The sequence below is a fragment of the Mesorhizobium sp. B2-3-15 genome (assembly GCF_006442875.1).
GTDB lineage: Bacteria > Pseudomonadota > Alphaproteobacteria > Rhizobiales > Rhizobiaceae > Mesorhizobium > Mesorhizobium australicum.
On the sequence record NZ_VFVO01000017.1, the window covers coordinates 1 to 110,352 of the forward strand.

The 110,352-nt window shown below is 63.6% G+C and carries 117 protein-coding genes (1 of these 117 only partly in view); 55 read left to right on the top strand and 62 right to left on the bottom strand.

The window, feature by feature from the left end; translation table 11 throughout:
* The 3 genes from FJ954_RS27760 to FJ954_RS27770 form a co-directional block, all read right to left on the bottom strand.
* The coding region (locus tag FJ954_RS27760) for a class I SAM-dependent methyltransferase (RefSeq protein WP_140664828.1) at nt 1-983 on the bottom strand (983 nt) is incomplete at its 3' end.
* Nucleotides 980-1,840: a prolipoprotein diacylglyceryl transferase gene (gene lgt / locus FJ954_RS27765; RefSeq protein WP_140664831.1), complete on the bottom strand. Its 861-nt coding sequence runs from the start codon at nt 1,838-1,840 to the stop codon at nt 980-982. The genes lgt and FJ954_RS27760, both read right to left, overlap by 4 nt.
* Nucleotides 1,841-1,985: 145 nt before the next feature.
* The gene (locus FJ954_RS27770) at nt 1,986-2,228 is read right to left on the bottom strand and encodes a BrnA antitoxin family protein (protein ID WP_140664834.1); all 243 of its coding nucleotides are present in this window, start codon (nt 2,226-2,228) and stop codon (nt 1,986-1,988) included.
* A 223-nt stretch (nt 2,229-2,451) separates the two neighbouring features.
* On the opposite strand from FJ954_RS27770, the gene FJ954_RS27775 reads away from it, so the two are divergent.
* The 3 genes from FJ954_RS27775 (at nt 2,452) to FJ954_RS27785 (ending at nt 3,949) form a co-directional block, all read left to right on the top strand.
* Nucleotides 2,452-2,754, top strand: a complete 303-nt coding sequence (locus FJ954_RS27775) for an accessory factor UbiK family protein (protein ID WP_015316097.1) — start codon at nt 2,452-2,454, stop codon at nt 2,752-2,754.
* 319 nt (nt 2,755-3,073) lie between these two features.
* A complete protein-coding gene (locus tag FJ954_RS27780; RefSeq protein WP_027143347.1) occupies nt 3,074-3,574 on the top strand; it encodes a YbjN domain-containing protein in 501 nt (166 codons plus the stop codon).
* A gap of 15 nt (nt 3,575-3,589) precedes the next feature.
* On the top strand, nt 3,590-3,949 hold the full coding sequence (locus FJ954_RS27785) for a tRNA-binding protein (protein WP_140664836.1): 360 nt from the start codon (nt 3,590-3,592) through the stop codon (nt 3,947-3,949).
* Nucleotides 3,950-4,009: 60 nt separating this feature from the next.
* Here FJ954_RS27785 and FJ954_RS27790 read toward each other — a convergent pair whose 3' ends face one another.
* The 4 genes from FJ954_RS27790 to FJ954_RS27805 form a co-directional block, all read right to left on the bottom strand.
* Nucleotides 4,010-5,032, bottom strand: a complete 1,023-nt coding sequence (locus tag FJ954_RS27790) for a glycosyltransferase family 1 protein (RefSeq protein ID WP_140664839.1) — start codon at nt 5,030-5,032, stop codon at nt 4,010-4,012.
* A 250-nt stretch (nt 5,033-5,282) separates the two neighbouring features.
* Entirely contained in the window at nt 5,283-6,698 is a 1,416-nt protein-coding gene (locus FJ954_RS27795; protein ID WP_140617703.1) for an ATP-binding protein, read from the bottom strand.
* Between the two features lie 146 nt (nt 6,699-6,844).
* Nucleotides 6,845-7,564 (bottom strand): response regulator transcription factor, encoded by a 720-nt coding sequence (locus FJ954_RS27800; RefSeq protein WP_023770265.1) that lies wholly within the window; start codon nt 7,562-7,564, stop codon nt 6,845-6,847.
* Complete coding sequence (locus FJ954_RS27805; protein ID WP_181174538.1) at nt 7,551-8,084, bottom strand: MarR family transcriptional regulator; 534 nt, start codon at nt 8,082-8,084, stop codon at nt 7,551-7,553. The genes FJ954_RS27800 and FJ954_RS27805 overlap by 14 nt, the downstream gene beginning before the upstream one ends.
* Nucleotides 8,085-8,345: 261 nt before the next feature.
* On the opposite strand from FJ954_RS27805, the gene FJ954_RS27810 reads away from it, so the two are divergent.
* The 3 genes from FJ954_RS27810 to FJ954_RS27820 all read left to right on the top strand — a co-directional run bounded on the left by FJ954_RS27810 (nt 8,346) and on the right by FJ954_RS27820 (nt 10,477).
* Nucleotides 8,346-9,239, top strand: a complete 894-nt coding sequence (locus tag FJ954_RS27810) for a branched-chain amino acid aminotransferase (protein WP_140664842.1) — start codon at nt 8,346-8,348, stop codon at nt 9,237-9,239.
* Nucleotides 9,240-9,384: 145 nt separating this feature from the next.
* Nucleotides 9,385-9,702: a hypothetical protein gene (locus tag FJ954_RS27815; RefSeq protein ID WP_015316105.1), complete on the top strand. Its 318-nt coding sequence runs from the start codon at nt 9,385-9,387 to the stop codon at nt 9,700-9,702.
* A gap of 136 nt (nt 9,703-9,838) precedes the next feature.
* Nucleotides 9,839-10,477 (top strand): MBL fold metallo-hydrolase, encoded by a 639-nt coding sequence (locus tag FJ954_RS27820; RefSeq protein ID WP_015316106.1) that lies wholly within the window; start codon nt 9,839-9,841, stop codon nt 10,475-10,477.
* 95 nt (nt 10,478-10,572) lie between these two features.
* Here the strand turns inward: FJ954_RS27820 and FJ954_RS27825 are convergent, their stop codons facing one another.
* The 3 genes from FJ954_RS27825 to FJ954_RS27835 form a co-directional block, all read right to left on the bottom strand.
* Nucleotides 10,573-11,007: a BA14K family protein gene (locus FJ954_RS27825; RefSeq protein WP_015316107.1), complete on the bottom strand. Its 435-nt coding sequence runs from the start codon at nt 11,005-11,007 to the stop codon at nt 10,573-10,575.
* 186 nt (nt 11,008-11,193) lie between these two features.
* Nucleotides 11,194-11,406, bottom strand: a complete 213-nt coding sequence (locus FJ954_RS27830; RefSeq protein WP_008877668.1) for a cold-shock protein — start codon at nt 11,404-11,406, stop codon at nt 11,194-11,196.
* Nucleotides 11,407-11,724: 318 nt separating this feature from the next.
* Nucleotides 11,725-11,937, bottom strand: coding sequence for a cold-shock protein (locus FJ954_RS27835; RefSeq protein WP_006202520.1), 213 nt, complete (start codon nt 11,935-11,937; stop codon nt 11,725-11,727).
* Nucleotides 11,938-12,521: 584 nt separating this feature from the next.
* On the opposite strand from FJ954_RS27835, the gene FJ954_RS27840 reads away from it, so the two are divergent.
* Complete coding sequence (locus FJ954_RS27840) at nt 12,522-12,923, top strand: Kazal-type serine protease inhibitor domain-containing protein (protein ID WP_140664845.1); 402 nt, start codon at nt 12,522-12,524, stop codon at nt 12,921-12,923.
* A gap of 33 nt (nt 12,924-12,956) precedes the next feature.
* On the opposite strand, the gene FJ954_RS27845 is transcribed toward FJ954_RS27840, so the two are convergent.
* The 4 genes from FJ954_RS27845 to FJ954_RS31755 form a co-directional block, all read right to left on the bottom strand.
* On the bottom strand, nt 12,957-13,574 hold the full coding sequence (locus tag FJ954_RS27845) for an NAD(P)H-dependent oxidoreductase (RefSeq protein ID WP_140617706.1): 618 nt from the start codon (nt 13,572-13,574) through the stop codon (nt 12,957-12,959).
* A gap of 80 nt (nt 13,575-13,654) precedes the next feature.
* The gene (locus FJ954_RS27850; protein ID WP_015316110.1) at nt 13,655-13,903 is read right to left on the bottom strand and encodes a hypothetical protein; all 249 of its coding nucleotides are present in this window, start codon (nt 13,901-13,903) and stop codon (nt 13,655-13,657) included.
* Nucleotides 13,900-14,169 (bottom strand): hypothetical protein, encoded by a 270-nt coding sequence (locus tag FJ954_RS27855; protein ID WP_140664848.1) that lies wholly within the window; start codon nt 14,167-14,169, stop codon nt 13,900-13,902. The genes FJ954_RS27850 and FJ954_RS27855 overlap by 4 nt, the downstream gene beginning before the upstream one ends.
* Nucleotides 14,170-14,404: 235 nt before the next feature.
* A complete protein-coding gene (locus tag FJ954_RS31755) occupies nt 14,405-14,689 on the bottom strand; it encodes a hypothetical protein (RefSeq protein ID WP_181177934.1) in 285 nt (94 codons plus the stop codon).
* Between the two features lie 179 nt (nt 14,690-14,868).
* Between FJ954_RS31755 and FJ954_RS27865 the strand changes: the two genes are divergently transcribed.
* Nucleotides 14,869-16,491: a sulfotransferase gene (locus FJ954_RS27865; RefSeq protein ID WP_224720670.1), complete on the top strand. Its 1,623-nt coding sequence runs from the start codon at nt 14,869-14,871 to the stop codon at nt 16,489-16,491.
* Between the two features lie 46 nt (nt 16,492-16,537).
* Here FJ954_RS27865 and FJ954_RS27870 read toward each other — a convergent pair whose 3' ends face one another.
* Nucleotides 16,538-16,891, bottom strand: coding sequence for a DUF1428 domain-containing protein (locus FJ954_RS27870; RefSeq protein ID WP_140617709.1), 354 nt, complete (start codon nt 16,889-16,891; stop codon nt 16,538-16,540).
* Between the two features lie 98 nt (nt 16,892-16,989).
* On the bottom strand, nt 16,990-17,406 hold the full coding sequence (locus tag FJ954_RS27875; RefSeq protein WP_140664855.1) for a glyoxalase/bleomycin resistance/extradiol dioxygenase family protein: 417 nt from the start codon (nt 17,404-17,406) through the stop codon (nt 16,990-16,992).
* Nucleotides 17,407-17,627: 221 nt separating this feature from the next.
* On the opposite strand from FJ954_RS27875, the gene FJ954_RS27880 reads away from it, so the two are divergent.
* A complete protein-coding gene (locus tag FJ954_RS27880; RefSeq protein WP_015316116.1) occupies nt 17,628-18,242 on the top strand; it encodes a glutathione S-transferase in 615 nt (204 codons plus the stop codon).
* A 28-nt stretch (nt 18,243-18,270) separates the two neighbouring features.
* Here the strand turns inward: FJ954_RS27880 and FJ954_RS27885 are convergent, their stop codons facing one another.
* From FJ954_RS27885 to FJ954_RS27920, 8 genes are all read right to left on the bottom strand, one after another.
* Nucleotides 18,271-18,423 (bottom strand): hypothetical protein, encoded by a 153-nt coding sequence (locus FJ954_RS27885; protein WP_140664858.1) that lies wholly within the window; start codon nt 18,421-18,423, stop codon nt 18,271-18,273.
* 136 nt (nt 18,424-18,559) lie between these two features.
* Complete coding sequence (locus FJ954_RS27890) at nt 18,560-18,868, bottom strand: HigA family addiction module antitoxin (RefSeq protein WP_015316118.1); 309 nt, start codon at nt 18,866-18,868, stop codon at nt 18,560-18,562.
* A 27-nt stretch (nt 18,869-18,895) separates the two neighbouring features.
* On the bottom strand, nt 18,896-19,174 hold the full coding sequence (locus tag FJ954_RS27895; protein WP_140664861.1) for a type II toxin-antitoxin system RelE/ParE family toxin: 279 nt from the start codon (nt 19,172-19,174) through the stop codon (nt 18,896-18,898).
* Between the two features lie 78 nt (nt 19,175-19,252).
* Nucleotides 19,253-20,779 carry an ABC-F family ATP-binding cassette domain-containing protein gene (locus tag FJ954_RS27900; protein WP_140664863.1) on the bottom strand — a complete coding sequence of 509 codons (1,527 nt, stop codon included), beginning with the start codon at nt 20,777-20,779 and terminating at the stop codon, nt 19,253-19,255.
* A gap of 247 nt (nt 20,780-21,026) precedes the next feature.
* Nucleotides 21,027-21,932, bottom strand: a complete 906-nt coding sequence (locus FJ954_RS27905) for a DMT family transporter (RefSeq protein WP_140664866.1) — start codon at nt 21,930-21,932, stop codon at nt 21,027-21,029.
* Nucleotides 21,933-22,062: 130 nt separating this feature from the next.
* Nucleotides 22,063-25,227, bottom strand: coding sequence for an excinuclease ABC subunit UvrB (gene uvrB, locus FJ954_RS27910; RefSeq protein ID WP_140664869.1), 3,165 nt, complete (start codon nt 25,225-25,227; stop codon nt 22,063-22,065).
* 117 nt (nt 25,228-25,344) lie between these two features.
* Nucleotides 25,345-26,943 carry a DUF2778 domain-containing protein gene (locus FJ954_RS27915; RefSeq protein ID WP_140664871.1) on the bottom strand — a complete coding sequence of 533 codons (1,599 nt, stop codon included), beginning with the start codon at nt 26,941-26,943 and terminating at the stop codon, nt 25,345-25,347.
* A gap of 548 nt (nt 26,944-27,491) precedes the next feature.
* Complete coding sequence (locus tag FJ954_RS27920; protein WP_140664873.1) at nt 27,492-28,748, bottom strand: hypothetical protein; 1,257 nt, start codon at nt 28,746-28,748, stop codon at nt 27,492-27,494.
* Nucleotides 28,749-28,891: 143 nt separating this feature from the next.
* Here FJ954_RS27920 and FJ954_RS27925 point away from each other — a divergent pair, with 143 nt between their 5' ends.
* Together FJ954_RS27925 and FJ954_RS27930 are read left to right on the top strand one after the other, a co-directional pair.
* Nucleotides 28,892-29,965, top strand: a complete 1,074-nt coding sequence (locus tag FJ954_RS27925; RefSeq protein WP_181173966.1) for a CapA family protein — start codon at nt 28,892-28,894, stop codon at nt 29,963-29,965.
* 95 nt (nt 29,966-30,060) lie between these two features.
* Complete coding sequence (locus FJ954_RS27930; protein ID WP_015316126.1) at nt 30,061-31,020, top strand: DUF3137 domain-containing protein; 960 nt, start codon at nt 30,061-30,063, stop codon at nt 31,018-31,020.
* A gap of 17 nt (nt 31,021-31,037) precedes the next feature.
* Here the strand turns inward: FJ954_RS27930 and FJ954_RS27935 are convergent, their stop codons facing one another.
* Nucleotides 31,038-31,535: a DUF2314 domain-containing protein gene (locus FJ954_RS27935; protein ID WP_140664876.1), complete on the bottom strand. Its 498-nt coding sequence runs from the start codon at nt 31,533-31,535 to the stop codon at nt 31,038-31,040.
* Nucleotides 31,536-31,613: 78 nt separating this feature from the next.
* Complete coding sequence (locus tag FJ954_RS27940; protein WP_140664879.1) at nt 31,614-31,841, bottom strand: hypothetical protein; 228 nt, start codon at nt 31,839-31,841, stop codon at nt 31,614-31,616.
* A 130-nt stretch (nt 31,842-31,971) separates the two neighbouring features.
* Here FJ954_RS27940 and FJ954_RS27945 point away from each other — a divergent pair, with 130 nt between their 5' ends.
* Both FJ954_RS27945 and FJ954_RS27950 read left to right on the top strand, forming a co-directional pair.
* On the top strand, nt 31,972-32,214 hold the full coding sequence (locus FJ954_RS27945; RefSeq protein ID WP_015316128.1) for a DUF1344 domain-containing protein: 243 nt from the start codon (nt 31,972-31,974) through the stop codon (nt 32,212-32,214).
* 180 nt (nt 32,215-32,394) lie between these two features.
* Nucleotides 32,395-34,017, top strand: coding sequence for an FAD-binding oxidoreductase (locus FJ954_RS27950; RefSeq protein WP_140664882.1), 1,623 nt, complete (start codon nt 32,395-32,397; stop codon nt 34,015-34,017).
* Between the two features lie 21 nt (nt 34,018-34,038).
* Here the strand turns inward: FJ954_RS27950 and FJ954_RS27955 are convergent, their stop codons facing one another.
* The 3 genes from FJ954_RS27955 to FJ954_RS27965 all read right to left on the bottom strand — a co-directional run bounded on the left by FJ954_RS27955 (nt 34,039) and on the right by FJ954_RS27965 (nt 36,294).
* Nucleotides 34,039-34,560 (bottom strand): hypothetical protein, encoded by a 522-nt coding sequence (locus FJ954_RS27955; protein WP_140664885.1) that lies wholly within the window; start codon nt 34,558-34,560, stop codon nt 34,039-34,041.
* 162 nt (nt 34,561-34,722) lie between these two features.
* Complete coding sequence (locus FJ954_RS27960) at nt 34,723-35,853, bottom strand: hypothetical protein (protein ID WP_140664887.1); 1,131 nt, start codon at nt 35,851-35,853, stop codon at nt 34,723-34,725.
* 6 nt (nt 35,854-35,859) lie between these two features.
* The gene (locus FJ954_RS27965; RefSeq protein WP_140617720.1) at nt 35,860-36,294 is read right to left on the bottom strand and encodes a hypothetical protein; all 435 of its coding nucleotides are present in this window, start codon (nt 36,292-36,294) and stop codon (nt 35,860-35,862) included.
* 884 nt (nt 36,295-37,178) lie between these two features.
* Between FJ954_RS27965 and FJ954_RS27970 the strand changes: the two genes are divergently transcribed.
* Nucleotides 37,179-38,117, top strand: a complete 939-nt coding sequence (locus tag FJ954_RS27970; RefSeq protein WP_140664890.1) for a diacylglycerol kinase family protein — start codon at nt 37,179-37,181, stop codon at nt 38,115-38,117.
* A 343-nt stretch (nt 38,118-38,460) separates the two neighbouring features.
* On the opposite strand, the gene FJ954_RS27975 is transcribed toward FJ954_RS27970, so the two are convergent.
* The 3 genes from FJ954_RS27975 to FJ954_RS27985 are packed head-to-tail and all read right to left on the bottom strand — an operon-like array spanning nt 38,461 to nt 42,202.
* Nucleotides 38,461-39,378, bottom strand: a complete 918-nt coding sequence (locus FJ954_RS27975; protein WP_140664892.1) for an NAD(P)-dependent oxidoreductase — start codon at nt 39,376-39,378, stop codon at nt 38,461-38,463.
* Nucleotides 39,375-40,589 (bottom strand): mandelate racemase/muconate lactonizing enzyme family protein, encoded by a 1,215-nt coding sequence (locus FJ954_RS27980; RefSeq protein WP_140664895.1) that lies wholly within the window; start codon nt 40,587-40,589, stop codon nt 39,375-39,377. The genes FJ954_RS27975 and FJ954_RS27980 overlap by 4 nt, the downstream gene beginning before the upstream one ends.
* Nucleotides 40,586-42,202 (bottom strand): GMC family oxidoreductase N-terminal domain-containing protein, encoded by a 1,617-nt coding sequence (locus tag FJ954_RS27985; protein WP_140665064.1) that lies wholly within the window; start codon nt 42,200-42,202, stop codon nt 40,586-40,588. Before FJ954_RS27985 ends, FJ954_RS27980 begins: the two co-directional genes overlap by 4 nt.
* A 257-nt stretch (nt 42,203-42,459) precedes the next feature.
* On the opposite strand from FJ954_RS27985, the gene FJ954_RS27990 reads away from it, so the two are divergent.
* Together FJ954_RS27990 and FJ954_RS27995 are read left to right on the top strand one after the other, a co-directional pair.
* Complete coding sequence (locus FJ954_RS27990; protein ID WP_140664898.1) at nt 42,460-43,401, top strand: phosphoribosylaminoimidazolesuccinocarboxamide synthase; 942 nt, start codon at nt 42,460-42,462, stop codon at nt 43,399-43,401.
* A gap of 204 nt (nt 43,402-43,605) precedes the next feature.
* Nucleotides 43,606-44,001: an acyl-CoA thioesterase gene (locus tag FJ954_RS27995; RefSeq protein WP_140664901.1), complete on the top strand. Its 396-nt coding sequence runs from the start codon at nt 43,606-43,608 to the stop codon at nt 43,999-44,001.
* Between the two features lie 476 nt (nt 44,002-44,477).
* Here the strand turns inward: FJ954_RS27995 and FJ954_RS28005 are convergent, their stop codons facing one another.
* Entirely contained in the window at nt 44,478-44,846 is a 369-nt protein-coding gene (locus tag FJ954_RS28005) for a helix-turn-helix domain-containing protein (RefSeq protein ID WP_023770230.1), read from the bottom strand.
* A 90-nt stretch (nt 44,847-44,936) separates the two neighbouring features.
* Between FJ954_RS28005 and FJ954_RS28010 the strand changes: the two genes are divergently transcribed.
* Nucleotides 44,937-45,542 carry an NADPH-dependent FMN reductase gene (locus FJ954_RS28010; protein WP_140617723.1) on the top strand — a complete coding sequence of 202 codons (606 nt, stop codon included), beginning with the start codon at nt 44,937-44,939 and terminating at the stop codon, nt 45,540-45,542.
* Between the two features lie 103 nt (nt 45,543-45,645).
* Here the strand turns inward: FJ954_RS28010 and FJ954_RS28015 are convergent, their stop codons facing one another.
* Nucleotides 45,646-46,905, bottom strand: coding sequence for an RNA polymerase sigma factor (locus FJ954_RS28015; RefSeq protein ID WP_140664906.1), 1,260 nt, complete (start codon nt 46,903-46,905; stop codon nt 45,646-45,648).
* Nucleotides 46,902-47,306: a YciI family protein gene (locus tag FJ954_RS28020; RefSeq protein ID WP_140664909.1), complete on the bottom strand. Its 405-nt coding sequence runs from the start codon at nt 47,304-47,306 to the stop codon at nt 46,902-46,904. Before FJ954_RS28020 ends, FJ954_RS28015 begins: the two co-directional genes overlap by 4 nt.
* Before the next feature lie 178 nt (nt 47,307-47,484).
* Here FJ954_RS28020 and FJ954_RS28025 point away from each other — a divergent pair, with 178 nt between their 5' ends.
* The 4 genes from FJ954_RS28025 (at nt 47,485) to FJ954_RS28040 (ending at nt 53,308) form a co-directional block, all read left to right on the top strand.
* Nucleotides 47,485-48,411, top strand: a complete 927-nt coding sequence (locus FJ954_RS28025; protein ID WP_140664912.1) for a DMT family transporter — start codon at nt 47,485-47,487, stop codon at nt 48,409-48,411.
* Between the two features lie 323 nt (nt 48,412-48,734).
* A complete protein-coding gene (locus FJ954_RS28030; protein WP_140617725.1) occupies nt 48,735-50,216 on the top strand; it encodes a family 16 glycosylhydrolase in 1,482 nt (493 codons plus the stop codon).
* Nucleotides 50,217-50,250: 34 nt separating this feature from the next.
* Nucleotides 50,251-51,987, top strand: a complete 1,737-nt coding sequence (locus FJ954_RS28035; protein WP_140664915.1) for a type I secretion system permease/ATPase — start codon at nt 50,251-50,253, stop codon at nt 51,985-51,987.
* A 1-nt stretch (nt 51,988) separates the two neighbouring features.
* Nucleotides 51,989-53,308: an HlyD family type I secretion periplasmic adaptor subunit gene (locus tag FJ954_RS28040; RefSeq protein ID WP_140664917.1), complete on the top strand. Its 1,320-nt coding sequence runs from the start codon at nt 51,989-51,991 to the stop codon at nt 53,306-53,308.
* A 68-nt stretch (nt 53,309-53,376) separates the two neighbouring features.
* Here FJ954_RS28040 and FJ954_RS28045 read toward each other — a convergent pair whose 3' ends face one another.
* Together FJ954_RS28045 and FJ954_RS28050 are read right to left on the bottom strand one after the other, a co-directional pair.
* The gene (locus FJ954_RS28045) at nt 53,377-54,687 is read right to left on the bottom strand and encodes a hemolysin family protein (RefSeq protein ID WP_140617728.1); all 1,311 of its coding nucleotides are present in this window, start codon (nt 54,685-54,687) and stop codon (nt 53,377-53,379) included.
* A gap of 159 nt (nt 54,688-54,846) precedes the next feature.
* The gene (locus FJ954_RS28050) at nt 54,847-55,554 is read right to left on the bottom strand and encodes an LssY C-terminal domain-containing protein (RefSeq protein WP_140664920.1); all 708 of its coding nucleotides are present in this window, start codon (nt 55,552-55,554) and stop codon (nt 54,847-54,849) included.
* Between the two features lie 111 nt (nt 55,555-55,665).
* Here FJ954_RS28050 and FJ954_RS28055 point away from each other — a divergent pair, with 111 nt between their 5' ends.
* Nucleotides 55,666-56,376, top strand: coding sequence for a gamma-glutamylcyclotransferase (locus FJ954_RS28055; protein WP_140664923.1), 711 nt, complete (start codon nt 55,666-55,668; stop codon nt 56,374-56,376).
* A 7-nt stretch (nt 56,377-56,383) separates the two neighbouring features.
* Here the strand turns inward: FJ954_RS28055 and FJ954_RS28060 are convergent, their stop codons facing one another.
* The 4 genes from FJ954_RS28060 to FJ954_RS28075 form a co-directional block, all read right to left on the bottom strand.
* Nucleotides 56,384-57,202, bottom strand: a complete 819-nt coding sequence (locus FJ954_RS28060; RefSeq protein WP_140664925.1) for an extensin family protein — start codon at nt 57,200-57,202, stop codon at nt 56,384-56,386.
* 146 nt (nt 57,203-57,348) lie between these two features.
* Nucleotides 57,349-57,600, bottom strand: a complete 252-nt coding sequence (locus tag FJ954_RS28065; RefSeq protein ID WP_140664928.1) for a hypothetical protein — start codon at nt 57,598-57,600, stop codon at nt 57,349-57,351.
* A gap of 174 nt (nt 57,601-57,774) precedes the next feature.
* Nucleotides 57,775-58,818, bottom strand: coding sequence for an extensin family protein (locus tag FJ954_RS28070; protein ID WP_181173979.1), 1,044 nt, complete (start codon nt 58,816-58,818; stop codon nt 57,775-57,777).
* A gap of 200 nt (nt 58,819-59,018) precedes the next feature.
* The gene (locus tag FJ954_RS28075) at nt 59,019-59,444 is read right to left on the bottom strand and encodes a DUF3775 domain-containing protein (protein ID WP_140664934.1); all 426 of its coding nucleotides are present in this window, start codon (nt 59,442-59,444) and stop codon (nt 59,019-59,021) included.
* 141 nt (nt 59,445-59,585) lie between these two features.
* On the opposite strand from FJ954_RS28075, the gene FJ954_RS28080 reads away from it, so the two are divergent.
* Together FJ954_RS28080 and greA are read left to right on the top strand one after the other, a co-directional pair.
* Entirely contained in the window at nt 59,586-60,122 is a 537-nt protein-coding gene (locus tag FJ954_RS28080) for a tetratricopeptide repeat protein (protein WP_140617735.1), read from the top strand.
* 269 nt (nt 60,123-60,391) lie between these two features.
* A complete protein-coding gene (gene greA / locus FJ954_RS28085) occupies nt 60,392-60,865 on the top strand; it encodes a transcription elongation factor GreA (RefSeq protein WP_015316152.1) in 474 nt (157 codons plus the stop codon).
* Nucleotides 60,866-60,983: 118 nt separating this feature from the next.
* Here greA and waaC read toward each other — a convergent pair whose 3' ends face one another.
* The 3 genes from waaC to rfaD are packed head-to-tail and all read right to left on the bottom strand — an operon-like array spanning nt 60,984 to nt 63,891.
* Nucleotides 60,984-61,964: a lipopolysaccharide heptosyltransferase I gene (waaC, locus tag FJ954_RS28090; protein ID WP_140664937.1), complete on the bottom strand. Its 981-nt coding sequence runs from the start codon at nt 61,962-61,964 to the stop codon at nt 60,984-60,986.
* Nucleotides 61,961-62,968, bottom strand: a complete 1,008-nt coding sequence (gene waaF / locus FJ954_RS28095; RefSeq protein WP_140664939.1) for a lipopolysaccharide heptosyltransferase II — start codon at nt 62,966-62,968, stop codon at nt 61,961-61,963. The genes waaC and waaF overlap by 4 nt, the downstream gene beginning before the upstream one ends.
* The gene (rfaD, locus tag FJ954_RS28100; RefSeq protein WP_140664942.1) at nt 62,941-63,891 is read right to left on the bottom strand and encodes an ADP-glyceromanno-heptose 6-epimerase; all 951 of its coding nucleotides are present in this window, start codon (nt 63,889-63,891) and stop codon (nt 62,941-62,943) included. The genes waaF and rfaD overlap by 28 nt, the downstream gene beginning before the upstream one ends.
* A gap of 142 nt (nt 63,892-64,033) precedes the next feature.
* Between rfaD and FJ954_RS28105 the strand changes: the two genes are divergently transcribed.
* The 5 genes from FJ954_RS28105 to gmhB all read left to right on the top strand — a co-directional run bounded on the left by FJ954_RS28105 (nt 64,034) and on the right by gmhB (nt 68,187).
* Nucleotides 64,034-64,270, top strand: a complete 237-nt coding sequence (locus FJ954_RS28105; RefSeq protein ID WP_015316156.1) for a type II toxin-antitoxin system Phd/YefM family antitoxin — start codon at nt 64,034-64,036, stop codon at nt 64,268-64,270.
* Nucleotides 64,271-64,712: 442 nt separating this feature from the next.
* Nucleotides 64,713-65,345 (top strand): LysE family translocator, encoded by a 633-nt coding sequence (locus FJ954_RS28115; protein ID WP_140664945.1) that lies wholly within the window; start codon nt 64,713-64,715, stop codon nt 65,343-65,345.
* A gap of 136 nt (nt 65,346-65,481) precedes the next feature.
* On the top strand, nt 65,482-66,975 hold the full coding sequence (rfaE1, locus tag FJ954_RS28120; RefSeq protein WP_140664948.1) for a D-glycero-beta-D-manno-heptose-7-phosphate kinase: 1,494 nt from the start codon (nt 65,482-65,484) through the stop codon (nt 66,973-66,975).
* An 8-nt stretch (nt 66,976-66,983) separates the two neighbouring features.
* A complete protein-coding gene (locus FJ954_RS28125; RefSeq protein WP_140617741.1) occupies nt 66,984-67,556 on the top strand; it encodes an SIS domain-containing protein in 573 nt (190 codons plus the stop codon).
* Entirely contained in the window at nt 67,549-68,187 is a 639-nt protein-coding gene (gmhB, locus tag FJ954_RS28130; protein ID WP_140664951.1) for a D-glycero-beta-D-manno-heptose 1,7-bisphosphate 7-phosphatase, read from the top strand. The genes FJ954_RS28125 and gmhB overlap by 8 nt, the downstream gene beginning before the upstream one ends.
* 3 nt (nt 68,188-68,190) lie before the next feature.
* Here gmhB and FJ954_RS28135 read toward each other — a convergent pair whose 3' ends face one another.
* Nucleotides 68,191-68,985 (bottom strand): glycosyltransferase family 2 protein, encoded by a 795-nt coding sequence (locus FJ954_RS28135; protein ID WP_140664954.1) that lies wholly within the window; start codon nt 68,983-68,985, stop codon nt 68,191-68,193.
* 241 nt (nt 68,986-69,226) lie between these two features.
* Nucleotides 69,227-69,706, bottom strand: a complete 480-nt coding sequence (locus tag FJ954_RS28140) for an Lrp/AsnC family transcriptional regulator (RefSeq protein WP_015316163.1) — start codon at nt 69,704-69,706, stop codon at nt 69,227-69,229.
* A 263-nt stretch (nt 69,707-69,969) separates the two neighbouring features.
* Between FJ954_RS28140 and trxB the strand changes: the two genes are divergently transcribed.
* Entirely contained in the window at nt 69,970-70,944 is a 975-nt protein-coding gene (gene trxB, locus FJ954_RS28145) for a thioredoxin-disulfide reductase (RefSeq protein WP_127873462.1), read from the top strand.
* A gap of 89 nt (nt 70,945-71,033) precedes the next feature.
* The gene (locus FJ954_RS28150) at nt 71,034-71,930 is read left to right on the top strand and encodes a LysR family transcriptional regulator (RefSeq protein ID WP_023770205.1); all 897 of its coding nucleotides are present in this window, start codon (nt 71,034-71,036) and stop codon (nt 71,928-71,930) included.
* A 6-nt stretch (nt 71,931-71,936) separates the two neighbouring features.
* Here the strand turns inward: FJ954_RS28150 and FJ954_RS28155 are convergent, their stop codons facing one another.
* The 3 genes from FJ954_RS28155 to FJ954_RS28165 form a co-directional block, all read right to left on the bottom strand.
* Nucleotides 71,937-72,434, bottom strand: coding sequence for an isoprenylcysteine carboxylmethyltransferase family protein (locus tag FJ954_RS28155; RefSeq protein ID WP_140664957.1), 498 nt, complete (start codon nt 72,432-72,434; stop codon nt 71,937-71,939).
* 742 nt (nt 72,435-73,176) lie between these two features.
* A complete protein-coding gene (locus FJ954_RS28160) occupies nt 73,177-75,228 on the bottom strand; it encodes an elongation factor G (protein WP_140664959.1) in 2,052 nt (683 codons plus the stop codon).
* Between the two features lie 190 nt (nt 75,229-75,418).
* Entirely contained in the window at nt 75,419-76,948 is a 1,530-nt protein-coding gene (locus FJ954_RS28165; protein ID WP_140664962.1) for an EAL domain-containing protein, read from the bottom strand.
* 233 nt (nt 76,949-77,181) lie between these two features.
* Here FJ954_RS28165 and FJ954_RS28170 point away from each other — a divergent pair, with 233 nt between their 5' ends.
* On the top strand, nt 77,182-77,577 hold the full coding sequence (locus FJ954_RS28170; protein ID WP_140617749.1) for a cupin domain-containing protein: 396 nt from the start codon (nt 77,182-77,184) through the stop codon (nt 77,575-77,577).
* A gap of 71 nt (nt 77,578-77,648) precedes the next feature.
* On the opposite strand, the gene FJ954_RS28175 is transcribed toward FJ954_RS28170, so the two are convergent.
* Entirely contained in the window at nt 77,649-78,851 is a 1,203-nt protein-coding gene (locus FJ954_RS28175) for a pyridoxal phosphate-dependent aminotransferase (RefSeq protein ID WP_140664964.1), read from the bottom strand.
* 216 nt (nt 78,852-79,067) lie between these two features.
* Here FJ954_RS28175 and FJ954_RS28180 point away from each other — a divergent pair, with 216 nt between their 5' ends.
* The 3 genes from FJ954_RS28180 (at nt 79,068) to FJ954_RS28190 (ending at nt 81,507) form a co-directional block, all read left to right on the top strand.
* Complete coding sequence (locus FJ954_RS28180; RefSeq protein ID WP_140664967.1) at nt 79,068-79,964, top strand: EAL domain-containing protein; 897 nt, start codon at nt 79,068-79,070, stop codon at nt 79,962-79,964.
* A complete protein-coding gene (locus tag FJ954_RS28185) occupies nt 79,961-80,815 on the top strand; it encodes an EAL domain-containing protein (RefSeq protein WP_015316172.1) in 855 nt (284 codons plus the stop codon). The genes FJ954_RS28180 and FJ954_RS28185 overlap by 4 nt, the downstream gene beginning before the upstream one ends.
* Nucleotides 80,816-80,898: 83 nt before the next feature.
* Nucleotides 80,899-81,507, top strand: a complete 609-nt coding sequence (locus FJ954_RS28190; protein ID WP_015316173.1) for a glutathione S-transferase family protein — start codon at nt 80,899-80,901, stop codon at nt 81,505-81,507.
* 421 nt (nt 81,508-81,928) lie between these two features.
* On the opposite strand, the gene FJ954_RS28195 is transcribed toward FJ954_RS28190, so the two are convergent.
* Nucleotides 81,929-82,141, bottom strand: coding sequence for a cold-shock protein (locus tag FJ954_RS28195; RefSeq protein ID WP_015316174.1), 213 nt, complete (start codon nt 82,139-82,141; stop codon nt 81,929-81,931).
* A gap of 275 nt (nt 82,142-82,416) precedes the next feature.
* Between FJ954_RS28195 and FJ954_RS28200 the strand changes: the two genes are divergently transcribed.
* Nucleotides 82,417-82,743, top strand: a complete 327-nt coding sequence (locus FJ954_RS28200) for a hypothetical protein (RefSeq protein WP_140664970.1) — start codon at nt 82,417-82,419, stop codon at nt 82,741-82,743.
* A gap of 23 nt (nt 82,744-82,766) precedes the next feature.
* Here the strand turns inward: FJ954_RS28200 and FJ954_RS28205 are convergent, their stop codons facing one another.
* Complete coding sequence (locus FJ954_RS28205; protein ID WP_140664973.1) at nt 82,767-83,336, bottom strand: methylated-DNA--[protein]-cysteine S-methyltransferase; 570 nt, start codon at nt 83,334-83,336, stop codon at nt 82,767-82,769.
* A gap of 181 nt (nt 83,337-83,517) precedes the next feature.
* Here FJ954_RS28205 and FJ954_RS28210 point away from each other — a divergent pair, with 181 nt between their 5' ends.
* The 5 genes from FJ954_RS28210 to FJ954_RS28230 all read left to right on the top strand — a co-directional run bounded on the left by FJ954_RS28210 (nt 83,518) and on the right by FJ954_RS28230 (nt 88,098).
* The gene (locus FJ954_RS28210) at nt 83,518-84,441 is read left to right on the top strand and encodes a lytic transglycosylase domain-containing protein (RefSeq protein ID WP_140664976.1); all 924 of its coding nucleotides are present in this window, start codon (nt 83,518-83,520) and stop codon (nt 84,439-84,441) included.
* A 5-nt stretch (nt 84,442-84,446) separates the two neighbouring features.
* Nucleotides 84,447-84,935, top strand: coding sequence for a GNAT family N-acetyltransferase (locus FJ954_RS28215; RefSeq protein ID WP_140664979.1), 489 nt, complete (start codon nt 84,447-84,449; stop codon nt 84,933-84,935).
* Nucleotides 84,936-85,050: 115 nt separating this feature from the next.
* Nucleotides 85,051-86,319 (top strand): ABC transporter substrate-binding protein, encoded by a 1,269-nt coding sequence (locus FJ954_RS28220; protein ID WP_140664981.1) that lies wholly within the window; start codon nt 85,051-85,053, stop codon nt 86,317-86,319.
* Nucleotides 86,316-87,272, top strand: coding sequence for a sugar ABC transporter permease (locus FJ954_RS28225; protein WP_181177935.1), 957 nt, complete (start codon nt 86,316-86,318; stop codon nt 87,270-87,272). Before FJ954_RS28220 ends, FJ954_RS28225 begins: the two co-directional genes overlap by 4 nt.
* Before the next feature lies 1 nt (nt 87,273).
* On the top strand, nt 87,274-88,098 hold the full coding sequence (locus FJ954_RS28230) for a carbohydrate ABC transporter permease (protein ID WP_140664987.1): 825 nt from the start codon (nt 87,274-87,276) through the stop codon (nt 88,096-88,098).
* A gap of 14 nt (nt 88,099-88,112) precedes the next feature.
* Here the strand turns inward: FJ954_RS28230 and FJ954_RS28235 are convergent, their stop codons facing one another.
* Nucleotides 88,113-88,451 carry a hypothetical protein gene (locus FJ954_RS28235; RefSeq protein WP_140664989.1) on the bottom strand — a complete coding sequence of 113 codons (339 nt, stop codon included), beginning with the start codon at nt 88,449-88,451 and terminating at the stop codon, nt 88,113-88,115.
* A gap of 69 nt (nt 88,452-88,520) precedes the next feature.
* Here FJ954_RS28235 and FJ954_RS28240 point away from each other — a divergent pair, with 69 nt between their 5' ends.
* The 7 genes from FJ954_RS28240 to FJ954_RS28275 all read left to right on the top strand — a co-directional run bounded on the left by FJ954_RS28240 (nt 88,521) and on the right by FJ954_RS28275 (nt 94,355).
* Nucleotides 88,521-89,330: a DUF899 family protein gene (locus tag FJ954_RS28240; RefSeq protein ID WP_246681165.1), complete on the top strand. Its 810-nt coding sequence runs from the start codon at nt 88,521-88,523 to the stop codon at nt 89,328-89,330.
* Between the two features lie 225 nt (nt 89,331-89,555).
* Nucleotides 89,556-90,422 carry a YihY/virulence factor BrkB family protein gene (locus tag FJ954_RS28245; protein WP_348641145.1) on the top strand — a complete coding sequence of 289 codons (867 nt, stop codon included), beginning with the start codon at nt 89,556-89,558 and terminating at the stop codon, nt 90,420-90,422.
* 256 nt (nt 90,423-90,678) lie between these two features.
* Nucleotides 90,679-91,236 carry a DUF4142 domain-containing protein gene (locus FJ954_RS28250; RefSeq protein WP_140664992.1) on the top strand — a complete coding sequence of 186 codons (558 nt, stop codon included), beginning with the start codon at nt 90,679-90,681 and terminating at the stop codon, nt 91,234-91,236.
* Between the two features lie 307 nt (nt 91,237-91,543).
* Nucleotides 91,544-92,008: a cupin domain-containing protein gene (locus tag FJ954_RS28260; protein ID WP_140664995.1), complete on the top strand. Its 465-nt coding sequence runs from the start codon at nt 91,544-91,546 to the stop codon at nt 92,006-92,008.
* Between the two features lie 167 nt (nt 92,009-92,175).
* Complete coding sequence (locus FJ954_RS28265) at nt 92,176-92,568, top strand: RidA family protein (RefSeq protein ID WP_140664998.1); 393 nt, start codon at nt 92,176-92,178, stop codon at nt 92,566-92,568.
* 145 nt (nt 92,569-92,713) lie between these two features.
* Nucleotides 92,714-93,400 (top strand): exonuclease, encoded by a 687-nt coding sequence (locus FJ954_RS28270; protein ID WP_210243333.1) that lies wholly within the window; start codon nt 92,714-92,716, stop codon nt 93,398-93,400.
* Nucleotides 93,381-94,355, top strand: a complete 975-nt coding sequence (locus tag FJ954_RS28275) for a hypothetical protein (RefSeq protein ID WP_140665001.1) — start codon at nt 93,381-93,383, stop codon at nt 94,353-94,355. Before FJ954_RS28270 ends, FJ954_RS28275 begins: the two co-directional genes overlap by 20 nt.
* Before the next feature lie 27 nt (nt 94,356-94,382).
* Here FJ954_RS28275 and carB read toward each other — a convergent pair whose 3' ends face one another.
* The 3 genes from carB to FJ954_RS28290 form a co-directional block, all read right to left on the bottom strand.
* Entirely contained in the window at nt 94,383-97,874 is a 3,492-nt protein-coding gene (carB, locus tag FJ954_RS28280) for a carbamoyl-phosphate synthase large subunit (RefSeq protein ID WP_140665004.1), read from the bottom strand.
* Between the two features lie 197 nt (nt 97,875-98,071).
* The gene (locus tag FJ954_RS28285; protein ID WP_140665007.1) at nt 98,072-98,905 is read right to left on the bottom strand and encodes an SH3 domain-containing protein; all 834 of its coding nucleotides are present in this window, start codon (nt 98,903-98,905) and stop codon (nt 98,072-98,074) included.
* A gap of 320 nt (nt 98,906-99,225) precedes the next feature.
* Nucleotides 99,226-99,582: a helix-turn-helix transcriptional regulator gene (locus FJ954_RS28290; protein ID WP_015316191.1), complete on the bottom strand. Its 357-nt coding sequence runs from the start codon at nt 99,580-99,582 to the stop codon at nt 99,226-99,228.
* A gap of 195 nt (nt 99,583-99,777) precedes the next feature.
* On the opposite strand from FJ954_RS28290, the gene FJ954_RS28295 reads away from it, so the two are divergent.
* Complete coding sequence (locus FJ954_RS28295) at nt 99,778-100,956, top strand: MFS transporter (RefSeq protein ID WP_015316192.1); 1,179 nt, start codon at nt 99,778-99,780, stop codon at nt 100,954-100,956.
* 45 nt (nt 100,957-101,001) lie between these two features.
* On the opposite strand, the gene FJ954_RS28300 is transcribed toward FJ954_RS28295, so the two are convergent.
* Complete coding sequence (locus FJ954_RS28300; protein WP_015316193.1) at nt 101,002-101,460, bottom strand: MarR family winged helix-turn-helix transcriptional regulator; 459 nt, start codon at nt 101,458-101,460, stop codon at nt 101,002-101,004.
* Nucleotides 101,461-101,733: 273 nt separating this feature from the next.
* Here FJ954_RS28300 and FJ954_RS28305 point away from each other — a divergent pair, with 273 nt between their 5' ends.
* Nucleotides 101,734-102,528: an SDR family oxidoreductase gene (locus tag FJ954_RS28305; RefSeq protein WP_140665010.1), complete on the top strand. Its 795-nt coding sequence runs from the start codon at nt 101,734-101,736 to the stop codon at nt 102,526-102,528.
* A gap of 20 nt (nt 102,529-102,548) precedes the next feature.
* On the opposite strand, the gene FJ954_RS28310 is transcribed toward FJ954_RS28305, so the two are convergent.
* A complete protein-coding gene (locus FJ954_RS28310) occupies nt 102,549-103,148 on the bottom strand; it encodes a LysE family translocator (protein WP_140665012.1) in 600 nt (199 codons plus the stop codon).
* Nucleotides 103,149-103,244: 96 nt separating this feature from the next.
* On the opposite strand from FJ954_RS28310, the gene FJ954_RS28315 reads away from it, so the two are divergent.
* Nucleotides 103,245-104,114: a LysR substrate-binding domain-containing protein gene (locus FJ954_RS28315; protein ID WP_140665068.1), complete on the top strand. Its 870-nt coding sequence runs from the start codon at nt 103,245-103,247 to the stop codon at nt 104,112-104,114.
* Between the two features lie 9 nt (nt 104,115-104,123).
* On the opposite strand, the gene FJ954_RS28320 is transcribed toward FJ954_RS28315, so the two are convergent.
* The 3 genes from FJ954_RS28320 to FJ954_RS28330 all read right to left on the bottom strand — a co-directional run bounded on the left by FJ954_RS28320 (nt 104,124) and on the right by FJ954_RS28330 (nt 107,140).
* Nucleotides 104,124-104,774, bottom strand: a complete 651-nt coding sequence (locus FJ954_RS28320) for a dihydrofolate reductase family protein (RefSeq protein WP_140665015.1) — start codon at nt 104,772-104,774, stop codon at nt 104,124-104,126.
* Between the two features lie 111 nt (nt 104,775-104,885).
* A complete protein-coding gene (locus FJ954_RS28325; protein WP_140665018.1) occupies nt 104,886-105,722 on the bottom strand; it encodes a protein-L-isoaspartate O-methyltransferase in 837 nt (278 codons plus the stop codon).
* Nucleotides 105,723-105,775: 53 nt separating this feature from the next.
* The gene (locus tag FJ954_RS28330; RefSeq protein WP_140617781.1) at nt 105,776-107,140 is read right to left on the bottom strand and encodes an Nramp family divalent metal transporter; all 1,365 of its coding nucleotides are present in this window, start codon (nt 107,138-107,140) and stop codon (nt 105,776-105,778) included.
* Between the two features lie 233 nt (nt 107,141-107,373).
* On the opposite strand from FJ954_RS28330, the gene mntR reads away from it, so the two are divergent.
* The 3 genes from mntR (at nt 107,374) to FJ954_RS28345 (ending at nt 108,999) form a co-directional block, all read left to right on the top strand.
* Complete coding sequence (gene mntR / locus FJ954_RS28335) at nt 107,374-107,823, top strand: manganese-binding transcriptional regulator MntR (protein ID WP_015316200.1); 450 nt, start codon at nt 107,374-107,376, stop codon at nt 107,821-107,823.
* A gap of 104 nt (nt 107,824-107,927) precedes the next feature.
* Nucleotides 107,928-108,116 (top strand): hypothetical protein, encoded by a 189-nt coding sequence (locus FJ954_RS28340; protein ID WP_015316201.1) that lies wholly within the window; start codon nt 107,928-107,930, stop codon nt 108,114-108,116.
* Between the two features lie 166 nt (nt 108,117-108,282).
* Nucleotides 108,283-108,999: an alpha/beta hydrolase gene (locus FJ954_RS28345; RefSeq protein ID WP_348641146.1), complete on the top strand. Its 717-nt coding sequence runs from the start codon at nt 108,283-108,285 to the stop codon at nt 108,997-108,999.
* Between the two features lie 91 nt (nt 109,000-109,090).
* Here the strand turns inward: FJ954_RS28345 and FJ954_RS28355 are convergent, their stop codons facing one another.
* Nucleotides 109,091-109,270 carry a hypothetical protein gene (locus tag FJ954_RS28355; RefSeq protein ID WP_140665021.1) on the bottom strand — a complete coding sequence of 60 codons (180 nt, stop codon included), beginning with the start codon at nt 109,268-109,270 and terminating at the stop codon, nt 109,091-109,093.
* A 235-nt stretch (nt 109,271-109,505) separates the two neighbouring features.
* On the opposite strand from FJ954_RS28355, the gene FJ954_RS28360 reads away from it, so the two are divergent.
* Nucleotides 109,506-110,352: the 5' portion of a neutral zinc metallopeptidase gene (locus FJ954_RS28360; RefSeq protein ID WP_015316203.1), read on the top strand. It continues 77 nt past the right edge of the window; the window shows 847 of its 924 coding nt (coding positions 1-847); the start codon lies at nt 109,506-109,508; its stop codon lies off the right edge, out of view.

The following is a 110,352-nucleotide window of genomic DNA, read 5'->3' on the forward strand; positions in this document are numbered from 1 at the left end:
TCCGATATGTTGTCGCGTGCCGCCTGGCCGGCATCGGCGCCCAGCTGGCCGGCGCGCTCCAGAATGCCCATGCCGAGCAGGAAATTGCCCTGCGTCGACAGATGGGCATCGAGACCATGCGCGCGCACGATCGCTGCAAGAGCGGCGAAATCGACATGGGACGTAAGGTCTGCCTCACCGGGATTGGCCAGCACATCTTCGTGACTGTGCCGGCGCAAGGCCTGCAGCGTGTCGCCGACACCGGGCCGCAGATGGCCGTAGTCGAGGAATAGCCCGGCGCCGCCATGAGCCGCCATGCGCTCAGCGATCGCCGCCATTAAGGCGGTGCGGGCGGGCGCGATTTCGACGATCGCGCCTTGCGGCGCGTCGGCCGCATCCCTGGGCAGCAGCGTCGGGTCGACCGAGCCGGCGCCGGCGAAGAAGCAAAGATTGTCGGCATCGTCGAGGCCGACCATGCGCTCGCGCCAGTCGGCGCCGGCGCGGATGAACTGGCGGATGGGCACGGCGTCGAACAATTCGTTGCCGACGATCAACAGCGGTTGATGGGGCAGGGTCTCGATCGCTTCATGCCAGTCTATCGCGAAGGGTGTCGCTCCAAGCGTCTGCTCCTGGATCTCGGCCAAGCGCGGACTGGTCTCGATCATGGCGAAGGCGGCGCCGTTGGCCAAGGCCGGATCGAGCCGCGACAAGGTGCGCAGCATGTCTTTCATCAGCGTGCCACGGCCGGGGCCGATCTCTGCGACGGTGACCGGCATGGGCCGGCCGATCGCTGCCCAAGCCTGGTAAAGCCAGACGGCGACGAGTTCGCCGAACATCTGGCTGATCTCCGGCGCGGTGATGAAGTCGCCGGCCGCGCCGAACGGCTCGCGTCTGGTGTAATAACCATCGCGCGGATCGAACAGGCACAGCGCCATGTATTCGTTGATGGGCATCGGACCGACAGCCTCGATCAGGTCGACGATACGAGCCTTCAGCCGCGTCATGTTGCCTGCGGCTGCGCTTGCGTCACCGGCTTGGCCGTCGCCATTGCCCAGATGCCGGCCAGCACCATCGGCGTCGACAGGATCATGCCCATGGTCAGCCAGTTGGTGCCGAGGAGATAGCCGAGCTGCTGGTCGGGCTCGCGAAAGAACTCCACGAAAATTCGTGACAGGCCGTAGCCGCAGATGAAGGCGCCGCCGACAAAGCGCGGTGTCTTCAGCTTGAGGCGCGAATGGGTAAGGATGCGCAGCACGACAAACAGCACCAGCCCTTCGAGCAAGGCCTCGTAGAGCTGGCTCGGATGGCGGGTGAACGGACCGCCGTTGGGGAATTCGATCGCCCAGGGCACATCGGTGGGCCGCCCCCAGAGCTCGGAATTAATGAAGTTGGCGACGCGCACGAGACCGAGACCGACCGGCACGCCAGCTGCCACGACATCGAACAGCGACCAGGTGCGGATGCCGCGCTTCATGGAAAACAGCGTCATGGCGAGGATGACGCCGAGCAGGCCGCCATGGAAGGACATGCCGCCTTGCCAGACAGCGAAGATGTCGAGCGGATGGGCGATGTAGCGCGCCAGGTCGTAGAACAGGACATAGCCGGTGCGGCCGCCCAGAACCACGCCAATGGCCGCCCAGACGATGAAATCGTCGAGATCCTCAGGCTTCATCGGCAAGACGCCGTCGGGCCAGAGTTTAGGATTGGCGGCGAGCCGCTTGGCATACCACCAGGCAAACAGGATGCCGACGATGTAACCGATGCCGTACCAGTGCACCGCCAGCGGCCCGATCTGGACGAGGATCGGATTGATATTGGGAAAAGGCAGCGAAGCCAGCGGCAGCAGGAAATATTCGTTCAACGGGGAGCTCTCGGTTGCGATCGGCGCGGACCATGCGGCAGGGTTTTGGCAGGGTCAAGGCAAGGTCACGGGGGTCAATGGGTCCGGGAACAGATTCGGGTCCAGGAACAGATTCGCTTCCAGTTCCGTCGCCGTGGTGGCGTGCTTACCCCTTGGGCTTGGCGGCCACCACTTCGCGCAAGGCGTCGTTGATCCTGTCCTGCCAGCCGGGACCATCTTCCTGGAAATGATTGAGCACGGCCCGGTCGATCCTGATCGAGACAAGCTCGCGGGCATTCGGTGCGGCGGAGGGTTCGCGAGGCGGGGCCGCGGCCGGTTTCTTGACCGGCTTGAAGACTGCTTCGGCGGCTTCCATCGGATTTGTCGGTCTGCGCGGGGGCGTTGCCATTGGTTGTCCTGATTGAAACGTGCGTGAAGGGAGACGAGGGCCTTACAATAGGCGACTTGCCGCTACCAAGTACAGCTTGGGAGCCGTTCGAGAGGCTCCTGCAGGACCCGCGCCCATCATGCGGGCCGTGCGCCATAGCAGCGCGGAGGCCGCCTCGGGTCCCAACGTTCTTGCATTCCTCGCGCCACCTCACTAATTCAAATCAAGCAAGCGAGGATTTGCCATGTCGACCGGACCGAACCGCATTCTCGATGAATTCGCCAAGCTGATGACCGATGCCGCCGGTGCCGCTCAAGGCGTGCGGCGCGAGGTGGAGACGGCCTTCAAGGGCCAGGCGGAGCGCATCCTCAACTCCATGGATGTCGTGCAGCGCGAGGAGTTCGAGGCCGCGCGCGAGATGGCCGCCAAGGCGAGGGAAGAAAACGGCAGGCTCGCCTCGCGCATCGAGACGCTCGAGGCCAGGATCGCCGAGCTGACCGGTCAGGCCACACCTGCGGCGCCGGCGAAGCCCAAGCCGAAAAAATAATTCGTTAAACTTTTCCACAAAGCACCAGCCTAAAAATCGCTTTGCCGTGAATCGCTTACCGGCATTGCGTGACTCTTTGTGACAGGCACCTTTCCACATGCGAATGACGCAGTGCGAAAAATTGGGCTGTTCACGCGACTCCCGATCAATAGACTGAATTTGTTGCATGATTCGGAGCAGGGTCATGCAACCGGGCGGTGGGGTTCGGTCTGGGGTCTTTGCGTTGATAAGTCCCGGCCGTCCGAGTTCTAGACAAGATTGTTCGTCGTGTGTGCCCCGCGGAGCGTGTGGCGCTCCCCCTGAACACAGGAAGCATTCCATGGAACTTCTCGAACTCGAATTTTCCCGCGAAATCCATCCGGTGGATGTGATTGAGCAGGTGGCCCACAACAATGACTGGTCCTTCGAACGGGCCGGCGATGACGAAATCTCGATCTCGGTTGCCGGCAGCTGGACCGACTATCACGTCTCCTTCTCGTGGATGGAGGATTTCGAGGCGCTGCACCTTGCCTGCGCCTTCGACATCAAGGTGCCGGAAACCCGCACGCTGGAAGTTATGCGGCTGTTGTCGCTGATCAACGAACAGATGCTGTTCGGCCATTTCGACCTCTGGGAGCAGGAAGGCGCGATCATGTTCCGCCAGTCGCTGCTGCTCGCTGGCGGGGTCGAACCCTCGAGCCAGCAGGTCGAGGTGCTTTTGTCCTCGGCGCTGGAAGCCTGCGAATGCTATTTCCAGGCTTTCCAGTTCGTCGTCTGGTCGGGAACCTCGGCCAAGGACGCGCTGGCCGGCGTGCTGTTCGAGACCTTCGGCAACGCCTGAGCAGAAGCGTTCGACATGGGTTCAAACAACGAGCGCAAGCCTGAAATCAGCTTCGCCGATTTCGATCGTGTCGACATCCGTGCCGGCACGATCGTCGAGGCCGAACCGTTTCCGGAGGCGCGCAAGCCGGCCTTCAAGCTGAAGATCGATTTCGGAACCGAGATCGGAGTGAAGAAGTCCTCGGCGCAGATCACCAAATATTATACGCCCGAGACCTTGATCGGCCGCCAGGTGTTCGCGGTGGTCAATTTCCCGCCGCGCCAGATCGGCCCGTTCATGTCGGAAGTGCTGACGCTCGGCTTTCCCGATGAAGAGGGCGCCGTGGTGTTGGGCGCTATCGAACGCAAGGTGCCGGATGGCGGCAGGCTGTTCTAGGCTTTCCGAGGTCAAACAGAATACCGCCTCGTTCCTTGGCGTCCCCGCCGGCCTGTCGGATCAGGCAGCCAGCTCGCGCGTCTTTCCCAGTGCTTCCTCGACCGCGTCGAGAAACATTTCCGCGCAGGCCTTCCAACTGTAGCGCATGGCGCGCTCGCGGGCCTGGTCGCGGCTGACGTCGAGCGCGGCCAGCGCGGCCTCGCGCAAATCGGTGGAAACAGCACCGCCGACACCATCACCAACGATGTCGATCGGCCCGGTCACCGGGTAGGCGGCGACCGGCGTGCCGCTGGCCAGCGCCTCGATGATGACGTTACCGAAAGTGTCGGTGCGGCTGGGAAAGACGAAGACGTCGGCGGAGGCGTAGATTTCGGCCAGTTCGTCATTGGGGCGATGGCCGAGGAAATGCGCCTTCGGATATTTCGCCTTCAGCTTGGCAAGCTCGGGCCCTTCACCGACGATCACCTTGCTGCCGGGCAGGTCTAGGTCGAGGAAGGCCGACAGGTTCTTTTCGATGGCGACGCGGCCGACACAGAGGAAGACCGGGCTGGGGAAGCCGAGGTTCTTGCGCTTGTCGGGCCGGAAATGCTCGGTGTCGACGCCACGCGTCCAGGGCCTCAGCTTGTTGAAGCCGCGCGCCGTGAGATCGTCGGCGAGCGACTGGGTGGCGACCAGCGTGCCTTGGCCCGAATTGTGGAAATCGCGCAGCCAGCGATAGGCCCAGCTCTCCGGCACCGGCAGGCGGGCGCTGAGATATTCGGGAAAGCGGGTGTGGTAGCTGGTGGTGAACGGCCGGCCGGCATTGCGGCAATGGCGCCGCGCCATGATGCCAAGCGGTCCTTCGGTGACGATGTGGATGTGATCGGCCTTGTAGCCGTCGATCAGGCGCGCGACATGGCCGGGCGTGGTCAGCGCCAGGCGGATGTCGGGGTAGGTCGGCAGGGGCAGGGTGCGAAAGATGTTCGGGGTCAGGAACTCGACCGCGACGTCGAAGGATTTCAGGGTCTCGGTGAGCCGCTCGAGCGTGTGGACGACGCCGTTGACCTGCGGGCGCCAGGCGTCGGTGACCATCACTATGCGCATGGCGGCCCTTTGCTCCGGAGGTCGGCGGTTGCCTTGAAACGATGCCGGAACGGCGACCATGCGGCCGCCCTCGCTTCGCTCCAGCGCACCCTGACGGGTACGGGATCGAAGTGAGGCGGCAAGGACGAATCAAGTGCGGTCGCGCGCTTCATGCGCGCTCTTGACCATGGTTTCATGACGGGCGGATGAAGCAGACCGTGATGCCGAAAGGTCGAAAGCGGCTTTCAGGCAAGATCACGCCAAATAGAGATCAGGCCGGAACCTTGATCACCGCGCGCAGGCCACCCATCGGGCTGTCGTCGAGCGTGATGTCGCCGCCGTGGCTGCGGGCGATGTCGCGGGCGATCGACAGGCCGAGCCCGGTGCCGCTGGCGTCGAGATTACGGGCTTCGTCGAGCCGCACGAAGGGCTTGAACACGTCTTCGCGCCTGTCGGCCGGAATGCCTGGCCCATTATCGTCGACGGTGACCAGAAGCGAGCCGCGGCCGTGGTCGGCGGTGACCTCAACGGTGCGGGCATAGCGGAAGGCATTGCCGATGACGTTGGACAGCAGCCGCGCGAAGGCGTTCGGCCTGACATGCACGGTCGGATCGCCGGAAAGCGTCGTCGACAGTCTGCATTTGCGCAAGTTCGCTTCTTCGCCAAGCTTCTGGAAATAGGCTTCGAGATCGAAACGTCCCGGGTCCTCCGAGGCCTCGCCCTTGGCAAAGGCGAGATAGCCTTCCAGCATCGACTGCATGTCCTCGATGTCCTGGTCGAGCGCCGCCTTGGTCTCGGCCTTGCCGCCGGCCAGCGCCAGCTGCAGCTTGAAGCGAGTAAGGATGGTCCTGAGATCATGGCTGACACCGGTCAGCATGGCCGTGCGCTGCTCGATCTGGCGCTCGATGCGCTCCCGCATCTGGATGAAGGCAAAGCCGGCGCGGCGCACCTCTTCGGCCCCGCGCGGGCGGAAATCGCGCGGCATCGGCCGGCCCTTGCCGAAGCTTTCGGCGGCCTCGGCAAGCGCCAGGATCGGCCGGATCTGGTTGCGCAGGAAGGGGATGGCGATCATCAGGAGCACCAGCGAGGTGCCGACCATCCAGATCAGGAAAATGTGGGTGTTGGAGGCATAGGCCTGGCTGCGGCGCACGAAGACGCGCAGCACCTTGTTCTCGAGCTGGACGCGCACTTCGATGATGTTGGAATTGCCGACAGTGTCGATCCAGAAGGGGCGGTTGATCTGCCGAGTGATCTCGGCGGAGAGAACATCGTCGAGGATAGAGAAGAACGGTTTTGGACCGGGCGGCGGCAGCGGATCGGGCGGCAGCAGATCGACCTTCAGCTGCATGCGATCCTGCGCGATGCGGATGATGTTGGCGTAGTCGGCGTCGTGCGGATAAGTCTCGATCATGTCGATGATGGCGGCGATGTCGCGCACGGTGGCCTGCGACAGGCGTTGCGTCACGGTTGCCCAGTGGCGTTCCATGAAATCGAACGCGACGACCGACTGCAAAAGGATCATCGGCGCGATGACGATGATCAGCGAGCGCGCATAGAGGCGCTTGGGCATGTAAAGCGAAACCAGGCGCCAGAACCGGTTCCAGATGCGCGGCACCGCCTTGAGCGACCGTGTGGCGCGTGCACTCAAACCGTCATTGTCCGGCTGTTCCAGTTCCGTGGTCGCCATTGGCTCTTTTCATCCGTCGGCGGTATTGGGTCGGGATGACGTTTGGCTGAATCGTCATCCTGATCCAACTCTTTGTTGGAGCATGATCTTTTCCGAAAACCGGTTCCCACTTTTCGGGACCATGCACTTGGGCCGCCGCCGGCATTCTATTCCACGCTGAGCCGATACCCAATACCGCGCACGGTCTGCAGCCAGACCGGATTGGACGGATCGCGCTCGATCTTGCGGCGCAGCCGGTTGATCTGGACGTCGATGGTGCGCTCGCCGACTTCCGAATCGTCGCCGACGAGTTCGTGGCGGGGGATGGTTTCGCCGGCGCGCGCGGCGAAGATCGCCAGGATCTCCTGTTCGCGGTCGGTCAGCTTCAGCGCCTCGCCGCCGCGCTTCAGTTCGCGCCTGGCGATCTGGAAGGTGTAGGGGCCGAACACCAGCTGCTCGACCTTGGGCGTCGCCGCCGGGCCGCCACGGCGCAGGATGTTGTTGATGCGCAGGATCAGCTCGCGCGGGTCGAAGGGTTTTGGCAGGTAATCGTCGGCGCCGGCTTCGAGCCCCGAGATGCGGCTGTCGGTTTCCGACAAGGCCGTCAGCATCAGGATCGGCACGTTCTTCTCGGCACGCAGCGCCTTGGTGAGATCGACGCCGCTTTCTCCCGGCATCATCACGTCGAGCACGAGCAGGTCGAAATCGAGGCCGGCGAGCTTGCGGCGGGCCTCGCCGGCATTGCCGGCGACGGTGACGCGAAAGCCGTTTTCGGTCAGATACTGCTTGAGAAGATTGCGAATGCGGGTGTCGTCGTCGACCACGAGCAGATGTGGTGCGTCGTCATCCGGTGCGGCCGCGGTGTCGACCCTCTCAGTGCTCTCCATGGCTTTTCCCTGACATTTTTGCGGACCCAACGTCGATCTGAGCTCTCAGTTCCGGATTGACCATTGCTTCGAGGAAGCGTTCCACCAAGGCCCGTTCGGTGGCGCCGGAGTCTTCCAATGCAGCACGGATGCGGCGTGACTGTGGCCGCGCCAGCGCCAGCGCCAGCGCACGGCCCTTGGCCGTCGGATAGAGTTCGCGCTGGCGACGGTCGCGCGGGCCCTGCAACTGCACGACGTGATCGGTGTCGATCAATTGCTTCAGCACACGCGCCAGGCTCTGCTTGGTTATCTTCAGCACGTCGAGCAATTCGGCGACGGTCAGGCCCGGCCGGCGGTTGACGAAATGCAGCACGCGGTGGTGGGCGCGGCCGAAGCCGTAGTCGGCCAGGATCTGATCGGGATCGGAAGTGAAGTCGCGATAGGCGAAGAAGAAGAGTTCGATGATGGCGAAGTCGATGCCGTCCTCGCTGGTGATCGCGGTCCTGATCGGTTTTCCGGCAGCTGGGCTTTTGTCCGTCATCATTTCTCCATGGGAACGGGAGATTATGTCAGTACTATTGACGTAATTTCCCTGCAATGGTAATTTTTGACAAGCTTTTGGGCGGATTGCGAACGAAAAGGCGAGGCAAGCCGGTTTTTCCGGAACTTCCTGAGTTTGCCAGGGCGCGATTATCCGCTTACGCTTCCAGACACCGGCCGGCGTCTCCAACCACATGGCGCTGCCAAAAAAGAACACGCAACGACACTAGGATATGCGGGTCGCGACCCGCGGGAGGTTATCATGGCATCCGTTCCCTTCGATCAACTGGACGGCTTCATCTGGATGAATGGCGCGTTCGTCCCGTGGGGGGACGCCAAGATTCATGTGCTGACCCACGGCCTGCATTACGCCAGCGCGGTCTTCGAGGGTGAGCGCGCCTATGGCGGCGAGATCTTCAAGCTCAACGAGCATACGGAACGCCTGCATGAATCGGCACGCCTGCTCGGCTTCAAGATTCCCTATTCGGTGGCCGAGCTCAACGACGCGTCGACCACGCTCCTGAAGAAGCAGGGCTTCCAGGACGCCTATGTCAGGCCGATCGCCTGGCGCGGCAGCGAGCAGATGGGTGTTTCGGCGCAAAACAACCGCATCAACGTCGCCATCGCCATTTGGCAATGGCCGAGCTATTTCGACCCGGCGCAGAAGCTGAAGGGCATCCGTCTCGATGTGGCGGAATGGCGCCGGCCCGATCCGCGCACGGCGCCGTCGCGGTCGAAGGCCGCCGGCCTCTACATGATCTGCACCATGTCCAAGCATGCCGCCGAGGCCAAGGGCTATGCCGACGCCATGATGCTCGACTGGCGGGGCCAGGTCGCCGAAGCGACCGGCGCCAACATCTTCTTCGTCAAGGACGGCAAGATCCACACGCCCATGCCCGATTGCTTCCTCGACGGCATTACCCGCCGCACGGTCATTGGTCTCGCCAGGGATCGCGGCCTGGAGATCATCGAACGCGCCATCCTGCCGGAAGAACTGGAAGGGTTCGAGCAGTGCTTCCTGACCGGAACGGCAGCGGAAGTAACCCCGGTTTCGGAGATCGGCCCTTACCGATTCGAAGTCGGCGAGATCGCCAAGAATCTCATGAACGACTATTCTATCGCCGTTCAACCCAAGCATGCTATCGCCGCAGAATAACGATAGTCACAGCTTTTCGCGCAAGCAGGGGCGGTTTTCGGGCCGCCCCTTTTATTTCAGCGTTTCTGCATTTGACTTTCCTCCAATTCGGCGTCTCATGATGGTGTCGGCCCGGGAGGCTGGCAGCTATGGAGGGACTAATCATATGGACATGAACACGCTTCTTCCGATCATCATTCAGATCATCACAGGCATCATTGGTGGTCAGGCGGTCGGCGCGGCGATCAAGACGGCGGCAATGGGTCAGCTTCCCAAAATCCTGGGCGGAGCCATCGGCGGTGTCGGCGGCGCGGCGATCCTCGGCAGCCTGCTTGGCGGCGGTGCGATCAGTCCTGACGCGGCCGCGGCGGCGACCAGCGGCCTGGGCAGCGCGCTCAACCTGCAGAACATCGTCGGTGGCGCCGGCGGTGGCGCGATCCTGACCGGCATTCTCGGCGCGGTCATGGGCGCCATGAAGAAATAAGCCTGCCGATCTCGGGCTTCGCAGAATGGGCGGCTTCGGCCGCCCATTCCTTTGGAGACGCACTGTTTGGCCTTCCGGCTGTGGACGGGTTTGAGCGATGCCTCTACATGATCGCTGACACAGCGAAAGGACGATCATGGGTCAGCTCAATGCCGGCATCGTGCCGGTCACACCGTTCCAGCAGAACTGCACCATCCTGTTCGACATGGAGGACAAGCATGGCGTCGTCGTGGATCCGGGCGGCGACATCGACAAGGTGCTGGCAACGTTGAAGGACAACGCGATCGCGGCCGAGGCGATCTGGATCACGCACGGTCATATCGATCATGCCGGCGGCGCCATGGAACTGAAGGAAGCACTCGGCGTCGAGATCATCGGCCCGCATGAAGCCGACAAGATGCTGCTCGACAATCTGGAAAACCAGGGCAGGCGCTACGGCATCGGCGGTGTGCGAAACTGCGTGCCTGATCGGTTCCTCGCCGAAGGCGAGACGGTGTCGTTCGGCGGCCATGTGTTCGAGGTGCTGCATTGTCCCGGCCACGCACCGGGCCACGTCGTCTATTATAACCGCGCCGCCAAATTCGCCCATGTCGGCGATGTTTTGTTTCGCGGCTCGGTCGGCCGCACCGACCTGCCCGGCGGCGACCATGCGGCCCTCATCGCCTCGATCAAAAACAAGCTGTTGCCGCTCGGCGACGACATCGGCTTCATCTGCGGCCATGGCCCCGGCGGGCGTTTTGGCGAGGAACGGCGGACCAACCCGTTTTTGACCTGAATGAGATGAGGACCGCTGCCGGAAGCCCAACAAACCGACAACAAAAAAGCGCTGGCCTTGCGGTCAGCGCATTTTTGTTTGGGGGCAGGGAAGCCTCAGTTGGCGGTGCAGAAATGCTGTTCGCCGTCGCTGCCGGTGAAGGTGCCGGTACGGGAATTGAAGGTGCGGTAGCGGTCCGAGCAGTACTCGTACCAGCCGCGCGTCCACGGTTCGGCGTAACGGTCGGCATAGACCACCTGCGGTTCCGCGTAGTAGCGGCGGACCGGGGCAGGGCGCACCCGCACGTCACGATCGTAGTAACCGTCATCGTAATAACGGTCGGAATCGGGCGGTGGCCGGTCATTAGCCAATGCGCCACCGATCAATGCGCCGGCGGCAAGGCCGAGAACGCCGGCTGCCACGGCATCGCCATGGCCATGGCCGTGATGGTGCCAACGGCGCCAGTCATCGGCATTGGCCGCCGAGAAGGTCCCCAGCGTGGTGGCGACCACGGCTGCGGACAGCACGGCTGTCTTGAAAATGCGGTTCATCTTGGTCTCCTTCGTACCGGACCGTGCAGTTTCTTGCAGGGGATGCAGTCCGGCTTTACGAATGACTAATATGGGACCGTGGCTGAACGGGGGCTGAACGAAAATTTGGCCGCACGCATTCTTTCACCGCTTCAAAACCGCACCTTTCGGCGCGGACCTGACTGTCGGAGCCGGTCCGAAGCCGGCTCAGCCGACCGACAGGTTGACGGCCTTGGGTCCCTTGCCGCGCTTGTCCGGCTCGGTGTCGAATGTCACTTTCTGCCCATCTTCGAGACCGGGGAGACCCGACGCCTGCACGGCCGAAATATGGACGAAGACATCCTTCGCGCCATCATCCGGTGTGATGAAGCCGAAGCCCTTGGCATGGTTGAAGAATTTGACGGTGCCGGTCTGCGGCATGGGAAGCTCCTTTGATCCCATAAACTCCAGTCTCGGGCCGGCAAATGCCCGAATGCAAATTTGTCCTTTATTTTAGCGCTATCGGCAAGAGAAAGTTTTGCTGGCACTTAAAGCACGTCGCTTTAAGTGCTTGTTTTGATGCGCGTCATTGGCCCGGACCCGGGATGAACTTCCGGATGAGATGAGTCTGCGCTGCGCGGCGGACATGAAAAAGGCGCGCCGAAAACCGCCGCGCCTTTCAAAAACCCGTCTGCCTGCCCAGGTGCTGGTCAAGCTCCTCGTTCGCCCATCCGCCTGGGATGCGCGCGCGCCGATCGCTCAGGCTGCGCGCAGGTTGACCGCCTTCGGGCCCTTGCCCATGCGGTCCGGCTCGACGTCGAAAGTGACCTTCTGGCCATCGACGAGCGTGCGCAGGCCCGAGGCCTCGATCGCTGAAATGTGGACGAACACGTCCTTGGCGCCGCCGTCGGGCGTGATGAAACCGAAGCCTTTGGTCGCATTGAAGAATTTAACGGTGCCGGTCTGGGCCATTGGGGAAACTCCTTCACCCGTTCAGTCTTGGTGGTCCTGCCCGCCACCTGGCGTCGAGGGCAGTTCCTGGTGGTTGCTTTCGGCAGTCATGCATTGGCGCATGGTCAAACCCCCCGCCGAAAAACGGGGCCGTCAGAGATTCACAGTATCGGGGAAAGGTCGTCCAAAACGTTCCGCTCTCCGGGTCGCAAATGCCCGAACACAGAATTTATCGCACGGAAACGTGAAGGTTGCAAGATAGCGCCGCGGGCCGCCGCCATGGGCGCATCCCGACGCAAAAATCGACCGATCAAAGCGTCGACCGGCCGCAAATAGGCTTCGTTGGCGGGAGGGTCATCGGCCCACAGCACCGGTCATGGATGGGCCAGGAGCGACGATTGCCGACGACGCGGCTGGGGCCCACCGGTTCGGGTGTCATTCTCCTACAGAAGCCGCAAACAAGGGTTGCAATTGGCGGTGGAATGACGACGATCACGCCATTGGGTGACTGATCCAAATCTTGATTTGATCGATATCATCATCAACGAACCGCCACGCAGTCTTGGGCGGTACGGACCGGGACGGGGATCGAGGGAGAGACGATCATGAGGTTTCTTGCGGCGATCTTTTCACGGCAGGTTTTTGCCGTCCTTTTCCTGTCGGCAATTCTTGCCGCCTGCACGGTCGTCGTCGATGACGGACCTGGGTCGCGACCGCGTCCGCCGCGCCCTGAACCGCAATTCTGCACCAAGCAATACGAGCCGGTCTGCGCCCGGCGCGGCGGAGATCGCCAGACCTTCGCCAATGCCTGTCTGGCCGATCGGGCGGGTTACCGCATCGTGCGTGACGGCGCCTGTCACGGCGGTGATGGCGGTGGCGAGCAGACGTTCTGCACCCGCGAATATGCTCCGGTGTGCGCCCGCCGGCATGGAGAGATGCGCACCTTCCCCAACGCCTGCGAGGCGCGGGCCTCGGACTACCGCATCGTCGGCGTGGGGCCGTGCTGAGATTCTGCCGTCTCCCGCATGAGGGGAAGGCCATTATTTGTCCACGCCAACATAAGCTTTGCTCTTGAGCAGGCCGGCCAGATGAGCAGCGTTTGAGGCCGCCATTTCGATGGCTTCGGTAACCTTGGCGGGGGTTTTCGGCAGGTCGACGTAATTGACGTCATGCATGGCTTCACCGACCCAGTAGACGCCGCCATTGGCGGGAATGGTGAAGCCGACATCGTTCAGCGCCTGGAAGCACTCCGCATGACAATGATGCGCGCCGTCCTCGTTGCCGACGATCGCCACCAGGGCCACCTTGCCGGCGGCCGGCATGCGGCCCTTGTCGTCGGTCTCCTCGAGAAAGGCGTCCATCCGCTCCATGACGCGCTTGGCGACGCTCGATGGCTGGCCCAACCAGATCGGCAAGCCGAGAATGAAGATATCGGCGGCCAGGATCTTTTCGCGCAGGCCAGGCCAGTCGTCGCCCCTGCCCATGTCGGAGAGCACGCCAGGCTTGATGTCATGATCAAGCGTGCGCACGACCTCGCCTTCCACGCCATGCGGTTTGAGCGCCGCGAGCAGATCGGCGATGATCTTGTCGGTGGACGATTTTTCCTTGTCGCTGGATGCTTTCAGCGAACAGTTGAGGGCAAAGGTGGTGAGGGACATCGCAAAACTCCTGCATCTGGGTGTGCAGGCTCAACGCCGCGAGGCGTTTGCGGTTGCGCGGTGTGTCGGCTGGCCTCCGCTCAGCTGGCCGGATTGTCGGCCAGTTCGAGATTGTCTTCCGTGGTGACCCGTTCGTGGGTCTCCTGGTCGCTGCGGATGCGGTATTGCGGGGAACCGTCCTTGACCGGCAGCCTGCTCTTGATCTCGAACAGTTCCGCGGCCTTGTTGACCAAGCCGGTCCGGCTTTTCATCCGCACGGTCTGGCCGATGGCGAAGAGATGCGAGGGGGTGTCGGTGCGCGGTCGCGCATTCTGTTGAAAACGGATCATGCTGCATTCTCCCGGTCGCGCACCAGCGCGGTTTCGAGGTCCAGGTGGTCGATGGCGACGAGCTGGCTGGTGAGCGGGTTGTTCACCGCCTTTGCCGGCAGATGGATGAAGGTGGCGACGCGGCGCCAGGCAAGCCGCGACATGCCCTCGATCAACTCCTCGTCGCGATCGATGTCGTAGTCGCCGGCCGGCAGTTGTCCTTCCAGGCCACCGAGCATGAATGGCGCGGTGAAATGGGCGATGGAACGGGTGGTGCGGTCGGGCATTGTCCTGGCCTTTTGGGATGAGATTGGCGGGTCGAGAACCTCTGACGCCGCGAGATGCCAATTCTGGCCCAAACCATATGTGATATATAGCCAAATCGGCGCTCTATTCAAGAATAATAATGGAGTTCCTTGCTTCGATTGGAAAATAGACCGATAATAATTTTGGAATAAATCTGCTATGGCTGCGGATATCTTCGAAAATTTCTTGGAGACGTGCCGAGTTTTTCCTCGGCGCTTATGTTTTTATTTTTTCTAAAAGGGATAAAGCCATGGATTCAATCAGAACTTCGAAAGGGAAGAGCATGGCAATCAATCCGATCGTCAGGTCAATCGCCACGTACCCCATTGGCGCTGCCGGAAAGCCGATGGCCGTCCAGTCGGCGCGGCTGACCATCAGAAGCGACGAGGCGGCAAGGCGAACGATCTCCGATACCGATGGAACTGTGAGGCGGGCCAGGCAGGTTGCAGAGACCATCGCCTGATTTGATCGCTTTCGCCGCGACGTGAGGCGCAGAATCAAGCAAAGCCTTGAACCTGTAACGCCGATGGCCTAGATCGCGGCAGGCGCACGAACACGGTAGGTGTCCCATCAACAGAGATCAGAGAAGAGCGGCGGGTGCGGGGACCAAGCCTGGCGCGGCCAAGTCTGGCGGGGGAGGACAGCCGCCGCTGGGCCTCGACCAGTATGTGCAGCAGGCATTGCAACTGCACCAGGCCGGGCGCCGGCAGGAGGCCGAGGCGATCTACCGCCAGGTGCTGACGCGTCAGCCCAAACACGCGGCCGCGGCGCATTTCCTGGGGTTGCTGCTGCACCAGACGGGGCGCAGCGAAGAAGGCATGGATTTCCTCGAACAGTCGGTTCAGCTGCAGCCGACCAATCCCGACTTCCTCAACAATCTCGGCACGGTGATGCGCGATCTGGGCCGTGTCGCGGCGGCGATCGATTTCTTCCGCGGCGCGGTGGACCTGCGGCCGGAGCAGCTCGCGGCGCGCGACAATCTCGGCTCGTCGCTGAAGCAGATCGGCCGGTTCGACGAGGCCGAGGATATCTATCGCGGCACGGTGCAGCGCAATCCATTCCACGTGCGCGCCCGTATCGGGCTTGCCGAAACCCTGCAGGAAGCCGGACGCCTCGACGAGGCGCTGGCTGTCTTCCAGGAGGCACTGACCATCCGGCCTAGGGATGCCGACCTGCTGCACGGACTGGGCGTCGGGCTGATGGAAAAGGGCAAGCTCGACGAGGCGACCGGCCTGTTCCGGCAGGCGGTGGCGATCCAGCCCGGCATGGCCCGCGCGTGGCTGATGCTGACGCAGGTCAAGCGCCAGAAGGAGCGCGATGCCGAAATGGCTGGCATGGAGGCGCAGCACGCCAAGGCGCCTCAGGACAGCCTGGCACGCATGCAGCTGTCGTTTGGCCTCGGCAAGGCCAATGACGATCTCAAGGATTATGGCAGGGCCTTCGACTATTTCGCCGAGGGCAATGCCATCCGCCGCAAGGGCATCGACTACGACCCGGTGAAGACGCGCGCCGAATTCGAGGCAATGAAGACGGTGTTCGATGCCGGCTTCTTCGAAAAGCACAGACCGAGCCCGATTGCCGACGACGCACCGATCTTCGTCGTCGGCATGCCGCGTTCGGGTACGACGCTGGTCGAACAGATCATCGCCAGTCACCCCCAGGTCTATGGCGCGGGTGAGCTCAGCATCCTGAAGACGGCGGTCGGCAAGCAGTTCCCGTCGAACATGCCGGGCGGCTTCCCCTGGGGGGTGGCCGACACGGACGATAGGGATTTCGCCGAGGCGGGGCAGGCCTATCTGGACATGCTGCATGCCCGGTATCCGCATATGCGCCACGTCACCGACAAGATGCCGGGCAACTTCCTGCTTGTCGGCTTCATCCACATGATGCTGCCGAAGGCCAGGATCATCCATTGCGCCCGCGATGCGGCGGCGACATGCCTGTCGATCTACAAGGTGCATTTCCGCGGCGACAGCCACCGCTATGGCTATGACCTCGGTGAGCTCGCCGATTTCCACAATCTCTACACCGACATCATGGCGCATTGGCACAAGGTGCTGCCCGGCGTCGTGCACGATGTGCGCTACGAGGATTTCGTCGCCGACCAGGATGGGCAGAGCCGGGCGCTGATCGACTATCTCGGCCTGCCATGGGACGATGCCGTGCTGTCGTTCCACGAGACCGACAGGCCGGTGCGCACGGCGTCGGCCGCGCAGGTGCGCCAGCCCATGTACCAGGGCTCGGTCGATCTGTGGAAGCGCTATGGCGACAGGCTGAAACCACTGCTGGATAAGCTCGGATAGGCCGATAGCGCGGTAAGGCCGGCCTGCGAACGGCGGTCGAGCTGTCTCAAAGTTCCATGAAGGGCTGGAAGCCGCCGAAGATCATGCGCTTGCCGTCGAACGGCATCGTGGCCATATCGCGCTGCAGACGAGGGTCGGCCATCACCTTGGCCATCACCGCATCGCGATCCTGCCTGGATTTGTATACGGCCCAGGAGAAAACGACGATTTCATCATCCTTGGCCTGAACGGCACGCGGAAACGAGGTGATTTCGCCATAGGGCACGTCGTCGCCGATGCATTCGACATAGGCGAGCGCGCCATGTTCCATCCATATGGGGCCTGCGAGGTTGGCGAGCTTTTTATAATCATCGAGATTTGCCTTCGGCACGGCAAGCACGAAGCCATCGACATAGGACATGGTGGTCTCCTCTTTGCTGAATTCGAACGCCGGGTCGGCGGGGATACACCCGGCGCGATTGGGCGCATCCCCTCGGCGAGGGGCGCGCTCGCTAAAGCCTATTCCGTCGGTGCGTTCATTGCCCATGCGACGCCGAAGGGATCCTTCACCTGGCCCCAGCGGTCGCCCCAGAACATCACCTGCAGCGGCGTGACGGCCTCGCAGCCGGCGTCGACGGCGCGCTTCCACCAAGCGTCGATATCATCCTTGCCGAGATGGAGCTGCAGCGTATAGCCCTGCGCCACCTGGTGCGGATGGCCGTGTTCCGGATAGGCGTCGCCCAGCATCAGTGTCGAGCCGTTGATATAGAGATGGATATGCATGGTGCGGCCTTTTTCGTCCGCCGGGTAGGCAAAGACTTCCTCGGCCCCGAAAGCCTTCTTGTAGAACTCGGCCGCCTTGATGGCACCGTCGACCTGAATATAGGGGGTCAATCCGCCAAGCACTTTTGGCCGGGGTGGGGTCTGGTCGGTCATTGCATGTTCCTCTTCACGTTGGTTTGGCCTTGCGGACCATAGGACGGATGAGATGACGGCAATCCTACAGGACGCCGAAAATTTTTGGCCGGGCGACAACCGATGGGTTGGGAAGGCGTGCAACGAACTTGCGTCGGCGGCTTCCAATCAGAGCGCAATTCTCTCGGCTCCCAAGCTAAAAGAGTTGGATTGCGCGCCGCCTACTCAGCCCGGAGACGACAATGATCCTCTATTATCAGACCCACTCACCTTTCGCGCGCAAGGCGCTGGTCTTCGCGCATGAGGCAGGCGTCGCCGATCAGCTCCAGGTCATTCATCACGAAACCAGCCCGACCTTGCACAACGCCAGTGTCCACGCCGAAAACCCGCTAGGCCAAGTGCCGGTGCTGCTGCGTCCGGGTGCGCCGGCGATCTTCGATTCCGACGTCATCTGCGCCTATCTCGATACGCTGCATGATGACCGGAAGTTGCTGCCGCAGGTCGGCGAGGCACGCTGGCAGGCGTTGCGGCTGCAATCGGCCGCCCAAGGCCTTGCGCAGACGGGCATCGCCTTGCGCTGGGAGACGGAAAGGAGACCCGAACAGCTGCGCTATGATGCTCTTGCCGAAGGATATCGGCAGAAGATCGAGGCGACCTACGACTGGGCCGAGGGCGCCCTTGACGACGAGGCGCCGCTCCATGTTGGACATATTGCGCTAGCCACCACGCTGTCCTGGATGGCGTTCCGTCATCTTCCGTCGTTTGGTTCGCGGGCGCGGCTGACGCGCTGGTTCGAGGCTTTCGAAAGGCGTGCGTCGATGCGTGCGACGCCGCTTTCGGGCGATACACATGATTGATTCGCGCTCGCCTGAGAGGCGGCGAGCGTCAACGGTTGTTCCGCGTGTCGAGGATTTCCGGAAAGCCGATATCCTTGCGCAGTTCGGCCGGCAGCGAAAGCAGGATGCGTTCGCTGCGGTGGCGGGCGCGCGCCGCGGCATACCGGGTTGCGATGCGGCCGATGGATGACAGGACGGACATGGTCAATTCTCCCTGGGTTAGCGCCGGCATCATCGTGTCGGCATCCCAAGGACGAGGCTGCAACGGGCGATCCGACAGATTGCCGGAGAATTTTTTGTCAGCGTTTACATCTCGTTCAGGCGTCGCCGAGGAGAGCCTATGCGACCTTGAGCGTGGGAATAGCCGAAACATCGACCTCACGCTCGGCGTGCCAGGCATCGAAAGCCGCCTGCATCCGAAGCCAGATCGCGGCGCCGTCGCCGAACAGCTTCCCAAGGCGAGCGGCCACCGCCGGCGAAACCGGCTTCCTTTCGCGGATAATGTCATAGAGCTGCTGCCGGGATATCCCGAGCAGATTTGCAATTTCCACCTTGGTCTTTCCAGTTGCCGGGATAATGTCCTCAAGCAGCGCTCCCGGGTGGGAGGGGCAACGCTCGATCGGACGCGTCGGCTCGTGCACGGTCATACGTCGAACTTCTCCAATCTGGCCGCCTCAGTGATATTGCTCGAAATCAACGCGGGCGGCGTCGTTACCGTCGAATTCAAATGTAATGCACCACGGACCATTGACGTGGACCGTGTAGCGGATGGAATCGAGGCCTTTCAGCGAATGGAAGTCGAAGCCGGGAAGGTTCATCTCCTCCGGCTTTTCCGATGCTTCCAGGCGGTCAAGCCGAACAAGGATGCGCTTGTGCATCTTGGCATCGATCTTGCCGGTTTTTCCGGTTTGAAAAAGGTCGGACAGCGCCTTGTTCTTGAACGATTTGATCATGACATATGTAAACAGATCGCTTACACAAGTCAAGAACCTGTAAGCAAATAATTTACAGGCATGCCGATCTCCCGCCGCTCAGCCGGTTCCCTCAGCCACCTCGCGGAAGAAGCTCTCCGGATCCTCGACTTCGGTCAGCTTCCGCTTCTCGATCAGCCAGAAGCGGTTGCCGATGGCGCGGATGAAGGAGCGGTCGTGCGAGGCGAGCAGACAGCTTGCCTGGTGCTTCAGCAGCTCTTCCTCCAGCGCTTCCTGGCCGTCTATATCGAGATGGTTGGTGGGCTCGTCGAGCAGATAGAAATTGGGATTGGCGAGCCTGAGCGCCAGCATCATCAGCCGTGCCTTCTGGCCGCCCGACAGAACACCGATCTTTTTCTCCTGCATCTCGATGACCACGCCGGCGCCGGCAAGCAGCGAGCGGGCGCGCTGTTCGCCGACATCGTAACGGCGCGAGACCATCGCCAGCGGCGTGTCGTCGCCGCTGATGCCCGACAGCGCCTGGTCGCTGTAGCCGAGCACGGTGGACGGCGTCACCTTCACATTCCGCACCGTGTCCGGCACGAGGATGGCGTTGCGGATCATGGTGACGAAGCGCGACTTGCCGACGCCGTTGCGGCCGAGCAGCACGATGCGGTCGCCCTGGCAGATGTGGCGCTTGCCGGTCCTGAACAGCAGCGTGCCGTCGGGCGTTTCGACCGCCGCGTCGTCAAGCGTGATCAGCACCTTGGCGTGGGTACCGCGATTGGCGAGTTTAATCGCGCCCGCCGATTTCTCGCGATGCGCCGGATTGGCGGCCTCTTCCAAATTTTCCGCGCGCTGGTTGAGTTGCTTGGTCTTGACCGTCAGCAGGTCGCTGCCGGAATTGATGCCGATATTGTTGAGCTTGGCCGCCTGTTTGCGCAGTTGCTGCGCCACCTTCATGTCGCGCTGGAATTTTCGTTCGTTCGACGCGTCAACCTCGTCCAACGCCTCCCTGGCGCGGGAATAGGGGAAGGAAAACACCGGCGACTGTTCCGGGCGCAGGAACAGCGTCCGGTTGGTGGTAGCGTCGAGGAAGGTGCGGTCATGGCTGGCGATGATGACGGGCACCTCGCGCGGCAGCGCGTTGAGCCAGGTTTCCAACTGGCTGATGCGGGCGAGGTCGAGATGGTTGGTCGGCTCGTCGAGCAAAAGCAGGTCGGGATCGGTGACCCAGACGCGGGCGATCAGCGCCAGCCGCTGCCAGCCGCCGCTCAGTGCCTGCATTTCTCGCCGGCGCATCGGCTCGGGCACGTCAAGTGAATCGAGAACCACGTCGATACGCCACATCTCGCTGTCGGCCTGTTCGGGCGGCAACGTGTCAGCCACAACCTCGTAGAAAGTGCGGCCAAGCAGGGCAGGGGCAACGGACTGCTCGACATGGCCGACACGCAGACCGCGCGTGCGGGTGATGTCGCCTGTCGTCGGTTCCAGTTCGCCGGTCAGGCATTTGAGCAAGGTCGACTTGCCGCGGCCGTTGGCGGCGACGATGCCGAGCCGGTCGCCGTTGCCGATGCTGAGGTCGAGATTGGAAAAGAGCGGCGCACTCATGGTGACGCCGAGGGATTTGAGGCTGATGAGGGCCATTTTGATTTCTCTGGTCTTGCCGGAATGCCGGCTCATGCACTTTGACGGTGCGCGTGCCGGCCATCAGGCCAGGCGTTGCGTACCACGAAGGGCAGACCAAAAGATCGAAGCGGGAGAAAACCCGGACCGTCCCTGGTCAGCCCTGCAAGCTGGCTCGCAGGGCGCAAATCGGGCCACGCTGACGATGGTGACGATAGAACGTAAACACGTGAGCCCTCCTTTCGAGACGTTCGAGTGTGACGACTGGCTACACCAAAGGCGAGGCTGATGGCAAGGCCGCCGCTTTCAAGCGGCGCGGGAAGGGGTCCAGCACCAGTATGCAGCCGCCGATGATTGCCACCGCGCCGAAGCCCTGGATCAGGGTCAGCGACTCGCCGAGCACAATCGCTCCGGCCAGCACCGCGATCGTGGTGACGGCGAATTCGACGCTGATGGTCCTGGTCGCTCCGATGCTGGCCACCAGCCGGAAATACACGACATAGGTCAATGCGCTCATCACGCAGGCCAGTATGGCCAGGTAGAGGAAATCGACAGGTCGCGGCATGGCTGGCACCGGCACGGCGAGCAGCAGCGGCAGCGTCATCAGGCCGCCGAACAGGAAGGCGGCGCTGGTGAGTTCCAGCGAGCCGGCCGAGCGCAAATGGCGATTGGCGTAGTTGCTGCCGAATGCCGCCGAGAAGGAACTGAACAGCGAGGCGGCACAGCCGATCGCAAAGGATGCGGTGACCGGAACGGCGGGGAAACCGACCAGGACGATGATGCCGGCAGCGCCGAGCAGCAGTCCGGCCAGGCCGCGAACAGCGATGCGCTCAAGCCCCCAGAGCTGGCCGATGATCATCGAGAACAGCGGGATGGCGGCAACCAGGATGGCCGCCATCGCCGTGCCGATGCGCGGCGTGGCATAGGACAGGCCGATCAGCTGCGCCGCCACCGTCGTCGCGCCGACCATGGCGAAATGCCGCCAGCCGGCGCTGAAATCCAGCCGTCGCCGCGTCGCGGCGGCAAGCAGAAAGAGCGTGATGCCGGCGATCAGCGCCCGCAAGGTGACCGCGCCGACCCAGTCAAAGGCATGCACCACCTTGAGCAGCACCAGGAACGACAGTCCCCAGGTGACAGCCAGGAAGACGTAGGCGGCGATGTCTCTGGGTTTCATGGGGAGTTGGCTGATGGTTTTCGGAGCGGAAGAGCAGAATTGAAAGGCCCGTATAGGTTCGTCCCACCACTGGCAAGGTGGCAGGAAAAGCTGATCTATATAGGAGGGACAGCGGGGGCGCGAAGAATTGCTACCGTCCGGGCCTGCCTGTCTTGCCCGGCCGGCGCTTTTCGCGGCGGGCGTCGCCTTGGTCCTCGTAGGAGCCGATGCCGGAGCGTTGACGGACGATAGGCTTGTCGGCATCGCCGCGATCCTTCGCGCCCCTCTCTGTCCTGCCGGACATCTCCCCCACGGGGGAGATTGGCTGTGGCTTCGCCGGCACTTTTCCCTCTACCGGTTTTTCGGTGCGGCGCACCGTCATCTCGTCGAGCGAGTTCTTTTTGAACAGCGGCTTGGTCGCATCGCCGGGGATGCCGAAGTCGGAGCCATGCGCTTCTTCCGCCGACTGCTTCTTGAACAGCGACCGCGACACCGCGCCTGACGGCGTCGGCATGTCGGTGCCTGGCCCCATGTCGTCCAGTGACGGCTTGGCGAACAGTGGCTTCTTCACCGGCACGGCGCCGTCGGCGCCCATCTCGTCGAGATCGGGCTTGCGGAAGAGGTTGGGCCTGGCGGCCTTGGCTGCCTCTTCGGCGGCGCGTGCCTGATCGAGCTTGCGGAACCGTTCCTGTTCCTCCAATGTCCGATGCTTGGCCACGCCCTTGTTGTGCTTGCCCTTTTCGCGGCCAGAGGCCGGACTTTGGCCTTCCACCTCGCGCGCCAGCGGATCGTCGGAGATCGACAATTCCATCTCGTGCAGCCGCTTGATCTCGTCGCGGATGCGGGCCGCCTTTTCGAAGTCGAGATTGGCGGCGGCGTCGCGCATCTGCTTGTCCAGCGCGTCGAGATGGGCCTTGAAATTGTTGCCCATCATGGCGCCGGCGCTGTCGGTGAACTGCGAGATGTCGGCGCGAACATGGTCCTTCTCGTAGACCGAGTCCAGAATATCGGAGATGCGCGACTTGACCGATTCCGGCGTGATGCCGTTGGCGGCGTTCCACTCCATCTGCTTCTCGCGGCGCCGGTTGGTCTCGGCCATCGCCCGCTCCATCGAACCGGTGACCTGGTCCGCGTAGAGGATGACCTTGCCGTCGACATTGCGGGCGGCACGGCCGATGGTCTGGATCAGCGAGGTTTCCGAACGCAGGAAACCTTCCTTGTCAGCGTCGAGAATGGCGACGAAGCCGCATTCGGGAATATCGAGGCCTTCGCGCAAAAGGTTGATGCCGACCAGCACGTCGAAGGCGCCGAGGCGCAGGTCGCGCAGGATCTCGATGCGCTCCAGCGTGTCGATGTCGGAGTGCATGTAACGCACGCGCACGCCCTGCTCGTGCAGGTATTCGGTCAGGTCCTCCGCCATGCGCTTGGTCAGCACCGTCACCAGTGTGCGATATCCCGCCTTGGTGGTGTCGCGGATCTCACCGACGACGTCGTCGACCTGGCTCTTGGCCGGGCGCACCTCGACCGGCGGATCGATCAGGCCGGTCGGGCGGATAACCTGTTCGGCGAAGACGCCGCCGGCCTGTTCCATCTCCCAGCCGCCCGGTGTCGCCGAAACGGCAACCGAGAGCGGCCGCATTGCGTCCCATTCCTCGAAGCGCAGCGGTCGGTTGTCCATGCAGGAGGGCAGGCGGAAGCCATATTCGGCCAGCGTCGCCTTGCGCCTGAAGTCGCCGCGATACATGCCCCCGATCTGCGGCACGGTGACGTGGCTCTCGTCGATGAAGACCAGCGCGTTGTCGGGAATGTATTCGAACAAGGTGGGCGGCGGATCGCCGGGCTGGCGGCCGGTAAGGTAGCGCGAGTAGTTCTCGATGCCGGCGCAGGAGCCGGTGGCTTCCAGCATTTCGAGGTCGAAGCGGCAGCGCTGCTCCAGCCGCTGCGCCTCGAGCAGACGGCCGGCGCGCTCGAGTTCCACCAGCCGGTGCTTGAGCTCTTCCTTGATCGACTTGATCGCCTGATTGAGCGTCGGGCGCGGCGTCACATAGTGCGAGTTGGCGTAGATCTTGACGCTCTTCAACTCGCCGGTCTTCTGGCCGGTCAGCGGGTCGAACTCGGTGATCGCCTCGATCTCGTCGCCGAACATCGAGATGCGCCAGGCGCGGTCCTCAAGGTGGGCCGGGAAGATCTCGATCGTGTCGCCGCGCACGCGGAACGAGCCGCGCACGAAATTGATGTCCTGGCGCTTATACTGCTGGGCAACGAGGTCGGCGAGCAGAGCGCGCTGGTCGAGCCGGTCGCCGATCTGCATCTGGAAGGTCATCGCCGTGTAGGTCTCGACCGAACCGATACCGTAGATGCAGGATACGGAGGCGACGATGATGACGTCGTCGCGCTCGAGCAGCGAACGCGTCGCCGAATGGCGCATGCGGTCGATCTGCTCGTTGATCGAGGATTCCTTCTCGATGAAGGTGTCGGTGCGCGGAACGTAGGCTTCCGGCTGGTAATAGTCGTAGTAGGAGACGAAATACTCCACCGCATTGTCGGGGAAGAATTTCTTGAACTCGGAATAGAGCTGCGCGGCCAGAGTCTTGTTGGGCGCCAGGATCAGAGCGGGGCGCTGCGTCTCCTCGATCACCTTGGCCATGGTGAAGGTTTTTCCGGAGCCGGTGACGCCGAGCAGCACCTGGGTGCGGTCGTTGTTGTCGACGCCCTCGACCAGATCCTTGATGGCGGTCGGCTGGTCGCCGGCGGGCTCGAAATCCGACACCATCTTGATGGCGATGCCGCCTTCGGATTTTTCCGGCCGGGCAGGGCGGTGCGGCGTCCACAGCACGCCGTCCTTGTGCAGCGGATTGCCGGATTCGATTAGCGCCGAGAGCGCGGCCACCGTGGCGGTGACGCCACTGGACGACATCGTCTCGGCTTCTTCCAGCGAGATGTCGAGCCCGGCGACCGGATTGAGGCCGGCCGCCGTGCGTTCGCGGGCCGACGCGGCGCCGCCCATCGAGGTGCCGCGCGCGGTGCGGCCCGGCGCGGCGGAGCGCTCGGGTATTTTCTTCGGCGACTTGGCGCCGCCGCCTTTGCCCGCGGCGCGTCCTTCCCGTTCAGCCTCCTGCTCGATCTGCTCGGCCCAATCGGCGATCGAGCCGGTCAGCGGCGTGCCCGACAATTCGGCCTGCGGCATCTCGGCGAAGCCGCCTTTGTGCAGCGGTTCCGAGGCGTCGAGGAAATCGGTCAGCGGGCTGCGCCGCTTCGGCGCGGCGCGGTCCTCATTCGCCGTCGGCGGCGTTCTTTTATCGGGGGATTTGGCCATGTCCCGAATATGGGATTTCTCGGCCAAAATGGAAAGAGCGCGATGAGGACGGGCCGGCGGTCGCGTCAGGCTCCTGACAGAAGGCTGTCAGGAGGTGGCGGACGGTTTCGCCTTATCTCAAGCACCGCTTCCGTTCGACGCGACCCGGGTCGCCGATCCGTTCAGGCGATCCACCACGACGAGGCGGGTGACCTTGCCCTTCTTGAAGGCGGCGAGGAAGCGGGAATAGTCCCTGAAGACGACGCAGCCATTGGATTCGGCGCGACCGCCCCGCAGCATGTAGGTATGCGCGAGCAGGCCGTTGCGGTTGTATTTGTTGCCGCCGCTCGTCGGGGTCAGGCGAATGGCCTCGACGCCGTGGAAGCGGGATTCGCGCAGCGACAGATTGTAGGTGTTGGGCGGCGTCGGGCCACGGTCCTTGACGTGGACATAGCGCGGCTGGTCGACCATTGCGCCGAGGCCGGAATGCGCCTCGAGCCGCTGGCCGTCGGGCATGTAGACGGTCTTGGCACTGATGTCGTAGACGGCGACCCCATGGCCGGCGCCGCTTCCGGCGCTCGGGCCGTTGAACAGGTTCCTGAACGCCTGGCCGAGGCCGCCCGAAGGCGTGTCCGGCTTGGCATAGGCCAGCACGTCGCCACCATCACGGGTCCGGCCTTGCCGGGCCGGCTGCCTGGCTTGCTGGACGGGCTTCGGCTGGGGCGCCGGCTTCTGCTCCAAGGTCCTGGGCTGTGCGGCCGGCTTGTCCTCTTCCACGACCCGGGGTGGCCGCGGCGCGTCATATTGCGGGCGGCGGGTCGGCAGCGGCACGTCGTCGGTGAGCGCATTCGGCAGCGAAGCGGCGTCGCCCGGCTGTTCCTGCTGGGTCTCGACAGGCGCCACCGCGACATCGGGGGAGGATTCGGTCATCGGCAGCGGCGAGGCGAAAGCTTCGTCCTCGACCGGCATCGACTCGACGAGGGCAAGCGCCAGCTGCGCGTTGTCGGGCGTTTCCGACTGGGCAAAGCCCATCGGCGCCGGCGCGGTCTGCACGACGGAACCCGTTTCGGCGCGGGCGAAGCGTTCCGCCGCCGGAGCCGGCATGTCGTTGGACAGGCTGGCCATGACCTGGACGGACGGCACGAGGGACGCCTCGGTGATCCGTGGAGCGGCGCTGGAAATCACTGGATGGGTGCTGGCCGCGGTCGCCGGCTTTCCCGCGCCGGCGAAGGCAGCGGCAAGCTTTGTCGGCGACAGCGACGCTTCCATCAGTTCGAAGCGCTGCTGCGATTTCGACTTCGCCGGCGTTGGCTTGGCCTGCGCCACCAGGCGCCCGGATTTCTCCGCCTTGGAGGTTATCGCGGCCAGCTTGAAGCAACTGGCACCGCATTGTACGGCATGGTCGTGCAGCGCCTGCGCGCCGCCATGCGCATTGGCTGTCATGAAGGGCGCCGAAGAGCTGAGGAAATGCTGCTTCAGCGGATCGGCGAGAGCGAGCGTGCCCGGCATGGACAGCGTCTGCGGCAGGCCGACCGACGTGACCGAAAGCGAGGCACCGACAGAGCTAAGGCCGGCCATGGTGCCGATCAGCCATAGGCCGACGGCGGCGCTGACGCCCGGCACCGCAATCCAGCGGACAACCCGTTCAGGGGTGAAGGATGAGGCACGTGGCGCTTCGAAGGCGGTCTCGCCGCTGCAACGCCTGTCCCCGACAATTTTACGACTCAACAACGCCATGCAACCAATCTTGCTCCAATCGGCTCCCACGTCCGCGGCTGTGATAGCCGCGACGACCATTCTGTGAGTGATCCCAGGTGGTCCCCGACGCGTTTGCCGCGCCTGTCGTTAGTTGCCGATTGCTTCAAAATATGGACAAAGTTGGTTAACCAATCCCTCTCAAAACCAATCGAGAGACGTGGACTTTGTGCCGAAAAAGGCTCGTCCACGACCATGCACGCGGTATTGCAGCCCTTCCAAGGCTTTTTTGCTGCCTGTTTTTGCCGGGCGAGTCAAGCGAAACAGCCTTCGCTAATCCTCGCAAAAGGCGATTCGGCGCTTCCGGGACAGTGAGGCACGCCAAATGCCTGTCGGCCGGGCGCCCGCAAACATCACGGGTGCCAACAGATTTTGTTGCCGTGCTGCCACAAGTCTTCGGCCCAAAAGGGTCGGCTCTCGGGGCTCATAGCAGCGGTCGTGGTGGGCTCCTACGGCTCCAACGCCGCTGTCCAAGGGTTCCCTACTTTCGGATACGTCGGAGTTCGGCCGACGCGCAGCGTCCGCGCCGCTCAGTTGAACCACAGTGCGAACGTCAAAAACCCGCCACCTCCAAACTCGCGCTGGATCTGGTCGAAATCCTCGCTGGTCAGGATCTTGCCGCTCTCCAGATAAGGCGCGATGCCGGGACCGGTGATCGAGAGTACGAGGTCGAAGGGTTTAGGCTCGTCGAAGAAGCGCTTCATGTTGATCCCTTTGCCGGTGATGCGGAAGTGCGGCAGCAGCGCGCGGCCTTCGAGCAGGTCCTCGGCCATCGTCAGGGTCGCGAGCCAGGCCTGCACCTGCTCCTCGCCGACTTCGAGGCCGGTGAGCGGGTTCTCGCCCTTTTGCTGCGGGCCGGGCAGCCATTCGCGGTCATTGTCGGTCTCGGCGCGGATCGCCTTCCAGTCCTCGCGCGACAGCCGGATCATTTCGAGCAGCTCCTGGCGCGCCGCCTTGCGGCGTTCCGGTTCGACAACCGGCCAGTTGACGAGATGCACCATCGAGATGAAGTCGGCGATGCGCCATTCCGAGGAGAAGATGCTCGAGCCCATCTCGCTTGGCGGCGGCACGAGGATGTCCTGCAACGGCAGCTTGGCGCGCGGAAACAGCATGTGGAACGAGCCGTCGAACGTGCCCTTGAAATCATGCGCCAGCCAGAAATCGGCCTGCGCCATCAGGAATTCGGCATAGCCTTGCAGCCAATAGCCGTCGGCGCGGTCGAAGCGGAAGGTGAGCGCGGGGGCTGTATCGCCCTGGGAGATGCCGCCGCGCGACAGCGCCGCCATGATCGCCGCCATGCTTTCATCCGGTGCGATGGTGCCGTCCTCGTTGAGGTCGATGCCGACATGGGTGAGGTCGATGACCATGCCGATATCGGCATCGGCCGGCACCGAACCAAGCGTGGTGGCGGACTTTGCCAGCCGGTCACGGAAGGCGACCAGTATGGCGCGGAACTCTTCGTAGGTCAGCGGCTCGGGATTGGGGTTCGCCGGTACCGGCAGCCGCATCAGCGGCAGCATGAAGGATTGCGGGCTCTCGAACCCATGGCGATGCAGGCCGCTGGCCAGCAGTTCCAGCGCGGTGAAGAACTCGCCGGCGCCGGCGGCATAGGCTGACGCTGGATCTTTCGGCGCGGCCGCTTCCAGTGTCGACAGCGCGCCGTCGCGCGCGGCCACGGTCCTTGCCTCGAACAAAGCTGTTGCCGCTTCGGGCATGGCCGCCGATGCGGACGACAGCGGCACGAGCACAATGAAAGCCGATGCCAGCAGGCTTGCTATTCGTGTCATCTTTTCCCTCCCATTTGCCGCAGCGACCATACACGGATTTGCGCCGCCGCGCCTGTCGATGCCGGCACGCTGTCCACATCGTTGCATGAATGTCGCCGGGCACGCTTCAACCGGTCCGGCGGACGGTCTACAGAAGGCCAACGATGAGGCGTGCCGTGTCGAACTATCCGCTCTCCTACAAACTGTCCTGGCTGCCGCGTTTCCTGAAACCGTCGCTCGGCGGTGACGCCACCGGATTTGCGCCGGCGGCCGGGACGCTGATGGACCCGCTACCGAGACAGACGGTGCGGCTGGCCTTCATCGGCGACATCTCGGCGGTAGCCAACCGGAGCGCGCCGGACTGCGATCCGGCGATCAAGGCGCAGCTGGGCACGGCCGACCTGGTGATCGGCAATTGCGAAAGCCCTGTCGTCGACAGGCCGAGCGCCGTGCTGGGGACAAAGCTCGGTACGCATCATGCGATGAGCGAACGCTTTCTGGCCGAGGCACTCGCGGCGGTTGGCATCAGGCGCGAAAAACTGGTCCTGTCGCTGGCCAACAATCATGTGTTCGACCAGGGCGTCGCCGGTTTCGACGCGACGGTCGCGGCGTTGAAGCGGCTCGGTATCGGCACCATCGGCCTCGCCGCCAAGGGTCCGGTCGAACGCTTCGCTGCCGGGCCGCTCGCTCTCGGCTTCGCCGCTTTCACGCTCTGGCGCAACGCCGATGAGAGACTGTTTGCCGACCGCGTCTCGATGGAAGGCGATCCGGCGCGCTGGCCGCGCGAGGCGAGTGCTGGGGTCGATCTCCTCTGTGCCGTGCCGCACTGGGATTGGGAATTCCGGCATTTTCCGCGCGCCGCAACCCGGGCACTGGCGCGGAGGCTGGCCGGGCAGGGCGTCGGTCTGATCGCCGGCCATCACGCCCATGTCGTGCAGCCGGTGGAGCGGATCGGCGGGACGGTGATTGCTTATGGCCTCGGGGATTTCCTCGGCACCGCTTTTGCCCGCCAGCCGTGGCCGGGGCGGATTGGCGGGATTTTCATCGTGGACGTCAGCGCCGATGCGGAGACGCGCGGCGCTGTCGCGTCCTATTGGTTTCATCCCTTTGTGCGCTTGCGTGCGGGAGACCACGAACGGCTGCTGCCGGTCGAGGCATTGGACGAGCCCATGCGGCAAAAAATCGAGGGCCGGCTGGACGCGATCTTTCCTGCTTCCCTTGTGGACGCGTCGCCCTGACCGCGTGACAGGTCCACGACAGGGCAGGGGTAAGCGCTGGCGACTTTCCCGCGAAAATGGCTATCATGCGGCAACACTGGCGGCGGGGATTGGCGATGGAGACAGCGGATTTCATGCCGGGCGCGGCTGCTATCGCAGCCATCAAGAAAGACATCGAGGTCTACGAAGCGAAAAGGGCCTCGGTGGCACGCGCGGCCAAGTGGCGCGCACCGTTGTTCGTTGGCCTGGTGGTCGTCTTCGTGGCGCTCATTGCGTGGCTGTTCAACAAGGTCGCCGATCCCAACGAGCAATGGTTCTCGACGCCGCACGTATTTCTGTACGTGGTCGGCTTCGTGGTGGCGGTCGTGCTTTATTTCCGGGCGATCAGGCCGGCGGCGAGGCTGCAGCAATCATTTCGCCAGACGCTGATGCCGATCATCTTCGGCTTCATTGGGGATATGCGCTACCAGCATGACGTGACGCCGCATTCCTTTGACCGACTGCCGCGCGAGACCGTCGGCGGTTTCACCATGAGCCGCTTCGACGATATCATCTCCGGACGCTATGACGGATTTGCGTTCGAACTGTACGAAGCCGACCTATGGGACGGGGGCGCCACCAAGAACAAGGCGACCACATTCAAGGGCGTCGTCGTCGCCTTCGAAACCATCGAGCCGTTTCCAGGTATACTGGTCGCGGCGCGACGTGCCAGTGGCGTGATCGGCTTTTTCCGCGGCATGTTCGCGCCCAGGATGCAGGAACTGCCGTCCGGCGTGCCGGAGCTCGACGCCGCCTACGAGTTCCGCACCAACAATGTCGAGGCGGCGCGGCCGCTGGTGACCGGCCGGCTGGCGCAAGCGCTGAAATGGCTCGGCGAAACCTGGCCGGACGAGCCCGCGCGCGTCGCGCTCAACGGCAGCGACGGCTTTCTGCTCCTGCCGCAACCGAAGAATTTTTTCGAGCTACCTGATATTTCGGTGCCGCTCGACTACGCCAGCCATGTCGCACCGATGATTTCGGACCTGGGTGCCATGCTGGCGACCGCGGCACTGGTGCGCAAGATCGGCGCAAGCTAGTCCGGTTGGGCAAACGATCAACAATCGTAACCGGATTTGTCGCGCAGGTAGTCCGCTTCTTCCTTCGACATCCTCTTGAACATCACACACACGGTGAAGCTCCCTACTTGCCGCCCGTCGTGTCTGTATCCCCAGTCCGAAATATCGTCCCTGGTGAATTCTATCTCCTGGCCGAGGACGACATTGCGCACAGCTGCCGGTTCGTTTGCCAATATGCCGACGAACCCCGTTTCGGTGCGCTGGAACGGGATGACCCAGAAGTGCTCGCTGATATCCCCATCGCGCACCTCGACCTTCAATTTGAACCTGTCCGTCCCAGAGGGCGGCGTTCCGGCCAGGGCCAGGAACTCATCCAGGCTGGCAAGAGCCTTTGCAGTCGCCGTCGCCATCTCGGGGTCGTCCGTAGCAAACATAAGCGCTTTGTCATCGTTAGGATTCGCGGCTTGCGCGCCGGCCGATCCCGGAGCACACGCCAACATCATCAAGGACATCATGGACCGGATTGCAAGCTTCATGGAAGGCCCCCTCATGGTAACGGCGCACCATCCGGCATCCGTTCCAGATTTGCAACCGGAGCGCGAGTTTTCTCCATTTCAATTGGCGATCTGAACTGATCCATGACACAAAATGTGTATCGATAACGGCTCGGCGGTCTGTTTCGTGATGCTGCTCGAGACGGATTGCGGCGGCCTCGCCGTGATCGCAACCGCTCGCCACAATCCGTCTAAACGACTCTTTTCACGAACGGAAATGCGCTCGCTGGGGGAACCGAAGCGGCCCGGAATGATGTCGGCCGCAGACAATATGTCGGAATTAAGCATATGATATCCTTTGCGAAAATTCACCCAACGTGATTTGCCGATGATAGCTGTTTCGTTCCAGTTTCGGGCCGTTCGGTGCTGCCCTCTCCCAAGCGGTACCGGAAAACCGAAACAGCACGGAGTGATATCCATGAAGAAGACCCTCGCAACCACCGCCGCTTTGCTCGCCTTCCTCGGCACGGCCTATGCCGCGACCGTTCAGGGCACCATCCAGGCGGTCGATCCGACAACCAAGTCGGTCACCCTCGACGACGGCAAGATCTACCAGCTGTCGCCCGATGCGTCGGTCGGGAAACTGAAGGTCGGCGCCAAGGTGGCGGTGACCGTCGACGACAAGACCGGCATGGTGACGTCGATCAAGAAGGCCTCATAGAGACTGCCGACCGGACTTTGAGACCCTGCTCCAATCTGGCCGGTTCCTTGGGGAACCGGCCATTTTCATTGGGTTGGACACTCACCGCCAGGCGACGACGGCGGCGGAACGCCGTTGCGGCAGCGACGCTATGGTTTTTGCCAAAAGGCCGCGCTATTCCTTGGCCGCCGGGGGATCCGCATGGCCGAGGAACAAAAGGGATTTCGCCTGTCGCGGCGGTTGCTGCTGGGGGCGGCCGTCTTTGGCGGCGCCGTGCTGTGGGGCGGCACCACCGTGGCGCGGCTGGCGCGAGGCCCGTCAGGGCCGAAGAACACCGGACGCATCGCCGATGTAGACGGCATCGCGCTGCCGCTGAAGCCGATCGCGAGCCCGCCCGCCTTCGATCCGTCGCTGCCCTGGCTGGTCAAGGGCGGCGACATCAACGATGCCAGCGGCCTGTCGAGGACGCCGGTCTATGGCGTCGTCGAGGTCAGCGAGGAAGAGCATATCGCCAAGGCGCTCGCCTTCGCGCGCGCCAACGGGCTGAAAGTGTCGCTGGCGGCCATCCGCCATTCGATGGGCGGGCATGCTTTCGACGACAATGCGCTGGTTCTGGATCTGAGAAAGTTCAACAAGGTTACGGTGGACGCCGCGGCCAAGACCATGACCTTGCAGCCGGGCGCGTGCTGGCACGACATCCAGACCATGCTGCATCCGCGTTTCGCGGTGAAGGCGATGCAGTCGACCGACATCTTTTCAGTCGGCGGTTCGCTGTCGGTGAACGCGCATGGCATGGACCATCAGGCGGGCTCGGTGGCCGGCTCCATCCGTTCGATGCGGGTGATGCTGGCCGACGGATCGGGGATCATCTGCTCGCCAACCGAAAACATCCAGCTGTTCCGACATGTCGTCGGCGGCTACGGTCTGTTCGGGGTGGTGCTAGAGGCGACGCTCGATATCGTCGACAATGCCGTCTACCGCACCTCGCGCGAGATCATCAGATCCGACGATTTCCCGAAATTCTTCGCCGAGGTGCTGGAGCCGAACAAGGACATCGGCCTGTTCTACGGGCATCTGTCGACCGCGCCGGGCAATTTCCTAGAGGACATGATCGTCTACCGCTACGATAGAGTGGCGGAGCAGCCGCCGGGCGACCAGCCGGCGCTCGGCGAACCCGATGGCGTCGGCCTGAAGCGGGTGATCATGAACATGGCCAAATGGGGCAGCGCGTTCCAGGAACTGAAATGGTTCACCGAAAAGACGCTGGAGCCGAAATTCGAAAGCTGCACGGTGCCGCGTAGCTCGGCGCTTGCCCAGGGCGAGGCCTGTCTCGTCACCCGCAACAACCCGATGCACGATTCGGTGCCGTATCTGTTCAACGACCTGATGAGCGAGACCGACATACTGCACGAATATTTTATTCCTCGGGCGAGCTATAATCCATTCATCGCGGAAGCGCGCGAGATCCTGCGCAACCAGGATCTGCCGGTGCTCAACGCCTCGGTGCGCATCGTCCACAAGGAGGACGTGGCGCTGACCTACGCGCCGGAGCCGGCCTATTCGCTGGTGCTCTACATCAACCAGCCGGCCGATGCCGATGGCAATGCCAGGATGCGGGCGCTGACGCGGGCGCTGATCGACGTGACGATCAAGCATGGCGGGCGCTTCTTCCTGCCCTACCAGCTGCACTATACGGCCAAGGAATTGCTGGCGTCATATCCCGAACTTCCGGCCTTCCTGACGGCAAAGCGGTACTATGACCCGACGGAATTGTTTTCCTCGACGTTCTACCGTGTCATCAAGGCGCTGAGCGGGACGGTGTAGACGGGCGGCACGCGGGCCGGCCTACAGGCCCGTCGGCATCAGCCCCGCCAGCCAGTTCACGGAGCGTTTTGCCGCGTCGGCGGTTGCCGAGGCGGCGCGGCCGAGATCGGTCTTGACCACGGCGTAGCCGTTCTTCGTGCGATAGAGCACGCCGGTTCCGCCGTCGACCACCTGTTCATAGGCGACGGGTCGGGCAGCGGCCGCGTCCAGGGCCGTCGTCGGCGATCCGACCGGCACGCTCGGCCGATGGCTGAGCTCCGGCGGCAGCGGGCTTTCCGTCCTGACGGCCCGGCTGGCGGGCTTCAGTTCCGGGCCCGACGCGATCGCGGCCAGGTGCGAGGAGGACGCCGAGCCTTTCGCGCGGCAGATGCCGGACACCAGCGGATAATTGAAATTGCGCTCGTGCAGGATCTGGCTCTTCATCGCCGCTTCGCAATCGGCGATGGTCGACCACTTGGCCGGCGTCTCGCCGATATATTCGCACAGCTTGGCGTCGCAGTCGCAGCCGACAATGGTCATGGCGACAAGGGCGGTCTTGATCACGGTCTCGTCCCTTCGAGATGCCCCCCGGCAGCCCGGTGAGGCATGTCACGCCTTCAGGCCGACATGCGATCTTCCATTGCGCGCGAACAAGGCGGGATTTTGCCGCGATTGTGGAATGAGCATGACGGCTCGCTGATCCTGACCAGGCGTGGCTGAAAAGCCTCAGTAGTCGTAGACGTGTTCGAGCCTGGCGCCGGCCTTGATCAGCGACGGCAGCACCAGATGCAGCTTGCGCACGGCCACGACCATGCCGGTGCGGCGCGTCGAGGGGTCCGCCGGCAGCGGATAGCTGAACAGGATGCGCATGCCTTCGGGAATGGCGATCGAATCGGTCGACAGCACCGTTACCATGATCTCGTCATTGCCGCCGATCTCGACAAAGGAGACTCCCTTATCGATCAGCCGCGGGATCATGTCGGTGAACACCTGATAGCGCTTGGTGACGAAGACGGTGCCGTCCGCGCCGTAATCGCGTTCCAGCAAGGTGTCGGGCTCGTTGCGGGTGGCTTCGCCGACCGGCCCCCTGGCCCAGACATGGACATCGAGGAAGGCCGGGTCGGAGGTCGCGGCAAGCGCCTTGGTGATCAGGTCGGCATAGCCTTGCTTGATGGTGTCGGCGAGACCGAAGGCAAGCTTGCGTTCGCTGGTGCGGATGGAACTGTCACCAGGCGCCGGCTGCACCGCGAACAGCCCGGCGCGCTTCTCGGCATAAGGGAACTGGTACCACGGCACCTGATCGAGGAAAGAAGCATACTCCGCAGCCACCTTGGCCTGGTAGATGTCGGCCGCCGTGCGCTTGGCTGACGTCGCCTCGGTGATGCGACCGACCGTGTTCTCATAGGCCCATTGCAGGATATGCTCGATCGAATGGCTGGTGCCGATGATGACCAGCATCTGGTGGTTGGCGTAGTTGAACCTGTAGGGAGAACTGGCGCGGATCACCGTGGCATAGTCTTGCCAGAAGCGGCCGACATAGGACCAATAGGGAAAGCCGCTCGGCTGGTCCTTGGCGACGAAACCGGCATATTCGCGCGCGGCGTAGACGATCGCCCATTCCGGGTAGGTGAGGAAGGTCGACTCCTCCGGCCGCTGGTAGCCGGGGATTTCGGCGCGCACCTTGTCGGCCAGTGCCTTGGGCGGCGCGCCGTCGGCAATGCCTGGCAGCGGCGTCCTGTCGAGCGCCGGCGTCGTCAGGAAGCCATAGGCCAGCCCGGCGATCGGGATCAGGATGACGATGACGATCAGCCAGAGGATCGCCTTGACGATGCGCTTTATCAAGCGGAACAGGAACATGGCCCGTCAGGCCGTGGCGAAGTGGTCGTAGATGCGCTTCGACAGCCAGAAGCCGATATAGACGGCGATGCCGCCAATGACGATGTGCGGCAGGTTGGCGAAGAAGCGGGCAGGGAATTCGATGTCGTTGAGGGAGCGGAAGCCGTTGATGAAGATACCGGCATCGAGGCAGCCTGAGCCGGTGATCAGCCCGAGCACGCCGTCGAACAGGTAGACCGAGCCGAACAGCTTGAAATAGAACACCGCCTGGCGATGCGAGATGAAGGCGGCGGCCAACGCCCAGACGCCGGAGAAGGCGTGCAGCAGGTCGTCGTACCATTGCAATGAGAACAGGCCGAACAGATTGCCGTCCGCATCGTTGAAGGCCGGAATGTAGCCGATGGCCACGACGCCGAAGAACAAGAACGCGTAGGCGACTGCAAGCTTCTGGATCAGCGTCATGAAGTATCCCCCTTCTACGAGCCCATTTGTAAACGCTACTCTGCCAGCCGCCTGACGCGGTTTTCTGCGCTTCCGCGTTCTACTGCACCGCAGTAGAACTGTGCTCACGGACCCAAAGGTCCGCTGTGCTTCGGTTCTCGAAAACCACGCCATCCGACTCGGCAGAGCGCGTTTTCAAACGGGCTCTGACGACGTCGAACGTTAGCTGATTTTGCCGCCGGTTGCAGCCCCAACCGGAAACACCGTAAAAATTGCGTGGGAGAGCCAAAAGACAGTCGGCGCCGGGATTTCTCCCAGCGCCTCCCTGTCAGATCAGAACACGGTCGCGGCAGCAACTTCCGTAAAGTCGTCGCGCCATGCCGGCCTTGATTTTGACGGTCCTGCCAGAAGCCACCCGAGAGCAGCATCCGTTCCAGACCACGCCGGTCTTGGCCCTTGCGGGCCTTTGCCCTGCGTGCCATCGAAGGTTTTTGCCGTCCTTCATGGCAGCATCGGTCCGCCGTCGGCGTTGGCACGCTTTCCGCGGCCCCGTAGGTCTCGGCTTCCGTCCCTTGAACAAGCAAGCCTGCTCTCGTTCCGGGCCGTACGGGCCTCAGGAAATCCGCCTTTCACTTCGCCTTTCGGCTTGATGATCGGTAGCCGCCTGAGATGGGTTCAACTTACGCCGGGTAAGGGGTTTGGGGAATGGCCGCGCCCCTGTGGATAGCGGGATTATCGGGGACCAATGCCAGAAGCCAGGGAAGTTCAAGCGCGAAGGCCTTAGACAGCCTGCCCCGCGCTTTTTAGCATCCATGGCCGAACGCGCCCTTGCTCCGCCGGCCGGTACGAGTTTGAATGCCGGCAAAGGATCGGGCATCCAGGTCCGGCGCCGGGGAGGGCGAAACTTGAAGGTCGGGGTGGTGCTCAATCCGATTGCCGGCGGCGGCCGGCTGAAACGGCATTGGCCTGACGTCGCCGCCGCGCTGAAAAAACACTTCGGCGATTTCGAACTGCGCGAGACGCAGGCCGAAGGCGACGCCGAGCGGCTGGCGCTCGATCTCGCTGCAAACGGCTTCGATCTGGTGATCGCGGCCGGCGGCGACGGCACGGCGAGCGAGGTGGCCGACGGCTTGCTGCAGGTCCGCGAGGAGGGCGGCAGGACGACCGAGCTCGGCCTGCTGCCGTGCGGCACCGGCATCGATTTCGCGCGTGGCCTCGGCCTGCCGAAGGAGATCGGCGCGACGCTGGAACGGATTGCCGGGGCGAAGGCCATGGCGGTCGATGCCGGCCGCATCTGCTATATCGACGACCATGGCGCGCTGGCCAGCCGCCACTTCATCAACATCGCCAGCCTTGGTCTGTCGGGCGCCACTGATCGCGCCGTCAATGCCGACAAGCGCAAGGGCAGGATGTCGGCCAAGGCGCTGTTCCTGTGGCGCACCGTGGTCGAGTTCATCCGCTACCGCTTCCAGGACGTGCGGATCACAGTCGATGACGGCGACGCGGTCGAGGCGCGCATGGCGCTGGTGGCGGTGGCCAACGGCAAATTCTTCGGCGGCGGCATGATGATCGCGCCCGATGCGGAACTGACCGATGGACAGTTCGACATCGTCATCCTGCGCGCGGCGGGCAAGCTGAAGCTGATCTGGGACATCCGCCTGCTCTATGGTGGGCGGCACCGCAACCATCCAGCGATCACCATCCTGCGCGGCAGGAAAGTGGTTGTCGAACCGCTCGGCGACGTCGAGAAGAATGGCGCGCTGGTCGACATAGACGGCGAGTCACCGGGGCGCATACCCGCCACCTTCGAGATCCTGCCTGGTGCGTTGCTGGTGAGATATTGAATCAAGGCACAGCCCGGCGGTGGAGCGTCTCAACGTCGTCATCCCAGGGCGAAGCAGGAGCGAAGCTCCGTCGCGGAGACCCTGGGATCCATGCCGTGATATTGGCCGAAGAGTGCGGCGGAGCCGAAATCAGCACCGTTGCAGCGCCTTGATGTTACGGGATGGATCCTCGGGTCAAGCCCGAGGATGACGAAAGGAAGGGGTGTCTCCCGCCAATCGCCGAGCCATGCAGTCCGATCGAAACTCTCGCCCGAGAAACCGGTCGAGATGCTGCAGCTCTGATTCAAATTGTTGCCGCTATGATTCTAGATGCTCGCCCAACATCTTGATTTTATTTGCTAGTTCATATTTCCAGCCTGGCCGGAAAGCCCGGCGCGCGCAGGTCGGTGCCGACGGTATCTTCAAGCAATTTGACGATCCGGGTCGACCAGGCATCGCCGCCATAAGCCGCCTTGCCTTGCTCGAAGATCGCGTTGACGCGCGACGCCAGATCGAGCGGCACGCCGGATTGTTCGGCCATGGTCAGCGCAAAGCCAAGGTCCTTCAGCGCAAGGTCCATGGTGAAGCCGATATCGTAGGAGCCGTTCAGCACCAACTGGCTTTCGGTCTCGTGGACGAAGCTGTTGCCTGAAGACGCGACGATGGCGTGGTAGGATTGCGCGAGGTCGAGCCCGCCTTGCTTGGCCAGCATCAGCGCCTCGCCGGCGGCGACCAGATGGATGAAGGCCAGCATGTTGGTGATAACCTTGATCACCGCCGCCGAGCCGATCGGGCCCATCAGGAACGACTTGGCGCACATCGCTTCGATGGCCGGGCGGTGACGCTCGTAGAGGGGGGCGTCGCCGCCGACCAGCGCGGTGATCTTGCCGACCGCCGCCAGATGCACACCGCCGGTGACCGGGCATTCCAGCGTCTCGATCCCCTTGGCCGAGGCGAGGGCGGCCAGCCGCAAAATCTCGTCGCGGCCGTTGGTCGACATCTCGATCCAGGTGCCGCCCCTGGGCAGACCTTCCAGCAATCCGCCCGGGCCGGCCAGCACCGCCTCGCTGACTTTTGGCGAAGGCAGGCAGGTGATGGCATTGCCGGCCCGCGCCGCGGCTTCGGCCGGACTATTGGCGGCCGTCGCGCCGAGCGCGACAAGGCGCTCGACGGCGGCGGGGTCGCGGTCAACGACGGTGACGGCAAAGCCGTTGCGGATCAGGCTGGCGGCAAGGTTGCCGCCGAGATGGCCAAGACCGATGAATGCGTAGCTTTGGCTCACGGCATCAGCGGCGTCTGCATCATCTGCAGATGCAGGTCCTTGCCGGTGTAGGGATGGGCGTCGCAGACCGCCTCGTTGAGCTCGACGCCGAGGCCCGGCTCCTTCGACGGAATGACATTGCCGTCCTGCCATTCGATCTTCTTCTTCAACAGCGTGGCGTGGAAACCGTCCCACTGCTTCAGCGATTCCAGGATGAGGAAGTTGGGCAGCGTCACCGCGAGCTGGATGTTGGCGGCACCGACGACCGGCCCGCAATAGCAATGCGGCGCGACTTGGATGTGATAGGCCTCGGCCATGGCCGCGATCTTCTTGGTTTCCAGAATGCCGCCGGAGCGGCCGAGGTCCGGCTGCAGGATGGTGGCGGCGCGGTTCTCGATGACACGGGCGAATTCGGATTTGGTCGTCAGCCGCTCGCCGGTGGCGATCGGGATCGAAGTCGCGCGGGCGACCTGCGCCATCACTTCGGGCATGTCGGGCGGCACCGGCTCCTCGAACCACAGCGGATCATAAGGCTCGATGGCGCGCGCCATGCGCAGCGCGCCCGATGCCGTGAACTGGCCGTGCGTGCCGAACAGGATATCGGCGCGGGTGCCGACCGCCTCGCGGATCGCCTTGATCATGCGGGTCGAGACATCGATGTCGACGAGGCGCGGCTGATGGCCGTCGAAGGCGGTGTAGGGGCCGGCCGGGTCGAGCTTGACGGCATTGAACCCCTGCTCGACATATTCCAGCGCGCAAGCCGCCGCCATCCCCGGGTCGTTGTAGACATTCCTGCCATCCGGCGCGTCCTCGGAATGGACGCTGCCGGTGTGCGGATAGAGATAGGTGTAGGAGCGCAGCGTCTCGTGAACTTGGCCGCCAAGGAGCTTGTAGACCGGCTTGTTGGCTTCCTTGCCGACGATGTCCCAACAAGCCATTTCGAGTGCGGAAAAACAGCCCATGCCGGTCACGTCGGGGCGCTGGGTGAAGCCGGAGGAATAGGCGCGGCGGAAGAAGTTCTCGATGTCGTGCGGATCGTGGCCGATCAGATAGCGCTCGGCCATGTCCTCGACGAGCTTGGCCGTGACATGGGCGGAGAAGGTGGCGTTGTAGGCCTCGCCATAGCCGACCACGCCGCCATCGGTGGTGAGCTTGACGAAGATGAAATACTTGCCGCCGATGCCGGGTGGCGGGTTGCCGACAACCCAGGTCTTGACGTCGGTGATCTTCATGTGTGGTCCTCCAGAACCAGTTCGGCGCCCTTCCACCCGGTCATGACCGAGGCGGCGTTGGTGTTGCCGGTGATGTTGTCGGGAAAGATCGAGGCGTCGATGATGCGCAAGCCTTCGAGCCCGTGCGCCTTGAGGCGCGGATCGACGACGGAGCGCGAGGGATCGGGTCCCATGCGGCAGGTCGAGACCGGGTGATAGACGGTGCCGGAGCGTTTCCTGAAATCGGTGATCAGGTCGGCGTCGGACCGGATCGACGGACCGGGCAGCACCTCTTCGGCGATGATCTCGGCCATGGCGGGCATCGAGGCGATCTTGCGCACGAATTTCACCGCCGACAGCATTTCGTCGACATCGGCATTGGTGGAATAGGCGTTGGCGACGATCTTGGGATAGTCGAGCGGATTGCTGGAGCGGATCATGATCTCGCCGCGGCTCGATGGCCGGCAGTTGGACAGGCCGATGGAGAAGCCCGGCCACGGATCCGGCGTCAGGATCGGCCGCTCGCCGTTCTTCGGGATGAGGGTCGAGAAGGCCTGGAAATAGAGCTGCATGTTGGGGCGCGAGAAGGCCGGATCGGTGCGGAAGAAGCCGCCGCCATGGTTCATCGACAGCGACAGCGGCCCGGAGCGGGTCAGGATGTACTGCATGCCGACCAAAAGCTTGCCCCACCAGGGACGCAGGATCTGGTTCAGCGTCGGCAGCTTGCCCTTGAAGGTGTAGTTGATGCCGACATGGTCCTGCAGATTGGCGCCGACATTCTCGTTGGCATGCACGACCGGGATGCCCAAGCCTTCAAGCAGCGCCGCCGGACCCACCCCGGAGAGCTGCATGAGCTGCGGCGAGTTGATCGAACCCGCGGACAGGATGATTTCGCGGCCGGCGCGGGCCGTCCTGGTCTGACCGTTCTGCAAATACTCGACGCCGACGGCGCGCTTGCCTTCGAACAAGACGCGGCTTGCCAGCGCGTTGGTCTCCACGCGCACATTGGCGCGCTTCATCGCCGGGCGCAGGAAGGCACGGGCGGCCGACATGCGCCGGCCGTTCTTGGTCGAGATCTGGTAGATGCCGACGCCTTCCTGGGCAGCACCATTGAAATCGGGGTTGAGCGGCAGACCGGCCTGCTGGCCTGCGGTGAGATAGCGCTTCGTCAGCGGGTGGACGGCATCGGTGGTGTCGCTGATGTGCAGGGGACCGCCGCTGCCGCGCCATGCGTCGGCGCCGGCTTCATTGTCCTCGAGCGCCTTGAAGGCCGGCAACAGATCGTCATAGCCCCAGCCGGGATTGCCGGCGGCGCGCCAGTCATCGAAGTCTTCGCGGGCGCCTCTGATCCAGACCATGGCGTTGATCGAGCTCGACCCGCCAAGCAGCTTGCCGCGCGGCCAGTGGTCGACATTGCCGCCGAGGCCGGGATCCGGCTCGGTCTTGTAGTTCCAGTTCACCGTGGGATCGAAGAAGGTCTTGCCGTAGCCGAGCGGCATCTGCACGTAGAAGCGCCGGTCGCTGCCGCCGGCTTCCAGCACCAGCACCGAGAAGCGGCCCGAAGCCGACAGTTTGTCGGCCAGAACCGAGCCGGCCGAGCCGGAGCCGACGATGATGAAGTCATAGGTCTGCATGATGAAAATGGCGGCTCCGGAAATCTGGCGCAGCCTAGACGCCATGGGTTCGCCGCGTCGCCGCGCCTTCCGGCATCGGTTGTGAAAAAAGCGACTGGTATACCGGCCGGCTTTCGGGGAATGCCGACAATCGCGCTTGATATGCATGGGGTCGACGGACTATGCGGATAGCATCATTTCGGCATGATTTTTTCCGATAAGTCTGCAACTTTTCGGAATCATGCCCCTGGCCACTCCGCGCAAAGGCAGGAGAACCCATGCGTGTCCTGTCGGATGCTTTCATTCCCGAACTGCCGGGCTATTACAAAGGCAAGGTCCGCGAGAATTACGACCTGGCCGACGGCAGGCGTATCATCATCGCCACCGACCGTCTCAGCGCCTTCGACATCATTCTGACCTCGATCCCGTTCAAGGGAGAGATCCTCACCCGGACGGCGCGGTACTGGTTCGAGGAAACCGCCGACATCTGCCCGAACCATGTGCTGGAATATCCCGACCCCAACGTCGTCGTCGGCACAAGGCTCGACATACTGCCGGTCGAGATCGTCGTGCGCGGCTATCTGGCGGGGACCACCAGCACCTCGATCCTGACCCGCTACCGACGCGGCGAACGGGACATGTATGGAATGCGCCTGCCAGACGGCCTGCGCGACAATGAGAGGCTGGCCGAACCGGTCATCACGCCGACCACCAAGGCGGCCGACGGCGGCCATGACGAGCCGCTGTCCAGGGCCGAGATCCTGGAGCAGGGCCTGCTTACGCAGGAGCAGTGGGACACGGTTTCGGATTATGCCTTGAAGCTGTTCGCCCGCGGCCAGGCGCGCGCAGCCGAACGCGGCCTGATCCTGGCCGACACGAAATACGAATTCGGCACAGACAAGGACGGGACGATCATTCTCGCCGACGAAATCCACACGCCCGACAGCAGCCGGTACTGGATCGCGGCGAGCTACCAACAGGCGCTGGCTGATGGCACGCGGCCGGAGAGCTTCGACAAGGATTTCATCCGCTCATGGGTGACGGCGCGCTGCGATCCCTACAAGGACCCGATCCCGAGGATTCCGGACGAGATCGTCGAACAGGCCTCTGGGGTGTATGCCCAGGCTTACGAGGCGATCACCGGCAAGGCATTCGTTCCAGACATTTCCGGGGATACGGTTCTCGACCGCATCCGCGCTAACCTTGCACGTTATTTCTGAGAGGTGCGATCCCAGGAACCGCGTTCCTCGGCGATTGGAGGAAACCCTCCCTGACACCCGAAGCCGCTGAAAATCCGGCACAATCGGGCGAATGCAGGGTTAGCCTATGGCCTTGGGGCGAGGAAACAGCAGCCGCCGCGCGTTGACCTATTCCCGTAGCGGCGATACGGGATCGATGACCATCACTGCTTGAGGATTCTGCCCATGGTGCAGTACGCGGACGGACGGCCGATCGGAGACCTGACGCTGCGCACCCTGGCCATGCCTTCGGACGCCAATGCCGCCGGCGACATTTTCGGTGGCTGGGTGATGGCGCAGATGGATCTTGCCTGCGGCATCCGCGCCGCCGAGCGCGCCAGGGGCCGCGTGGTGACGGCGGCGGTCAAGGAGATGTCCTTCGCCAAGCCGATGAAGATCGGCGACACGCTGTGCATCTACACCCATGTCGAACGCGTCGGCCGCACCTCGATGACGCTCAAGGTCGAGGCCTGGGCGCAGCGCTACCTTTCCGACCTGATGGAAAAGGTGACGCACGCCGATTTCGTCATGGTGGCGCTCGACGGCGAGGGCAAGCCGAAGGTGGTTCCCGCCGAGAGCTGATTCGACACCGCCAAGCCCGGGCATTTGTAACATCGCCCGAGCGAAGCGATGCGTTCAGCGACATGCTGCCGTTGCCTTCCAAGCGCAATTCTCCCGGGCACCGGAGGAAGACAATGCGTCAACACCTGTTGAACGGCTGGCTTGCGGCGGCTCTCGTGGCCTTGGTCTGCCTGCTCGGCATAACCGCTTACGCCGAAGTCAAACAGGACCTTGGGCGCACTGCCTGCCTGCATGACACCACGGATGCGAAGCAGCGAACAGCGACGTGCACACTCTGCAGCCAGACGCCTTGCTTGGCGCGAAGAGCCTGACTGGCTGCCGTTGGAATGCGGTTATCGTCGAGAGGGGGGCCGGGCGCGTCGGGCCGGCATCGAGCGCCATGGACTATTTCCAAGTCGCTTTCAGGGAACCGTGACTTCGCCTGGGCAGCTAGAGCCGCTCAGTGCAGGTCCCGAATCCCTTGCCGCGCATGGGCTTCAGGCGTGCATGTCGTCGAATCTGGCGCGTGCCGACTGGACACGCTGGGTGTTCTTGCGGGCCCATTCGCCGAGCGCGCCGACCGGCACCAGCAACTCGTGACCAAGCTCCGTCAGCTCGTAATCGACGCGCGGCGGAATGGTCGGAAACACCTTGCGCGTGACGAAGCCGTCACGCTCCAGGCCGCGCAAGGTGGTGGTCAGCATCTTCTGGGAGATGCCGCCGACGGCGGCGCGCAATTCGTTGAAACGCAGCGGTCCGCCGCCCAGCTTGCCGACCACGAGCACGGTCCATTTGTCGCCGACGCGCTGCAGGATTTCCGACACGGCGCGGCAGTCCTCGGTGTTATGCGGGTGCCTCAGTAACAAAAACGTGCCTCCTTGCGCATCAAATTGTCAGTATCACATATAGCGCCGGTATCCAAACGATACCAAAAATTCCCGCAAGGAGAGCCCCTTATGTCCAAGCCCAAAATCGCCATTGTCATCGGTTCGACGCGCGCCGCCCGCTTCGCCGACGTGCCGACGCAGTGGATCGCCAAGATCGCCAAGGCACATGCCGACATCGATGTCGAAATTGTCGATCTGCGCGACTTTCCGCTGCCCTTCTTCGATGAGGTCGCCTCCTCCGCCTGGGCGCCGTCGCAGAACGAAGTCGCACAGCGCTGGCAGAAGAAGGTCGCCGGATTCGACGGCTTTATCTTCACCGCCGCCGAATACAATCACGGCCCGACGGCCGTGCTGAAGAATGCGATCGACTACGCCGCCAACGAATGGAACAAGAAGCCGGCCGGCTTTGTCGGCTATGGCAGCGTCGGTGGCGCCCGCGCCGTCGAACAGCTTCGTCTCCACGCCGTCGAATTGCAGATGGCGCCGGTCAAGTCCGCAGTCCATATCGCCTGGGGCGATTTCCTCGCCGTGCGCCAGGGCGAGAAGAAGCTCGAAGATCTCGAGCACCTGAATCAGGCCGCCACCGCGCTGGTCAACGACGTCGCCTGGTGGGCCAAGGTGCTGAAGGCCGCCCGCGCCGCCGACGCCATCGCCGGAGAAGCCCAGGCGGCCTGATCCGCCGGATCGGATTGTCCTCCCAAGGGATACGGGGCGGCGCTTGCGTCGCCCTTTTTTCGTTGGCGGCGTTCTTGCAAAGAACTTGGCCGCGGAGGGCCAGCTAAAGGTCCCGATCGGCGGCCGCCGTGGCACGGGCGAGCAGCAGGGCGCGTTCCCTGTCATTGCCGGTCAATTGGGCGGCGTGGCGGAACGCGGCACTGGCTTCCGCCCGATGGCCGAGCTTCTCCAGGAGGTCGCCGCGCACCGTTGGCAAGAGATGCGAGTCCTTCAGGCGCGGCTCGTCCTTCAGCGCCTCGACGATGGCGAGGCCTTGCGCCGGGCCGAACGCCATGCCGGCCGCCACGGCGCGGTTGATTTCGACGATGGGCGAGGGGACCGAGAGCGCAAGCGCCTGATAGTAGGCCGATATCGCGATCCAGTCGGTGTCCGCGGCGGTGACCGCGCGCGCGTGGCAGGCCGCGATCATCGCCTGCAGCAGATAGGGGCCGGGCGCCGATGTCAGGGCCATGGCGCGGTTCAGGCCGTCGAGGCCGCTCCGGATGAGCGACCAGTCCCACCGGCCGCGGTCCTGGTCGAGCAGCAGGATCGGGTCGCCCATGTTGTCGGTGCGGGCGGCGAAGCGCGAGGCATTGAGCTCCATCAGCGACACCAGCCCTTGCACCTCGGGCTCGTCAGATATCAGCGCCGCCAGCGAGCGGCCGAGGCGCAGCGCCTCGCCGCATAGATCGGCACGCAGCCAGTCCGGTCCCGCGGTGGCCACATAGCCCTCGTTGAAGATGACATAAACCACCTCCAGCACAGCCGTGAGGCGTTCGCGGCGCTCTTCCGCGCGCGGGGTCTCGAACGGGACGGCGGCATCGCGAAGGCCTCGCTTGGCGCGCACGATGCGCTGGGCGGCGGTGGCTTCGGACACCAGGAAGGCGCGGGCGATCTCCGGCGTCGACAGCCCGCCCAAGAGCCGCAAGGCAAGCGCGGCACGCTGCTCGGCGGGCAGGACGGGATGGCAAGCGGTGAAGATCAGCCGCAAAAGGTCGTCGTCGATATCCTCGTCGAGCGCCGCCTCGATGTCGGGCATCTCGCGCTCCAGCTCGGTCAAGTCGACGGCGAGTTCGCGATGCTTGCCGTCGATCATGGTGGTGCGGCGCAGCCGGTCGAGTGCCCGGTTCCTGGCGACCTGCGTCAACCAGGCGGCCGGATTGCGCGGAATGCCGTCGCGAGGCCAGCGCTCGAGCGCCAGCAGGAAGGCGTCCTGCGCGATTTCCTCGGCCAGTCCGATATCCCTGATGGTACGTGCCAGCCTGGCGGTGAGCTTTGGCTGCTCGATCCGCCAGACGGCCTCGATGGTTGCGCTGGCCGTCAACCCTTCAGCTCGCCAAAGCCTTCCGCCACCTTCTGGACGTCCTCGGGAAATTCGCTCATTTCGAAAACCTGGCGGATTTCGATCACGTCATTCTCCCCGGCGGGGCAGCGGCGAGCCCATTCGATGGCCTCGTCGCGCGAGCGCACGTCGATCACCCAGTAGCCGCCGAGAACTTCCTTGACCTCGGCGAAAGGACCGTCGACGACCACAGGCTTGCCGCCCTTGTAGCTGACCCGCGCTCCGGAGGATGGCGGATGCAGCCCGTCAAGCGCCAGCAGCACGCCGGCTTTCTTCAGCTCGAGATTGTATTTCATCATCCCTTCCACGGCCTCGGCGCCGGGCCTGACATCGGGCGTCGCCTGCGCGTAGCCGGCGGGGATCATCAGCATCATGAACCGCATGGTCTTTCTCCTTGTTGGGGTTGGTTCAATCATATGACGAACGGGCAACGACGGAATCGACACGCGCGAAGAAAATTCAAGCCCCGATCACTCCGGCAGCAACGTGGACCGCCATATCGGCGGGGCTGCCATCTGGCCCCGCCGGTCCGCCCTGATATATCCGGCTGCGATCCGTCACATGAGGGGCCTCGTGAAGTCATCCAGCCTGGCAGGCGCCGTTTCTCCCATGATCCCGGTGCTTGTCTGCGCGCTTGGCATCTTCCTGCTGTCGGGGATGGACGCGGCGATGAAGGTCCTGGTCCTTGCCGTCGGCGTCTACAACACGGTGCTGTGGCGCAGCATGCTCGCGACCGTGGTTGCCGGCGCCGGCTGGTCGGCGGGACCGCGCACGCTGCCCACGCCTTCCGTGCTCAGGCTGCATGCGCTGCGTGCCGCGGTCGTCGGCTTTGTCCTGCTGTCCTTCTTCTGGGGGCTTGCCCGGCTGCCGCTGGCGGAGGCGATCGGGCTCAGTTTCGTGGCGCCGCTGTTCGCCCTGCTGCTGGCGGCGTTGCTGCTCGGCGAACGCATACAGCGTCAGGCGATCTGGGCTTCGCTGGCCGGCATTGCGGGCGTCGCAATCATCGTCGGTGGACAGTTCGGGCAGACAAGCCATGCCAGGGATGCCTTGCTCGGCACGGCGGCGGTGCTGGTGTCGACGGTGTTCTATGCCTACAATCTGATCCTTGCGCGGCAGCAGGCGCTGGTGGCCAAGCCGATCGAGATCATGCTGTTCCAGAACCTTTGCGTGGCGGTCTTCCTTGGTCTCGCGTCACCCTGGCTGGCCATTACCCTGCCGCGCGAGCTCTGGCTTCCGCTCGCCGGCGTGACGGCGCTGTCGCTCGCCGGCCAATTCCTGATGAGCTGGGCCTATGCGCGGGCGGAAGCGCAGTATCTGATCCCGACGGAATACTCCGCCTTCATCTGGGCGATCGCACTTGGCTTCCTCTTCTTCGACGAGGCGGTGACCTGGACCACGCTGGCGGGAGCGGGTCTCATCGTCACCAGTTGCCTGATCGCGGCACGCTCAAATCCCAGGCTTGCCGAGCCGATCGAAGCCGCTCCCTGATGGCCTAAGCTTCCCGCCCACCATGCGCCGAGGAGGGAGGCTGATGGGCTCGGACGGGTAGCCGTCATCTAAGTAGATCATTCATCTAAGTAGATCCTTTGCAATTTCTAGTTTATACACCATTTTACTAAATATCTTTGCTTAAGCGCCGCTCTTTTCCCGGACAATAAGTATATGTCTTCCGAAAGATCGATGTTATGGTGGATTGTGTAATGATTCCCCGGAACGAAATCGTTCCTTTCAGCATTGATCCGACGTGGCCATCCGGAAGTCCGTAAGCGAACGGTTCGAGGCGGCCATGCCTCACGAGGAGGATGTATCCGATGAGCTTCTTCGTCAACGCCGTGGGTGTTCCTCTTCCCTATAGCGGTACGTCCAACCACTGGTTCTCGGCGCCTGGGGCCGGGCCCGACTTGTATGGCAGCGCGGGAAATGACTCGTTTTACGGAGCGGGCAATCTCAACGTCACCATGCATGGCGGCACGGGCGATGACATCTATTACCTCTATGGGGCGGGCAACAAGGTGGCCGAGGGCGCCGGGGCAGGCATCGACACGATCAGCACGTGGATGAGCTACAAGCTCCCCGCCAATGTCGAGAACCTCATCGTCACAAACCCCAACAACTACGCTTTTGGAAACGGCTTGGACAACATCATCACCGCCAAGGCCGGGCACCAGACGATCGACGGCGGCGCGGGAAACGACGTGCTGATCGACGGCGGCGGCGGTTACGACACGTTCGTCATCTCGAAAGGCAATGGCAGCGACCTGATCGCCAATTTTTCCGCCACCGACACCGTCCGCCTCAATGGCTATGGTTTCACGTCGTTCGATGCCGTTCACTCAAACCTGATCCAGGCGGGATCGAACGTGCTGCTGAACCTCGGATCCGGCGAGATCCTCGAGTTCAAGGACACGACCATCGACAAGCTGCAGCCCAACCAGTTCGAATTGCCGATCGACATGTCCGGCATGAAGCTGTCCTTCAGCGACGATTTCAACGCGCTCAATCTTCATAACGCCCAGGGCGGCACGTGGGATACCAACTTCTCATGGGGAGCGCCGAACGGCAGCACATTGACCAGCAATGGCGAGCTGCAATGGTACATCGACGCCAATTACGGGCCGACGAGTTCCGTCCACCCGTTCAGCGTGAATAACGGCGTGCTCACCATCACCGCCGCGCAGGCACCGGCCGACATCAAGCCCCTGATCAACAACTACGAATACACGTCAGGTATCCTCAATACGCACAGCACCTTCTCACAAACCTACGGCTATTTCGAAATGCGCGCCGACCTGCCCGAGAACGCCGGCGCCTGGCCCGCCTTCTGGCTGCTGCCGGCAGACGGCTCGTGGCCGCCGGAACTGGATGTGGTCGAGACGCGCGGGCAGGACCCGAACTCGTTGATCATGACGGCGCATTCGAATGAAACGGGAACCCACACCAAGGTGACGTCGACGGTAAACACCATGGATACCGCCGGCTTCCACACCTATGGGCTGCTGTGGACGCCGGACAAGCTCGTCTGGACTTATGACGGTGTCCAGGTCGCGGAAGCGGCGACGCCATCCGATATGCACAAGCCCATGTACATGCTGGCCGATCTCGCGGTCGGCGGTCTTGCCGGCGCGCCTCCCGATCATCTGGCGACGCCTGCCGAGATGAAGATCGACTATATCCGCGCCTATACGCTGGACAACGCGCCGGCGAGCGCTTTGCACACCACCACCAGCACCGCCACGCATAGCATCGCCAGCAGCACGCTGCACGGCGGTTCCGAATTCGGGGGCCACGCGTAAGGGCCGGGATCATGCAGCGGCGGGAAATGCGGAAATGACTGGACCGTCCGGCCTGCGTCCGGTCTTCCTGCGCGCTATCGCCGATGTCGGCGTTTTCTCGCTGCTGATCAACATCCTGCTGTTGGTGATTCCGCTCTACCTGCTGCAGGTGTATGACCGCGTGCTGCCGTCCTCCAGCGTCGAGACGCTTGTCTATCTGTCAGCTATCGCGGTGCTCGCGCTCGCCTTCCTCGGGCTGCTGGACGCGATCCGCGCCGTTTACACGCAGCGCGTCGCGGCGACCGTCGACCGCAAGCTGGGTGCCAGCACCTTCGCCGTTTCGCTCGGCGCGAGATATGCCGGCGGCCTGTCGCCGCTGCGCGATCTCGCTTCGGTCTGCGCCTTCATCAGGTCACGCGGCGTGGCGGTGCTGTTCGACCTGCCTTTCGCCCCTGTCTTCCTCGCCTTGCTCTATCTCATCCATCCGGTGCTGTTCTGGGTGACGGTCGCCGGCGCGGTGCTTCTGCTATTCCTCGTCGTGGCCAACCAGCTTGCGATCGGCAGGAACGATGCCTTGTCCGCGGAGCGTTCGGCGTTGGCCAGCCAGGCGGAACAGGCCTTTGCCCGCAATGCCGAGACGCTGCGAGCCATGGGCATGGTGCGGAATGCCTCGCTGGTCTGGGGACGGCACGTGGCGGCGGCGCTCACTTTCCATGACCGTTCCTCGAGCGCCAACGCCATCTTCAGCGGCGCCTCGCGGGCGCTGCGCATGATGCTGCAACTGGCGATCCTCGGCGCCGGCGCATGGCTGGTGCTGCAGGGTCAGATGACGGCCGGCATGATCTTCGCCTCCTCGCTGGTGTCGTCGCGCGCGCTGCAGCCGCTCGACCAGCTGATCGGCGCCTGGCGGCAGATCGCCGACGCGCGGCGGGCGTGGGCGCGGCTGGAAAAAGCGCTCGCAATGCGTCCGACGGAGCCGCGAAAACTGATCCTGCCCGATCCGGCCGGCGCGATTTCCGTGCAGGACGTCTTCTTCATGGCGCCGAACGCCCAACCCGGCACGGAACCCATCCTCAAGCGGCTCAACTTTGCGATCGGCGCGGGCGAAGCGCTGGCCATCGTCGGCCCGAGTGGGGCTGGCAAATCGACACTGGCGCGGTTGCTCGTGGGGGCCGCCCAACCGACCGGCGGCTCAATCAGGATCAACGGCGCCGACCTCAGGACCTGGGACGAGAGCCAGCTTGGAAAGCATGTCGGCTACCTCGCGCAGGAGGTTGAGCTCTTTCCTGGATCGATCGCGCAAAACGTCGCCCGCTTCGACCCGCAAGCGGACGACGCCGCAATCGTCGAGGCGGCAAGGCGCGCCCAGGTGCACGAGCTGATCCTGGCGCAGCGCGACGGCTACCAGACCATGATCGGCCCGTCGGACAGGGCGCTGTCGGGGGGCGAGCGCCAGCGAATCGCCCTGGCGCGCGCCTTCTACGGCAATCCGCGGCTCCTGGTGCTCGACGAGCCCAGCTCCCATCTCGACGGCAGCGGCGAGGCCGCGCTCGAGGCGGTGCTTTCGGCCGCGCGGGCGGCGGGCGTCACGGTCATCGTGATCACCCATCGCCCTTCGATCGCCGCCGCTTGCGACCGCGTGATGCTTTTGCGCGCCGGCATGGTCGAAGCCTTCGGCCCTGCCGACGAGGTGCTGCGGCGCTCGGTGATCGGCAAGGCCCCCCAGCAGAGCACGGTGGTGACCGGGTCATTCGTCCCGACAATCCGCGCGGGTGGCAGTTTCGGATCGTGAGATGACGACACAGAGCCTCGCCTGGGACAGCCAGCCGCGCACCGACATAAGACGCGTGGCCCTGACCGGCTACGTCGCCATAGCGGTGCTGGCGGGCGGCTTCGGCTATTGGGCCGTCAGCGCTCCCTTGTCGGGAGCGGTGATCACGCAAGGCACGATCTCGGCGACCGGCGGAAACATCCGCATCCAGCATCGCGAGGGCGGGATCATCAGGGAATTACCGGTCCATGAAGGCGATCGCGTGCAACAGGGCCAGGACCTGGTCGTGCTGGACCCAACGGCCGCGCAGGCCGAGCTCAACCGGCTGGTGAGGCAGTCGATCGCGCTCAGGGCAAGTGCGGCGCGGCTGGAGGCGGAACGCGACGGATTGGACAGGATGGCGCCCATCACCGAGGCGGCGCCGGCACCTTTCCAGCACGATTTCGAGATCCTGGTTCGCGAACAGCAAAAGGAATTCGACGCCAGGCTGGCCCGGTTCCGGTCGGAAAAATCGATCCTGGCACAACGCGTCGCCATGCATCGGCAGTCGGTGGTGGGGTTGCAGGCCCAGCAACAGGCCATTCAGCAGCAAGCCGACGTCGTGAAGAACGAACTCGGCATCAAGACCGGCCTGCTGGACAAGGGCCTCACCAACCGCACCGAGTACTCCCAGCTGTTGCGCAGCGAGGCCGATCTCGTCGGGCAGGCCGGGGCGTTGGAGGCCAATCTGGCGACGGCCAACACCCAGATCGTCGAGGCCCAGGAGCAGATCGAGCGCCAGACCACGCAACGCGTCGAGGAGGCGCTGACGAAGCTGGACGACGTTCGCTCCAATCTGGCCGATGTCGAGGAGCAGACCAGGGCGGCGGAGGCGGTGCTGCGGCGCACGACGATCAAGGCGCCGGAGGCAGGCATCGTGGTGTCGTCGGCCTATAATTCCAAGGGAAGCGTGATCGCCCCCGGCGAAAAGATCATGGAGATCCTGCCCACGGCATCGGGCCTCGTCGTCGATGCAAGGCTGCGGCCGAAAGACCTCGATCAGGTCCGCGTCGGCCAGCCGGCGAAACTGCGGCTGTCGGCCTTGAATGCGCGGCTCACTCCCGAGGTCTCAGCCACGGTGGCGCAAATCTCAGCGGACCGGCTCATCGACGAGGCAACGCATGAGCCCTATTTCCGCGCCAAGCTGAGGATCGCGGCCGACCTTCCGTCCGGCGTAAAGCCCGAGCAGCTTTATCCCGGAACGCCGGTCGAGGCGTTCATCAACACCGGTGACCGGACTTTCCTGGAGTATCTGGCGCGTCCGATGCTCGATTCCTTCGCCCGCGCCTTCACCGAGCGGTAGAGATCGCGGTCCGCGCAATATATATTGGCCGCCGTCGAGGGCCGCCGGGCCGAACCATGCATATGCCGTCAGCGCACCATCTCACGGTGGCCGCTGGGCAGGCGGGTGGCGATCAGCTTGTCGATGCGGCGGCCGTCGAGGTCCACGACCTCGAAACGCCAGCCCTGCGCGTCGACACATTCGCCGGTCGCCGGCAGATGGTGCATGTGCGACAGCACATAGCCGGCGACGGTCTCGTAGTCGCGGTTCTCCGGCAGGTCGATGCCGAGCACCTCGGCCATCTCGTCGGCCTGCATGTAGCCGGCGAGAAGCCATGAGCCGTCGTCGCGCTGGACGGCGTTTTCTTCCTCGCCGGCCTCGAGATCCGAGCGGAAGACGCCGGTGATGGCTTCTAGGATGTCGGCGGGGGTGACGATGCCTTCGAAGTGGCCGTATTCGTCATGCACCAGCGCCATCGGCACGTCGCTCTCCTTCAGCTTCTGCAACACATCAAGCGCATCGGCCTGGTCGTGCACGATCGGTGCCGCGCGCACATATTTGCGCGGGTCGAGCGCGCGGCCGCCGAGCAGTGCGGCCAGCACGTCGCGCGTCTGGATGACGCCGATCATGGCGTCCACCCCGCCGTCGCCGGCGGGCAGGCGCGAATGCTGGGTGTCCATCAGAAGCTTGCGGATCGTGGCGTCATCGGACTGCAGGTTGATCCAGTCGACATCGGTGCGGGGTGACATGACGGCGCGCACGGCGCGGTCGCCAAGCCGCATGACGCCGGCGATCATGCGCCGCTCGTCGGATTCGATAGTGCCGTGATGCTCGGCCTCGGCGACCAGCATCTTGATCTCCTCGTCGGTGACCTTTTCCTCGCTTTCGCCGCGCTGGCCGAGCAGCCAGAGCACGGCACGGCCCGAAATATCGAGCAGGAAGACCAGAGGGGCCGAGATGGTGGCCAGGATGGTCATTGCCGGCGCCGCCCGTGCCGCGACCCGCTCGGGATCGCGCAACGCGATCTGCTTGGGCACGAGTTCGCCGACAATCAGCGAGGCATAGGTGATGATGGCCACGACGATGCCGACGCCGAGCGGGTCGGCTATGTTCTCGCGGATGCCTGCCGTAGCCAGATATTGCGCCAGTCTCTGGCCGAGCGTGGCGCCGGAAAAGGCACCCGAGAGCACGCCGACCAGCGTGATGCCGATCTGCACGGAGGACAGGAATTTGCCGGGATTGGAGCCAAGCGCCAAAGCGCGGCCGGCACCCTTGACGTTGCGGTCGATCATCGCCTTCAGGCGAGCCGGCCGTGATGAGACGATGGCGAGTTCGGACATCGACAGAAGGCCGTTCACGCAGATGAGGACGACCACGGTGGCGATTTCAACGTATAGCATGAGGGCTCAATAGCATTGCCGCACGGCTTTCGAAAATAGTCGGCGGCCATTTTAGAAAGATGACAGCGGATGCGGGTGGATCAGACAGCATCCCAGGGCGGCGCGCCTTCGAGAAGGGGCCGTTCGGCAAGATCGTCATCGCGACGACCTGACCTGCCGTCACGGCAACTGCTTCAGCACGCCGACGACCGCCTTGCCGTCGGTGAAATAAGGGTCGCCGCCGCCATTGCGGCCGCTCCGGGTGGGGCCGATGCCCGCCAGGCCGCTGGTCGAGGCCAACAGGCCGGCGGCATTGAGATCGCCGACCATAAAGTCGCGCTCGGCATCGAGGTCGGGACCGATGTGATGGGTGATGGCGCCCGTGTCATGGCTCAGACCGACGCCGCGATCGAAGCTGGCGGCACCCAGCCAGAGCGGCCTGCCATCGTCGCCAACCGTATCCGTTCGCCAAAAACGGACGTGATGGCGCCGGTCGGCACTGTCGCCGACCGGCTTTTCGAAAGCGAGTTCCTGGGCGCGGCCTTCGAACAGCAGACGGCTTATCGGTGCGTCGGGATAGGGGCGGGAAAACAGGACACTTTCGCCGATGTCGATGGCGGTTCTCAAGGTGACGGCGTCGGCGGTGTCCCAGCCGGCGACGGCGAAAGCGTGCACCAGCTCCTTCTCCGTGCCGATCAGGCCGACATTGATGGGGTCGCCGGGAATGCCTTGCGACGTGTGGGTGACCATCTCGAAATGCCGATCGCGAAAGCCGCGATCACGGAATGTCCAGAATTCCGGCGCCGCGACATAGGCGAGCGCCAGATAGCCGCCCAGCACGGCCACTACCCAGATCGCAATGCGTCGCTGGAGGCTTCGTTGGCTCATAAAGGCGGCTCGATCCGAGCGCTATCTGTTGCCTGACGGTTCCCTGGAAATCAATGGCCAGAGATGAGCAGACGGTTTATCGTCAGCCATCATTTTTTCGTGGGGGCGGGAATGAAACGGAAGCCGACGGGCCCGAGAACGATGGCGTTGACCGCGGATCTTGTCGCCCGGGTCGAGCGCGTCGAACTGGATCCCGGGCCTGAGCCTGGAACGGCCGAGCACACCAACGCGGAGTTCGATGAGTTGGTCGCTCGACTGCTCGCCGAATATCGGCCCGAAATGCTATGGGTCTTCGCCTATGGTTCGTTGATCTGGAATCCCGAATTCGTTCCTGTCGAGCAACGCCCGGCGACGGCGCCTGGATGGCACCGTTCGTTCTGCCTGAAGCTGACGCGTTGGCGGGGGACGCGCGAATTGCCTGCCTTGATGCTGGCGCTGGACCGCGGCGGCAGCTGCAACGGGATCGTCTACCGGCTGCCCGATGAAGATCATTTCGGGCAGCTCGGCCAGCTGATGCGCCGGGAAATCGATGCCAACCCACCAACCAACGTGCCCTGCTGGGTCAAGGTCAAGACCAAGGAGGGTCCGCTGCGCGCTCTGGCTTTCGTCGCCGCGCCGGGTGGCAAGGCCTATGCCGGACGGTTGCCGTTGGAGCAGGTTGCGGACACGCTGGCGCGAGCCGCCGGACACTGGGGGTCGTCGGCGCAGTATCTGTTCCGGACCGTCAGCAAGCTGGAAGAAAGCGGTATTCGGGACAAGAATCTCTGGCGCATCCAGGATCTCGTGGCTCGGCAAATTATCGCGTCCACCGGTGACGCATGATCTTTTCCTACCGGCAGGCGCGGTAACCGTTCCTGCGGTTCTTGATGTCGAAATGGAAATGGTTGCGGTGGTCGTAATTGTAGCCGGGGCCGAGCACGGTGGTGAAATACTGGCAACCGTCGGCGCGCACATTGTTGAGGAAGCCGCGGGTGCGGAAGGCGAACAGGCCGGGTTTGCGCACGTCGATGTCGTCGCCATTGTTGAGTTCGATGCTCATGACATCGAGCGCGTTGCCCTTGCCGTGCTCCGACAGCACGCCTTCGCCGGCAATGTTGCGGCAGGAATAGCTTGAGCCCTGGTGGATGGTCCTGACGCCGGAGAAATAGCGCCAGCGGGCGGAGGGAACGAGTTCGTTCTTGGTCCAGGCGGCGAAGGTGGCGGCCATGTCGCAGGTCAGGGTCGCTGCGGGTTTCATCTGGATGCTGCCGATAGCCGTGACCTTGACCGGATAGTCGATGCCGCACTGGCCTTCATGGATCGGCGCCAGATCGGTGTAGGCGACATCGAGGCGCTTCAGCTGCTGGCGGCAATCGGTTTCGCTGGCTGGAATCTGCTCCACCGGCGACATCGGCTCGTCCATGCGCGGATAGGCGGCGGTCAGATAGGGATTTGAGGGTACGAGCTTCTGCATGCCAGCATATTGCGGCAAGGCTGCAGTCTGGGAGCCGACGTCGACAGCCGGCTGCAGTGACAGCACGCTGCCAGTGTTGCAGGCGGAAACGGCGACGAGGGCAAGGCCAGCGGCCACCATCGCTGTACATTTTGCCATCACTGCGCATTTTGATTGGCGCGCGACCGTCTCGGCGGCGCGAAATAGCTCGGCCATGGGCGGAATTCCTATCCCTGATCGGTGGGATTTTAACGATCAAGGGTAAAGGAAAGCTCAGCGTCGGCGCTCACGCCTGCGGCCGAATTGCGGCTAACTCTGTGTAGCACAACGCAAGCGCCGAGTTGCTGAGGTTTGACCCAAGATTATCCGACGCAGATGTCTATCAGGTTGCCATTGTACATGCGCCAGCACAAATCCTTTCCCTTGAAGTGGCGATGCTGGATCTGCTGGTACAGGGGCATGGGCTTCGCCGGCTTTGCAGATTTCTCATGCCTGGGTTGAATTTTCTCATGCCTGTGCTGATCTACGCGTTTTTTGAAATGCGCCGAGGCTGAAGTTATGCCTGGTGCAAATAGCACAGCCATAGACAGGAAAATGAACGCCGCATATTTCATGCTATTTCCCTTCGAGGCCTGTTCACGTGGCAAATGGAATGACCGGCTCCGAGGAGCCTGCATAGCGAATATAGTTAGATCAACTTGCAGCTCTTGAACAGGCATGGAACGGCCAAGAGTTCGATAATTCAAGGCATCGAACTCGAGCCACATTGCGGCTTGCGATCGGCGATTTTATTGGCAGAACGTTCCGCCATGCCGGCGCGGCTCGAGATCGAGATGGAAATGCAAGGAATGGTCCGGGTCGGCGCCTGGGCCGAGCACGGTCTTGAAAGGTCCGCAGGCGGCCTTGCGTACGGCGTCGAGGAATTTGCCGTCTTTTTCCGGCGGCGCCGGCCCGACCTCGATCGTCCTGCCATCGGACAGCGTAAAGCTGGCAATGTCGAGCGCGTTGCCGAAAGCATGTTCCGACAGTTTGCGTGTGCCATTGCGCGGCCGGCAGACGAAGGCCGACGCCTGGCCGATCGATTTCAGGTCGGCGCCGAATTCGGCTTTAGCCGCCGGCTGGATGACGTCGGCGGCAAAACGCGCCGCCGCCTCGGCCATCGGGCAGTTGAGCTCGGTGCCCGGAGCAATCGCGATCGATTTGCCAAGCGACTTCAGCACGACGGGGTAGGGGATCGAGCAGCCGATTTCGGGGTTGCTTTCGGCCTTGTGCTCCTCGAATTCGACCCCGAGTGTCTTCAGGCGCTCGCGGCAGGCGACTTCCTCAGCCGGCATCTTGTCGGCGGGAAGATCGGCCGAGCGTGGATCGGGCAGCATCTTCTCCTCGTCACCTGCTTCCGCCGGCTTTGGCGTTGGCTGCGGGGCGACGGCCGGCGGTTGAGGTTCGGGCGTCGTGGTGGCGGGCTTTGGCGTCGGCGTCGGCGCCACGGCAGGCGGCTCCGGCTCGCTTTCGGTTTCGGCTCGTGGTTCCGGTGGTTTCCGGCTTTTCTGATGGGACCCTTCGTCGCTGGGTAGATCGGGGTCCTTGGGCAGATCGGGCGCCGCGCCGCTCTTTGGATTTTCAGCGTTCTGGTCTTGCGACTTTGGGGTGTCCACTTTCTGAGTGTCCACCGGGCGTGGCTCGGGCACCGGAACATCGGCGGACGGCCGAGCATCCTGCGTTGCCGGCGGTGCCGGATTGGGCGCGAGATGCTGCCTGGCTCGCGCTCTCGACTGCCGCTTGCCTCGCGGTTTCAGCGGCTGATCGGCCCGCTGTGTCAGCGGCTGCTCCACGCGGGGGCTCAGCGGCCCATGGTGTTTGTGACGATGTTTGGCGTCGGCCGGCATGACCAGCAGAGCCGTGACGGCCAAGGCCAATGCAATCCTGTACCCTCGGGAAAAGCTCAGCTTTGCCATCATCCACAAAACGGCACCGGTCGGCTGAAGTTGCCTGGACAGGCGCTTAGACCCGATCACAATCGGTTACCTCCGCGTTACGCGCCGATCGCTTCCAGTCCCTCTTCCAGCCAGTCGGCGAGCAACGGCATGCCGAGCAGGTATTTTGCCGTGCGCTTGTTGGCGCGCTCGCGTGCCGCGGTTACGGCGTCGGCCCATTCCGAGGCGTCGTAGTCGCCGCGGCCGACCCAGGCCAGCGCGATCAGCTCGGCGGCCTCATCGATATTGAGGTCGTTGATCAGCTCGCGCAGCTCTTCTTCGGTGAGATTCTCCGAGCTTTCCTCGGCAAGGCCGTCATGGTGGTGGTTGTCATGCGTGTCGCCGTCGAACTCGACCTCGTGTTCGGCGCCGTCGGCATAGTCCTCGTTAACGCCCGCGCTCAGCGCCTTGGCCTTGAGAATGAACAGCCGTACGGTATCGGGGCCGATCGTGAGATCCCAGTCCTTTTCGAGCCGTCGCTGCACGGGCCCTCTCCGTCAGTCGTTTGCCGGATGATACCGGATTTGCGGCATCCGTCACCTAATGTTCTCCAGGCGATCTTTTCCGGGATGAAACGCGGACCGCTCGGCGTTAGTGTTGCATTGTCACACCCTCAGGAGGTTTCCATGCATAAAAGAGTGCTGATCCAGGCGGCGAGCGCGCTTATCGCTCTGCAGTTCCTTGCCGTTCCGGCGTTCGCCGCCGGCAGCAGTGGTGGTAGCGACCAGACTGTCACCCAGTGCAAGAAAGGCGAGGTCTGGGACAAGAAGAAGCAGAAATGCGTACCGCCGAAGGAAGGCATGCTGGACGACGACAGCATCTACGATGCAGGCCATGCGCTGGCGATGGCCGGCCGCTATGACGAGGCGATCTCGGTTCTCGTTCTTGCCGCCAACAAGCAGGATCCGCGCATCCTCAACTATCTCGGCTATTCGCACCGCCATTCCGGCCGCGTCACCGTCGGCCTCGGCTATTACGAGGAAGCGCTGCGCATCGATCCCGATTACACGCTGGTGCGCGAATATCTCGGCGAGGCGCATCTGCAGATCGGCGATCTGGCCGGCGCCCAGCAGCAGCTGATGGAAATCGAAAAGCGCACCGGCAAGGGTTCGCGCGAATACGGCATGCTGTCCGAGCAGATCGACCATTTCATGAGGAGCTGATCGGGCCCTCCTGATGTCTCAAAGCGGCTGCGAGCGATCGCGGCCGTTTTTGTTCGGCTCCGTCCCACGGCCGCCCCTGCTACAAAAGAAGGGATGATTTTTACAAAACCGATTTTTGGGCGTGAAAAGCCCGCAAAGATTGCTATATTCAAGGAAATTGCGGTGAAACGGTTCCGTTAGCCCGAGGCTGCCGGACCGTTTTCTTTTTGTACCCCAACGACAAGGCTTCCCCCGAAATGCGGGGGCGGCAGCAGGAAAGGTCAGGCACTATGAACAAGGTCCCGATGACAGGCGAGGGGTTCGCGTCATTGAAGGAAGAACTGCGTTGGCGCCAGCAGGAAGAGCGGCCTCGCATCATCGAGGCGATCTCCGAGGCGCGCTCGCATGGCGACCTGTCCGAAAATGCCGAATACCATGCCGCCAAAGAGGCGCAGAGCCTCAATGAAGGCCGCATCAACGAGCTCGAGGATTATATCGCGCGCGCCGAAGTGATCGACGTGACCAAGCTTAGCGGCGAAAAGGTCAAGTTCGGCGCCACCGTGGTGCTGGTCGACGAGGACACCGAGGAGAAGAAGACCTACCAGATCGTCGGCGACCAGGAAGCCGACGTGAAATCCGGCCGCATCTCGATCTCCTCGCCCATCGCGCGCGCGCTCATCGGCAAGGAAGTCGGCGACGCCATCGAGGTGAATGCGCCGGGCGGCGCCAGGGGTTACGAGATCGTCCAGGTGCAGTTCATCTGAGAGCGTCGGCTGGGCGCGGCTCCGCGCTGACAGGTGCTATTCGCGCGAGGTTGGCGCCGCCCCTGCCGGCAGGCAGATGAGGGGCAGCGCCAACCCTGCCAATCGTTCGATCGAAAATTCAGTCTTTCCCGGTAGTTGTCCGCCTAAGCTCTAAAAGTCGTTCAGCCTCCGCCATCACGTCCGGGGGCGTCACGCGTCTGCCACCAGGCGCCAGCAACGTCGACGCATACGGCCCGCGCGGTCCGGTCAAACCCGGCTCCGTCGCCAGGAACACGGCGACCGTCGGCAGGCCGAAGGCGCTGGCGAGATGGGTCAGCCCGGTATCGGCGCCGATGACCAGGGTCGAGCGGCCGAGGATGGCGGCGATGGCGTCCAGCGGCGACTTTGGCATCACGACCGTGGCTGGCACGGCCTTGGCGATCGCTTCGGCCACCACCTTCTCCCGTTCGTTCGACCAGGTTGTGACCGGAATCACGCCGCGCTCGACCAGCAGGCGGGCGGTTCCGATCCAGTCCTCGACCGGCCATTTCTTGTCCTCGCGGCTGGTGCCGTGCAGCAGGAACGCGGTCCTGCCGTCGACGCCGGCGATCATGCCCGCTGGCGCCACGATGCCGGAGTCGAGCGTCAAAAGGTCCGGCCGATAGCCGAGCGCCAGCCCGAACAGCCGCCGTGTCCGCTCGATGGCGTGCAGGTCGCGCGGCACCGCATAGGTGATATCATAGAACAGCGTCGCCGAGGGCTCGCGCACGCTCGACCGGTCGAAGCCGGCGATCGGCGCGCGCGCCTGGCGTGCCACCAGGGCCGACTTCAGCAGGCCTTGCGCATCGATGACGAGGTCGTAGCGGCATTTGCGCAAGGTTCGGCGCAAGGCCGCCGCCTCGCGCCAGGTGTTCGTGTCGAAGAGGTTCTTTCGCCAGCGCCTTATCGCCACCGTGTGAATGGTGCCGATCGCCGGATGCAGCGCGAGGATGCCGGCAAACGCCTCCTCCACGCACCAGTCGAAAGCGATATCGGGCCGTGCGCGGCAGGCATCCTGAAGTGCCGGAAAAGTGTGGATGACATCGCCCATCGACGAAGTCTTGACGATCAGTACCTTCATGCCGCGGCCGGCACTTCCAGCAGGCGATCCGCTGCCGCGGCGACCTGCGCGACTTCCAATGTCTTCAGACAGTTGAGATGACCGAGCGGACAGATTTTCCGGTGGCAGGGCGAGCAGGACAGGCCGAGCCAGACCAGTTCGCGACGCTCCGCCAGCGGCGGCGTGTTTTCAGGCGAGGTCGAGCCATAGACGGCAACGATGGATGTACCGACGGCGGCCGCGACATGCATCAGCCCGCTGTCGTTGGAGACCGCGAGCCTTGCCGCCGCGATCAGGTCGATGGCGTCCTCCAGCCGCGTCTGGCCGGCGAGGTCGACGACGCCGGGCGCAAGGGCTGCGATCTCCGCCGTCACGTCGCGGTCGTTCTTCGAACCAAACAGGGCGACCTCCAGGCCCTTGGCCATGAATTCGCGGGCAAGGCCGGCATAGCTCTCGCTTGGCCAGCGCTTGGCCGGGCCGAACTCGGCCCCGGGCATCAGGGCTACGAATTTCCGCGGCGCCAGGCCGAAACGATCGAGCAGGGTGGCCTGGTTTTTCACGTCCACGGTCAGCCGGGGGGCGCGGAAACTGCCACCCTGGGCGAGGCCGAAATAGGCCTGCGCGGTGCGTCGTTTCACGGCATCGGGCAACGGCACGATATCGGTCAAGAGGCCGTAGCGCATTTCACGCAGATGGCCGAAGCGGCGCGGGATGCGGGCAAAGAACGGGATCAGCGCCGACTTCCAGCTGCCCGGCAGGACATAGGCCATGTCGTAGCGGCCGCGCAGCAGACGGCCGAAACGGCGGCGATGGCTGAATTCCAGCGCACCCGGCTTCAGCGGAAAGTCGATCTGCTGTCGGATTTCGGGCATGCGCTTGACCAGAGGTGCCGCCCAGGCGGGCGCCAGCACATCGATCGCGGCATCGGGATGGAGTTCCTTCAGCGCCGAGAACAGGCACTGCGCCATCACCATATCGCCCACCCAGCGTGGGCCGATCACGAGGATCGTTGGGCTTTCAGCCATTCGACATAGTCTCTGACGCCGGTTTCTACAGTGCGGAATTGCCCGTTATAGCCGGCCGCGCGCAAGCGGGACATATCAGCCTGGGTAAAACTCTGGTAGCTGCCCTTGAGGTGGTCGGGGAAGGGGATGAACTCGATCTCGCCCTTGCCCAGCGTGTCGATGACCGTTTCGGCGATCGCACGGAACGGCTGCGCGCGGCCGGTGCCGCAGTTGAAGATGCCGCTGGCGCCGCGCTTCCACAGCCACAAATTGACGTCGGCGACATCGCCGACATGGATGAAGTCGCGGCTCTGTTCGCCCGGCCCGAAGCCATCGTAAGCGCCGAACAGCTTTGGATTCTCGCCGCGCTCGACCTGGTTGAACAGATGGAAGGCGACCGAGGCCATGGCCCCTTTATGCGCCTCGCGCGGGCCATAGACATTGAAGTAGCGCAAGCCGGCGACCTGCGAATGATCGCTGTCGAAGACCGTGCGCCTGACATAATCGTCGAAGAGTTTCTTGGAATAGGCATAGACGTTGAGCGGCCGCTCCAGCGCCGGCTCCTCGCGAAATTCGGCGCCGCCGCCATAGACCGAAGCGGAGGAGGCGTAGAGGAAGGGCACGCGCAGCGCCTGGCAGGCATGCAGCAGCCGTTTCGAATAGGCGTAATTCACCTCCATCATGAACTTGCCGTTCCACTCGGTGGTGGTCGAGCAGGCCCCCTGATGGAAGACGGCCTCGACACGGCCAAGCAAGCCGGCCTCCATGCCCGACAGGAAATCATCCTTGTCGAGATAGTCGGCTATCGTCAAATCGGCCAGGTTGGCGATCTTGTGGCCGTCGGTGAGGTCGTCGACGACCAGGATGTCGTCATGGCCTTCCGCATTGAGCGTGGCGACGATGTTGGAGCCGATCATGCCGGCGCCGCCCGTGACGATGATCATGAAGGCCTCTGGTTGCGTGCGATTCCGGTCCTTATAAGGGAGGCTGGCCGGGCTGTCGACAAAGCAGGCGGCCGCTCGCGGCTCGGCCGCTCAGGCTTGTCTGTTTTGTCCATTTTGTCTATTGTGGGCAAGCGGAGTTCCAATGAAACACTATCCATCCACTGATCTGAAACAGAATCTCGGCGATGTGCTCGCGGCTGCCAGCCAGCAGCCGGTCTCCATCACTCGTCACAACAAGCCGAGATACGTCCTGATGAGCATCGAGGCCTACGAAGCGCGCTTCGGCAACGATAGCCGTCGCGTCTACGCGGCCGAGGATGCACCGCTGCAACATGTCGAGATGCTGGAGGAGTACGCCGCGGAATTGGACCGTGATTAAACCCGTGGCCGCGGACGTCTGGCGATATCCATATCTGTGGCATCGCCAACATGCAGACGGCGAGACCGAAGGCCGCAAGGCGAGGCCTGTTGCCTTCGTCGCCGTTCTTCCCGGAAAGCCGGAGGCACGAACCTTTTCATCCTTGCAATCACTTCCACCCAGCCGGGCCGTGATCGCGTCGCAGTTGGCGTTCCGGAAATTGAACGCGCCGCGCCGGCCTTGACCCAATCCCGCTTTGGGTCATAGTCGACGAGTACACGATATTCTGGAATCGTCGGCTTATTTCGAACCGGGTGCGCGTATCGGCGCATTCAGTCCGTCATTCCACAAAAAAGTCATGTCGGCTTTCATGGCAACTGTTCGCGCAGGCCGATCCAAAGCCATCCCACGGGCTGACTGAAAGGCCTGCAATCGGACAGGGCAGGATCATGAGGGACAAGAAATGCCGCCGACCGAACTGCTGATCGCGTTTTTCGCCACCACGGCGATCTTCGCCTACATTCCGGGCCCCGCCATGCTTTATGCCGCCGCGCAGACGATGGCGCGGGGGCGCTGGTCGGGGCTGACGGCGGCACTCGGCATTCATCTCGGCGGCTATGTCCATGTCTTTGCCGCCGCAGCCGGCTTGTCAGTGCTGTTCCACGCCGTGCCGCCGCTCTACATGGCCGTCAAGCTGGTCGGCGCGCTGTACCTGATCTGGTTGGGTATCTCGCTGTTTCGCAAGCGCGTGGAGGGCGACGTGGCGCTGCCGGCGATCACCCGCAAATCGGCCCGCCGGGCGTTTTTCGAGAGCATCACCGTCGAGGTACTCAATCCCAAGACCGCGATCTTCTTCATGGCGTTCCTGCCGCAGTTCATCGATGCCTCGGCGGGGTTGCCGGTCTGGGTGCAATTCGTGGTGCTGGGCACCATCGTCAACCTGATGTTCTCGTCGGCCGATGTCGTGTGCGTGTTCCTGGCCGGCCTCGTGATCGGCCGGCTGCGGAGTTCGAGCCGTGCGCAGCGGCTGATGCAGAAGGCCGGCGGCGCGGTGCTGGTCGGGCTGGGCGTCCACGTCGCCTTGCAGAAGGCCTGACCTGTCCGGGTTTGCCTCCGCCCCGGCGTTGCGCTGGTGCCCAATTGCGGTATATCGGCAGGCATGACCGGCCGGCCTCGCAAATCTGGTGTTTCGACCTATCTGAGATCGGCGTTTCCCGCGCGTGGCAGATGACATGATCAAGCACAATCCGCCTTCACCCGAGCCCCTGCATCGCGCCATTGCGCGCTTCGGCGACGTCGCCGTGCTGGTGGTCGGCGATATCATCCTCGACCGCTTCGTCAATGGCGTCATCGAGCGGATCTCGCCGGAAGCGCCGATCCCGGTGCTGCATGGGCGTGGCGAAAGCTCGGCGATGGGCGGCGCCGGCAACGTCGTGGCCAACATCGTCTCGCTTGGCGCGCGCGCCATTCCGGTCTCGGTGATCGGCACTGATCCCGCCGGTGACAGTCTGGCGCGGATGCTGGGCGAGCTTGGCGCCGAGACAGTGGGCCTTTCACAGCAGCGCGGCCGCATGACCTCGTCGAAGAGCCGCTTCAGCGCGCTCAACCAGCAGGTGCTGCGTTTCGACGAGGAAGAGATCAAGCCGCTCGGCGCGGCGGAACGGGCGGAGCTGATCCGCCGCTTCCGGAACGCATTGCAACGGGCCGACATCGTCATCCTGTCCGATTACGGCAAGGGCATATTGCTGGACGGCGTCGCCGCCGAATTGATCGCCATCTGCCGTGAAGCGGGCAAGCCGGTGCTGGTCGACCCGAAGGGCCGCGACTACGCGCGCTACGCCGGGGCGACCGCCGTCACCCCCAACCGCAAGGAGCTTGGCGAGGCCGTCGGCCATGCGGTGTTCGCCGATGACGAGATCGTTGCGGCGGCACGGGAACTGATTGCGGCGCATGGCTTCGACTTCGTCGTCGCCACGCGCAGCGAGAAGGGCATGAGTGTGGTCGGTCCCGACGAGGCGAGCCACATCGCCACCCAGGCACGTGAGGTGTTCGATGTCTCGGGCGCTGGCGATACGGTGATCGCGAGCTTCGCGCTGGCGCTTGCCGCCGGTGCCGATCCTGTCGCCGCTGCCTACATCGCCAACGCCGCCGGCGGCGTCGTGGTCGGAAAACGCGGCACCGCGCGACTGAGCGTCGAGGAACTCACCGGCGCGCTGTTCCGCTCGCACGGACCGACCGCGCACAAGGACGCTATCCTGGACGCCACTTCTGCCGCGCGCATGGTGGCGGGATGGAAGGCGGAGGGCCTGAGCGTCGGCTTCACCAATGGCTGCTTCGATATCCTGCATGCCGGCCATGTCAGCCTGCTGCACGCAGCGCGCAGCCAGTGCGACCGGCTGGTGCTCGGGCTCAACAGCGATGCCTCGGTGCGGCGGCTGAAAGGGCCGGGCCGCCCGGTCAACGACCAGCATGACCGCGCCTGCGTGCTTGCCGCGCTCGCTTCGGTCGATGCCGTCATTGTCTTCGATGAGGATACGCCGCTGGCTCTGATCGAGGCGCTTCTGCCCGACATACTGGTCAAGGGCGCCGACTACACGATCGACACCGTGGTCGGCGCCGATGTGGTGCAAAAGGCGGGCGGGCGCGTCGTGCTGGTCGATCTCGTCGCCGGCAAGAGCACCACTGGCACCATCGGCAAACTGCGCGCCGGCGGCGCCACCAACTGAGGGAATTCATGTCCGAATTGAACGACTATCTGGTCCGCTCGGCGGCCGCCATCACTGCCACGGTCGAGCGAGATCTGACCGGCGAGATGGACCGTGCGGTGAATGCTGTCGTGGCGGCGCTTTCCCAGGGAAAGGCCCTGCTGGTCTGCGGCAATGGCGGCTCGGCCAGCGACGCCATCCATATCGCCACCGAACTGGTCGGCCGCTTCCTGAAGGAACGCAAGGCCTACAATGTGATCGCTCTGCCGGCCAACGCCGGGATGCTGACCGCCTGGGGCAATGATTACGGCTTCGACACGGTGTTTTCGCGCCAGGTCGAAGCGCATGGCGCCGCGGGCGGCGTGCTTTTGGCGATCTCGACCAGCGGCAATTCGCCGAGCATTCTCGCCGCGGCCGAACAGGCGCGCATGATGGACATGACGGTGGTCAGCCTGACCGGCGATACCGGCGGCAAGCTCAAGCCGCTCACCGACATCCTGCTCAACGTCCCCTCGACCTCGACGCCGATCATCCAGCAGGGCCATCTGTGCCTCTATCACTATCTGTGCGAGGTGGTCGAAGCGCGCCTGTCGAATGGCTGACGATACAGCGCCGTTTCCGCTGGCCGAGCCGGGCTTGTGGGTGGAGCAGGTCGGCGGGCGGGTTTTTCCCGCACGCTCGCCGGCGCTGTTCCTGGACCGTGACGGCACCATCAATGTCGACACCGACTATCCCAGCGACCCGGACGAGATAGAACTCAGGCCGCAGATGCTGCCGGCGATCGCCGCCGCCAACCGGATCGGCATTCCGGTGGTCGTGGTCACCAATCAGTCCGGCATCGCGCGCGGCTATTTCGACTGGGGCGTCTTTGCCGCGGTAAACGACCGCGTGCTCCATTTGCTGGACAGGCAGGGCGCGTTCGTCGACATGGTGCTGGCCTGCGCCTATCACGAGGCGGGCGTCGGGCCGCTCGCCATAACGGACCATCCGATGCGCAAGCCCAATCCGGGCATGCTGATCGAGGCGGGCAGGCGCCTTGATCTTGACCTCCAGCGCTCCCTGATGGTCGGCGACAAGCTGGCCGACATGCAGGCGGCCCAACGCGCAGGGCTGGCACAGGGCTGGCTGGTCGACGGTGAGGCGGCGCTTCAGCCTGGCTTCGCCATCAGGCTCTTGCATGACGACCACGATCTCGGCGGCCTGCTCGCCGCCATCGACGCGCTCGGATCGTAGGGCCTACGCCTGGTCGTTTTGCTGCGAGGCTTCGTAGAGCTTGGCTTCGGTGGCGAAGGAATAAATCATCACCGACATCGAGTAGACGAAGCCGTGCCGGCCGCACAGGAAGTAGCGCTTGGCCAGGTAGAATTTGAGGAAGTTGCCGAACGGCGACAGCACCAGCCGCACCAGGCCGGGCTTCTTGCCTCTCTCGACCAGCGTCACCGCCTTGAGGCTGGAATAGGTGTTGGCTCGGGCAAGATCCTCCTCGACCGATATTTCACGGCGATGCAGCAAGAGACCCTCTTCGATCGTGTCGGTCTCGCCCGGCACGTGAACGGATTCATGCACCCGCGCCGTTAGATCCATGCTGGCGCCTTCCCTGCGGAAAAGCCTGAGCAGCCTGTTGTGCAGCACCCAGCGATGGGCATAACCGTAGCCCTTCAGCCAGTCGCGGCGGCGCATGTACCATCCGCTGGCCTTGCCGCCGGCCGCCTGGGTGATGGCCACGATCGACCGCCGCAATCGGTCGTCGACGCGCTCGTCCGGGTCGATCGAAAGGCACCAAGGCTGGTTGGCGTGGTCGAGCGCGAATTGCCGCTGGCGGGGGAAGCCCGGCCAGTCATTGTGCAGCAGCGTTATCGGATAGCCCCTGGCGATATAGCTTTCAACGCATTCGACGGTGCCGTCCGTCGAGCCGGAATCGACGATGATGATCTCGGCACAGAAATCGATGCTTTCCAGGCACGGGCCGATCATATCGGCCTCGTTCACGCAGATGATCAGCGCCGAGACCGGGCTTGCAAAACGGGTCATGGTCCCCTTCCCATGGCGGATTCTTCCCGGAATATACGCTGCTGGCGCCATCTGTTCTCAAGCAATTCCGGGCGGAAAACCGTTACACATGCTGGAATGCTCGGGAAACCAATGAAGCGTCAGTCGAGCGGCGAATCCGGCAGAGCCGTCCAGCCTTGTACATCAGCGTCTTTCGAATACCAACGCGGCACCGGTATGGCGAATGTCGGGAATTTGGCCATCGCGCAGGCGTTCGCCTGGCTCAGGAGCGCTCGAACGACACCAGGCCCTCATCCTTGACGCGGCGGATGGTGAGCGCGGTGCGCACCGTGTCGACGTTCGGCGTCGAGGTCAGTTCCTCGATGACGAAGGTCTGGAAGGCGCCGAGGTCGCTCGCCACGCAATGCAGCAGAAAGTCGGATTCGCCCGATACCATCCAGGCATCGCGCACGACCGGCCAGCCGCGCGTACGCTCGGCGAAGATGCGCAGTTCGGCATCGGCCTGGTGATGCAGCCCGACCAGGCAGAAGGCAACGACATCGAGGCCCAGCGCCGGCGCGTTGAGCAGCGCGCGGTAGCCGCGAATGATGCCGGCTTCTTCCAGCCGCTTGACCCGGCGCAGGCAGGGCGGTGCCGAAATGCCGACGCGGTTCGAGAGCTCGACATTGGTCATGCGCCCGTCCGACTGAAGCTCGCGCAGGATCTTCCAGTCGATGGCGTCAAGATCGGCCTTGAGGGGCATCAGGGTTCTCGATGATCAGTGTGGCGCAAGAATCTTTCGCTATTTTGTAATTAAACGACTTTTGCGTCGAAGCCAGCCCTCGTCGACGCGATTGTGGACAGGTAACGAAAGCGGCCATCGCGCGAATATCCATAGGGGCCGAAGCTTTCCGGGGACGACGGTCCGTTCGTCTTGCTGGCGTGGTTTGCAGCCCTTACATTAGGAGCGATATTCCACGTCTTTTTCCAAGGCACACTCGCTGTCCGCCCCCGCAGAGGCTCCAAATGACCACCAAGCACGCGCCCGTTCTCATCATCGGTTCCGGTCCGGCCGGCTATACGGCGGCGGTCTATGCCGCGCGGGCCATGCTGAAGCCGATGCTGGTCGCCGGTCTGCAGCAGGGCGGCCAATTGATGATCACCACGGATGTCGAGAACTACCCCGGCTTCGCCGATCCGATCCAGGGACCGTGGCTGATGGAGCAGATGCTCAAGCAGGCCGAGCATGTCGGCACCGACATCATCAACGACATCATCACCGAGGTTGACCTCAACGTGCGGCCGTTCCGCGCCAAGGGCGATTCCGGCACGACCTACACGGCCGATGCGCTGATCATCGCCACCGGCGCGCAAGCCAAGTGGCTGGGCATTCCGACCGAGCAGGACTTCATGGGCTTCGGCGTTTCCGCCTGCGCCACCTGCGACGGCTTCTTCTATCGCGGCAAGGATGTCGCGGTGGTCGGCGGCGGCAATTCGGCGGTGGAGGAGGCGCTCTATCTGTCCAACCTCGCCAAGAGCGTCACCGTCATCCACAGGCGCTCGGATTTCCGTGCCGAACGCATCCTGCGCGAACGGTTGTTGAAAAAGGACAATGTCCGCGTCATCTGGGACACGATCGTTGACGAGATCACCGGCCGCCCCGGCAAGGCACCGCTGCCGCCTTCGGTCGAAGGGCTGAAGCTCAGGCATGCCGTGACCGGAGCCGAGAGCCACCTCAAGATCGACGGTGTCTTCGTGGCCATCGGCCATGCGCCCGCGGTCGAGCTGTTCGCGGGCAAGCTGAAGCAGAAGCCGAACGGCTATCTGTGGACAGCGCCGGATTCGACGCGCACCGACGTGCCCGGCGTGTTCGCCGCCGGCGACGTGACCGACGATATCTATCGGCAGGCCGTGACGGCGGCGGGGCTGGGCTGCATGGCCGCGCTCGAAGCGGAAAAGTATCTGGCCGGCATCGAGGTGCATCGCGAAGCAGCGGAATAGGGGCCGCCGCAGACTGTATAAAACGGCTTAGAAATGCCGTGTAAAAGCCTGATTTTTCATTCAGACGCCAACCGGAACGAGGGGAAATCATGGCGTTGGACTGGGACAAGCTACGCGTGTTTCACGCCGCGGCGGAAGCGGGGTCGTTCACGCATGCGGCCGAGACGCTGCATCTGTCGCAATCGGCGATCTCGAGGCAGGTCAGCGCGCTCGAACATGATGTCGGCGTGCCGCTGTTCAACCGCCATGCGCGGGGCCTGGTGTTGACCGAACAGGGCGAGATGCTGTTCCGCACGGCGCATGACGTGCTGATGAAGCTCGAGACCATCAAGTCGCGGCTGACCGAGACCAAGGACCGGCCGTCCGGCGTGCTCAGGGTAACGACGACCGTTGGCCTCGGCGCCGGCTGGCTGACCGAGCGGGTGCAGGAGTTCATCGAACTCTATCCCGAAATCAGCCTGCAGCTGATCCTCGCCAACGAGGAACTCGACCTCACCATGCGCCAGGCGGATTGCGCCATCCGGCTGCGCCAGCCGCAACAGCCGGACCTGATCCAGCGCCGCCTGTTCACCGTGCATTTCCACCTTTACGCAGCCCCCTCCTATGTCGCAAAGCACGGCAAGCCGAGCTCGGTCGCGGAGCTGAGAACCCATCGCATCGTCACCTTCGGCCTGCCCGTGCCGTCGCATCTGTCGGAGTTGAACTGGCTGGAGACGGTCGGCGATTTCGAGAGCGGCCAGCGCGTGCCGTCGCTGCAGATCAACGACATCCTGTCGATCAAGCGCGCCGTGCAGGGCGGCGCCGGCATCGCCATGCTGCCGGACTATGTGATCAGCAAGGATTCCGGCCTGGTGCAGCTGCTGCCGGAGACCGAGGTGCCGTCCTTCGACACCTATTTCGCCTACCCCGACGCGATGAAGAACCAGGCCAAGCTGCACGTGTTTCGCGACTTCATCATCGCCAAGGCCAGAAGCTGGTCGTTCTAGACTAGCTTATCCTTTCCAAGGCGTAATCCGCGGCAGCCAGCCCGGTACGTTGCGGCGGTAGGCCTCGTATTCGGCGCCATAGCGGCCGGCGAGCGTCGGCTCCTCGTAGAGCTTGACGAAGGTGACCATGGCAGCCGCCGCGATTGCCGCGTAGGCAGCGATCGACCAGCTCGAGAACAGCAGCGCCTGGCCCAGAATGATCGACAGCACGGCGACATACATGGGATTGCGGACGTGGCGGTAGATGCCGCCGATCACCAGCCTTTCGGTCGGTGCGACGGGGGCGGGCGTGCCCAGCCCCTCCAGCGCGAAGCGGACGAAGGCATGCAGCAGCACCGCAGCCGCGGCAATGACGAGCATGCCGCCGGTGAGCGCAAACAAGGGCAGGGGCGACCATGGCAGGCCCCAGCGATCGCTAAGCAGCCAGGGAACCAGCCCGGCGACAACGCCGGGAGCCGCAATCAGGAAAATGCCGCTGCCGACGAGCGCCGAAAACCTGCGCAATGGTCGATCCTCGCTTGACTGCCTTGGAATTGAACCGCCGCTGCCTCATTCCACATCATCAGTGTTTTTTGACATTCGGGAGCAAAATCGGTCGGGATCGGCGTTTTCGAGACGGCAATGACCCGAAATCGCGCCTCATTTTCACGATTCTGCTGGTCCTATTGGCTTCTGGAATGGGTTGGACCACAGCCTGTGCCTTTTTGCATGTGTGTGTTGCAAAATAGATGCTTGTTTCTTGGGCATGAAGAGCACATATAGAGATCATCTCCTGGACGCGTTCTCCTCCCATTAGCGTCCTCGAGTGTTCCCCTCTGGAGGTTAGCCTTAACAGGCACTTCCAATCAAACTCAGCCGGATCTTCGTTGATCCGGCTTTTTTGTTGCCTGCATGCCACTGGGATGGCTGAAAAATTCACCAGAATTGCCGCGTAACAGTGTCATGTAACCTCTGGTAACATGACAAGGACACCCTCCATCTGCTAAGTGGATGATAGGACGCGGTGTGGTTCGGACGGGAGATGGGGGCATCACTCGTACGGCCCGGGCTCAGGCGGCTACCGCGTCCGAACCTTTTGCGCCGAAGCGCGGTGACCTCGACATGCGGCGGACCTGCCGTTTTTCCTCCCGAGAAAACGGTCCGCAAACAAAACGACGTCCGGCCCCCCGGGCGTCGTTTTTGGTTTTCGCCCCCTCGATCGTTCGAGGGGGGCTCCACATGATTCGAAATCGGGCACCGGGCGAAATCAGGCAGCCTTGCCGTTGGCGTTCATCGCTTCGTCGGCGAGACGACCAGTCAGCTCGGCCATGTGATCGAAAACGGCGCGGTAGCTGGCAACGCCTGACGTGGCCGAGCGCAGCTCGATAATCAGATCGCCGATCTCGGCCTGCGGCATGGTCGCCTCGACGACGTCCCATCCCGGCCAGTCGGGCCGCGCGTCATAGCCGAGGATCTGGCCGCGTCGCTGCGGGATCAGCGCGATGATCTTCGATGTCGCGTCCGACGGCGTGACGATCTCTACCTTCATCACCGGTTCCAGAAGCACCGGTGAGCAGGCGGCCATGCCTTCCTTCATGGCGAGCTTGGCCGCCATCTGGAAGGCCATGTCGGAGGAATCGACCGCATGGTACGAGCCGTCCGACAGGTTGACCGCGACATCGACCACGGGGAAGCCGAGCGGGCCGGATTTCAGGTAGTCACGTATGCCTGTCTCGACCGACTGGATGTAGGTCTTGGGCACGACGCCGCCGGTGATGGTGTCGGTGAACTGGAAGCCGGAGCCGCGCGGCAGCGGCTTGATCTCGATGACGACATCGCCGAACTGGCCATGGCCGCCCGACTGTTTCTTGTGGCGGCCGCGCTGCTGCACCGGCTTTCGGATCGTCTCGCGATAGGGCACCGCCGGCGCATGGCCTTCCACCAGTATCTGGTTCTTGCCCTCCAGCCGCTCGCGCACGACGCGCAGATGCATCTCGCCATGCCCTGACAGCACGGTCTCGGCCGAATCCTGGTTGTGGCGCAGGCTGAGCGAGGGATCCTCCTCTGCCAGGCGCTGGATGGCGGCCGACATCTTGACCTCGTCCTTGCGCTCCCTGGGGCGCAGCGCGAAGGCGAAGACCGGCTGCGGCGGCTCGACATCGAAGAGCTGTTTGGCACCGCCCTTGGCCGAGGTGAGCGTCTGGCCGGTCTTGACCGCGTCTAGTTTGCCGAGCGCCACGGTGTCGCCGGTCCTGGCGGCGCTCAGCTTGACCTGTTCCTTGCCCAGCATCCGGTAGATTCCGGAAACCTTGGCGGTGTCGCCGCCGGGCAGCCACAGTTCCGAGCCGTCGGCGACCTGGCCGGACAGGATGCGCGACACCGACAGCTTGCCGCCATGCGGGGTGTGGATGGTCTTCATCACCTGGACCACCGTCGCATTGCCGTCCGGGGCGCCGAGCCGCTTGCGGGTCGCCTCGATGTCGGGCGCATCGTGGCGGATCGTCTTCAAGAGGCGCAGCACGCCATTGCCTTTCTCGGCGGTGCCGATCAGCACCGGCGTCACCGCGCCTTCGCGCAGATCGGCGGCGAGATCGTCGAAGATCGCGTCCTTCGGCGGCTCTATCTCTTCCAGCAGCTGCTCCATCAACTCATCGTCGTGATCGGCCAGCGTCTCCAGCATCGAGAAGCGCGCCTCCAGTTCGCGCGCCTTGTCGTCGCCCGGTATCTCGGCCACCTCGCTTTCGGCATATTCGCGGTAGATGTAGGCGCGCTCCAGCGCCAGATCGATCGAGCCGATCACGACGCCGTCCTTGCGCAGCGGGATCTGGCGCAGAAGCAGCGGCGCCGCGCTTGTCGGCTGCAGCATCTTCAGCGTATCGCGCACGCCCGCGATCGCCTTGTCGACCTTGTTAAGGAACAGGATGCGCGGCACGCCGAGATCGTCGAGCTTGCGCATGATGAGCTGCAAGGCGGGGATTTTCTTTTCGTCGGCCTCGGCCACGACCACCGCGACGTCGCAGGCGGCCAGCACCGGTTCGGCCTCGAAGGAGAATTCGATCGATCCGGGGCAGTCGATGAAGGTGAACTGCTCGCCCATGAACTCGGTGGTGGCGATCGACGCCTCGACGCTCATGGCGTGGGCGCGGGCCTCGGGTGAATGATCTGAAACAGTATTGCCCGAGGAAACCGGGTTCTGGCGGGGAATGGCGCCGGTACGGGCCAATATGGCTTCGAGAAGTGTCGTCTTACCGCTTGCGAAGGGACCGACTATGGCAATGCATTTCGGTCCCGTGCGTCGTCCTCCGGCGCGAGTACCCATGACTGACCTCCACTCAGGCGTTTCCTGGGGACCGACTGGCATTGATGGTTCAGGCCAGGGTCAATCGGTCCTGAGCGGCGGCCGGCCTGTTCGACCGTCGCGGGCGGTCTGTTTCGACCTGCCCGCGATTATCGTCCCACTTGTTTGCCGGCAGGGCAAGAAAAATAGGAAGCAGGCACGGCCGGTCGTCTCAGGCGCTGAGCGCGAGCGGTTCGACCGAGCGCCCGTCAACCAGCGCGAGCTTGCCGCGAGGCGCCGGCCTGCCGAAGAAATAGCCCTGGAAACGATTGCACCCGGCCGCCTTGGCGAGCGCGAATTCCTCCGCCGTCTCCACGCCTTCCGCCACGATGGTGACCTCCTGGATGCGCGCGATCTGCGCCAGCGCCGAGACGAATATCTGTGCTACCTGATCGTGAGCGAGGGCGCGGATGTAGGAGCGATCGATCTTGATGATGTCGACGGGCAAGGTCTTCAGATAGTTGAAGCCGCAATGGCCGGTGCCGAAATCGTCGAGGGCGATGTGAAAGCCGAGGCCACGCAATGCCTCGAGGCGCCGCAGGATCTCGGGCGTGGCGGCGGTCGCCACCGTCTCGGTGATCTCGATGATGAACTGTGATGCCGACCGGCCAGTGTCCTTCAGCACGCGGTCGCACATGGTCACGATCTCGTCACGCTTGAGCTGCTCGCCGGAGACGTTGATGGAAATGCGGCGGCCGGCGAACTGGCCGATGTCGGCACAAGCCCGCTTGAACACCCATTCGCCGAGCATGTCGATCAACGTCGATCGCTCGGCGATCGCAATGAACTCGGCCGGCGCGATCAGCCCGCGAACCGGGTGGCGCCAGCGGATCAGCCCCTCGAACGCCTCGGTGGAACCGTCCGGGCCGACGATCGGCTGATAATGCAGTTCGAGTTCGCCCAGATAGACCGCGGCGCGCAATTCCCGTTCGACCAGCCGCCGGTAGCGCTTGTCGGACAGCATCTCCTCGTCGAAGACGGTGACGCGGCCACGGCCCGCCGCCTTGCTTTCATAAAGCGCCAGATCGGCAACCAGCATCAGTTCCGTCGTGTTCGAGGCATGGGCCGGCGCCAGGGCGACGCCGATCGAGATGGAGAGCGGAATGGTCTTGCCTTCATGCGATTTGCCGGCGCGCATGGCATCCAGCAATCGTCTGACATCCTTGTTGATGGCCGCCAGGTCGCCATGCGGAATGATGACACCGAATTCGTCGCCGCCGAGGCGTCCTACCATGGCGCCGGCAAAGATGCGCTCCGCGGTCTTGACCAGATGCGCCAAGGTGAGGTCGCCGAACTGGTGTCCGAACGTGTCGTTCAACTGCTTGAAATGGTCGAGGTCGATCAAGAGCAAGGCTGCCTCGCGCCTGTCGCGCCTGGTGCCCAGGCTTTCGCGCAGCGCTTCGAGGAAATAGCGTCTCGTCGTGGCGCCGGTCATCGCATCCCTGGTGAGGAAATGATGTTTCTCGGCTTCCGCAGCGGCGGCCGACTGGAGACGATGGACGACGCTGCTGCGCATGTACATCAATGCCAGCAAGGCCAGGCTGGTGGCCAGGATCGAGATGGCGAAGGCACCGCCGGCTGACAGGTTGTGCGAGACGTCGAAAGCGCCAAGCACCGCCGCGCCGGTGCTGATCACGAGCAGCGACTGGATACCGCGATAGATCCGGCCGCTATGGTCCTTGATCGTCGCCAGTATGCTCATCCGCCAGCCCCCGCAATGCAGGCCAACGGCTAGTGCGCAGCCGTTAAGAAGACATTGAATTCCCGGGCATTCGCTTGGCGGTCCCGTGCCGGCAAGTGTCATGGTTAAGAAATCAGGCCTTCGTCCAAGCGAGGTGACAAGGGCGGTTGCATCAGAGCCGATCCAGACCGAGAATGCGGCTCACTTCGCGGGCCGGCATCTCACCGGCAACCACCAGTTCCAGGGAACAGACGATGAAGATCATTGCTTGCGGCAGCGTGCCGACCGTTATAGCGCCGGAAAAATATTTCACCGGCCGGGTTCTGCAGACGCCAATCATCGAGAAGGAGCCGCCAGCGCGGCTCAGGGCCACGCTGGTCAGTTTCGAGCCCGGCGCGCGCACCCACTGGCACACGCATCCGCTTGGCCAGACGCTTTATGTCACCGCAGGCGCCGGCCTGGTCCAGACATGGGACGGGCCGATCCAGGAAATCAGGGCCGGTGACGTCATCTCCTTCGCGCCTGGCGAGAAGCATTGGCATGGCGCGGCGCCGAAATCGGCAATGACGCACATCGCCATGCAGGAGGCGCTCGACGGCGTCCATGCCGACTGGCTGGAAGAGGTGACCGCGGCGCAATATGGCGGCTGATTGCTGTATCCACAAAACCCGGCGGTAACGCCTGACAGCGGTGACGCCGGGTTTGTTTCGGATCGACCAGATCAGGTCAGCGATGCCGTGAAGCGCTGGATGCGCGTGCAGGCTTCCTCCAGCAGCGTCTCCGAGGTTGCGTAGGAGATGCGGAAGTTGGGACCAAGGCCGAAGGCCGAGCCGAACACCACCGCGACGCCCTCGGCCTCGAGCAGTTCCGAGCAGAAGGCCTCGTCGGTGTCGATCACCTTGCCGGCCCTGGTTTTCTTCCCGATCAGCTGGGCGCAGGACGGATAGACATAGAAGGCGCCTTCCGGCGACGGGCAGGTGATGCCGCGCGCCTGGTTGAGCATCGAGACGACGAGGTCCCGCCTGCCTTGAAAGATCGCCTTGTTCTTGGCGATGAAATCCTGCGGGCCATTCAACGCCTCGACCGAAGCCCATTGCGCGATGGTGCAGGCGCCGGAGGTCTGCTGGCCCTGGATCATGTCCATCGCCTTGATCAGCTGGACGGGACCGGCGGCGTAGCCGATGCGCCAGCCAGTCATGGCATAGGCTTTCGAGACGCCGTTCATGGTCAGCGTGCGCTCGTAGAGCTTGGGCTCGACCTCGGCGATGGTCTTGAAGACGAAGTCGCCATAGGTCAGGTGTTCGTACATGTCGTCGGTCAGCGTCCAGACCTGCGGGTGCTTCAACAGCACGTCGGCGAGCGCCCGCAGTTCGGCCTCGCTATAGGCCGCGCCCGACGGGTTCGACGGCGAGTTCATCAGCAGCCATTTGGTCTTCGGTGTGATTGCCTTTTCCAGCACCGCCGGCGTCAGCTTGAAGCCATTGTCGATCGAGGTGTCGGCAAACACCGACGTGCCGCCGCAGATCGCCACCATTTCGGGATAGCTGACCCAGTAGGGGCGGGGGATGATGACCTCGTCGCCGGGGTTCAGCGTCGCCATGAAGGCGTTGAACAGGATCTGCTTGCCGCCGGTGCCGACGATGGTCTGCTCGGGCTTGTAGTCGAGATTGTTCTCGCGCTTGAATTTTTTCGCGATCGCCTCGCGCAGCGGCACGATGCCCGAAACCGGCGGGTATTTGGTCTCGCCACGGCGAATGGCCTCGATCGCCGCATTCTTGATGTTGTCGGGCGTGTCGAAATCGGGCTCGCCGGCGCCAAGGCCAATGATGTCCCGGCCGGCATTTTTCAGCTCGCGCGCTTTCTGCGTCACCGCGATGGTGGCGGAAGGCTTAACGCGGGAAAGGGTGTCGGCAAGAAAGGCCATGACCTTTTGTCTCTCCAAAGGATCGGCGCGGCCAGGAGCGGCCGCGGCGCTTCTCATGTCGCAACATTCCCGTCAGCGCAAGCCTTGTCGGCTGGGCCAGGTGGGGCAGCGCGGTCAATGAGGCGTGATCGGCAAAAGAAAGTTCATTAACGGGCGGTAGAGGCTTGCATGGCAGGATCGCGGTTCAATTCCGCCAGGTCGCGGAGCGAGGAACCTTTGTCGCGCAGCATCGGACTTGCCCATATCACCCGTCATGATGACGGCACCTCGAGTGGTGTCTGGGGCATTTATACGCTGCAAAGCGCTTTTCAGCCGATCTTTGCCTTCAACGAGGGCAAGCTTTCGGTTGCCGCCTTCGAAGGGCTGATCCGTCCGTTTCGCGACGGCGAGCCGCAATCGCCGATGAGCTTTTTTTCGACCTGTCCGGCGGCCGACCGTCTGCATGTCGAGGCGCTGACCAGGACGCTGCATCTGCTCAATGCCGGCGCCTGCCTACCGCGAGAGGCGTCGATCTTCATCAATTTCGACCCGTCGGTGTTCACCGAGCGCGCTGTCGCCGACAATGCCTTGCGTGACATGCGGCTGGTGCTGCACGAAGCCGGCATCGATCCGGGCCGCGTCGTTTGCGAGGTGACGGAGCAGAGATCGGCATCGCAGGAAACCCTGCACGGCTTCGTCGCCGCGCTCAGGGCCAACGGCTTCCGGATTGCCGTCGACGACTATGGCGCCGACGATTCCGACATCACCCGCGTCAAGGAATTGCGCCCCGACATCGTCAAGTTCGATGCGCACTGGATCACGCAACTGATGGAATCGGGCGCCGGTTTCGCGCTGCTGACATCCATGGTGAGGAGCTTCGAGGACCAGGGCATCCGCACCGTGTTCGAAGGTATCGAGGAAGGCTGGCAACTGGAGCTGGCGGAACGATCGGGCGCCTCGATGGTCCAGGGCTATGTGCTGGCCCGCCCAGAACTGGCGCCGACGAGTTTCCGCGCTTTCGGCCAGGGCAGTCCCGAGCCGGTTCCTCCCCCGAGCCATGCGCCCGCTCCCCCCGCCGTCGCGCCGCGCACCGGGCGGCCCGCAAAAGCCTTCGGGCGCAAGGTGGCGCCATGAGCGTCGAGCGGCGGCGCACCGTCGGCGATGCGATCTTCGTCGACGAGATCGGCATCGAATGTGGCATCCATGGCGACTTCCGCCTGCGCAGCGCCTACCAGCCGATCTACGCCCCGCGCGGCGGCAGCTTGCATCCCGTGGCCGTCGAGGGCCTGATCGAACCGCACCGCGCCGGCCGGCCGGTGTCGCCGCGGGTGTTCTTCGACAGCGTCGCGGCTCCGGAGCGGCTGTACGTCGAAACAATGTGCCGGGTGCTGCATCTGAGGAATTTCCACAATATCGGGGTCGACGGGCTCGACCTGTTCTTCAATTACAATCCCCTGGTCAACGACCATGCTGGACGGGCGCTGGCCGAGATCCGGCTGATGAGCCGGCACCTCGATGAACTCGGCCTGGCACCGGCCATGCTGGTGTGTGAAATCACCGAGCAGGCGGCGGACGATGCGCTGCTGGCCAGGCTGGTGCGTGAAATGCGGCGCGACGGCATCCGCATCGCCATTGACGATTTCGGCACCGGCCATTCGACCGTGGAGCGGGTGAGCCTGCTTCAGCCCGACATCGTCAAGATCGATGGCGGCTGGTTCGCGGAATTCTGCCGCCACGCCGCCGCGGAACGCTTCTTCCGCCCGCTGGTGTCCAGCCTCCACGATCGCGGTGCCAAGGTGCTGGTCGAGGGCATCGAGCAGCCCACCCATTTGCGTGTCGCGCTCGAAGGCGGGGTCGATTTGCTGCAGGGCTTTCTGCTTGGGCGTCCGGCGCTGGCCGGCACCATCTTCAACGAAGAGCCGCTTGCCGTCGATGCGCTGCTGGGCTTCGACAACAAGGTCGTGCCATTGCATAAGCGGCGCTGATGGTCGCGCCAAAACAAATCATTGGTTGAGGATGGCGCCGCTGCGATAATCGGCTCGCAGAAGCAGCGCTCCGGGGAACCATGATGATACTTTACAGCATGATCGATAGCGGCAATTGCTACAAGCCGCGTTTGCTGATGGCCAAGCTCGGCCTGGCCTTCACCACTGTCGAGGTGAGTTCGCATACCGGCGATACGCGCAAGGCCGATTTCGTCGCCAAGAACCCGAACGCCATGGTGCCACTGCTGGAACTGGACGACGGCCGGCGGCTGGCAGAATCCAACGCCATCCTGCTCTATCTCGCCGAAGGCACACGCTTGCTGCCCGCGGACAAATATGAGCGCGGGCTCGCTTATCAGTGGCTGTTCTTCGAACAATACAGCCACGAGCCCTATATCGCCGTGCGCAAGGCGCTGCTGACCTTTCCGGAACGCGCAGCGGATGCCACGCCGGAGCGGCTGGCTGTGACGCTGGAGCGCGGCAACAAGGCGCTTGGCGTCATGAACACATATCTCGAAAACAACGCCTTCTTCGCCGGCCGCACATTCAGCATCGCCGACATCGCGCTCTATGCTTATACCCACACGGCGGAGCAGGGCGGGTTCCAACTCGACGCCTATCCGGCGGTGGTCGCCTGGCTCGGCCGCGTGGAGGCGGACCCGGGGCATGTGCCGATCGAATGGGTGGGGTAGGGCGGCCGGTAGTTGGCGAAAGCGGTGCCGTAGCGTCCTTCTCCCCGTCTCCATACGGGGAGAGATGGCGGCAGCCAGATGAGGGGCGGCGCCAGCCTTTCGGGGTAAGTTCAAAAAGGGGCAATTCCGAAACGTTGGCGCTGCCCCTCATCGCCCTGCCGGGCACTTCTCCCCGTATAGAGACGGGGCGAAGGACAGCAGCTTCGCCGCCTTCGCCAAACCCAGACAAATAAAAAGGCGGGATAAATCCCGCCTTCCCATTTCGGTAGCCTGATTGGGAGCGTCCGGTCCGGGCTGGCAGCTATCTGCTGTTCCAGCTTGTCGGGTCTTTCCGCTCCGGCGCGCTTCTCGCGCGACCGTCAGTACATCCGTGACTTGCCGGGCGCCCCGAACTCTCGTCCGGCGCGCGCCATTTTCAAAATCAGGCTGCCTTGCTCAGAGAACCAGCGGACGACTTGCCAGTGCGGCGGTCCTGCTCGATCTCGAAGTTGATCTTCTGGCCTTCGACCAGGGTCGACAGTCCAGCGCGCTCGACAGCCGAGATGTGGACGAAAACGTCCGCGCCGCCGCTGTCAGGCTGGATGAAGCCGAAACCCTTGGTGGCGTTGAACCACTTGACCGTTCCAGTTGCCATAAAAATAGTCCTTCACATTTGCTTTGGTATGACCGGACCGAAGTCCAGCCGGTGTGCATCGAGATTTTGGAGATAGACGTCAGCAAACGCGAAGATCGCGAGGCCCGGATCGATCGGCCGAAATATCAATGGGGCTGATATAGGCTGCTTTCGCACAAAAAACAAGACTGCGTGAAAACGTCGTGATCCGGGGCCGCCCAACGACCGCCCCAATCTGGTGAAACCGTGGCGCAAGATCGTGCCGTCCCGGGCGGCGGATCGAGGGGAGAGCGACCATGAAAACCATCCTGCTTGCCGCCTGCCTCACGCTGCTGGCCGCCCAGGCGCAGGCCATCTCGCGCTACGACCCCACACGTCTGAGCTGCGGCAAGGTCCAGTCGACGATCGCGCGCCAAGGTGCGGTTATTCTTCGCTATCAGTCGAAGCGGGTGCCGGGCCTGCCGCTCTATGACCGCTATGTGCAGAGCCAGCAGTTCTGCACCATGGGCGAGGTGCGGACACGCGCCTATGTGCCGAGCGCCGACACCAAGTCCTGCCCGGTGTACAACTGCAAGCGGCGGGACAATGAGCATTTCAGGCATCGATTCATCCGGCGCCATTAGCACCCGGGAGCGGCTTACTGCTCTCAGAAGCCGAAGGACACCTGCGCCGGCGGCGGCGGGCCGACATGCACGCCTTCCATGGCCAGCATCTTTTCCTTGGTGGTCGAGCCGCCGGGCGCCGAGAAGCCGCCGATCTTGCCGCCGGCGGCAAGGATGCGGTGGCACGGGATGACCAGCGGCACCGGATTGGCGCCAAGGGCCGCCCCTGTTTCGCGCGGCAGGCCGGCATGGCCGGCGCGCTTGGCGAGTTCGCCATAGGTGGTGGTTTCGCCATAGCTGAGCTTTCGTGCCGCGTCGTAGATGGCGAGGCGGAAATCGTCGACGCCGTCGAGGTCGACGGGAAAGCCGGTGAAATCGACGTCCTCGCCAGCGGCGTAAGCCTTCATCGAGGCGATCAGTTCGACCACCCATGATGGCTGGGCCGTGGAGGCGGAAATCCCGGCATGGCGCATCAGCCGCCGCTCCACCGCTTCGCGGCTGCGTTCGGGCAGGCAAAGCCGGATCAGGCCCTTTTCGCTCCAGGCGATGCCCATGAAACCGATCACTGTTTCTAACACTGCGTGGCCGGCCGTGATCGAAGATGTCGTTTCCATGCTGCACTCCTTTCCGCAAAGCGGCGAAATCCGGGATTCCTGCCGGTACATATCAGGAACAATATGGCATCGCTGCCTGCATCCCGCCACCCGAAAACCACCAGATGGCCCCGATTGCTACCCAGGAATCGCTGGTGTAAGGAAAATCTTAACACCCGACAAACCGGACACCGAACGCGGCTTGCCAGCAAAACAAACCCTTATCGCCATCGGCGTGATCGTGGCGGCTGCCGGCATCAGCGGCTGCACCTCGACCTCGCAGATGAAGGCCGCGCCGTCGCTGACCGAAACCGCGACCGTTGCCGGCAGCGATGCCGGCTTCACCATCCCCTTGCCGGAGACGGTTTCGGTGCTGCCGCAATCCTCCGGAATCAGCCCCGTCCAGACCACCGAGTCGACTCCAAGCGCGGGTGCACCGGCCCTCGATGCCGTCGCCCAGCCGGCCGCGGCCTTTGCCGGGGCGACCCCAACCGCGCCTGCCGTGCCCGCCGTGATGGCCGCCAATGCCTGGCAGGCGCCGGCCCCGGCGAAAGCCGGCCGACCGATCCAGTCGGCGGAGACCTATACGACCGCCGGGCTCATCGTGCCGGCGGTTGCCAAGGGCGGCCAGAAACTGCCTGGCGTGCAGCAGGTGGCCTATGTCGTGCCGCAGAACCCGGCTGCCCTGGTGCAGTTCCCGTCGGAGCCGGTCGAGCCGGAGCAGCATGCGACCGGCATGCGCGGCGACGTCGACCGGCTGATCGTCAAATACGCCGCCTTCTACCAGGTGCCGGTCGATCTGGTGCGCCATGTCGTCAACCGCGAAAGCACCTACAATCCCAAGGCCTACAATAACGGCCATTGGGGGCTGATGCAGATCAAGCACGCGACGGCGCGCGGCATGGGCTATGATGGGCCGGCCAAGGGCCTGTTCGACGCCGAGACCAACCTCAAATACGCGGTCAAATATCTGCGCGGCGCCTGGCTGGTGTCCAACGGCAACGCCAAGAAGGCCGACTGGCTCTACCAGACCGGCTATTATTTCGACGCCAAGCGCAAGGGCCTGCTCGAGGCGACCGGCCTCGGCGTCGACCGCAAGCGCGGGCGCCTTCAGCCCGACGCCTGAGCGCGATGCCCGAACCGCGCCCGCCGGCTCCGAACGACATCCGGCTGCGCAAGATCCTCGACGAGACACTCGTTCCACCGCATTGGCCGGACGGCTTCGTCATGCGCTCGTTCGAGCGCGGCGACGCGCTGCCCCTGCATGCGTTGCTGGGCGAAGTGTTCGACGACGGCGCGGACGGCCCCTTCGACGAATGGTGGCCGCGCATATCCGAAGACCCCGCATTCGACCCGGCGCTGTGTTTCCTCGTTATCGACGCCAAGGGCAGGCTGGCGGCGGCTGCATTGTGCTGGAGCTCGGCGTTCGTCAAGGATCTGGCCGTTCATGCAGAGGCGCGCGGCAAGGGTGTCGGTGAAGCGCTGATGTGGCACGCCTTCGCCATTTTTCGCGACCGGGGCGCCGCCCATGTCGACCTCAAGACCAATACGCTTGAGAACCCCGCCGCCGTGCGGCTTTACGAGCGGCTGGGCATGAGGCCCGTCGCCTGGGAAGGCTGACTGGCGGCGATGGCTGTTCGGGAACCCAAGGCGCTGCTCCGCATTCAATGAACGGTGGGGTCCTGACCGGCTGCCGGTGCCGTGCGCCGCCGGCTGCCAAGGGAGATCCACCGCGATGAAGCTTTTCCACGCATGGCTGGCGTTGAGCGTCGTCGTCGTGCTCGCGGCGGGTCCGGCGCGCGCGGTCGAGCTGTCGATCGTGTCGGGCGACACCGGCAACGGCCTCAAGGTGCTGCGCGAGATCCTCGACCGCTATGAGAAGGAGAGCGGCGACACGGTCACCATCGTCGCCATGCCGTCGTCCGGGACCGACCAGTTCGGCCAGTACAGGCTGTGGCTCGCCGCCGGCAACAGCGACGTCGACGTCTACCAGACCGATGTCATCTGGGCGCCGCAGCTCGCCAGCCAGTTCGTCGACCTGACCCAGGCGACCAGGGATGTCGTGGCCAAGCATTTCCCGTCGATCATCCAGTCGCAGACCGTCGACGGCAGGCTGGTGGCGCTGCCGATCTTCACCGATGCGCCGGCGCTCTATTACCGCAAGGACCTGCTCGACAAATACGGCGCCAAGGTGCCGGCCACCTGGAAGGAGCTGGGCGACACCGCCAGGCTGGTGATGGACAAGGAGCGGGCGTCGGGCAACAGGGATATCTGGGGTTTCGTCTTCCAGGGCAACGCCTATGAGGGGCTGACCTGCGACGCGTTCGAATGGGTGGTGTCGAATGGCGGCGGCCATATCGTCGAGCCGGATGGCGCGATTTCAATCAACAACCCCCAGGCGGCGGCCGCGCTCGACATGGCCAAGGCCTGGATCGGCACCATCGCCCCGCCCGGCGTGCTCGCCTACCAGGAAGAGGAGGCGCGCGGCGTGTGGCAGACCGGCAATGCGGTCTTCATGCGCAACTGGCCCTATGCCTATGCGCTGGGCAACAGCCAGGGGGCGCCGATCAGGGGCAAGTTCGATGTCACACCGCTGCCGGCGGGCACGGGCGAGGGCGCCCGGCCGGCCGCGACGCTCGGCGGCTGGAACCTCGCGGTCTCGAAATATTCCAAGCACCCGGATGCGGCGATCGAGCTGGTCAAGTTCATCGCCTCGCCGGCAATGCAGAAATACCGCACGCTCAAGACCGCCAACCTGCCGACCATCCAGGCGCTCTATGATGATGCCGACATCGCCCGGCAACAGCCCATCATTCCACACTGGAAAGAGGTCTTCCTCAATGCCGGGCCTCGGCCGTCGGCGGTGACCAGGAACAAGTACAACGAGGCGTCGAGCCAGTTCTGGAACGCCGTCCACAAGACCTTGTCCGGCGAGGGCAGTGCCGCCGACAATCTGGCCGATCTCGAAGCGACGCTGACCCGGCTGAAAGGCAGGGGCTGGTGAGCGCGCACCCGGCCGATGCGCGCCCTGGTTCGAGCCTGACGCGCCAGCGTGCGCGCTCGGCATGGCTGTTCCTGGCGCCGATGCTTGTGGTGCTCGCCGCCGCTGCCGGCTGGCCGCTGGCGCGCACGGTTTATTTCAGCTTCACCGATGCCTCGCTGTCAGATCTCGACGCCCGCCAATGGGTCGGCTTGGCCAACTATGTCTCGGTGCTGCGCATGCCGAGCGGGCGGGTCATCTACGACGGGCTGCTTCTCGACCCGGTCTGGTGGGGCGCCGTGTGGAACACCGTGCGGTTCGCGGTGGTTTCAGTGACCTGCGAGACGATCCTCGGCATGGTCGTCGCCCTGGTGCTCAATGCCGAATTCCCCGGCCGCGGCATCGTCAGGGCGGCGATCCTCATCCCCTGGGCGATCCCGACCATCGTCTCGGCGAAGATGTGGCAGTGGATGCTGAACGACCAGTTCGGCATCATCAATGTCGTGCTCGTCAACCTCGGGCTGATCGACCACAAGATCGCCTGGACCGCCAGCGCCGACACGGCGATGGCGGCGGTGCTGATCGTCGACATCTGGAAGACGACGCCGTTCATGGCGCTGCTGATCCTTGCCGCGCTGCAGATGCTGCCGCGCGAGATCATCGAGGTCGCCAGGCTGGACGGCGCCAATCCCTGGCAGATCTTCTGGCGGGTGACCTTGCCGCTGATCCGCCCGGCGGTGATGGTGGCGGTGATCTTCCGGGCGCTCGATGCGCTGCGCATCTTCGACCTGATCTATGTGCTGACGCCCAACAATGCGCACACCAAGTCGATGTCGGTGTTCGCCCGCGAGAACCTGTTCGAGTTCGACAAGTTCGCCTATGGCTCGGCCGCCTCGACCTTGCTCTTCCTCATCCTCGCTCTGCTCACCATGCTCACCATCCGCATCGGCCGGATAAGCCTGGACGGAGGCCGCTGAGATGTGGCTGCTGAAGCGCATAGGTTTTTATCTGCTGGTCGGAGCAATCGTGCTGATCGCGGTGTTCCCGTTCTATTACGCCATCGTCACCAGCCTGAAATCGGGGACCGAGCTGTTCCAGGCCGACCTGTGGCCGAAGGTGCCCAGCCTTGGCAATTATCGCAACGTGGTGGCCGAAGGCGCCTTCCTGCGCAACCTGCTGAACTCGCTGGTGGTTTCAGGCGCGGTGGTGGCGCTGTCGCTGTTCCTCGGCGTCACCGCGGCCTACGCGCTGGCGCGTATCCGTTTTCGCGGCCGCTCGGCATTGCTGTTCGCCATCCTGTCGGTCTCGATGTTTCCGCAGGTGGCGGTGCTGGCCGGGCTGTTCGAGCTGGTGCGGCTGTTCGGCCTCTACAATTCGCTCCTCGCGCTGATCTTCTCCTACATGATCTTCACGCTGCCGTTCACCGTCTGGGTGCTCACCGCTTTCGTGCGCGACCTGCCGGTGGAGGTCGAGGAGGCGGCGATCCTCGATGGCGCGACGCCGTGGATCATCATCACGCGCATCTTCCTGCCGCTGATGTGGCCGGCGCTGGCGACCACCGGGCTGCTGGCCTTCATCGGTGCCTGGAACGAGTTCCTGTTTGCGCTGACCTTCACCTCCAACGACGCGCGGCGGACCGTGCCGGTGGCGATCGCGCTGCTTTCGGGCAATTCGCAGTTCGAAATCCCCTGGGGCAACATCATGGCCGCCTCGGTGATCGTCACGGTGCCGCTGGTGGTGCTGGTGCTGATCTTCCAGCGCAAGATCGTCTCCGGCCTCACTGCCGGCGGCGTCAAGGGGTGAGGGGCGGTCGGCGTTCAGATATCGGGCGCGTTGCCGATTTTCTGCTTGATCTCCAGCGCCCAGGCGCGGCCCTCGTCGCCACCCCATAAGAGCCAGGCGATGGTGCCGGCCGAAGGGTTTTCTTCATTGCCGTAATTCTTGCCGCGCTTGTCGACCTCGTGGCGGGCGAAGTAGCTGACGATGCGGCGGATGGTGGAAGGTGCCAGCTTCTCCCGGTTCTTCAGCTCCGTCGCCCGCGCCACGCCGATCTCGGTGCCGCCACGGCCGAACTGCTTGCGCAGCCGCAGGCCCTTGGCGGCATTGTCGGCCACCACTTGCGGGCAGCGCAGGTCGATCTCGTCGGCTTCGTGCATTCTTCTCTCCACTCCTCAGCTGTAGCCGATAACGGGGATGTGGCAAGGCCGGGCCTGTCCCGATGCGAAATGTCGGGACCGGTTCCGGCCAAACGTCCTTGGGTCGCAGAGCAACCGCGCCGGGACGCCGGCGCGCGGAACCAAGGAGCCGATCATGATTCCAGATACCGCACCGCGCGCGAAAAGCTGCTGAAGAAGGAAATCGAGCTGCGCCGGGCCATGGAAGCCGTGGCCGAGGCGCGCCGCGCGCTGCCGCCGGGCGGGCTGGTGCCGCAGGACTATGTATTCGACGGCCTCGATGAAGCCGGCAAGCCCGCCAGGATAAAACTGTCGGAGCTGTTCGCGGCCGGCAAGAACACGCTGATCCTCTACAACATGATGTTCCCGCGCCATCCGCGGGAGACGCGCGACGTCGCGACCAGCGGCGGCACGGCAAAGCTCGCCCGGCCCGACCAGCCATGCCCGTCCTGCACCGCCCTGCTCGACCAGTTCGACGGCGCGGTCGGCCATCTCGAAGCGGCCGGCTTCAACTTCGCCGTGGTGGCCAGGACGGCGCTGGAAAACCTCGTCACGCTCGGCCGCGATCGCGGCTGGCGCAACATGCGGCTGGTGTCGTCGGCCAACAACAGCTTCAAGCGCGACTACAATGCCGAGGATGCGGACGGCGCGCAGATCCCGCTGCTGTCGGTGTTCCACCGCGACGCTGACGGCATCAGGCATTTCTGGTCGTCGGAACTCGGCTTCGCGCCGACCGAGCCCGGCCAGGACCCGCGCGCCATCGGCACCTGCGAGATCCTGTGGAACCTGATGGATTTCACGCCGGAAGGCCGGCCGAATTTCGGCGAGCAACTGCAATATGGCGAGGCGTGCTGCCACTGAAGCCGCTCGGTCCGCACGCTTCGTTCCGAGTGGCTCTTCAGCACATGGTCGCCATCGGCCTGTTCGATGAGGCAGGCGTGGTCGTCGGGGGATGCCTTGTGTTTGACCCGTGTCCTTGATCCGCGCTTCACGTGGCTGCCGAAGCTCTCGCTCAGGTCGGCCGGAACATCGGAACATCCGCTGCATTGATAGGAGACGGTTTGCGACCCCTTTCACGGATTAGACGTGCGCCCTGCAATCAAAGACGTATGGGACTTGGTGCGAGAAAGCGTGGTTGGCTTTGTCAACGACAATGCCCTTAGCCATGGCGCGGCAATGGCGTTTTATGCCGCCACGTCGCTGGCCCCGGTCCTGATAATCGTCGTCGCGATTGCCGGCATCGCTTTTGGTCATGACGCGGCACAGTTGGCCTTGTCTGCTCAGATATCGGGGCTGATGGGCCGGGAAAGCGCGGCGCTGCTTCAGACGGCGCTCGAAGGGGCATCCAGCAAATCATCGGGGACCCTGGCGGCCCTGATCGGCGTGGCCACGCTGCTCGTCACCGCCTCCGCGGTGTTTGGCGAGATGCAGCAGGCCCTGAATGCAATATGGAAGGTTGAAGCGAAAGGGGGTTCGCTGTCGCGTCTCTTGCGCGCGCGTGCGGCAAGTCTGGGCCTGGTCGCCGCCCTCGGCTTCATGTTGCTGGTATCCCTGGCGGCGAGCGCGGCGATCTCGGCTCTGGGCAGCGTGATCAGCGCTTATCTGCCGTTCGGCCAATTTGTTCTGAGCGCCATCAACACCCTGATTTCCTTTTCCCTGATCTCGGTGATGTTTGCCGCGATCTACAAAGTGCTGCCGGACCGTGCCTTGCAGTGGCGGGATGTCGGGATCGGTGCCGTGGTGACCGCCGCTCTGTTCACGTTGGGAAAGTCGCTTATCGGCTGGTATATCGGCACGAGTGCGATCGCATCGTCCTATGGTGCGGCCGGAGGGCTGCTCGTCATACTGCTCTGGGTCTATTATTCATCGGAAATCTTTCTGCTCGGTGCGGAGTTGACGCGCGCCTATTCCGTTCGACGGGGGAGCAGGTCCGACCTGGACGGTTTGGTTTAAAATGCTCCGGCTCCGGAAAGCCTTGTTCCAATGCGCCGAAGGCCCGGCTCTTCGGGCTTCGTCCCCTTGTTGGCGGTGGCGTGCGTGAGCGCGACGATGACAGCCTTTCTGCTGGGGCCTCGTCGTCCGTAGATCCTGCCGCGGTCGCAAGGCTGCTTTCCCTTCTACGGCGCGACGGGAAGGGACACGGCTGGCAACCTCGCCGCATCTGCGGCGTTGGACTCCTCGAGGGAACCATTCCGATCGGAGACGCCAGATGAAAATGCTCCTGACCATGGCCGCCGTCGCGCTGACCGCCGTCGCGCCCGCCGCCCTTGCCCAGACGAACGGCACCAACTCGAACGCGGTCGCGCCCATGTTGCCCGACAGCAAGGTCGACACCCCGACCTTTGTCGCCACAGTGCCCAGTGCCAATGAATTCGAGATCCAGTCGAGCCAGCTGGCAGAACAGAAATCCGCCTCGGCGGACGTCAAGGCCTTCGCCGGCCAGATGATCAAGGACCACACCAAGGCCGGCGAGGACTTCAAGCAGGCGCTGAGCAAGGGGCAGACCACCGCCTCGATCAAGCCCGCCGGACCCGCGCTGCAGCCCAAGGACCAGCAGATGCTGGACCAGCTGAAAGCCGCCAGCGGCAAGGCGTTCGATGAAAAATACGTCATGATGCAGACCGAGGCCCACAAGCAGGCGGTGGCCCTGTTCAGCACCTATGCGAAATCGGGCGACGACCCCGCGCTGAAGGAATTCGCCAAGAAGACGCTGCCAACGCTGAAGATGCACGAGAAGCACGTGAAAGAGCTCGGCGCGGCGCATTAGGGGGCGGTGGCCAGGGCGAGAACGGTTCGAGATCCGCGCTCTACGGCGCCCCCCTCTGTCCTGCCGGACATCTCCCCCTCAAGTGGGGAGATTGGCGGCTTCGGCGCCGGCTCTCTTCCTGGCGCTGTTGAAAATTGGCGAAAGCAGCGACAACAGCCAATCTCCCCCCAAAGAGGGGGAGATGTCCGGCAGGACAGAGGGGGGCGCCTAGGGCGCTACGTCGGATACGCCCAGGCAAAACGCGCAACTTGGCCCTGTGCCTCCACCGGCCATGCGCTACACTGCCGCCTCACCTCGGGAGCACCCCATGCCCAAGATCGACCTCGCATCCGTGCCCGGGCGCAAGGGCTCGGGCTACCCCGCACCCTTCGACGCCCCTTGCGCCGACCGCACGCGCCGGCGCCTTGGCGATGCCGGCGGGCTTACCGATTTCGGCGTCAACCTGACGACATTGCCACCCGGCGGCTGGTCGAGCCAGCGTCACTGGCACAGCCACGAGGACGAGTTCGTCTATGTGCTGGAAGGCGAACTGGTGCTGGTCGAGGATGGCGCGGAGACGCTGCTCAAGGCCGGTGACAGTGCTGCCTTCGCCAAGAACAGCGGCAACGGCCATCACATGATCAACCGCGCGTCGGTCACGGCGCGCTACCTGGAAGTCGGCTCGCGCTCTCCGGACGATGTCATCACCTGCTCCGACATCGACATGATGAGCCCGAGTTCGGACGGGCGCTTCCTGCACAAGGACGGCACGCCTTATCCGGGGCAGGGGTGAGGGCAATCGCATAGGGCGGCGCTAGCCCCCTCTCCGTCCGCGTAGCGGACGGAGAGGGGAGCGCCCTATGCGATTAGCTTGGGCAGGGGTGACGCCTGGACCACATCCCGCCGCTGGCGTTCGCCCGGCAGCCCGCTAAGCTCCCTGCCAACCCAGGGAGCACCACCATGAAAAAAGAAGTCATCGAAGTGCCCGTCATGTCGGACAAGGTGCGGGCGCTCGGCCTGCCCTGTTCGACGGCGGTGAAGGCCAACGGCTTCGTGTTCATCTCGGCGACGCCGCCGGTGGATATGGTGACCGGCGAGATGGTGCGCGGCGACATCGAGGTCCAGACCGAGGCCTCGCTGAAGGCGCTCAAACATTGCCTGGAAGCGGCCGGCACCTCGCTGGAAAACGTGGTGATGGTGCGCATCTACGCCGTCAATTCCGGCTTCTACTCCGCGATAAACAGGGTGTATGCCCGGTATTTCAGCGTGAACCCGCCAGCAAGGAGCTTTGTGCCGGTGGCTTCGTGGCCGATGGAGTTTGATGTTGAGATTGAGTGCGTGGCGGTGGCGTGAGGGAGCGTCTTAGAGGTCAAGCCTGCAAGAGGCGCTTTTGATAGAATTAGCGGCAATGCCTGCTGGCATCTGACGCGTAGTAGCGATAGTTTCGTCTACCGATGTTGCTCCGTAGCATCGGGTCACTGCGAATTGCAGCAGGCTTATGATATTTGGTGAGCAATTGATTTTGAAATCGCATGGCGCCATGCGTCAGAACGTCGATCCTCGTTTGGCACCGGGCGCGACCCCTGTGCGTCGTACGGATGTGTACTTCTCGGCAGACGTTGAAACGGATGGGCCTATACCTGGCCCGTTTTCGATGCTGTCATTCGCAATCGTGTATGCCGGCAAGTATGATGGAGAGCGTTTCGAGAGGCCTTCTGAGTACAATCAAGTATTCTACAGGGAATTGTCTCCTATTTCGACAGAATTCCAAGCAGAGGCTTTGAATGTCAATGGCCTAGATAGAGATGATCTCGTTCTAAACGGCTCTGATCCGATCCATTCGATGACCGAAGCCTTTGAGTGGATAAAAATTATTTCAGGCGACTCCTACCCAGTCCTGGTCGCGTATCCTCTAAGTTTCGACTGGAATTGGCTTTACTGGTATTTTATGAGATTTGGTCGATACGGCTCGCCATTCGATTATTCTCGTTGCTTTGACATCAAAACTGCTTTTGCCGTTAAATCTGCGATTCCCATTGCGGAGGCGGGTAGATCTCATCTACCTATCAATCTGGCGTCGACCAAAAAACATACCCATCATGCGATTGATGACGCCATTGAGCAGGCGGAGATATTTGCCAACGTATTCGAGTGGGAGGGGATAAATGGGAGCAATCGACGATAGGAAGGAATACTCTCTTCGGCGTATGGGGGACTTGAAACAGGCCCTTTTGGGCGCAAGGAAGATAACTGGTACGAAAGCTTGTGTATTTGCTAGCGGCTCCTTCGGGAGACTCGAAGCAAGCGAGCACAGTGACTTAGATCCGTGCATCGTAGCGTTGAGTACTAGGAAAAAAGGGAGCAAGCTTTCCCTTCTCCAAGAGATAAGGCTAAAGTCAGAAATAATTCTGGCGGTTGAACGCTTGGGTCTTAAAGAAATTGATGGTGATGGAAAATACATCGGCCAATTCACAGATCGAAGCTTGGTAGATGAAATTGGGTCTCCGATCGACGACTCCAACAATACCTTCACCACGCGCCTACTTATGCTTCTAGAGGCGAAACCGTTAACGAATGAAGATATATTTAATAAGGTAAGGAGAGATATTGTAGAAGCCTACTGGGTAGATTTCGATCGATATCAGAACAAGTTTGTTCCAGCATATTTCACAAACGATATTATCCGACTCTGGCGAACATTTTGCGTCAACTATGAGGCTAGGACAAGAAAACTCGTTGGAGATCTTAGAATAAAAAAGAAGGTCAAGAATTATAAACTGAAGCATAGCAGAATACTAACCTGCTACTCGGCTATATTATACCTTCTTTCGATTTACAGCACGAATGGGACGGTCACTCAGTCTAATGCAATTGAGATGTGCGCAATGACTCCAATGGAGAGGTTGTTTTCATTGAGAGGCAATTCTGACATCTCCCATGCCCGGGGGACGATTGATAATCTGATAGAAATGTACGATCGATTTTTGCATACGGCGAGCCAAGAGACTGCTAGGCTTGAGCAGCAAATTCAGGACAATAAAGGCTATATGCGTGATGACTACAAATTTGGTCAAGAAATGTTCAATGCGATAAACAGTATTGGCGGCGGGAATGAGTTTCATCGTCTGATTATCGTCTGACGCCGCCTCAATAGACACGCCATATCCCTACGCAAAATACTCCTGCAGCGGCCTGACCTCCAAACTCCCCGCCTTCAACGCCGCGATCGCTTCCGCCACAGCGGCCGCTCCCGACAGCGTTGTGTAGTACGGCACCTTCTGCATCAGCGTTGCCCGCCGCAGCGATTTGGAGTCCGACACCGCCTTCTGGCCGTCCGTCGTGTTGAAGACGATCTGGACCTGGCGGTTGCGGATGGCGTCTTCGATGTGGGGGCGGCCTTCCAGGACCTTGTTGATCTTCTGGGCGTCGACGCCGTTTTCGGCGAGGAAGCGCTGCGTGCCCGAGGTCGCCAGCACCTTGAAGCCGAGGCCGGCGAGGCGCTTGACCGCCGGCAGGATGCCTTTCTTGTCCTCGTCGCGCACCGAGACGAACAGCGTGCCGGAGCGGGGCAGGTCGACGCCGGCTCCGAGCTGGCTCTTGGCGAAGGCCAGCGCGAAATCGCGGTCGAGGCCCATGACCTCGCCCGTGGAGCGCATTTCCGGGCCGAGCAATATGTCGACGCCGGGGAAACGGGCGAAGGGGAAGACGGCTTCCTTGACCGCGATGTGGCCGGGATTCCTGGGGTCGGGCATGGCCCCGTAATGGGCGAAGGCGTCTTCCAGCGTCTCGCCGGCCATGATGCGGGCGGCGATTTTGGCGATCGGACGGCCGATGGTCTTGGCGACGAAGGGGACGGTGCGCGACGCGCGCGGGTTGACCTCCAGCACATAGACCGTGCCGTCCTTGATCGCGTATTGCACGTTCATCAGCCCGCCGACATTGAGCGCGCGGGCGAGCGCCGCCGTCTGCCGCTCGAGCTCGTCGACGAGGTCCGACGGCAGCGAATGAACCGGCAGCGAGCAGGCACTGTCGCCCGAATGGATGCCGGCCTCCTCGATGTGTTCGAGAATGCCCGACACGAAGGTCGCCTTGCCGTCGCAGAGGCAGTCGACATCGACCTCGATGGCGCCGGAGAGGTAGGTGTCGAACAGCAGCGGGTTCTTGCCCAACAGCGTGTTGATCTGGCCGGTCTTGTCGTTGGGGTATTTCTGCTTGATGTCCTCCGGCACCAGGCCGGGCACGGTGTCGAGCAAATAGGACTGCAGCATGCCCTCGTCATGGATGATCTGCATGGCGCGGCCGCCGAGCACATAGGAGGGGCGCACCACCAGCGGGAAGCCGAGCTCGCCGGCGACGAGGCGGGCCTGCTCGACCGAATAGGCGATGCCGTTCTTCGGCTGGCTGAGGTTGAGCTTGTGCAGCAGTTTCTGGAAGCGGTCGCGGTCTTCGGCCAGATCGATCATGTCGGGCGAGGTGCCGAGGATCGGAATGCCTGCCTTCTCCAGCGCGTCGGCCAGCTTCAGCGGCGTCTGGCCGCCGAACTGGACGATGACGCCGACCAGTTCGCCCGAGGCCTGCTCGGCGCGCAGGATCTCCAGCACGTCCTCCGCCGTCAGCGGCTCGAAATAGAGCCGGTCCGACGTGTCGTAATCGGTCGACACGGTTTCGGGGTTGCAGTTGATCATGATCGCTTCATAGCCGGCGTCGCGCAGAGCGAAGGCGGCGTGGCAGCAGCAATAGTCGAACTCGATGCCCTGGCCGATGCGGTTCGGTCCGCCGCCGAGAATGACGACCTTCTTGCGCGCCGAGACCTGCGCCTCGTTGGCGAGCGCGCCGGCGAAGGGCACTTCGTAGGTCGAGTACATGTAGGCGGTGGGCGAGGCGAATTCGGCCGCGCAGGTGTCGATGCGCTTGTAAACCGGATGAACGTCGAGCTTTTCGCGAGTCTTCTGAACGACTTCGGCGTCGGTCTTCGTCAGCGAGGCGAGGCGGGCGTCGGAGAAGCCCATCGCCTTCAGCATGCGCAGATTGACGGCATCGCCCGGAATGCCGTGCTCGCGGATGCGGGCTTCCATGGCGACGATGCCGGCGATCTGTTCGAGAAACCACGGGTCGATCTTGCACATGGCGTGCACGTCTTCCAGCGACGTGCCCATGCGGATCGCCTGCGCCACCATGCGCAGCCGGTCGGGCGTCGGCGTGCCCAAGGCGGCGCGGATGGCGTTGCGGTCGTCGGCGCTGTTGGTTGCGCCAAGGCCGGGGATCTCGATCTCGTCCAGGCCGGTGAGGCCGGTCTCGAGACCGCGCAGCGCCTTCTGCAAAGACTCCTGGAAGGTGCGGCCGATGGCCATGACTTCGCCGACCGACTTCATGGCCGTGGTCAGCACCGGCTCGGCGCCGGGGAACTTTTCGAAGGCAAAGCGCGGGATCTTGGTCACGACATAGTCGATCGACGGCTCGAACGAGGCGGGCGTGGCGCCGCCGGTGATGTCGTTCTCCAGCTCGTCCAGCGTGTAGCCGACGGCTAGCTTGGCGGCGATCTTGGCGATCGGGAAGCCGGTCGCCTTGGAGGCGAGCGCGGACGAGCGCGAGACGCGCGGGTTCATCTCGATGACGACGAGACGGCCATCGGCCGGGTTGACGGCGAACTGCACGTTGGAGCCGCCGGTCTCGACGCCGATCTCGCGCAGCACCGCGATCGAGGCGTTGCGCATCATCTGGTATTCCTTGTCGGTCAAGGTCAGCGCCGGGGCGACGGTGATGCTGTCGCCCGTGTGCACGCCCATCGGGTCGATGTTCTCGATCGAGCAGACGATGATGCAATTGTCCGCTCTGTCGCGGACGACCTCCATCTCATACTCCTTCCAGCCGAGCACGCTCTCCTCGATCAGCACTTCGGTGGTCGGCGAGGCGTCGAGGCCGGACTGGACGATGTCGTAGAATTCGGCCCTGTTGTAGGCGATGCCGCCGCCGGTGCCGCCCATGGTGAAGGACGGGCGGATGATGGCTGGCAGGCCGACATGGTCGAGCGCCTGGGCGGCGATCGCCATGCCATGGCTGATGTAGCGCTGCTTGCGGTCGCCTTCGCCGAGGTTCCAGCGGGTTTCCAGCGCATCGAGTTCGGCGTCCAGATTGTCCGGCTTCTCGGCCTTCAGCGCGGCGCGCTCGGCCTCATGCGTCTTGCGGTCGGCGTTCTTGACGTCGGTGGCGTTGGCCAGCATCGACTTCGGCGTCTCCAACCCGATCGTCTTCATCGCCTCGCGAAACAGCGCGCGGTCCTCGGCCTTGTCGATGGCATGCGCGTCGGCGCCGATCATCTCTACTTGATAGCGCTCCAGCACGCCCATGCGGCGCAGCGACAAAGCGGTGTTGAGCGCGGTTTGGCCGCCCATGGTCGGCAGCAGCGCGTCGGGCCGCTCCTTGGCGATGATCTTGGCGACCACTTCTGGGGTGATCGGCTCGATATAGGTGGCGTCGGCCAGTTCCGGGTCGGTCATGATGGTGGCCGGGTTGGAATTGACCAGGATGACGCGAAAGCCCTCTTCCTTCAGCGCCTTGCAAGCCTGGGTGCCGGAATAGTCGAATTCGCAGGCCTGGCCGATGACTATGGGGCCGGCCCCGATGATCAGGATCGACTTGATGTCGGTGCGTCTGGGCATGTCTATGAATTCCGTTCGGCAGCGGGCTTGCACAAAAAACCGGGACGGGAAGACCCGGCCGGTTGTGCTCGCGATTCTGGTATCAGGCTAGGAGGGCCTTATAGGGAAGAGTTTTGCTCGATGTAACCCCGAAAATGCGGGTAGGCGTGCTAAGCAAACAAGCGCCTCATTCCCTCGTGCCGACCCCTGGAGCGTGCCTAATCCCCCAGCACCACCGTGTCCGCGATCTCGAACCGCTCCGACACGCCGATGCGGATCATGTTGAGTTTGCCTTCCCGGGTGAAGCGGAAGTCGCTGCCGGCGTCCGAGCTTGCCGGCAGGCCGGCAGCGAAGGAGATGACGCGGCTGCCGCCATCGGGCCAGGTCACGGTCACGTCGGCCTTGTCCGTGCCCTTGCGCGTCACGCTCGCCGCGCAAGGCGCCATGGGCTGTCCAACGTAGCGGGCGCAGGGAATTTGCAGGCCGGCATCGCCGGCCGTGGCCCCGGTTGGCTCTTCGGCCGCGGGTCCGTTTTCAGCCGCAGCCAGCGCCAGGCCATAGGCATCCTGCATGGCGATCTCCGCCGCGGATTTCGGCGGGGCTTCGGGGCTGGCTGGTTGGTTCGCATCACCCAGCCGAGCGGTCAGGTCGGGTGCATCGGGCGTCGCTGCGGCTTCGGTGGCCATGGCGGGCGTATCCGCGGCCTCGTCGGGCACGGTCGCCGGATTGAGAGGAATGAGGTAGCGCGCGGGAGCCCAGCCGGTGGCTTTGGGATTGTCTGACTCAACCTTGCACCAGGGATGGCCGTCAATGTCGTTGCAGCCGAGGTTCCGTACGCTCGCACCGGCCGCCAGGCGGGCCTCGGTCTTGCCGATCGCCGACGGCTTGGCGCGCACATTGAGCAGGTCGTCGGGGGCGAGCCCGGTGACGACGGAGATGAAAGGACCTTCTTCCGCACGGGCCGGGACAACAGCCAGCCACGCCACCATCAGCAGCGGAACCGCAACCAGCGCATGCAAACCTGTTCGGAGCGTAACTGTGCGCCTCATCATCTGACCGTGCGCCGATACTCGAAATTCCATGCCGCGGCCATCTTGCCGCATGTCCGGCCGATTCTATAAGGGACGACGCGCCGCCATGTAAGCCGGAAATTGAGGCTAATCATGACGGCGGACCGGCCCGCCGCCTCGTGGTGTACTCGACGGCGATCGTCTCGAAGCGATCCGGCTGGCCGGCGCCGCCCAAGGTAACGATGCCGTAGCGGGCTAAGCGCATTTCCGAGGGGGCTCCACAGGCTGGCGAAGGACTGGTCGAAAGGGCGACCCTGACAGGGACATGAGTTCCTCCCGCTTCGCGAGGGAAAGGAAATGCGTCAGGCCGACACTTCGATGTCGTGGCCGCCGACGGCCGGCAGGGCGGCGTCGCCCGCGGCCGCGGCGATGACGCTGTCGAGCAGGCCGGGGAAGCGGGCGTCGAGATCGGCGCGGCGCAGCGTGATCATGCGGTTGGTGCCGACCACTTCGGCGCGGGTGACACCGGCCTCACGCAGCTTGGCGAGGTGGTAGCTCAGATTGGTCTTGGAGCCGAGATCGAGGAAGCGGCTGCAGTTCAGCGGCACGCCTTCCTTGCTGGCGAGATAGCGCACGATCGCAAGCCGCGTCGGGTCGCCGAGCACGCCGAGCACAATGGGCAGGCTGATCTGGTCCGTATTGGGGTGTGGCAAGGTCATGGCTGGAACCTAAGCACAGTTCGGGCCGATTTCAACGCGTCGATCCTGCCCGGTCCATACACACTGTTTCTCCAGTTCATGGCCGTCCTGACACAGGGCTGTCAGCATGGTTATGCTATTTTTGCCTGGCTTCATTGACATGATGCCCCTTTATGTCCAATTGTTCAATAATTTTTGAACTAAGGACGCTTTCCCATGGACAAGAGAATTTTCTGGCTTGCGCTCGGATCGTTTGCGATCTCGACCGAAGGCTTCGTCATCTCCAGCCTCCTGCCCGATATCGCCAGGGATGCCGGCATCTCCGTGCCGCTCGCCGGCTCGCTGATCACCGCTTTCGCGCTCGCCTATGCCGTGGGCACGCCGATCCTGGCGACGCTGACCGGCGAATGGGACCGGCGCCGCGTGATCTTGTGGACGCTGGTGTTCTTCGTCGTCGGCAATGTCGTCGCCGCCTTGAGCTCATCCTTCGAAGTGCTGCTCGTCGCACGCATCATCATGGCGCTGTCGTCGGGCCTGTTCGCGGCGACCGCGCAAGGCACGGCGGTGGCGCTGGTGGACGATCATCACCGCGCCCGTGCCATCGCCGTCGTCGTCGGCGGCACCACGGTGGCCGTCGCTGTCGGTGCACCGCTTGGCGCGCTGGTCGCGGCCATCGCCGGCTGGCGTGGCACCTTCTATGCCATTGCCGGCCTTGGCGCGCTGTCCGGCGCCATCCTCTGGTACCGCCTGCCGCGCGGCATCATCGGCACCAGGCTGCCGCTGAAGCGCCGGCTGGCGGCCGCCATGCGTCCCGGCGTGATGCCGATCCTGGTGACGACATTGCTGGCGCTGGTCGGTGCCTTCACCGTCTTTGCCTATGTCGCGCCGCTTGCCATCGAGGGCGGCGGGCTGAGCGAGATCGCGCTGCCCGGCATGCTGCTCGCCTTCGGCGTCGGCGCCGTCATCGGCAACATTGCCGGCGGCCAGGCGGCCGACCGTTTCGGCGCCACGCGCACCGTTGGCTGGTCGCTGGCGTTGAGTGCCGCCATGCTGATCATGCTGTCGGTCATCCCGACCTTCCTGCCGCAGCACATTGCCGGACCGGCGCTGATGGCGATGATGGTGCCGTGGGGCATCGTCGGCTGGGCGTTCCCGCCGGCGCAGGCCAGCCGCATCATCAAGTTGGCGCCGGACGCCGCCCCGATCGTGCTGTCGCTCAATGGTTCGGCGCTCTATCTCGGCGTGGCGGTGGGCGCGGTGGTCGGTGGTGGCGTGCTGCGCTACGGCGCGCCCGCCGATCTCGGTCTGGTCGCGGCGGTGTTTCCGATCGTCGGGCTCGGCATTGTGCTGGCGGGGCGGGTGTTTGCCCGGGCCGTCACCATGCCGGCGGAATAAGGCCGGCTCCGAGGCTTGCATCCTTGTTTTTTCGCGGCCGCTTCTTCAGCTGGAAGGAGTGGCCGCGGGCAATTCCAGCTTCAACGCAGCCACTTCATCGAGCGTGGCCCGCAGTTTCGCGGCCTGCTCCGCGCCGATCATGGCCTCGAATTGCCGCTGGGCGACGCTCCATAGCTTGATCGCCTCGTCGAGCTTGGCCTGTCCTGATGACGTCAGCCGTACGCGCTTGACGCGGCGGTCGTCCTTGTCGGGGAAGGTTTCGACATAGCCGTCGCGGACCAGGGGCTTCAGCGTGTGGCCGAGCGCCGACAGATCCATGATCAGCGCCTCGGCAATGGCTCCCATCGCCGGCTCGCTGCCGACACTGATCTGGAACAGCAGGCCGAACTGCGTGCCCTTCAGGCCGGAAGGCGCCAGCGCGTCGTCGTAGAACCGGCCGAGCCTGCGTGCGGTGCGCCGCAAAGTGGCATTGTTGCAACGGCTAAATCCGTCAGCTTCACTCATGGTCGCTCCTTGTGGAGCATCTCCGGCGAAACGCATCGCCTCCAATGCTCTCTCTTGTTACGCAATTCCGGACGCAAAACCGCTGGGCACTTGCTGGAATTGTCTGGCAGGTGCGCCAGCCTGCCGCAGAAATAGTTTTCGCCGCCGCCGTTGACAAGATGGTGGCATATACCTATTTCGCGGAAAGTGGCATATACCACTAATTCGGATAGCAGCCTTGCCGGCCGATATTTATCCACCGGGGCCGAGCCAGCGAACACAAGGAACGTGACAATGAGCAAGAATGACAACAAGGGCACGGCGGTCGTCACCGGCGCTTCATCGGGGATCGGCGCCGTCTATGCGGATCGACTGGCGGGGCAGGGCTACGACCTGGTGCTGGTGGCGCGCCGTGCCGACCGGCTGCAGGCGCTGGCCGGGAAGTTGCGCCATGACCACGGCCGCAACGTGAGCGTGATCAGCGCCGATCTGTCCGACGACGGCGATGTGCGCCGTGTCGAGCAGTCGATATCAGCCGACGAAACCGTGACGCTGCTGGTCAACAATGCCGGCCTTGGCGGTCAGGCAGTGGTGGCAACCGCCGATGCCGACGCGGCCGAGCGCATGATCAAGGTCAATGTCGTGGCTCTGACCCGGCTGACGCGTGCCGTGCTGCCTGGGCTCCTGGCGCGCAACCGGGGCGGGATCGTCAACATCGCCTCGGTCCTGGCCTTCGACACCTCGTTCGGCGGCATCTACAGCGGCACCAAGGCCTATGTCGTCAACTTCACCGAAGCCCTGCATCGCGAGGTCGCGGGCACCGGAGTGACGGTGCAGGTGGTGCTGCCGGGCGCGACCCGGACCGATTTCTGGGAGCTTTCCGGCGGTGATATCGACCAGCTGCCGAAGGAGATCGTCATGACCGCCGATGATATGGTCGACGCTGCCCTTGTCGGCCTGGCCAGGGGCGAGGCCGTCACCGTGCCGGCGCTTGCCGACACGGGAAAGCTGGACACATTCCTAGGCGCCCGCCAGGCCTTCTATGGCAGCCTGCACGCCGACAAGCCGGCCCCGCGCTACGCGGCTTAGGCTGACGTGGCGGCCGGCCGTCAGGCCGTCCGCCACATCGGGATGATCGAGGCGGCGAGCACCAGCGCCAGCACGATGTTGAGCGCGCGCCATTGCCACTCGGCCTTGAGCAGCCGCGCCAGCACCATGCCGGCCACGCACCAGACGGACAGCGAGATGGCGGCGGTGAGGCCGAAGGTCGAGCCGAGCAGCAAAGCGAGTTGTCCCGGACCGTCGGCAAGCGCGGCGAAGGAGGCCGCCGCGCCCAGACCCATCGCCCAGCCCTTGGGGTTCATCCACTGGATGCCGGCGCCGCCCAGAAAACTGTTGGGTTTGGCCATGGCGACATCGAGATTGGGCGGGCCGGCGCGGCCGATCTTGATTGCCAGCCAGACGAGGTAGAGCGAGCCGGCGATCTTCATGGCAAGCTGCAGCGAGGGCATGGCAAGCAGCAGCCCGGCAAGTCCGGCGGCCGCCGCCCCCGTCACGGTCGCGAGGCCGGCGGCACTGCCGATCATCAAGGGAACCGAGCGGCGAAAGCCGAACTGCGCGCCCGAAGCGGTCGACAGTGTCGTGGCGATACCGGGCGTCGCGGTGGCCACGAAGGCAAACAGGATGAGCGGCAGGATCGGCTGGAGCATGGAGCGCCCTTTGTGGGAGGCTTCATGGTAGACTGAGCGTGACATCAGTAAATGCAATGTTTGCGATGATCGTCATTAGCACTTATAATGCCGGTCATGATCCGCAATCTCGATACCAGTCTCATGCGCACCTTCGTCACCGTCGCCGACAAGGCCAGCATGACGGCGGCGGCCAACGCGCTGCACCTGACGCAGGGCGCGGTCAGCCAGCAGGTCAAGCGGCTGGAAGAAACGCTCGGCTGTGGGCTGTTCGAGCGCGATCGGCGCGGTCTGCGGCTGACCCATTCCGGCGAGCGACTGTTCGACAAGGCAAGGCGCCTGCTCAGCCTCAATGACGAGATCTGGACCGAGATGGTGGGGAGCGCTGTCGCCGGACAGGTGCGTCTCGGCGTTCCCTACGACCTTGTCGGCACTTTGCTGGCTCCCGTCCTGAAGGCCTATGCCGAGGCCTATCCGCAGGTCGAGACATCGCTGGTCTGCGCCTCCTCGCCGGAACTGGCGGCGGCGCTCGCGGCCGGAACCATCGACCTCGCGGTAATCGAGGAGCGGGTCGGCCCGACCTCGGGCGAATGCCTGGCCATCGACCGGCTGGTCTGGGTCGGCGCAAGGGGTGGGGTGGCTCGCGCCAAGCGGCCATTGCCCGTCTCGATCGTTGCCGACACCTGCGCCTTCCGGCCGGTGGTGCTGGCGGCACTCAACGAGCATGGGCTGGAATGGCGCAGCGTGTTCGAGAACGGCAACATCGACGCGACGACGGCGACGGTGCGTTCCGACCTCGCCGTCACCACATGGCTCGCTTCCACCGTGCCAGCCGATCTCGACATATTGCCGTTCGACAGCGGCCTGCCGCCGCTGCCGAATTTTGCCATCAACCTGCACCTGCCGAGGCATGGCGTCAGCACGGCGGCGCAGGAATTCGCACGCCATATACGCGATGGGCTGGCGCGGCGATCGCAGGCTGCCTGATGCCCGAATTTACTTCCAGTTCTTGCGCCGCTCGAGTTCGGCCGGGGATGGCTCGCCCGTGACAAAGGAGCCGACCTTGATTTCGCCCGCGCGCTCATAGGTCGCGATGATGACGCCGGTGGTCGAAGTCTGCGATTTGACAAGCTTGAAAGCGGCCGGCATCGCGGCCTCGCCGAACAGCCGCTTGCCCTTGCCCAGCAACAGCGGGAAGATCATCAGCCGGATCTCGTCGATCAGCCCGTTGGCGAGCAGGGTCTGAATGAGATCGCCAGATCCCTGGATGAGCAGGTCAGGTCCATCTTCCTGCTTGAGGCGACGCAAAGCCGTGATGATATCGGGCCCAAGCGCGTGCGTGTTCTGCCAGGTCAAAGTATCCGGCCGATGGGTCGCCACATACTTGGTCGCGGGGTTGAACGCATCCGCGATCGGATCTTTCTGGTAGGGCCAGTACGCGGCGAAGATGTCGTAGGTTCTGCGGCCGAGCAGCAGGGCGAAGGGTTTGGAGAACAATTCCTCCATTGCCGCGCCTCCCACCTCGTCAAAATAGTGGAACGTCCAGCCGCCGAATTCGAAGCCACCGACCGGATCCTCTTCCGGCCCTCCCGGCGCCTGCATGACGCCATCGAGGCTGACGAAGGTCGCGGCGATGATCTTTCTCATTGTGCTCTCCCTTGCTTGCGGCCACGCCATCGCGGCCGGACTTCAACCCAAGGACGGAGCAACCGCGCCCGTCCCGACAAAGGCCGCGAGATTTGGTCCGCCCTCGATAGGTCAGCCGCGGACGCTCACGGCTTTCGACGAGAACCAGACATGCTCGAAGATCGCCGTGGCGGTGCGGTCCGGCTGCCTGTCCTCGACCAGCCAGATCGAGCGGCTGCGCGTGGCCTGCTCGCGTGTCGGGATCTTCGCCGCAAGATCCGCGAGCGAGGCGCCGAAGCATGGGATGAACCAGGCACGCATGAACGGATCGCAGGCAAAGCCCTTTTCGGTGCGGGTCACCAGCATCGCCAGCGGGACGCGCTCGGCGGGACGCCAGGGGAAGATCATGCGGCCGCCGGGGCGCAACGCTTTCAGCCATCCGGCGGGAGGGGCAACGACACCGGCATTGACATAGATGATGTCGGATGGCGGCAGCGGCGACGTCACGGCATCGCCATGGACAATGGTCGCATTGCCGTAGGTTTCGAGATTCTTGCGTGCCAGCCCGGCCAGGTTTTCGTCGATCTCAAAGGCGGTGACGGTGCCGCCTGGCGAAACCAGTTTGGCCAGCAAAGCCGTGTAGTAACCGCTGCCGGCGCCGATATGCGTGATGGCCTCACCAGGCTTTGGCGCGAGTTTTCCGATCCACATGGCGTGCAGAAAGGGCTCGCCATTGTTGATGCCCTTGTCGGTATCGAGCGCTACCAGGACGTTCTGGCAGATGTGGGCCGGATCGGCGCTTGGCGTGGTGACCGTGCCGTTGCCGGTGATGACCGTCCATGGCCCGGGGCCAAGGAAGGCCTCGCGCGGTACGCTGGCGAACACCTCTTCCAGGCGCGGGTCCGATGAGGCGGCGTTGACCGCCATCAGCCGCGCGTAGAATGTCCTGATGTCCTCGATGTCGCTCATGGCATCGGGAAGATAGCGCGATCCGGCGGTTTGTCCCGTGATTAGACGGAACTTCAACCAACCCCGAACATGGTGTCGTAGAGCAGCTTGAAATTGAGCACCAGGATGATTGCCGCGACCACCCAGGCCAGTGCGGCGACGCCGCGCGGGATGGCGAGATTGCCCATCTTCTTCTTGTCGGACACGAACTGCACCAGCGGGACGACCGCGAAAGGCAGCTGCATGGACAACACCACCTGGCTGAAGACCAGCAACTGGCCAGTGCCCTTCTCGCCATAGAGCGCGGTGACGACCACCACCGGTATGATGGCGAGGCCGCGGGTCAGCAGGCGCCGCGCCCAGTTCGGGATGCGCAGGCGCAGAAAACCTTCCATGATGATCTGGCCGGCGAGCGTCGCCGTCACCGTCGAATTCAAGCCCGACGCCAGCAGTGCCACGGCAAACAGGATCGAGGCGATGCCGAGGCCAAGCAGCGGCGACAGCAGCTTGAAAGCCTGGTCGATCTCGGCGACATCCTGGTGGCCGGTTTCGTGGAAGGCGACGGCCGCGACGATCAGGATGGCGGCGTTGACGAACAGCGCCAGCATCAGGGCGATGGTGGAGTCCGTCGTCGCCCATTTGATGGCATCTCGTTTTCCGGCCTCCGTGCGCTCATAGGCGCGGGTCTGCACGATCGAGGAATGCAGGTAGAGATTGTGCGGCATCACCGTTGCGCCGATGATGCCGATGGCGATGTAGAGCATCGCTGGATCGGTGACGATTTCGGAGGACGGCACGAACATCGAATGCAGGATCGTGCCGGCCGGCGGAGCGGCAACGAAGATCTGGATGGCAAAGCAGCTGAAGATGATGACCAAAAGCGCGACGACGAAGGCTTCGAGATAGCGGAACCCCTTGTTCATCAGGAGCAGAACCAGGAAAGCGTCGAGCGCGGTGAGCATGGCGCCGCCGATCAGCGGGATGCCGAACAAAAGCTGCAGCGCGATCGCGGTGCCGATCACCTCGGCGAGGTCGCAGGCGATGATGGCGAGTTCGCAGGCGATCCACAGCACGAGATTGACGGGGCGCGGATAGTAGGCGCGGCAGGCCTGGGCGAGGTCGCGGCCGGTGGCGATGCCAAGGCGCGCGGCCAGCGCCTGCAGCAGGATCGCCATCAGGTTGGACAGCATGATGATGAACAAAAGCGTGTAGCCGAACTGCGCGCCGCCGGCGAGGTCGGTCGCCCAGTTGCCCGGGTCCATGTAGCCGACCGAGACCATGTAGCCGGGACCCATGAAGGCGAACAAGCGGCGGAACCAGACGCCTGATGTCGGCACCGCGATGGAGGAGTTGACCTCGCGCAGGCTGGGCTGATCGTCTTCATCCCGTCTGGCGAACCGCCATGCGGACCGGGAGGTTGTGACGTCTGCTTCTGACATGAAAAGGCTTTCCGCGACTTCCGGAGGATGCCCTCAAGGTATGCCATGGCTCAACATTATGCAATAGGCTATATTTCATTGTCGGTGCTTTTTAGCATGTCGCGCTGTGCGTGCGAGGATGACGCCCCCGGAGACGCCGGTTGCGCCTCTCTCGGAATGCAAATAAACGGCCTGAAGAATCAGAGCCCGTGCTATAAAAGCAGGGACGGCAAACTCCCGAGGAGGAGCGCGCATTGGCGCTGAAGAACAGACCGGTCCCGCGTGAGCCGTTGCTCGATGCCGATGTCCATTCGGAAGGGTTCCGGCAGACGCGCGAAGCGCGCCGCAGCGCGCTGGTCGAGGATTATGTCGAACTGATCGCCGACCTGATCGAGGACGGCAACGAGGCGCGCCAGGTCGACATCGCCGCGCGCCTCGGCGTCGCCCAACCGACGGTGGCCAAGATGCTGACGCGGCTATGCGCCGACGGGCTGGTGTCGCGAAAGCCCTATCGCGGCGTGTTCCTGACCGATGCCGGCCGCAAGGTCGCAGAGGAAAGCCGCATCCGCCACCAGACGGTCGAGGCCTTTCTGCGCTCGCTCGGCGTCAGCGCCGAGACGGCGCGCATCGATGCCGAGGGCATCGAACACCATGTCAGCGCCGAGACGCTGGAAGCGTTCCGCAAGGCGATGACGGCGCGCTGAAGCGCTTCATTGCCGCGTTTTCGACCATGTTAGCCGCTGGAACTGCCGGCGCTTATGCGCGTTCCCCTCTCATTGCGCGCCTATCGCGCGCCAGGGAGGAAGCAATGGGCATCGAGCAGGCACCGACCGCAAAAGGCAAGCAGGCAGCCACAGGATTGGAACAGGCGGCCGCCAGGGACGAGCGCAAGACCGAGGCCGAAACGGGACATCCGCTGAAGAAAGGCGCCGATCGTTTCGAGGAACGCTCGAAAAGCTCCGACGGCAAGAGCGCCGGCGCCAAGCAGAAAGAGTAAGCGGCAGCAGTTCTGGACCGATGCGGATGACCATCGAGTGGCGCCCGCCTGAACGCTTTGTCTTTCAGGGACATTCGATCGCCTGGGGCGTCATGGGGGAAGGACCGCCCGCCGTCGTTCTCCGCGGCACGCCATTCTCCTCGGTCGAGTAGCGCCGCATCGCGCCATGGCTGGCGAAGCAGCGACGCGTCCACTATTTCGACATGCTTGGCTATGGCTGGTCGGACAAGCCGGACGGCGATGTGTCGCGTGGCATGCAGAACGAGCTGTTCGCGGCGCTCTATGCCACTGGAAGCTGGAACGGCCCGACGTGGTCGCGCATGATTTCGGCGGATCGACCGCTCTGCGCGGTCATCTGCTCAACGGTTTGGAGTTCCGCTCGCTGGTGCTGATCGATCCAGTGGCGATCAGCCCGCAAGGTTCGCCGCTGGTCCAGGCAGCCAGGCAGAACGAGAAGGTTTTTGCCGGGCTGCCCGCATATGTCCACGAAGCGATCTTGCGGGCCTACATCGATGGCGCGACGGACAATTCGTTGCGCACAGACGAGATGCAGGCCTATCTGCGTCCATGGCTTGGCGACGAGGGCCAGAAGGCGTTCTGGAGGCAAGTCGCGCAGATGGACGACAGGTACACGGAGGAGGTGGAGTGGCGATATGGCGAGATTCGCTGTCCGGTCACCATCCTGTGGGGCGAAAATGACGATTGGATCCCGGTAAAGGACGGCAGGGAGCTGGCGCGGCGCATTCCCGGCGCGACGTTTCAGACAGTCCCCGGCGCCAAGCATCTCGTCCAGGAAGACGCGCCGGAGGCGGTCGCCGCCACGGTCCTCCAGTTCTGGCGGAGCCTGGAAGCCGGCTGGGGCGCTGGCAGTGTCTCAGTATGAAATTTGGTGGCGGACCCGCCCGTCTCGACCGGGGCCTCCAGCACATGACTGGCGCTCTTCCCCTGAGCTACGAGCCGCCAACCTGTTTATATCAAGCTACCCGCCTTTTGTAAGGGCCGCGATTGTCGACGTCGCGGGTGACGCCGAGCGCGGGGCCGAGCAAACGGCTGATCGACAGGCCGCCGCGCTCCAGCGCCTGCAACGTGGCCGGATCGGTGACGGCGACGCTGGCATCGAGCGTCACCGCGCCGGCATTCGCAGCCCGAGGCACGGCAACGCCACCAGCAGCGACAGGAAACCCCTGATCTCCCTCAAGCCTGGAACCCCTCCCAATGCCGGCGATGCGACAGGCCTTGCGGCGCTCCCGGCCAGTGCGGTGGAGCGGCCATGCGGCGCTGCCTGGCCGCAAAAATGCTGTGACTTGGAGCAACCATTGCGATACTTGTTTGTTGGATTGAGCCGGCCCTGCCGGGGCAATGGGGAAGTTTGCAGCACGAGGAGTTGCCATGCTCTGGAGAGGCCGTCGTCAGAGTGACAATATCGAGGACGACCGCAGCGATGGCGGCGGCGGCGGGATCGGTGGTGGTGGCGGCCAGTTCCGCATTCCGATCGGTGGCCGCGCCGGTGGCGGCGGTAGCATATTCCTCGTCATCCTGGTGGTGCTGGCAGGATGGTATTTCGGCTTTGATCCCTCAACGATCCTGGGCGGTGGCGACGGTGGCCTGCTGCCAGGCGGCGGTGGCCAGATATCGGACAACAGCGGCGGCCAGGACAGCGGCGCAACGCCAGCCAATGACGAGATGAAGCAGTTCGTGGCGACCGTGCTCGCCGAGACGGAAGACACCTGGACCGGCATCTTCAAGTCGCAAGGCCTGACCTATGAGGACCCGAAGCTGGTGCTGTTTTCCGGCCAGGTCCGCTCCGCCTGCGGCTTTGCCTCGGCGGCGGCGGGACCGTTCTATTGTCCGGGCGACCACAAGGTCTATCTCGACATGACCTTCTTCCAGCAGCTCGACCAGCAGTTCGGCGCTTCCGGCGAGTTCGCCCGCGCCTATGTCATCGCGCATGAGGTCGGCCACCACGTGCAGAACCTCACCGGCATCATGGGGAAGTTCAACCAGATGCGGCAAGGCATGAGCGAAGCCGATGCCAACCAGCTGTCGGTGCGCATCGAGTTGCAGGCCGACTGCTTCGCCGGCGTGTGGGCGCATTACACCGGGCAGAAGGGCATATTGGAGCAAGGCGACTTCGAAAGCGCGCTGAACGCGGCCAAGCAGATTGGCGACGATACGCTGCAGAAGAAGATGCAGGGCTATGTCGTGCCGGAAAGCTTCAACCACGGCACCTCGCAGC

Bases quoted from the DNA above. Each gene is read 5' to 3' on its own strand.
- FJ954_RS27770 (WP_140664834.1), bottom strand. From the start codon at position 2,228: ATGGCAACGCCCCCGCGCAGACCGACAAATCCGATGGAAGCCGCCGAA.
- FJ954_RS27775 (WP_015316097.1), top strand. From the start codon at position 2,452: ATGTCGACCGGACCGAACCGCATTCTCGATGAATTCGCCAAGCTGATG.
- FJ954_RS27780 (WP_027143347.1), top strand. From the start codon at position 3,074: ATGGAACTTCTCGAACTCGAATTTTCCCGCGAAATCCATCCGGTGGAT.
- FJ954_RS27785 (WP_140664836.1), top strand. From the start codon at position 3,590: ATGGGTTCAAACAACGAGCGCAAGCCTGAAATCAGCTTCGCCGATTTC.
- FJ954_RS27790 (WP_140664839.1), bottom strand. From the start codon at position 5,032: ATGCGCATAGTGATGGTCACCGACGCCTGGCGCCCGCAGGTCAACGGC.
- FJ954_RS27795 (WP_140617703.1), bottom strand. From the start codon at position 6,698: ATGGCGACCACGGAACTGGAACAGCCGGACAATGACGGTTTGAGTGCA.
- FJ954_RS27800 (WP_023770265.1), bottom strand. From the start codon at position 7,564: ATGGAGAGCACTGAGAGGGTCGACACCGCGGCCGCACCGGATGACGAC.
- FJ954_RS27805 (WP_181174538.1), bottom strand. From the start codon at position 8,084: ATGACGGACAAAAGCCCAGCTGCCGGAAAACCGATCAGGACCGCGATC.
- FJ954_RS27810 (WP_140664842.1), top strand. From the start codon at position 8,346: ATGGCATCCGTTCCCTTCGATCAACTGGACGGCTTCATCTGGATGAAT.
- FJ954_RS27815 (WP_015316105.1), top strand. From the start codon at position 9,385: ATGGACATGAACACGCTTCTTCCGATCATCATTCAGATCATCACAGGC.
- FJ954_RS27820 (WP_015316106.1), top strand. From the start codon at position 9,839: ATGGGTCAGCTCAATGCCGGCATCGTGCCGGTCACACCGTTCCAGCAG.
- FJ954_RS27825 (WP_015316107.1), bottom strand. From the start codon at position 11,007: ATGAACCGCATTTTCAAGACAGCCGTGCTGTCCGCAGCCGTGGTCGCC.
- FJ954_RS27830 (WP_008877668.1), bottom strand. From the start codon at position 11,406: ATGCCGCAGACCGGCACCGTCAAATTCTTCAACCATGCCAAGGGCTTC.
- FJ954_RS27835 (WP_006202520.1), bottom strand. From the start codon at position 11,937: ATGGCCCAGACCGGCACCGTTAAATTCTTCAATGCGACCAAAGGCTTC.
- FJ954_RS27840 (WP_140664845.1), top strand. From the start codon at position 12,522: ATGAGGTTTCTTGCGGCGATCTTTTCACGGCAGGTTTTTGCCGTCCTT.
- FJ954_RS27845 (WP_140617706.1), bottom strand. From the start codon at position 13,574: ATGTCCCTCACCACCTTTGCCCTCAACTGTTCGCTGAAAGCATCCAGC.
- FJ954_RS27850 (WP_015316110.1), bottom strand. From the start codon at position 13,903: ATGATCCGTTTTCAACAGAATGCGCGACCGCGCACCGACACCCCCTCG.
- FJ954_RS27855 (WP_140664848.1), bottom strand. From the start codon at position 14,169: ATGCCCGACCGCACCACCCGTTCCATCGCCCATTTCACCGCGCCATTC.
- FJ954_RS27870 (WP_140617709.1), bottom strand. From the start codon at position 16,891: ATGTCCTATGTCGATGGCTTCGTGCTTGCCGTGCCGAAGGCAAATCTC.
- FJ954_RS27875 (WP_140664855.1), bottom strand. From the start codon at position 17,406: ATGACCGACCAGACCCCACCCCGGCCAAAAGTGCTTGGCGGATTGACC.
- FJ954_RS27880 (WP_015316116.1), top strand. From the start codon at position 17,628: ATGATCCTCTATTATCAGACCCACTCACCTTTCGCGCGCAAGGCGCTG.
- FJ954_RS27885 (WP_140664858.1), bottom strand. From the start codon at position 18,423: ATGTCCGTCCTGTCATCCATCGGCCGCATCGCAACCCGGTATGCCGCG.
- FJ954_RS27890 (WP_015316118.1), bottom strand. From the start codon at position 18,868: ATGACCGTGCACGAGCCGACGCGTCCGATCGAGCGTTGCCCCTCCCAC.
- FJ954_RS27895 (WP_140664861.1), bottom strand. From the start codon at position 19,174: ATGATCAAATCGTTCAAGAACAAGGCGCTGTCCGACCTTTTTCAAACC.
- FJ954_RS27900 (WP_140664863.1), bottom strand. From the start codon at position 20,779: ATGGCCCTCATCAGCCTCAAATCCCTCGGCGTCACCATGAGTGCGCCG.
- FJ954_RS27905 (WP_140664866.1), bottom strand. From the start codon at position 21,932: ATGAAACCCAGAGACATCGCCGCCTACGTCTTCCTGGCTGTCACCTGG.
- uvrB (WP_140664869.1), bottom strand. From the start codon at position 25,227: ATGGCCAAATCCCCCGATAAAAGAACGCCGCCGACGGCGAATGAGGAC.
- FJ954_RS27915 (WP_140664871.1), bottom strand. From the start codon at position 26,943: ATGGCGTTGTTGAGTCGTAAAATTGTCGGGGACAGGCGTTGCAGCGGC.
- FJ954_RS27920 (WP_140664873.1), bottom strand. From the start codon at position 28,748: ATGACACGAATAGCAAGCCTGCTGGCATCGGCTTTCATTGTGCTCGTG.
- FJ954_RS27925 (WP_181173966.1), top strand. From the start codon at position 28,892: ATGAGGCGTGCCGTGTCGAACTATCCGCTCTCCTACAAACTGTCCTGG.
- FJ954_RS27930 (WP_015316126.1), top strand. From the start codon at position 30,061: ATGGAGACAGCGGATTTCATGCCGGGCGCGGCTGCTATCGCAGCCATC.
- FJ954_RS27935 (WP_140664876.1), bottom strand. From the start codon at position 31,535: ATGAAGCTTGCAATCCGGTCCATGATGTCCTTGATGATGTTGGCGTGT.
- FJ954_RS27940 (WP_140664879.1), bottom strand. From the start codon at position 31,841: ATGCTTAATTCCGACATATTGTCTGCGGCCGACATCATTCCGGGCCGC.
- FJ954_RS27945 (WP_015316128.1), top strand. From the start codon at position 31,972: ATGAAGAAGACCCTCGCAACCACCGCCGCTTTGCTCGCCTTCCTCGGC.
- FJ954_RS27950 (WP_140664882.1), top strand. From the start codon at position 32,395: ATGGCCGAGGAACAAAAGGGATTTCGCCTGTCGCGGCGGTTGCTGCTG.
- FJ954_RS27960 (WP_140664887.1), bottom strand. From the start codon at position 35,853: ATGTTCCTGTTCCGCTTGATAAAGCGCATCGTCAAGGCGATCCTCTGG.
- FJ954_RS27965 (WP_140617720.1), bottom strand. From the start codon at position 36,294: ATGACGCTGATCCAGAAGCTTGCAGTCGCCTACGCGTTCTTGTTCTTC.
- FJ954_RS27980 (WP_140664895.1), bottom strand. From the start codon at position 40,589: ATGAAGATCACCGACGTCAAGACCTGGGTTGTCGGCAACCCGCCACCC.
- FJ954_RS27985 (WP_140665064.1), bottom strand. From the start codon at position 42,202: ATGCAGACCTATGACTTCATCATCGTCGGCTCCGGCTCGGCCGGCTCG.
- FJ954_RS27990 (WP_140664898.1), top strand. From the start codon at position 42,460: ATGCGTGTCCTGTCGGATGCTTTCATTCCCGAACTGCCGGGCTATTAC.
- FJ954_RS27995 (WP_140664901.1), top strand. From the start codon at position 43,606: ATGGTGCAGTACGCGGACGGACGGCCGATCGGAGACCTGACGCTGCGC.
- FJ954_RS28010 (WP_140617723.1), top strand. From the start codon at position 44,937: ATGTCCAAGCCCAAAATCGCCATTGTCATCGGTTCGACGCGCGCCGCC.
- FJ954_RS28020 (WP_140664909.1), bottom strand. From the start codon at position 47,306: ATGCGGTTCATGATGCTGATGATCCCCGCCGGCTACGCGCAGGCGACG.
- FJ954_RS28025 (WP_140664912.1), top strand. From the start codon at position 47,485: ATGAGGGGCCTCGTGAAGTCATCCAGCCTGGCAGGCGCCGTTTCTCCC.
- FJ954_RS28030 (WP_140617725.1), top strand. From the start codon at position 48,735: ATGAGCTTCTTCGTCAACGCCGTGGGTGTTCCTCTTCCCTATAGCGGT.
- FJ954_RS28035 (WP_140664915.1), top strand. From the start codon at position 50,251: ATGACTGGACCGTCCGGCCTGCGTCCGGTCTTCCTGCGCGCTATCGCC.
- FJ954_RS28040 (WP_140664917.1), top strand. From the start codon at position 51,989: ATGACGACACAGAGCCTCGCCTGGGACAGCCAGCCGCGCACCGACATA.
- FJ954_RS28045 (WP_140617728.1), bottom strand. From the start codon at position 54,687: ATGCTATACGTTGAAATCGCCACCGTGGTCGTCCTCATCTGCGTGAAC.
- FJ954_RS28050 (WP_140664920.1), bottom strand. From the start codon at position 55,554: ATGAGCCAACGAAGCCTCCAGCGACGCATTGCGATCTGGGTAGTGGCC.
- FJ954_RS28055 (WP_140664923.1), top strand. From the start codon at position 55,666: ATGAAACGGAAGCCGACGGGCCCGAGAACGATGGCGTTGACCGCGGAT.
- FJ954_RS28060 (WP_140664925.1), bottom strand. From the start codon at position 57,202: ATGGCCGAGCTATTTCGCGCCGCCGAGACGGTCGCGCGCCAATCAAAA.
- FJ954_RS28065 (WP_140664928.1), bottom strand. From the start codon at position 57,600: ATGAAATATGCGGCGTTCATTTTCCTGTCTATGGCTGTGCTATTTGCA.
- FJ954_RS28080 (WP_140617735.1), top strand. From the start codon at position 59,586: ATGCATAAAAGAGTGCTGATCCAGGCGGCGAGCGCGCTTATCGCTCTG.
- greA (WP_015316152.1), top strand. From the start codon at position 60,392: ATGAACAAGGTCCCGATGACAGGCGAGGGGTTCGCGTCATTGAAGGAA.
- waaC (WP_140664937.1), bottom strand. From the start codon at position 61,964: ATGAAGGTACTGATCGTCAAGACTTCGTCGATGGGCGATGTCATCCAC.
- waaF (WP_140664939.1), bottom strand. From the start codon at position 62,968: ATGGCTGAAAGCCCAACGATCCTCGTGATCGGCCCACGCTGGGTGGGC.
- rfaD (WP_140664942.1), bottom strand. From the start codon at position 63,891: ATGATCATCGTCACGGGCGGCGCCGGCATGATCGGCTCCAACATCGTC.
- FJ954_RS28105 (WP_015316156.1), top strand. From the start codon at position 64,034: ATGAAACACTATCCATCCACTGATCTGAAACAGAATCTCGGCGATGTG.
- FJ954_RS28115 (WP_140664945.1), top strand. From the start codon at position 64,713: ATGCCGCCGACCGAACTGCTGATCGCGTTTTTCGCCACCACGGCGATC.
- rfaE1 (WP_140664948.1), top strand. From the start codon at position 65,482: ATGATCAAGCACAATCCGCCTTCACCCGAGCCCCTGCATCGCGCCATT.
- FJ954_RS28125 (WP_140617741.1), top strand. From the start codon at position 66,984: ATGTCCGAATTGAACGACTATCTGGTCCGCTCGGCGGCCGCCATCACT.
- gmhB (WP_140664951.1), top strand. From the start codon at position 67,549: ATGGCTGACGATACAGCGCCGTTTCCGCTGGCCGAGCCGGGCTTGTGG.
- FJ954_RS28135 (WP_140664954.1), bottom strand. From the start codon at position 68,985: ATGACCCGTTTTGCAAGCCCGGTCTCGGCGCTGATCATCTGCGTGAAC.
- FJ954_RS28140 (WP_015316163.1), bottom strand. From the start codon at position 69,706: ATGCCCCTCAAGGCCGATCTTGACGCCATCGACTGGAAGATCCTGCGC.
- trxB (WP_127873462.1), top strand. From the start codon at position 69,970: ATGACCACCAAGCACGCGCCCGTTCTCATCATCGGTTCCGGTCCGGCC.
- FJ954_RS28150 (WP_023770205.1), top strand. From the start codon at position 71,034: ATGGCGTTGGACTGGGACAAGCTACGCGTGTTTCACGCCGCGGCGGAA.
- FJ954_RS28160 (WP_140664959.1), bottom strand. From the start codon at position 75,228: ATGGGTACTCGCGCCGGAGGACGACGCACGGGACCGAAATGCATTGCC.
- FJ954_RS28165 (WP_140664962.1), bottom strand. From the start codon at position 76,948: ATGAGCATACTGGCGACGATCAAGGACCATAGCGGCCGGATCTATCGC.
- FJ954_RS28170 (WP_140617749.1), top strand. From the start codon at position 77,182: ATGAAGATCATTGCTTGCGGCAGCGTGCCGACCGTTATAGCGCCGGAA.
- FJ954_RS28175 (WP_140664964.1), bottom strand. From the start codon at position 78,851: ATGGCCTTTCTTGCCGACACCCTTTCCCGCGTTAAGCCTTCCGCCACC.
- FJ954_RS28185 (WP_015316172.1), top strand. From the start codon at position 79,961: ATGAGCGTCGAGCGGCGGCGCACCGTCGGCGATGCGATCTTCGTCGAC.
- FJ954_RS28190 (WP_015316173.1), top strand. From the start codon at position 80,899: ATGATACTTTACAGCATGATCGATAGCGGCAATTGCTACAAGCCGCGT.
- FJ954_RS28195 (WP_015316174.1), bottom strand. From the start codon at position 82,141: ATGGCAACTGGAACGGTCAAGTGGTTCAACGCCACCAAGGGTTTCGGC.
- FJ954_RS28200 (WP_140664970.1), top strand. From the start codon at position 82,417: ATGAAAACCATCCTGCTTGCCGCCTGCCTCACGCTGCTGGCCGCCCAG.
- FJ954_RS28205 (WP_140664973.1), bottom strand. From the start codon at position 83,336: ATGGAAACGACATCTTCGATCACGGCCGGCCACGCAGTGTTAGAAACA.
- FJ954_RS28215 (WP_140664979.1), top strand. From the start codon at position 84,447: ATGCCCGAACCGCGCCCGCCGGCTCCGAACGACATCCGGCTGCGCAAG.
- FJ954_RS28220 (WP_140664981.1), top strand. From the start codon at position 85,051: ATGAAGCTTTTCCACGCATGGCTGGCGTTGAGCGTCGTCGTCGTGCTC.
- FJ954_RS28230 (WP_140664987.1), top strand. From the start codon at position 87,274: ATGTGGCTGCTGAAGCGCATAGGTTTTTATCTGCTGGTCGGAGCAATC.
- FJ954_RS28235 (WP_140664989.1), bottom strand. From the start codon at position 88,451: ATGCACGAAGCCGACGAGATCGACCTGCGCTGCCCGCAAGTGGTGGCC.
- FJ954_RS28240 (WP_246681165.1), top strand. From the start codon at position 88,521: ATGTCGGGACCGGTTCCGGCCAAACGTCCTTGGGTCGCAGAGCAACCG.
- FJ954_RS28250 (WP_140664992.1), top strand. From the start codon at position 90,679: ATGAAAATGCTCCTGACCATGGCCGCCGTCGCGCTGACCGCCGTCGCG.
- FJ954_RS28260 (WP_140664995.1), top strand. From the start codon at position 91,544: ATGCCCAAGATCGACCTCGCATCCGTGCCCGGGCGCAAGGGCTCGGGC.
- FJ954_RS28265 (WP_140664998.1), top strand. From the start codon at position 92,176: ATGAAAAAAGAAGTCATCGAAGTGCCCGTCATGTCGGACAAGGTGCGG.
- FJ954_RS28270 (WP_210243333.1), top strand. From the start codon at position 92,714: ATGATATTTGGTGAGCAATTGATTTTGAAATCGCATGGCGCCATGCGT.
- FJ954_RS28275 (WP_140665001.1), top strand. From the start codon at position 93,381: ATGGGAGCAATCGACGATAGGAAGGAATACTCTCTTCGGCGTATGGGG.
- carB (WP_140665004.1), bottom strand. From the start codon at position 97,874: ATGCCCAGACGCACCGACATCAAGTCGATCCTGATCATCGGGGCCGGC.
- FJ954_RS28285 (WP_140665007.1), bottom strand. From the start codon at position 98,905: ATGATGAGGCGCACAGTTACGCTCCGAACAGGTTTGCATGCGCTGGTT.
- FJ954_RS28290 (WP_015316191.1), bottom strand. From the start codon at position 99,582: ATGACCTTGCCACACCCCAATACGGACCAGATCAGCCTGCCCATTGTG.
- FJ954_RS28295 (WP_015316192.1), top strand. From the start codon at position 99,778: ATGGACAAGAGAATTTTCTGGCTTGCGCTCGGATCGTTTGCGATCTCG.
- FJ954_RS28300 (WP_015316193.1), bottom strand. From the start codon at position 101,460: ATGAGTGAAGCTGACGGATTTAGCCGTTGCAACAATGCCACTTTGCGG.
- FJ954_RS28305 (WP_140665010.1), top strand. From the start codon at position 101,734: ATGAGCAAGAATGACAACAAGGGCACGGCGGTCGTCACCGGCGCTTCA.
- FJ954_RS28310 (WP_140665012.1), bottom strand. From the start codon at position 103,148: ATGCTCCAGCCGATCCTGCCGCTCATCCTGTTTGCCTTCGTGGCCACC.
- FJ954_RS28315 (WP_140665068.1), top strand. From the start codon at position 103,245: ATGATCCGCAATCTCGATACCAGTCTCATGCGCACCTTCGTCACCGTC.
- FJ954_RS28320 (WP_140665015.1), bottom strand. From the start codon at position 104,774: ATGAGAAAGATCATCGCCGCGACCTTCGTCAGCCTCGATGGCGTCATG.
- FJ954_RS28325 (WP_140665018.1), bottom strand. From the start codon at position 105,722: ATGAGCGACATCGAGGACATCAGGACATTCTACGCGCGGCTGATGGCG.
- FJ954_RS28330 (WP_140617781.1), bottom strand. From the start codon at position 107,140: ATGTCAGAAGCAGACGTCACAACCTCCCGGTCCGCATGGCGGTTCGCC.
- FJ954_RS28340 (WP_015316201.1), top strand. From the start codon at position 107,928: ATGGGCATCGAGCAGGCACCGACCGCAAAAGGCAAGCAGGCAGCCACA.
- FJ954_RS28345 (WP_348641146.1), top strand. From the start codon at position 108,283: ATGGCTGGCGAAGCAGCGACGCGTCCACTATTTCGACATGCTTGGCTA.